The organism is Pseudoalteromonas sp. MB47 (genome assembly GCF_011319765.1).
Lineage (GTDB): Bacteria > Pseudomonadota > Gammaproteobacteria > Enterobacterales > Alteromonadaceae > Pseudoalteromonas > Pseudoalteromonas simplex.
On record NZ_VFBD01000021.1, the window covers coordinates 1 to 115,343 of the forward strand.

101 protein-coding genes (1 of these 101 running past the window's edge) are annotated in these 115,343 nt (G+C 41.9%); 48 read left to right on the forward strand and 53 right to left on the reverse strand.

What is annotated here, in order from left to right:
• Positions 1-561, forward strand: a 561-nt coding sequence (locus IMPJCBKJ_RS11560; RefSeq protein WP_166340444.1) for an IS630 family transposase, incomplete at its 5' end; no start/stop codon positions are given.
• A 550-nt stretch (positions 562-1,111) separates the two neighbouring features.
• On the opposite strand, the gene IMPJCBKJ_RS11565 is transcribed toward IMPJCBKJ_RS11560, so the two are convergent.
• From IMPJCBKJ_RS11565 to gpmM, 4 genes are read right to left on the reverse strand one after another with little or no spacing between them, the layout of a single operon-like run.
• A complete protein-coding gene (locus IMPJCBKJ_RS11565) occupies positions 1,112-1,870 on the reverse strand; it encodes a divergent polysaccharide deacetylase family protein (protein WP_166340446.1) in 759 nt (252 codons plus the stop codon).
• A 35-nt stretch (positions 1,871-1,905) separates the two neighbouring features.
• On the reverse strand, positions 1,906-3,174 hold the full coding sequence (locus IMPJCBKJ_RS11570) for a S41 family peptidase (RefSeq protein WP_166340448.1): 1,269 nt from the start codon (positions 3,172-3,174) through the stop codon (positions 1,906-1,908).
• Between the two features lie 35 nt (positions 3,175-3,209).
• A complete protein-coding gene (locus tag IMPJCBKJ_RS11575) occupies positions 3,210-4,349 on the reverse strand; it encodes a peptidoglycan DD-metalloendopeptidase family protein (RefSeq protein ID WP_166340450.1) in 1,140 nt (379 codons plus the stop codon).
• A 3-nt stretch (positions 4,350-4,352) separates the two neighbouring features.
• Complete coding sequence (gene gpmM, locus IMPJCBKJ_RS11580) at positions 4,353-5,897, reverse strand: 2,3-bisphosphoglycerate-independent phosphoglycerate mutase (protein ID WP_166340452.1); 1,545 nt, start codon at positions 5,895-5,897, stop codon at positions 4,353-4,355.
• Positions 5,898-6,089: 192 nt separating this feature from the next.
• On the opposite strand from gpmM, the gene IMPJCBKJ_RS11585 reads away from it, so the two are divergent.
• The 4 genes from IMPJCBKJ_RS11585 to gpsA are packed head-to-tail and all read left to right on the forward strand — an operon-like array spanning position 6,090 to position 8,347.
• Positions 6,090-6,521, forward strand: coding sequence for a rhodanese-like domain-containing protein (locus tag IMPJCBKJ_RS11585; protein WP_054551326.1), 432 nt, complete (start codon positions 6,090-6,092; stop codon positions 6,519-6,521).
• 30 nt (positions 6,522-6,551) lie between these two features.
• Positions 6,552-6,809: a glutaredoxin 3 gene (grxC, locus tag IMPJCBKJ_RS11590; protein ID WP_054550973.1), complete on the forward strand. Its 258-nt coding sequence runs from the start codon at positions 6,552-6,554 to the stop codon at positions 6,807-6,809.
• A 41-nt stretch (positions 6,810-6,850) separates the two neighbouring features.
• A complete protein-coding gene (gene secB, locus IMPJCBKJ_RS11595) occupies positions 6,851-7,336 on the forward strand; it encodes a protein-export chaperone SecB (RefSeq protein WP_054550974.1) in 486 nt (161 codons plus the stop codon).
• A 3-nt stretch (positions 7,337-7,339) separates the two neighbouring features.
• A complete protein-coding gene (gene gpsA / locus IMPJCBKJ_RS11600; protein ID WP_055022087.1) occupies positions 7,340-8,347 on the forward strand; it encodes an NAD(P)H-dependent glycerol-3-phosphate dehydrogenase in 1,008 nt (335 codons plus the stop codon).
• A 74-nt stretch (positions 8,348-8,421) separates the two neighbouring features.
• Here the strand turns inward: gpsA and IMPJCBKJ_RS11605 are convergent, their stop codons facing one another.
• Both IMPJCBKJ_RS11605 and trmL read right to left on the reverse strand, forming a co-directional pair.
• On the reverse strand, positions 8,422-10,308 hold the full coding sequence (locus IMPJCBKJ_RS11605; protein WP_166340454.1) for a GGDEF domain-containing phosphodiesterase: 1,887 nt from the start codon (positions 10,306-10,308) through the stop codon (positions 8,422-8,424).
• A gap of 102 nt (positions 10,309-10,410) precedes the next feature.
• Entirely contained in the window at positions 10,411-10,875 is a 465-nt protein-coding gene (trmL, locus tag IMPJCBKJ_RS11610) for a tRNA (uridine(34)/cytosine(34)/5-carboxymethylaminomethyluridine(34)-2'-O)-methyltransferase TrmL (RefSeq protein WP_054550977.1), read from the reverse strand.
• Between the two features lie 101 nt (positions 10,876-10,976).
• On the opposite strand from trmL, the gene IMPJCBKJ_RS11615 reads away from it, so the two are divergent.
• The gene (locus IMPJCBKJ_RS11615; protein ID WP_138602166.1) at positions 10,977-11,885 is read left to right on the forward strand and encodes a cation diffusion facilitator family transporter; all 909 of its coding nucleotides are present in this window, start codon (positions 10,977-10,979) and stop codon (positions 11,883-11,885) included.
• Here IMPJCBKJ_RS11615 and IMPJCBKJ_RS11620 read toward each other — a convergent pair.
• The 3 genes from IMPJCBKJ_RS11620 to IMPJCBKJ_RS11630 are packed head-to-tail and all read right to left on the reverse strand — an operon-like array spanning position 11,864 to position 14,882.
• On the reverse strand, positions 11,864-12,805 hold the full coding sequence (locus IMPJCBKJ_RS11620) for an alpha/beta fold hydrolase (RefSeq protein ID WP_166340456.1): 942 nt from the start codon (positions 12,803-12,805) through the stop codon (positions 11,864-11,866). The genes IMPJCBKJ_RS11615 and IMPJCBKJ_RS11620 overlap by 22 nt on opposite strands.
• Positions 12,806-14,191 (reverse strand): ATP-binding protein, encoded by a 1,386-nt coding sequence (locus IMPJCBKJ_RS11625; RefSeq protein WP_166340458.1) that lies wholly within the window; start codon positions 14,189-14,191, stop codon positions 12,806-12,808.
• 1 nt (position 14,192) lies between these two features.
• Positions 14,193-14,882, reverse strand: coding sequence for a response regulator (locus IMPJCBKJ_RS11630; protein ID WP_166340460.1), 690 nt, complete (start codon positions 14,880-14,882; stop codon positions 14,193-14,195).
• A 171-nt stretch (positions 14,883-15,053) separates the two neighbouring features.
• Here IMPJCBKJ_RS11630 and IMPJCBKJ_RS11635 point away from each other — a divergent pair, with 171 nt between their 5' ends.
• Entirely contained in the window at positions 15,054-15,581 is a 528-nt protein-coding gene (locus IMPJCBKJ_RS11635) for a Spy/CpxP family protein refolding chaperone (protein WP_166340462.1), read from the forward strand.
• Positions 15,582-15,641: 60 nt separating this feature from the next.
• Here IMPJCBKJ_RS11635 and yacG read toward each other — a convergent pair whose 3' ends face one another.
• The 8 genes from yacG to nadC form a co-directional block, all read right to left on the reverse strand.
• Positions 15,642-15,875, reverse strand: coding sequence for a DNA gyrase inhibitor YacG (gene yacG, locus IMPJCBKJ_RS11640; protein WP_054550981.1), 234 nt, complete (start codon positions 15,873-15,875; stop codon positions 15,642-15,644).
• Positions 15,876-15,948: 73 nt separating this feature from the next.
• Positions 15,949-17,625 (reverse strand): type IV-A pilus assembly ATPase PilB, encoded by a 1,677-nt coding sequence (gene pilB / locus IMPJCBKJ_RS11645; protein WP_138619056.1) that lies wholly within the window; start codon positions 17,623-17,625, stop codon positions 15,949-15,951.
• 198 nt (positions 17,626-17,823) lie between these two features.
• A complete protein-coding gene (gene coaE, locus IMPJCBKJ_RS11650) occupies positions 17,824-18,420 on the reverse strand; it encodes a dephospho-CoA kinase (protein ID WP_166340464.1) in 597 nt (198 codons plus the stop codon).
• 2 nt (positions 18,421-18,422) lie between these two features.
• Positions 18,423-19,319: an A24 family peptidase gene (locus IMPJCBKJ_RS11655; protein WP_166340466.1), complete on the reverse strand. Its 897-nt coding sequence runs from the start codon at positions 19,317-19,319 to the stop codon at positions 18,423-18,425.
• Positions 19,320-19,442: 123 nt separating this feature from the next.
• On the reverse strand, positions 19,443-20,672 hold the full coding sequence (locus IMPJCBKJ_RS11660) for a type II secretion system F family protein (RefSeq protein ID WP_166340467.1): 1,230 nt from the start codon (positions 20,670-20,672) through the stop codon (positions 19,443-19,445).
• Positions 20,672-22,036: an O-antigen ligase family protein gene (locus IMPJCBKJ_RS11665; protein ID WP_166340468.1), complete on the reverse strand. Its 1,365-nt coding sequence runs from the start codon at positions 22,034-22,036 to the stop codon at positions 20,672-20,674. Before IMPJCBKJ_RS11665 ends, IMPJCBKJ_RS11660 begins: the two co-directional genes overlap by 1 nt.
• Positions 21,999-22,433, reverse strand: a complete 435-nt coding sequence (locus tag IMPJCBKJ_RS20835) for a pilin (protein ID WP_166340470.1) — start codon at positions 22,431-22,433, stop codon at positions 21,999-22,001. The genes IMPJCBKJ_RS11665 and IMPJCBKJ_RS20835 overlap by 38 nt, the downstream gene beginning before the upstream one ends.
• Before the next feature lie 491 nt (positions 22,434-22,924).
• Positions 22,925-23,773: a carboxylating nicotinate-nucleotide diphosphorylase gene (gene nadC, locus IMPJCBKJ_RS11675; RefSeq protein WP_166340471.1), complete on the reverse strand. Its 849-nt coding sequence runs from the start codon at positions 23,771-23,773 to the stop codon at positions 22,925-22,927.
• Between the two features lie 187 nt (positions 23,774-23,960).
• On the opposite strand from nadC, the gene ampD reads away from it, so the two are divergent.
• The 6 genes from ampD to lpdA all read left to right on the forward strand — a co-directional run bounded on the left by ampD (position 23,961) and on the right by lpdA (position 32,771).
• Positions 23,961-24,503: a 1,6-anhydro-N-acetylmuramyl-L-alanine amidase AmpD gene (gene ampD, locus IMPJCBKJ_RS11680; RefSeq protein ID WP_166340473.1), complete on the forward strand. Its 543-nt coding sequence runs from the start codon at positions 23,961-23,963 to the stop codon at positions 24,501-24,503.
• A gap of 21 nt (positions 24,504-24,524) precedes the next feature.
• Positions 24,525-25,376: a beta-lactamase regulator AmpE gene (ampE, locus tag IMPJCBKJ_RS11685; protein ID WP_166340475.1), complete on the forward strand. Its 852-nt coding sequence runs from the start codon at positions 24,525-24,527 to the stop codon at positions 25,374-25,376.
• Between the two features lie 378 nt (positions 25,377-25,754).
• Complete coding sequence (pdhR, locus tag IMPJCBKJ_RS11690) at positions 25,755-26,504, forward strand: pyruvate dehydrogenase complex transcriptional repressor PdhR (RefSeq protein WP_036965924.1); 750 nt, start codon at positions 25,755-25,757, stop codon at positions 26,502-26,504.
• A gap of 85 nt (positions 26,505-26,589) precedes the next feature.
• The gene (gene aceE, locus IMPJCBKJ_RS11695; protein WP_166340477.1) at positions 26,590-29,256 is read left to right on the forward strand and encodes a pyruvate dehydrogenase (acetyl-transferring), homodimeric type; all 2,667 of its coding nucleotides are present in this window, start codon (positions 26,590-26,592) and stop codon (positions 29,254-29,256) included.
• 9 nt (positions 29,257-29,265) lie between these two features.
• Positions 29,266-31,158: a pyruvate dehydrogenase complex dihydrolipoyllysine-residue acetyltransferase gene (aceF, locus tag IMPJCBKJ_RS11700; RefSeq protein WP_166340478.1), complete on the forward strand. Its 1,893-nt coding sequence runs from the start codon at positions 29,266-29,268 to the stop codon at positions 31,156-31,158.
• Between the two features lie 188 nt (positions 31,159-31,346).
• Positions 31,347-32,771: a dihydrolipoyl dehydrogenase gene (lpdA, locus tag IMPJCBKJ_RS11705; RefSeq protein WP_166340480.1), complete on the forward strand. Its 1,425-nt coding sequence runs from the start codon at positions 31,347-31,349 to the stop codon at positions 32,769-32,771.
• A 188-nt stretch (positions 32,772-32,959) separates the two neighbouring features.
• Here the strand turns inward: lpdA and IMPJCBKJ_RS11710 are convergent, their stop codons facing one another.
• From IMPJCBKJ_RS11710 to lptD, 7 genes are all read right to left on the reverse strand, one after another.
• Positions 32,960-34,975, reverse strand: a complete 2,016-nt coding sequence (locus tag IMPJCBKJ_RS11710) for a methyl-accepting chemotaxis protein (protein ID WP_138601742.1) — start codon at positions 34,973-34,975, stop codon at positions 32,960-32,962.
• A 141-nt stretch (positions 34,976-35,116) separates the two neighbouring features.
• Positions 35,117-35,932 carry a symmetrical bis(5'-nucleosyl)-tetraphosphatase gene (locus tag IMPJCBKJ_RS11715; protein WP_054550995.1) on the reverse strand — a complete coding sequence of 272 codons (816 nt, stop codon included), beginning with the start codon at positions 35,930-35,932 and terminating at the stop codon, positions 35,117-35,119.
• A 6-nt stretch (positions 35,933-35,938) separates the two neighbouring features.
• A complete protein-coding gene (gene apaG, locus IMPJCBKJ_RS11720; protein WP_054550996.1) occupies positions 35,939-36,328 on the reverse strand; it encodes a Co2+/Mg2+ efflux protein ApaG in 390 nt (129 codons plus the stop codon).
• The gene (gene rsmA / locus IMPJCBKJ_RS11725) at positions 36,312-37,118 is read right to left on the reverse strand and encodes a 16S rRNA (adenine(1518)-N(6)/adenine(1519)-N(6))-dimethyltransferase RsmA (protein WP_054550997.1); all 807 of its coding nucleotides are present in this window, start codon (positions 37,116-37,118) and stop codon (positions 36,312-36,314) included. Before rsmA ends, apaG begins: the two co-directional genes overlap by 17 nt.
• A complete protein-coding gene (gene pdxA / locus IMPJCBKJ_RS11730; RefSeq protein WP_054550998.1) occupies positions 37,115-38,107 on the reverse strand; it encodes a 4-hydroxythreonine-4-phosphate dehydrogenase PdxA in 993 nt (330 codons plus the stop codon). Before pdxA ends, rsmA begins: the two co-directional genes overlap by 4 nt.
• Positions 38,108-38,112: 5 nt before the next feature.
• Positions 38,113-39,405 (reverse strand): peptidylprolyl isomerase SurA, encoded by a 1,293-nt coding sequence (gene surA, locus IMPJCBKJ_RS11735; RefSeq protein ID WP_138601738.1) that lies wholly within the window; start codon positions 39,403-39,405, stop codon positions 38,113-38,115.
• Positions 39,406-39,441: 36 nt separating this feature from the next.
• Positions 39,442-41,688, reverse strand: a complete 2,247-nt coding sequence (gene lptD / locus IMPJCBKJ_RS11740; protein WP_138601736.1) for an LPS assembly protein LptD — start codon at positions 41,686-41,688, stop codon at positions 39,442-39,444.
• Between the two features lie 103 nt (positions 41,689-41,791).
• Between lptD and IMPJCBKJ_RS11745 the strand changes: the two genes are divergently transcribed.
• Genes IMPJCBKJ_RS11745 through djlA form a run of 3 tightly spaced genes read left to right on the forward strand, consistent with a single transcriptional unit; the run spans position 41,792 to position 44,342 of the window.
• Positions 41,792-42,793, forward strand: coding sequence for a phosphotransferase (locus IMPJCBKJ_RS11745; protein ID WP_166340481.1), 1,002 nt, complete (start codon positions 41,792-41,794; stop codon positions 42,791-42,793).
• Positions 42,790-43,446 (forward strand): N-acetylmuramate alpha-1-phosphate uridylyltransferase MurU, encoded by a 657-nt coding sequence (gene murU, locus IMPJCBKJ_RS11750; protein ID WP_166340483.1) that lies wholly within the window; start codon positions 42,790-42,792, stop codon positions 43,444-43,446. The genes IMPJCBKJ_RS11745 and murU overlap by 4 nt, the downstream gene beginning before the upstream one ends.
• A 23-nt stretch (positions 43,447-43,469) precedes the next feature.
• The gene (gene djlA / locus IMPJCBKJ_RS11755; RefSeq protein ID WP_138619086.1) at positions 43,470-44,342 is read left to right on the forward strand and encodes a co-chaperone DjlA; all 873 of its coding nucleotides are present in this window, start codon (positions 43,470-43,472) and stop codon (positions 44,340-44,342) included.
• Here djlA and IMPJCBKJ_RS11760 read toward each other — a convergent pair.
• Both IMPJCBKJ_RS11760 and rluA read right to left on the reverse strand, forming a co-directional pair.
• Positions 44,325-45,260, reverse strand: coding sequence for a DUF3530 family protein (locus IMPJCBKJ_RS11760; RefSeq protein WP_054551004.1), 936 nt, complete (start codon positions 45,258-45,260; stop codon positions 44,325-44,327). The genes djlA and IMPJCBKJ_RS11760 overlap by 18 nt on opposite strands.
• An 80-nt stretch (positions 45,261-45,340) precedes the next feature.
• Positions 45,341-45,994 (reverse strand): bifunctional tRNA pseudouridine(32) synthase/23S rRNA pseudouridine(746) synthase RluA, encoded by a 654-nt coding sequence (gene rluA / locus IMPJCBKJ_RS11765; RefSeq protein ID WP_082389154.1) that lies wholly within the window; start codon positions 45,992-45,994, stop codon positions 45,341-45,343.
• 479 nt (positions 45,995-46,473) lie between these two features.
• On the opposite strand from rluA, the gene IMPJCBKJ_RS11770 reads away from it, so the two are divergent.
• From IMPJCBKJ_RS11770 to IMPJCBKJ_RS11790, 5 genes are all read left to right on the forward strand, one after another.
• The gene (locus tag IMPJCBKJ_RS11770) at positions 46,474-47,133 is read left to right on the forward strand and encodes a tRNA-uridine aminocarboxypropyltransferase (RefSeq protein ID WP_054551007.1); all 660 of its coding nucleotides are present in this window, start codon (positions 46,474-46,476) and stop codon (positions 47,131-47,133) included.
• A gap of 956 nt (positions 47,134-48,089) precedes the next feature.
• Entirely contained in the window at positions 48,090-49,094 is a 1,005-nt protein-coding gene (locus IMPJCBKJ_RS11775) for a Fe(3+) ABC transporter substrate-binding protein (protein ID WP_166340485.1), read from the forward strand.
• A gap of 77 nt (positions 49,095-49,171) precedes the next feature.
• Entirely contained in the window at positions 49,172-50,806 is a 1,635-nt protein-coding gene (locus tag IMPJCBKJ_RS11780) for an iron ABC transporter permease (protein ID WP_166340486.1), read from the forward strand.
• On the forward strand, positions 50,803-51,846 hold the full coding sequence (locus IMPJCBKJ_RS11785) for an ABC transporter ATP-binding protein (protein ID WP_166340488.1): 1,044 nt from the start codon (positions 50,803-50,805) through the stop codon (positions 51,844-51,846). Before IMPJCBKJ_RS11780 ends, IMPJCBKJ_RS11785 begins: the two co-directional genes overlap by 4 nt.
• Before the next feature lie 61 nt (positions 51,847-51,907).
• Positions 51,908-52,807: a Dyp-type peroxidase gene (locus IMPJCBKJ_RS11790; RefSeq protein ID WP_166340490.1), complete on the forward strand. Its 900-nt coding sequence runs from the start codon at positions 51,908-51,910 to the stop codon at positions 52,805-52,807.
• On the opposite strand, the gene argR is transcribed toward IMPJCBKJ_RS11790, so the two are convergent.
• Positions 52,804-53,271: a transcriptional regulator ArgR gene (gene argR, locus IMPJCBKJ_RS11795; protein WP_054551012.1), complete on the reverse strand. Its 468-nt coding sequence runs from the start codon at positions 53,269-53,271 to the stop codon at positions 52,804-52,806. The two genes, IMPJCBKJ_RS11790 and argR, sit on opposite strands and share 4 nt — an antisense overlap.
• 225 nt (positions 53,272-53,496) lie before the next feature.
• Here argR and mdh point away from each other — a divergent pair, with 225 nt between their 5' ends.
• The gene (mdh, locus tag IMPJCBKJ_RS11800; protein ID WP_166340492.1) at positions 53,497-54,432 is read left to right on the forward strand and encodes a malate dehydrogenase; all 936 of its coding nucleotides are present in this window, start codon (positions 53,497-53,499) and stop codon (positions 54,430-54,432) included.
• A gap of 89 nt (positions 54,433-54,521) precedes the next feature.
• Here mdh and ispB read toward each other — a convergent pair whose 3' ends face one another.
• On the reverse strand, positions 54,522-55,493 hold the full coding sequence (gene ispB, locus IMPJCBKJ_RS11805; protein ID WP_054562777.1) for an octaprenyl diphosphate synthase: 972 nt from the start codon (positions 55,491-55,493) through the stop codon (positions 54,522-54,524).
• A 410-nt stretch (positions 55,494-55,903) separates the two neighbouring features.
• Between ispB and rplU the strand changes: the two genes are divergently transcribed.
• The 5 genes from rplU (at position 55,904) to IMPJCBKJ_RS11830 (ending at position 58,822) form a co-directional block, all read left to right on the forward strand.
• A complete protein-coding gene (rplU, locus tag IMPJCBKJ_RS11810; RefSeq protein ID WP_036965957.1) occupies positions 55,904-56,215 on the forward strand; it encodes a 50S ribosomal protein L21 in 312 nt (103 codons plus the stop codon).
• A 16-nt stretch (positions 56,216-56,231) separates the two neighbouring features.
• The gene (gene rpmA / locus IMPJCBKJ_RS11815) at positions 56,232-56,489 is read left to right on the forward strand and encodes a 50S ribosomal protein L27 (RefSeq protein WP_054551015.1); all 258 of its coding nucleotides are present in this window, start codon (positions 56,232-56,234) and stop codon (positions 56,487-56,489) included.
• A 162-nt stretch (positions 56,490-56,651) separates the two neighbouring features.
• Positions 56,652-57,806: an Obg family GTPase CgtA gene (gene cgtA, locus IMPJCBKJ_RS11820; protein WP_054551016.1), complete on the forward strand. Its 1,155-nt coding sequence runs from the start codon at positions 56,652-56,654 to the stop codon at positions 57,804-57,806.
• A gap of 67 nt (positions 57,807-57,873) precedes the next feature.
• Positions 57,874-58,365, forward strand: coding sequence for a type 3 dihydrofolate reductase (folA, locus tag IMPJCBKJ_RS11825; RefSeq protein ID WP_187490279.1), 492 nt, complete (start codon positions 57,874-57,876; stop codon positions 58,363-58,365).
• Positions 58,366-58,444: 79 nt separating this feature from the next.
• Positions 58,445-58,822 carry a DUF3718 domain-containing protein gene (locus IMPJCBKJ_RS11830; protein ID WP_054551017.1) on the forward strand — a complete coding sequence of 126 codons (378 nt, stop codon included), beginning with the start codon at positions 58,445-58,447 and terminating at the stop codon, positions 58,820-58,822.
• A 146-nt stretch (positions 58,823-58,968) separates the two neighbouring features.
• On the opposite strand, the gene IMPJCBKJ_RS11835 is transcribed toward IMPJCBKJ_RS11830, so the two are convergent.
• Entirely contained in the window at positions 58,969-59,937 is a 969-nt protein-coding gene (locus tag IMPJCBKJ_RS11835) for a class 1 fructose-bisphosphatase (protein WP_138619101.1), read from the reverse strand.
• A gap of 160 nt (positions 59,938-60,097) precedes the next feature.
• On the opposite strand from IMPJCBKJ_RS11835, the gene IMPJCBKJ_RS11840 reads away from it, so the two are divergent.
• Both IMPJCBKJ_RS11840 and IMPJCBKJ_RS11845 read left to right on the forward strand, forming a co-directional pair.
• Positions 60,098-62,527: a zinc-dependent metalloprotease gene (locus IMPJCBKJ_RS11840; protein ID WP_166340494.1), complete on the forward strand. Its 2,430-nt coding sequence runs from the start codon at positions 60,098-60,100 to the stop codon at positions 62,525-62,527.
• Positions 62,528-62,632: 105 nt separating this feature from the next.
• A complete protein-coding gene (locus IMPJCBKJ_RS11845; RefSeq protein WP_166340496.1) occupies positions 62,633-63,415 on the forward strand; it encodes a YggN family protein in 783 nt (260 codons plus the stop codon).
• A gap of 61 nt (positions 63,416-63,476) precedes the next feature.
• On the opposite strand, the gene IMPJCBKJ_RS11850 is transcribed toward IMPJCBKJ_RS11845, so the two are convergent.
• Positions 63,477-65,051 (reverse strand): methyl-accepting chemotaxis protein, encoded by a 1,575-nt coding sequence (locus tag IMPJCBKJ_RS11850; RefSeq protein ID WP_166340614.1) that lies wholly within the window; start codon positions 65,049-65,051, stop codon positions 63,477-63,479.
• Between the two features lie 154 nt (positions 65,052-65,205).
• Positions 65,206-65,904, reverse strand: a complete 699-nt coding sequence (gene rsuA, locus IMPJCBKJ_RS11855; RefSeq protein ID WP_166340498.1) for a 16S rRNA pseudouridine(516) synthase RsuA — start codon at positions 65,902-65,904, stop codon at positions 65,206-65,208.
• 58 nt (positions 65,905-65,962) lie between these two features.
• Here rsuA and zapE point away from each other — a divergent pair, with 58 nt between their 5' ends.
• Positions 65,963-67,072 carry a cell division protein ZapE gene (gene zapE / locus IMPJCBKJ_RS11860; RefSeq protein ID WP_166340500.1) on the forward strand — a complete coding sequence of 370 codons (1,110 nt, stop codon included), beginning with the start codon at positions 65,963-65,965 and terminating at the stop codon, positions 67,070-67,072.
• A 48-nt stretch (positions 67,073-67,120) separates the two neighbouring features.
• On the opposite strand, the gene IMPJCBKJ_RS11865 is transcribed toward zapE, so the two are convergent.
• Positions 67,121-70,141, reverse strand: a complete 3,021-nt coding sequence (locus IMPJCBKJ_RS11865; RefSeq protein WP_166340502.1) for a TonB-dependent receptor — start codon at positions 70,139-70,141, stop codon at positions 67,121-67,123.
• Positions 70,142-70,471: 330 nt separating this feature from the next.
• On the opposite strand from IMPJCBKJ_RS11865, the gene IMPJCBKJ_RS11870 reads away from it, so the two are divergent.
• Positions 70,472-72,601 (forward strand): winged helix-turn-helix domain-containing protein, encoded by a 2,130-nt coding sequence (locus tag IMPJCBKJ_RS11870; RefSeq protein ID WP_166340504.1) that lies wholly within the window; start codon positions 70,472-70,474, stop codon positions 72,599-72,601.
• A gap of 1 nt (position 72,602) precedes the next feature.
• Here IMPJCBKJ_RS11870 and IMPJCBKJ_RS11875 read toward each other — a convergent pair whose 3' ends face one another.
• Positions 72,603-72,932: a 5-carboxymethyl-2-hydroxymuconate Delta-isomerase gene (locus IMPJCBKJ_RS11875; protein WP_054551025.1), complete on the reverse strand. Its 330-nt coding sequence runs from the start codon at positions 72,930-72,932 to the stop codon at positions 72,603-72,605.
• Between the two features lie 10 nt (positions 72,933-72,942).
• Entirely contained in the window at positions 72,943-73,530 is a 588-nt protein-coding gene (locus tag IMPJCBKJ_RS11880) for an outer membrane beta-barrel protein (protein ID WP_166340506.1), read from the reverse strand.
• 103 nt (positions 73,531-73,633) lie between these two features.
• On the opposite strand from IMPJCBKJ_RS11880, the gene IMPJCBKJ_RS11885 reads away from it, so the two are divergent.
• The 6 genes from IMPJCBKJ_RS11885 to IMPJCBKJ_RS11910 all read left to right on the forward strand — a co-directional run bounded on the left by IMPJCBKJ_RS11885 (position 73,634) and on the right by IMPJCBKJ_RS11910 (position 78,573).
• On the forward strand, positions 73,634-74,104 hold the full coding sequence (locus IMPJCBKJ_RS11885; RefSeq protein WP_054551027.1) for a CreA family protein: 471 nt from the start codon (positions 73,634-73,636) through the stop codon (positions 74,102-74,104).
• A gap of 3 nt (positions 74,105-74,107) precedes the next feature.
• A complete protein-coding gene (locus tag IMPJCBKJ_RS11890) occupies positions 74,108-74,890 on the forward strand; it encodes a hypothetical protein (protein ID WP_054551028.1) in 783 nt (260 codons plus the stop codon).
• A 6-nt stretch (positions 74,891-74,896) separates the two neighbouring features.
• Positions 74,897-75,517 carry a LysE family transporter gene (locus IMPJCBKJ_RS11895; protein ID WP_166340508.1) on the forward strand — a complete coding sequence of 207 codons (621 nt, stop codon included), beginning with the start codon at positions 74,897-74,899 and terminating at the stop codon, positions 75,515-75,517.
• A gap of 7 nt (positions 75,518-75,524) precedes the next feature.
• Positions 75,525-76,040 carry a gamma-glutamylcyclotransferase family protein gene (locus tag IMPJCBKJ_RS11900; protein ID WP_166340510.1) on the forward strand — a complete coding sequence of 172 codons (516 nt, stop codon included), beginning with the start codon at positions 75,525-75,527 and terminating at the stop codon, positions 76,038-76,040.
• The gene (locus IMPJCBKJ_RS11905; RefSeq protein ID WP_166340512.1) at positions 76,037-77,584 is read left to right on the forward strand and encodes a serine hydrolase; all 1,548 of its coding nucleotides are present in this window, start codon (positions 76,037-76,039) and stop codon (positions 77,582-77,584) included. The genes IMPJCBKJ_RS11900 and IMPJCBKJ_RS11905 overlap by 4 nt, the downstream gene beginning before the upstream one ends.
• 68 nt (positions 77,585-77,652) lie before the next feature.
• Complete coding sequence (locus IMPJCBKJ_RS11910; protein WP_166340514.1) at positions 77,653-78,573, forward strand: histone deacetylase family protein; 921 nt, start codon at positions 77,653-77,655, stop codon at positions 78,571-78,573.
• Here the strand turns inward: IMPJCBKJ_RS11910 and IMPJCBKJ_RS11915 are convergent.
• Complete coding sequence (locus IMPJCBKJ_RS11915; RefSeq protein ID WP_166340515.1) at positions 78,570-78,863, reverse strand: hypothetical protein; 294 nt, start codon at positions 78,861-78,863, stop codon at positions 78,570-78,572. The two genes, IMPJCBKJ_RS11910 and IMPJCBKJ_RS11915, sit on opposite strands and share 4 nt — an antisense overlap.
• A 78-nt stretch (positions 78,864-78,941) precedes the next feature.
• Here IMPJCBKJ_RS11915 and IMPJCBKJ_RS11920 point away from each other — a divergent pair, with 78 nt between their 5' ends.
• Positions 78,942-81,446, forward strand: a complete 2,505-nt coding sequence (locus tag IMPJCBKJ_RS11920; protein WP_166340517.1) for an EAL domain-containing protein — start codon at positions 78,942-78,944, stop codon at positions 81,444-81,446.
• On the opposite strand, the gene IMPJCBKJ_RS11925 is transcribed toward IMPJCBKJ_RS11920, so the two are convergent.
• The 13 genes from IMPJCBKJ_RS11925 to rsmD form a co-directional block, all read right to left on the reverse strand.
• The gene (locus IMPJCBKJ_RS11925; RefSeq protein ID WP_054551035.1) at positions 81,443-82,252 is read right to left on the reverse strand and encodes a DUF2797 domain-containing protein; all 810 of its coding nucleotides are present in this window, start codon (positions 82,250-82,252) and stop codon (positions 81,443-81,445) included. The two genes, IMPJCBKJ_RS11920 and IMPJCBKJ_RS11925, sit on opposite strands and share 4 nt — an antisense overlap.
• A gap of 47 nt (positions 82,253-82,299) precedes the next feature.
• Complete coding sequence (locus IMPJCBKJ_RS11930) at positions 82,300-84,798, reverse strand: EAL domain-containing protein (protein WP_166340519.1); 2,499 nt, start codon at positions 84,796-84,798, stop codon at positions 82,300-82,302.
• A 93-nt stretch (positions 84,799-84,891) separates the two neighbouring features.
• On the reverse strand, positions 84,892-86,178 hold the full coding sequence (purD, locus tag IMPJCBKJ_RS11935) for a phosphoribosylamine--glycine ligase (protein WP_054551037.1): 1,287 nt from the start codon (positions 86,176-86,178) through the stop codon (positions 84,892-84,894).
• Positions 86,179-86,193: 15 nt separating this feature from the next.
• The gene (locus IMPJCBKJ_RS11940) at positions 86,194-87,015 is read right to left on the reverse strand and encodes a class I SAM-dependent methyltransferase (protein WP_166340615.1); all 822 of its coding nucleotides are present in this window, start codon (positions 87,013-87,015) and stop codon (positions 86,194-86,196) included.
• Positions 87,016-87,114: 99 nt separating this feature from the next.
• Positions 87,115-88,701: a bifunctional phosphoribosylaminoimidazolecarboxamide formyltransferase/IMP cyclohydrolase gene (gene purH, locus IMPJCBKJ_RS11945; RefSeq protein WP_138619132.1), complete on the reverse strand. Its 1,587-nt coding sequence runs from the start codon at positions 88,699-88,701 to the stop codon at positions 87,115-87,117.
• Positions 88,702-88,931: 230 nt separating this feature from the next.
• Complete coding sequence (gene fis / locus IMPJCBKJ_RS11950) at positions 88,932-89,222, reverse strand: DNA-binding transcriptional regulator Fis (RefSeq protein WP_002957804.1); 291 nt, start codon at positions 89,220-89,222, stop codon at positions 88,932-88,934.
• A gap of 21 nt (positions 89,223-89,243) precedes the next feature.
• Positions 89,244-90,215, reverse strand: coding sequence for a tRNA dihydrouridine synthase DusB (dusB, locus tag IMPJCBKJ_RS11955; protein ID WP_054551040.1), 972 nt, complete (start codon positions 90,213-90,215; stop codon positions 89,244-89,246).
• A gap of 269 nt (positions 90,216-90,484) precedes the next feature.
• Positions 90,485-91,366 carry a 50S ribosomal protein L11 methyltransferase gene (prmA, locus tag IMPJCBKJ_RS11960; RefSeq protein WP_138601686.1) on the reverse strand — a complete coding sequence of 294 codons (882 nt, stop codon included), beginning with the start codon at positions 91,364-91,366 and terminating at the stop codon, positions 90,485-90,487.
• 64 nt (positions 91,367-91,430) lie between these two features.
• Complete coding sequence (rpoD, locus tag IMPJCBKJ_RS11965) at positions 91,431-93,290, reverse strand: RNA polymerase sigma factor RpoD (RefSeq protein WP_138601684.1); 1,860 nt, start codon at positions 93,288-93,290, stop codon at positions 91,431-91,433.
• Between the two features lie 123 nt (positions 93,291-93,413).
• Positions 93,414-95,165, reverse strand: a complete 1,752-nt coding sequence (gene dnaG, locus IMPJCBKJ_RS11970) for a DNA primase (protein WP_166340521.1) — start codon at positions 95,163-95,165, stop codon at positions 93,414-93,416.
• A 136-nt stretch (positions 95,166-95,301) separates the two neighbouring features.
• Positions 95,302-95,748, reverse strand: a complete 447-nt coding sequence (locus tag IMPJCBKJ_RS11975) for a GatB/YqeY domain-containing protein (RefSeq protein ID WP_054551044.1) — start codon at positions 95,746-95,748, stop codon at positions 95,302-95,304.
• 21 nt (positions 95,749-95,769) lie between these two features.
• Positions 95,770-95,985, reverse strand: coding sequence for a 30S ribosomal protein S21 (gene rpsU, locus IMPJCBKJ_RS11980; RefSeq protein WP_002957797.1), 216 nt, complete (start codon positions 95,983-95,985; stop codon positions 95,770-95,772).
• 145 nt (positions 95,986-96,130) lie between these two features.
• Positions 96,131-96,748 carry a 16S rRNA (guanine(966)-N(2))-methyltransferase RsmD gene (rsmD, locus tag IMPJCBKJ_RS11985; RefSeq protein ID WP_166340523.1) on the reverse strand — a complete coding sequence of 206 codons (618 nt, stop codon included), beginning with the start codon at positions 96,746-96,748 and terminating at the stop codon, positions 96,131-96,133.
• A gap of 209 nt (positions 96,749-96,957) precedes the next feature.
• Here rsmD and ftsY point away from each other — a divergent pair, with 209 nt between their 5' ends.
• The 5 genes from ftsY (at position 96,958) to glsB (ending at position 103,031) form a co-directional block, all read left to right on the forward strand.
• Positions 96,958-99,180, forward strand: coding sequence for a signal recognition particle-docking protein FtsY (gene ftsY / locus IMPJCBKJ_RS11990; protein WP_166340616.1), 2,223 nt, complete (start codon positions 96,958-96,960; stop codon positions 99,178-99,180).
• Between the two features lie 53 nt (positions 99,181-99,233).
• Positions 99,234-99,911: a cell division ATP-binding protein FtsE gene (gene ftsE, locus IMPJCBKJ_RS11995; RefSeq protein WP_054560978.1), complete on the forward strand. Its 678-nt coding sequence runs from the start codon at positions 99,234-99,236 to the stop codon at positions 99,909-99,911.
• Complete coding sequence (gene ftsX / locus IMPJCBKJ_RS12000; RefSeq protein WP_054551047.1) at positions 99,908-100,894, forward strand: permease-like cell division protein FtsX; 987 nt, start codon at positions 99,908-99,910, stop codon at positions 100,892-100,894. Before ftsE ends, ftsX begins: the two co-directional genes overlap by 4 nt.
• 272 nt (positions 100,895-101,166) lie before the next feature.
• Positions 101,167-102,030, forward strand: coding sequence for an RNA polymerase sigma factor RpoH (gene rpoH / locus IMPJCBKJ_RS12005; RefSeq protein WP_054551048.1), 864 nt, complete (start codon positions 101,167-101,169; stop codon positions 102,028-102,030).
• 80 nt (positions 102,031-102,110) lie between these two features.
• Positions 102,111-103,031 (forward strand): glutaminase B, encoded by a 921-nt coding sequence (glsB, locus tag IMPJCBKJ_RS12010; RefSeq protein WP_166340525.1) that lies wholly within the window; start codon positions 102,111-102,113, stop codon positions 103,029-103,031.
• A 6-nt stretch (positions 103,032-103,037) separates the two neighbouring features.
• On the opposite strand, the gene IMPJCBKJ_RS12015 is transcribed toward glsB, so the two are convergent.
• Positions 103,038-104,342 carry an inosine/guanosine kinase gene (locus IMPJCBKJ_RS12015; protein WP_054560976.1) on the reverse strand — a complete coding sequence of 435 codons (1,305 nt, stop codon included), beginning with the start codon at positions 104,340-104,342 and terminating at the stop codon, positions 103,038-103,040.
• Between the two features lie 180 nt (positions 104,343-104,522).
• Between IMPJCBKJ_RS12015 and tadA the strand changes: the two genes are divergently transcribed.
• Entirely contained in the window at positions 104,523-105,020 is a 498-nt protein-coding gene (gene tadA / locus IMPJCBKJ_RS12020; RefSeq protein ID WP_166340527.1) for a tRNA adenosine(34) deaminase TadA, read from the forward strand.
• Here tadA and IMPJCBKJ_RS12025 read toward each other — a convergent pair whose 3' ends face one another.
• On the reverse strand, positions 105,021-105,191 hold the full coding sequence (locus IMPJCBKJ_RS12025) for a hypothetical protein (RefSeq protein ID WP_165385080.1): 171 nt from the start codon (positions 105,189-105,191) through the stop codon (positions 105,021-105,023).
• 102 nt (positions 105,192-105,293) lie between these two features.
• Entirely contained in the window at positions 105,294-106,763 is a 1,470-nt protein-coding gene (mltF, locus tag IMPJCBKJ_RS12030; protein WP_166340529.1) for a membrane-bound lytic murein transglycosylase MltF, read from the reverse strand.
• 311 nt (positions 106,764-107,074) lie between these two features.
• Here mltF and purL point away from each other — a divergent pair, with 311 nt between their 5' ends.
• From purL to IMPJCBKJ_RS12050, 4 genes are all read left to right on the forward strand, one after another.
• Positions 107,075-110,959 carry a phosphoribosylformylglycinamidine synthase gene (purL, locus tag IMPJCBKJ_RS12035; protein ID WP_166340531.1) on the forward strand — a complete coding sequence of 1,295 codons (3,885 nt, stop codon included), beginning with the start codon at positions 107,075-107,077 and terminating at the stop codon, positions 110,957-110,959.
• A gap of 182 nt (positions 110,960-111,141) precedes the next feature.
• A complete protein-coding gene (locus IMPJCBKJ_RS12040; RefSeq protein ID WP_166340533.1) occupies positions 111,142-113,610 on the forward strand; it encodes a YdbH domain-containing protein in 2,469 nt (822 codons plus the stop codon).
• Positions 113,603-113,785, forward strand: a complete 183-nt coding sequence (locus tag IMPJCBKJ_RS12045) for a YnbE family lipoprotein (protein WP_054551055.1) — start codon at positions 113,603-113,605, stop codon at positions 113,783-113,785. The genes IMPJCBKJ_RS12040 and IMPJCBKJ_RS12045 overlap by 8 nt, the downstream gene beginning before the upstream one ends.
• Positions 113,786-113,794: 9 nt before the next feature.
• Complete coding sequence (locus IMPJCBKJ_RS12050; protein WP_054551056.1) at positions 113,795-114,130, forward strand: YdbL family protein; 336 nt, start codon at positions 113,795-113,797, stop codon at positions 114,128-114,130.
• Positions 114,131-114,204: 74 nt separating this feature from the next.
• Here the strand turns inward: IMPJCBKJ_RS12050 and IMPJCBKJ_RS12055 are convergent, their stop codons facing one another.
• The gene (locus IMPJCBKJ_RS12055) at positions 114,205-114,747 is read right to left on the reverse strand and encodes a DUF1415 domain-containing protein (protein ID WP_166340617.1); all 543 of its coding nucleotides are present in this window, start codon (positions 114,745-114,747) and stop codon (positions 114,205-114,207) included.
• Between the two features lie 50 nt (positions 114,748-114,797).
• Positions 114,798-115,343 carry the end of a lipid IV(A) 3-deoxy-D-manno-octulosonic acid transferase gene (waaA, locus tag IMPJCBKJ_RS12060; RefSeq protein ID WP_166340535.1) on the reverse strand. Its footprint extends 714 nt past the window's final position, so the window shows 546 of its 1,260 coding nt (coding positions 715-1,260); the start codon falls outside the window, past its right edge; the stop codon is at positions 114,798-114,800.

Genomic DNA, 115,343 nt, shown 5'->3' on the forward strand with positions numbered 1-115,343 from the left:
CTGGAAACGATCCTTCACACACCAGGACACCTTCCTCTTGATCGGATCGACGTATGGTTTCAGGACGAAGCACGATTTGGCCAGCAAAATCCGACTACGCGCATTTGGGCTGAAACAGGCACTCGGCCACGGATTGTAAAACAACAGCAATTTGACTATGGATACTTATTTGGCGCGGTATGTCCAGCGACAGGCCAAACAGAAGCGTTAGTAAGTCCATTTGTAAATAAAGAAGCGATGACGCAGCACATGCGCCAGATATCACACGCGACACCTGCTGGAAGACATGCTGTCGTGATCATAGATGGCGCAGGCTGGCACACATACGATACAGCTGCAGAATTTAAAAACCTAACGCTTATAAAGCTTCCACCTTATTCACCAGAGCTAAATCCAATAGAGCAAGTATGGAGCTGGATACGACAGCATTGTTTATCCAATAGAGTGTTTTCGGGCTATGACGAAATTGTCGATGAAGTTTCAAAGGCATGGAATCACTTTATTTCAATCCCGGATCGAGTGAAGAAAATGTGCAATCGGGAATGGATTAAATTGATTTAATCTTTATGCGGAATGGTATTACAAGTTAGCAAGGGTAAAGTTGAACTGTAGTGTTGTTTAGTACAGAGTCACCCTCAGCATTAACCCAGTTCATTCCCCAGGTAGGTTGGGTAGAGCGGAGCGAAACCCAACATAATCCATATGACCTTCTTCATAACCCATGGTTAAAAATTCTTAAAATCTCTACTGGTCTAACAGGTTAGCGATCTCTAAAATGGCTTACTTCACCTTGCGCTAATTCGTCTTTTATTAATGAGCTTTATCTCTTCATTCTGCATGACGAATTACCACGCTGTTGGGTTTCGCTGCGCTCTACCCAACCTACGCCAGACCTTCAAGCTTTACCTTGCTAATAGAAAACTCTGAAGTGCCTCTGGCAGGGCTTTATTGTTTAAGGAGGCTCTGACCTAAACACCCACACCGCGGCTGATCGCTGACGGCTGAAAGCTGATAGCTCTGTGTTTGGTTTCGCTTCGCTCTACCCAACCTACGCCAGACCTTCAAGCTTTACTCTTGCAACTTTCCCCTCGCTAACTCTCGTTTATAACACTCATTCCCCTTGTTTTTGCTCTGCTTTGGCTAGTTGAATGTATTTTGTATCGACTAGTTGTGAGAGGGGAACAAGTTCGAAGCCTTGTTGTTGTAGTTCAGGGAGGGCTTGTTGTAGAAAAGCAACTGTTTCTGGGTAGGGGTGGGCAATGGCGATTGCGTAGTTGAAGTGTTCAGCTTTGCTTTTTAGTTCTTCAAGTTGATGTTGTAGCTGGCTTTGGGTGACATTGTTATCAAGAAATACATGACGAGATACGTTTGCGACACCGTATAGATTAGCAACGTTTTGTGCTTCACTTTGACTCGTTGTACGGCTATCTAAGAAGTATAAACCTCGTTTCTTTAATACTTCCATCGTCCATTTCATTGGCTCAGTAAGCTGTGTTAGCTCAGAACCCATGTGGTTATTGACCCCTTTTACTTGTGGTAAAGAGGCTAATGCATGGCCAAGGGTTGTTTGTAACTCTGACTTACTCATAGTATCGGTGAGCGCACCCGGACCAAGTGCTTTAGTTTTATCAAGCGCTTGCATGGGTACATGTAAAAGTAACTCTTTGTGGGTTTTACTGGCGCGCTCTGCAAATATTTGTGAATAGGGGGTATGGGGCAAGATCGAGAAGGTCACTTGCCCTGGTAAGTTTAATATTTCAAGATCGCGCTGATGGTTGCCTATATCATCAATTACTATGGCTATTTGCTTTGCTTGGCAGAATAGCGGTAGGCAACATACGGCGAGTAATAAGCCTTTTTTTAAGTTCACTTTTTGTAATTATTATATCCATTGTGAGCATTTACTTACTGCATAATAACGAGCTGCTTTGCTGTAAGTTGCTTTTTGTCTTGTCTATCTAGAAGTGAGCTAAAAAGCGCCAATTCTTGGATATTTTTTATTATAACGCCTTGGTCAATTTCTGAAAGCATTGTTTGATTAATACTCACATCTGGAGTGATCCCCTTCCCATCGATAGATTGACCCAAAGGTGTGTAATAACGTGCTGTAGTCAGTTTTAATGCGGTATTACCGTTACCTAGAGGTATCAATGATTGCACTGAGCCTTTACCAAATGAAATTTCGCCAATTAGCACCGCTCGTTGATTGTCTCTCAGTGCTGCTGCGAGTATTTCAGCTGCAGAGGCTGAGTTTTCGTTAATTAGCACGGCAATAGGAGCGCCACTGAGTATGTCGCCTTTATGGGCTTTAAACTTCTGATTAGCTTCATTAAAGCGACCTTTGGTGGATACGATGGTGCCGTTATCTAAAAACAGATCTGCAACTTCAATCGCCCCTTGTAATGTACCGCCAGGGTTATCGCGTAAATCAATGATTAAACCTGAAAGAGGGAAGCTATTGGTGACCTGCATTTTTGCAAGCTCTCGAGCAACATCGTGCAATGTATGATTGTTAAATGCATTGATACTGATCAGTGCAACGCCTGTATCTGCTAAATGGCCACTCACACTTTCTAGGTTAATTTGTTGGCGCTTAACCGAGAAATTAAGCTCAGTATTTGTCTCTCTTTTAACAACTACATCAACGGCGTTCTCACCGCTTTGGCGAATCAACTTAGCCACTTCTTCGATGCTTTTGTCTAAAATAGATTGTTGATTAATCGCAATAACTTCATCATTTACCTGAAGACCCGCAAGCGCCGCAGGTGAGTTATTAATAGTGTTAACAATATACACTCGACCCTCTTCAATTTTTACTTCTATACCGAGTCCTGTGTATCTACCATTAGTGCTACTGAAGATAGCATCGAGCTCAGTTTCGTCGAGATATTTTGAATATGGATCAAGGCGCTCGAATAACGCTTCGACTTGTAAGTTATCAGGTTGAGTTACAAATGCGTTTTGTAGCTTCAGATCATCAACATAATACGTATGAATATTAAATAGGATTTCGTTTAGTTGCTGATGCTGTAGTGATTGTAACGAGGGTTTTGCAACAACCTGAAACGATTGCAATATCAAGCATAGCAAGCTGACAAGTAATAGAAAAGACAGCTGAGTAAAAAACTTAGCTGGGGAAAAATGAGCATTGTAAGAGTAAGTTGTGTTTAGCATCAGCTGCTCCTCATAGAGTGCAGCTATTTAATCAATTAAATGCGTCTGCACCATTTTACAGGATTTACTGCGCGTCCTTTGTGGCGTATTTCAAAGTATAGACCAGGATCTGGTTGTCCGCCGCTTTGACCGACTAATGCAATTGTTTCGCCTTCTCTAACAAGGTCGCCAACATCGCGAAGAAGGGTTTGAGCGTGACCATATAAGCTCATAAAGCCATCGCCATGATCAATAGCGATAACCCAGCCAAAGCCATTTAGCCAGTCAGCGTAAACCACTTGGCCGTTCTGTACGCTTTTAACATTACTGCCTTCTTTGGCGCTGATAAGTACGCCTTTCCAATCTATGTTGCCGTGCTTGCGTTGTCCAAAGCGGTGGCGTAATGCTCCTTTGGTTGGCCAGTCGAGTTTGCCCTTACTACTTTGTAAGCCTAGTAATTCAACTTTTTCGTTTCGTTCTTGTTCAAGCTCTTCAATGGCGGTGATCAGGGTTTGCTCATTTTCTTTTAAATAATCAATTGAGCTCTTCGTTTCTTTTAACGCTGACTGGAGTTTATTGAGGTTAGTTTTACGCTCTTGCTGTGCATTGACTAGAGCTTGCTGGCGTCTTTTTTGCTCATCATATAAGGCAACTAGACGTTGTTTGGTTTTTTCAAGCTCAGCTTGGTTGTCTGCAATTTCTTGCTGCAGTGCTTTGAGTTCTTCAATTTGCTCAATACGTGCTTTATTTAAGTAATTATAATAACTTAGTGTACGCTCAATTTTGGCTGTGTCTTGTTGGTTAAGCAACATCTTTGAATAGTCATGACTACCCGCCATATAGGCGCTTTTTAGTTGTGCAGCTAATAAGGTTTGGCGTTGTGCTTGCTGGGCTTTAAGTTGCTCAGCTTTAGCTTGTTGTTCGCGTTGTTGTTGCTCATTTTCTTTAACAGATTGGGCGGCAAGGTTTAATGCTTTGGCATTTTTGGCGATGTCGAGCTCATGGGCGCGCAGATCTTTACGCATTTGGGCAATGGACTTGCGTTGACCTTTAAGCTCAGCCTCTGTTTTTTGTAAAGCTGATTGAATGTCTGATAAGTCTCTTTTGGTTTGATCTTCATTAGCAACAACCGTAGTTGCTACTAATGAAGTCAGTATTAAACCAGTTTTAAGGAAGTGGTTAATACATTTACTCATAGCTTATTTCAGCGTCATGATTGGTTTACCAGTCATTTCACTTGGCTGCTCTAAGCCGAGTAGGTGAAGCATGGTTGGAGCCACGTCACTCAGTGTTTTACCATCATGTGGTGTCGCATCACGGCCAACATAGATAAATGGCACTGGCTCACTGGTGTGTGCGGTATGTGCTTGGCCCGTTGCTGGGTTAGCCATTTGTTCAGCATTACCATGATCGGCTGTAATAAGCGCTTCACCACCATGTTCTTCAAGTGCTGCAACTACACGACCAATACAATGATCAACTGCTTCACATGCTTTCACTGCTGCTTCGAATACGCCTGAGTGACCTACCATGTCTCCGTTAGGGTAGTTACAGATGATGGCATCGTATTTGCCGCTAGCGATTGCTTCAACAAGTTTATCGGTCAGCATTTCAGAGTTCATTTCTGGTTGCAGATCGTAGGTTGCTACTTGTGGTGATGGAATTAGTTCGCGAGTCTCACCAACAAATTCATCTTCACGACCACCACTAAAGAAAAAGGTCACGTGTGCGTATTTTTCTGTTTCAGAAATACGTAGCTGTGTTTTACCTTGTTTCTCTAACCATTCGCCTAATACATTTGTTAAAGGCTCCGGAGCAAACGCAATCGGCGCTTTAATGTCTGCTGCGTACTCTGTCATCATTACAAAAGCGCTTAACTTAGGTGATTTTTTCTTATCAAAACCACTGAAGTCAGCATCAACAAAGGCACGAGTCATTTCACGTGCTCGGTCTGCTCTGAAGTTAGCAAAGATAACAGTGTCGCCGTCATTGATCTCTGCAGCTGCTTGGCCTTCAGGTACAACCGTTGTTGCAGCCACGAACTCGTCGTTCTCGTCACGTGCGTATGCGGCTTCTAGTGCGGTTACACCGTCAGTGTAGCTGTATTCAGCAATGCCACTAACCATAACATCATATGCAAGCTCTACACGATTCCAACGGTTATCGCGGTCCATTGCATAGTAACGACCAACAAGCGTGGCTAAACGGCCACAGCCAAGTTCTGCAAATAAGGCTTCGATGCGCTCAATTGAGGCTTTTGCACTACGTGGCGGTGTGTCACGGCCGTCTAAGAAACCGTGGAAGTAAACTTCTTTTGCACCGCGCTTAGCTGCAAGTTCGATTGTTGCAACAATGTGGTCTTCGTGACTATGAACGCCACCTGGGCTTAAAAGGCCCATGATATGCACGGCTTTGCCTGCATTTACAGCTTTATCGATATTATCAACAAGTGCAGGGTTACTATCGAACTCACCATCTTCAATGGCTTTAGTGATGCGAGTGAAATCTTGGTAAACGATTCGGCCAGCACCTAAATTTACGTGACCTACTTCAGAGTTACCCATTTGTCCTGCAGGTAAACCAACATCAAGTCCCGAACCTGAAATTAATGTATGTGGGCGGGTTGCCCAAAGGTTGTCGAGTACTGGGGTATTAGCAGCAAGTATGGCGTTACTTTCTGTGTCTTCACGGTATCCCCAACCGTCTAAGATCATTAATACCAATGGTTTTTTATGCTCTGTCATTATAGCTCCTGAAGATTGGCACTTATATATCACTAGCATACCGTGTTTTATGGTTTTGATCAGCTATCAATATGTCATATTAAAATATTTCACGCCCTAGCATTTTCAATTCAAGCACGTATACTTGCGTGGCAAATTTTAATTAACCCATGGCTATGCGCTGTGGTACCTAAATTTCTTAGTGGAAAACGCATGGATCAATATATTGAATTTATCTCGAATCATCCGGTTTTGAGCATTATCTGGTTGGCATTAGTTGCAATGCTGATCAGCAGTTGGTTTAAAAGTAAATTTTCGGCTATCCGTCAAATCAACCCACAGCAACTTACCTTGCTAATTAACCGTGATGATGGCCAAGTGATTGATATACGTTCACAAAAAGAGTTTAACTCTGGCCGTATTGCAGGCGCAACTCACTTAAATCCGGAAAAAGCAAAGCAATCTGATTTTTCAAGCCTTGAAAAGTTTAAGACGAAACCCATTATACTAGTATGTACCACGGGCATGACAGCCTCAGGTATCGCAACTGCAATGCATAAAGCAGGTTTTGAGCGTGTTTATGTATTAGCGGGCGGTATGGGCGCTTGGCAATCAGCTAGCTTACCAACAACGACCGGTCGTTAATAAGGCTCACTGCCCGATAGAGGAATTATTATGAGTAATGTTGTTCTTTACACAAAAGCATACTGCCCATTCTGCCAACGTGCTTTGGCGTTATTAGACAGTAAAGGTGTAGACTACACGAATATCGATATTGGTGTTCACCCTGAGCGTCGTGATGAAATGATCGACAAAGCAAATGGTGGTTACACAGTTCCGCAAATTTTCATTAATGATGAACATATCGGCGGTTGTGACGACATGATGGCAATTGAAGCGCAAGGCCTTTTAGACGCAAAGCTTAACGCTTAATAAATTTTAAATATAAAAACGAATACAAGTTAGGAATTACAATGAACGAAGAAAATCAAAACGCAGCAGCAGAACAAGCCGGCGCTCAATTCTCAATCCAACGCATCTACACAAAAGATGTTTCATTTGAGACGCCTAACTCACCTGCTATTTTCCAAAAAGAGTGGACTCCTGAAGTTAAGCTTGACTTAGATACTCGTTCTAACAAATTAGAAGAAGGTGTGTTTGAAGTTGTTCTTGCTTTAACAGTAACGGCTTCAATCGGTGAAGAAACTGCATTCCTATGTGAAATCCAACAAGCGGGTATTTTCACAATTGGTGAAGTTGAAGAAGTTCAACTTGCACACATGTTAGGTGCTTTCTGCCCGAACGTACTTTTCCCTTACGCTCGTGAAGCAGTATCAAACCTAGTTAACCGTGGTACTTTCCCACAATTAAACTTAGCGCCAGTTAACTTCGACGCACTATTTGCTCAATACATGCAACAACGTGCAGCTCAAGATCAACAGGCAACTGCAGACGCATAAGCTATGAGTACAGCACAATCAGCTGTTACAGTATTAGGGGCGGGGTCTTATGGCACCGCCCTTGCTATTTGCTTTGCCAGAAATGGCCACCCAGTTACTTTGTGGGGCCGCAATAGCGACGACGTTGCTACGCTTGCAGCTGAGCGAAAGAATCAACGTTATGTTCCAGATGTTAGCTTTCCTGAAACCCTCCAACTAGAAGCTGATTTAGAAACGGCAGTTAAAGCAAGCAAGATCATTTTGGTTGTTGTGCCGAGTCATGCTTTTGCTGGCACGCTGCAAAAAATCAAACCTTGGTTGTCAGAAGGTGCTGAGGTTGCATGGGCTACCAAAGGTTTAGAGCCAAATACAGGGCGTTTATTGCAAGAAGTAGCGGTACAAGAGCTAGGAGATGATGTTCCTCTGGCTGTGCTTTCAGGACCTACGTTTGCAAAAGAAATGGCAATGGGGTTACCAACCGCTATTTCGGTATCGTCGACTTCTAAAGACTTTGCTAAGCAATTAGCTGACCTTTTACACTGTGGCCGCTCATTTAGGGTGTATAACAATGATGACTTTATTGGAATACAGCTTGGTGGCGCAGTTAAAAATGTCATTGCGATTGGCGCAGGTATGTCTGACGGTTTTGGCTTCGGTGCCAACGCACGTACTGCTTTAATCACTCGCGGTTTAGCTGAGCTATGCCGTTTAGGTTGTGCATTAGGTGCCCGTTCAGATACCTTTATGGGTATGGCCGGCCTTGGTGACTTGATCTTAACCTGTACAGATAACCAATCTCGTAACCGTCGCTTTGGCCTTGCTCTTGGCAAGGGTGAAGGCGTAGAAGCTGCGATTGAATCTATTGGTCAGGTTGTTGAAGGCTATAGAAATACCAAAGAAGTGTATTTACTTGCTGAGCGCACTGGTATCGAAATGCCAATAACGGAGCAAATTTACCAAGTGCTTTATGAAAATAAAGATGTAAAAGAAGCTGCGATGGCACTACTTGGCCGTGAGCAAAAATCTGAATAATTTAGATTGTGCACTTTTAAATAAAAAACGCGATTTATTAATCGCGTTTTTTATTTAAAGTATATTTCTAATCATTAGCTTGATTGTTGCTTTTTTAATTTTTCGTTAATAAATTCGCTAACTTGCTCAGCTTTTAATGGCTTACAGTAATAATAACCTTGTTGAAAATGACAGCCCATAATATGTAGCATGTAGGCTTGTTCTTCTGTTTCTACTCCTTCGGCGACCACATTAATATCTAAATATTTAGCTAGTCGCACTATGGTGGCGGTGATATTACGATCTTGGTCGTTTTTATCGATGTCTTTTACGAATGACTTGTCAACTTTTAGCGTATCAATAGGAAAGCGTTTTAAGTAACTGAGTGATGAATGACCTGTTCCAAAATCATCTAGTGCAATATGTACACCTAGTGATTTTATACGTTTCATTTGCTGCTCTGCAAACTCAGGGTTATCCATCATGGCGCTTTCTGTGATCTCGAGTTCTAAGCAATGTGCTGGGACGTCAAATTTAGCCAAATTATCAACGAGTGTTTCTATAAGACTACTTTGTTGAAAGTGTAGGGCTGAAATATTAATAGCTACATTACCAAACGAAATGTTTTGTTTTCGCCACTGTGCCAGTTGATTAAGTAGTTGTTCCATTAGTAATTGGGTAAGCGGAATAATGGCACCATTTTGTTCAGCCAGCGGAATGAACTCATCGGGGTTAATCACACTGCCATCTTCTTGTGGCCAGCGAACTAATGCTTCAAAGCCGTATAACTGATTATGCTGGGCATCAAACTTAGGCTGAAAATAAAGCTCAAACTCATTGTTGTTGATAGCTCTAAATAAAGCGCTTTCTTTGGTTAACTCGGTTGGGTCGAGTGTGTGGCGGTCTTTGTCAAAAAATTGATATGTATTATGGCCCATTTTCTTAGCATGATTCAAAGCACTGGTTGCGCTGCGCATTAAGTATTCACAGTTGTAGGCGTTGTCTGGATAGATAGCAAGGCCGCAACAGGCAGATAGCGAAGTCTCAAAACCATCCAACATAAAAGGGGTTTTGAATTGCTGCAGCACGATGTCTGCGGTCTTTTTGGCGAAGAATACCGTTTTACCTGAGTAGAGATAGGGCGGCACAAGAATCGCGAATTCATCTGCGCCGAGCCTTGCAATGGTAAAAGCTGAGTTGAGTGCGCCAGTAAGACGGCAAGCAACTTCTTTTAATAAAACATCTCCAACAGTATGGCCTAAAGAGTCGTTTATTTTTTTGAAGTTATCTAGGTCGATAAATATGATTAGCAAGCTTGGGTATGTGTCGTTACAGGCTTTAATTGCTTTTTCGAGCGACTCTATAAAAATGGCGCGGTTTGATAAACCAGTGACAGTATCTTTGGTTGTAAGTTTGAGCATAGTTCGCTCATTATTCTTGCGGGCTGTTATATCTGAAAATACTCCGACATAGCGAACTGATTTTTTGAAAAAGCGTGAAGTCGTAATTTTAGTAATGGATAAATCAAGGGCGTAGGGTTTGCCATTTTTACGGACATTCCAAATTTCACCAGACCAATAGCCATCATCTATAAGCTCTTGCTTTATAATTGCTTCTAATTGTTGGTCACGGCCATTAGATGTATGTGCTTTAAATCGTTTACCGATGACATCATCCTCGCTAAAACCTGAGATTTCGCTAAATGTTCTATTAACCTCAATGATATTGAACTCATCATCAGTAACCCAGACAGCGTCTTTCGATTTTGAAAGTAACGCATCAACAAAAACCAATCTCTGTTTTTTACGCTGTAGAGCAATACTAATAATTATCACTACTGCGATGAGTAATAACAAGGTAAGTGCTGCGGTGATAACATAACTTGTTAAAGCAATCGGTGGGTTGGAAGTGAAAACTGTTGCAGCACTGGCAAAGTGCTGTAACAGTAAAATGATACAGCACACTAGGGTGAAAATACGCATTACTTTCCATCTAAAGTATTAAATCAGCCCTTTTAGATTAGTATATTAAAAAAGGTCGTGCTAAATAATTAGTGGATAATTTTAAATCACATTTTCAGTGAATTATTGACCGTTCACAAACCCTAATTGACGCCAAGATTCATAAACAAATACAGCCACTGAGTTAGATAAGTTCATGCTACGGCTGTCTTTTTGCATTGGAATGCGTACACGTTGTTCTTTCGGTAATGATTGAATGAGTTCATCAGGTAAGCCACGCGTTTCTGGCCCAAACACTAAACAATCGCCGGGTTGATATTGTGCTTGATGATGAAATTGGCTGCCCTTTGTTGTGCAAGCATAGACTTTTTTTGGTTGGCATTTTTCAAGGTATGCTTCAAACGAGGCATGGCGCTGTACATGGCTAAACTCATGATAATCAAGGCCAGCTCGCTTTACACGTTTATCATCCCACTCAAAACCAAGGGGTTCAATTAGGTGTAACGCATAACCTGTGTTTGCGCATAAGCGAATGATATTACCCGTGTTTGGTGGAATTTCTGGTTGGTACAACACAATATCAAGCATGTGAATCTCATTTTAAAGGATTTGATCTGCTGCTGAGTATACACGAACTAGAAAGAAAAGATGATATACTCAATACAGTTACTCACTTAAGGTAAGTTGTTGTGCAGCATCGTAGTTACGAGTTTTGGGTTAAAACAGCGAGTCTAGTCACCATTGTTATGGTGAGTTTAATGATTGCTGCAAAAAGCTGGGCATGGCTTGCATCTGGCTCGGCATCAATGCTGGGTTCTTTAACTGATTCGTTAATGGATATCACCGCATCACTGATGAGTTTTTTAGTGCTTGGTTATGCACTGCGTCCTGCTGATGACGATCATCGCTTTGGTCACGGTAAAGCCGAAGCATTAGCAGGGCTTGCACAAGCCGCTTTTATAGCAGGTTCTGGTTGCTTCTTGGCGTTTCATGGTATTGAGCGCTTATTTAATCCGGTAACTTTAAAGCATTCTGACCTTGGTATTTGGGTCAGTATTTTCGCTATTGTTTGTACGCTCGTGGTGGTGTTTGTGCAAACTAAGGTGATCAACCACACCGAATCAATTGCCATTAAAGCAGACTCGATTCATTATAAAGGCGATTTAATCTTAAATTTGGCCGTACTACTGGCAATTGTGTTAGCTAAGTACGGTGTTGCTTATGCCGATCCATTATTTGCTATTGGTGTGGCTGTTTATTTACTTTATAACAGTTGGGACATTGCTCGTGACAGTGCTGATCATTTAATGGATAAAGAGCTGCCAGATGAAGAAAAAGCAGAGATACTCGCCATTGTGAATAGTCATCAAGACGTATTTGGCGCCCATGATATTCGCACCCGCCAAGGTGGTAAAATTAAGTTTATTCAGATGCATTTAGAGCTGGAAGACTCTTTATCATTATTAAGAGCACATCAAGTTGCTGATGAAGTAGAAGCGTTAATTCAAACGCATTTTGATTGCGAAATGGATATTTTAATGCACTTAGACCCACTTTCAGTAGTTAACAAAACACGTCAAAGTTCTGCACAAAATTGATAAAAATCACAGAGTACTGCTTGTCTGATCTCGTCGCGTTCACACAATAACTCGTGGCGAGCTCCTGCGTAGCTTTTTATTTGTGCTTGCTTTTGTCTATGAGTAAGTGCAAATTGCGCAGCGTTATCGACTACGGTATCTTGCTCTGCGCTGGCGATAAACAAAGGAATATCGACTTTTTTATCCACTAAAGAGGCAATAAAATCAAACGACGCATTAAGCCAACCATAGGTGACGCCACCTAGTTGTAAATCACCTTCTGCTGCATACAGCTCTCTGAACAGCTTATATCGAATTTCACTACTGGTTAGTTCATTAGCTGCAAAGTCGACGGGTAAATAATCGCTTTGGCCAAATGCGTAACTGCGGCCAAGACCAAGTAAGGATGCAATTTTAGCAGCCAGTTTTGCTACAGGCTTTGGCGTGCCTTTGGTATAGATATCAAACATCGGCGCTGATAAAAAAGCACCCGCAAATTGATGCTGATAGCGCGATAGGTAATCATAGGCAATAGCACTGCCCATAGAATGGCCAAGCAAAACCTGCTTTCCTTGCCAGTGTTGCTGCACCACTTTTTCTATAAATACAGCAAAGTCATTTGCGTAATCAGTAAAGCGATTTACATAGCCCTTATGAGTGTTTTTTAAATGACGATAAGAGCGACCTTGCCCCTGGTGATCAACACTAAAAACTGCAAAGCCATTTTGATATAGCTCCCACAGCAACTCTTTGTACTTAATTAAAGACTCTATTCGGCCAGTACTGATAACGATGGCCGTTTTTGCTTGCTGAGGAATAGCATAGCCGTAATAAAGCTTGCCATGAGCGGTGCTCAGAAAGTCTTGCTTTAATTGCTCAGAAAAAAACTGGTTAATATTAGGTAGGTTACTAACAAGACTTGCTTCGCTACTGTAAAACATTTACTCACTCTTAAATGGGAGACGGATGTTTACGCATAGTCCGCCATGTTCTTGGTTTTCAAGTGTTAGTGTACCATCATGTGCTGAGATAGCATTCTTTGCAATTGCAAGACCTAAGCCTGTGCCGCCTGTGCTTCTATCGCGAGCATGTTCTTGGCGAAAGAAGGGTTCACATAGCCTTGCAAGGTTCGCTTCATCAACCCCTTTACCATCATCACAAACAGTAATGTAAATAGCATCTGATTCAACTAAGCCTATTGAGATTGAATGTTCTGCGTATTTAATGGCATTACGTAGTACATTTTCAAGTGCGCTGGCTATTAAGGTTTCATCGCATTTTAAATCGGCAGTTAGTGTACCATTGACAATAAGCTCTTTGTTGTTTTGCTTGGCTTCAAATTGAGCATCGTTAAGTACATGATCAACAATCACTTGTAAAGACTGCGTACTCAACGCTAGGGTTTGGCTTTTGGCTTCTAAGCGAGACACTTGAAGGACATCGGCAATCATTTTATCGAGCTGATTGGCCTCTTTTTCAATGCGTTCTAAATAAGTTTGTTGGGCGTCATCAGCTTGCATTTGTGCAAGGCCTGTAGCCATTTTTAAGCGTGTTAATGGTGAACGTAGTTCATGAGAAATATCTGCTAGTAGTCGTTTTTGAGCGCTAATAAGCTGCTCAAGTTGAACCGCCATGGTATTAAAGTCACGACCAAGTACACCTAACTCATCTTGACGAGTAGGAGATACATCGGCACGAGCTGTTAAATCGCCATGAGCCAGTTTTTTTGCGGTTTCTTTTAAACTATTAATAGGTGCAATTAAGTTACGGCTAAAGAAGAAACTGAGCATCAATGAGGCGATTAAAGCAATAAGCAGCTTGAGCCAAACAGGCATTAGCCATAGGCTGACAAAAAACGGTTTCTTGCGTTTTTCATCGATTTCATAAAGATAAAATTTACCTTCGGGTACATTCAAAGCTACCGGTCCGTAGGCTTGGTATTCGTCGGTAAAAATAATTTGCGGGCGCATATATTTGGTAAAGTTCAGCAAGCTTAAATCAATCTCTTTGGATACAGGTTCGCTAAGCATTTCAACACCATGCACCTCACCATTTAAGTACAGTAATTTATGCTTTGATAAGCGCGGATGAGATAAAACCTCTTGAGTTGATTTTCCGTGTTTAGCAACAATGCGTTCAATACTTTTAGCAGTGTACTCAAGATTTTTCAGCATGGGTCCACGCAGGTCGTCATTGCCGACATTGCTCGTTAACTGGCTTAAAAACACCAGTATTGTGATAGTCGCTATGACAGTAACCCAAAACCAAGCAAATATTTTTAAAAACAAATAATGGCGGGGATGCTTTAGCCAGCTTGGAGTTTGCATATTATTCGCCTTGTATTAATACATAACCACTGCCGCGCATGGTTTTGATCCGTTCATTACTAACGTGTTCTGCAATCTTTTTACGGATGTTGCTGACATGCATATCGATTGAACGGTCAAAAGGAGCAAGGCGTCTACCAAGGACTTGCTCACTTATTTGTTCTTTGCTGATCACTTCACCGGCATGTTGTACTAGCATGGCAAGGATCTCATACTCAGTGCCGGTTAGGCTAAGTACGTTGTCTTTAACAGAAGCCTCACGAGTTGCGAAATTAACATTGATGCTGTTAACACTCAAGGAGCTGGCCTGTTGGTTCGATAAGCTGTTGATATGCTCGATGCGACGGGTAATTGCTTTAACGCGGGCTAGCAGTTCTCTGTGGTTAAATGGTTTAGGAATATAATCATCTGCGCCTAGCTCTAAACCAAAGATACGATCAAAGTCTTCGCCTTTCGCGGTTAGCATGATCACCGGAGTAAGCTTATGTTGTCTTAACTGCTTTAGCACCTCAAAGCCATCCAAAGAGGGTAGCATCACATCAAGCAATATTAGCTCATAGTTATGCTTTATAGCTTGTTTTAGGCCTTCAGCGCCATCATGAACACACTCTACTGTAAAACCTTGTGCTGATAAGTACTCGCTGAGTAATTCGCACAATCCTGTATCGTCGTCGATCATTAATAGTTTCATTCTGACACCCAGCTATTTATTTCTTTAAGGTTATTTTACTCAGTAAATTGTGTAAAAGTGAATCTTTACACAACCTTTACACTGGTTTGCGTTCCTTTGCATTGAATTAGTTATAGTTAACCCATCAGTCGGAAACGACAACAGAGCACAACCCAACAAAAGGTAATGATTATGACTATTTCAAATAAGCTTTCTAAATTCGTACTTGTTTGTGGTTTAGCAGCAGCGAGTGTCGGTGCTACTTCAGCAATGGCGAAAGGTGACTTTAACCGTGGGATGAATCCACAAGCACGTTTTTTACTTTCTGAGCGTGGTATTGATAAATTACAGCTTACAGAAGATCAGCAAACGCAACTTAAAGCGATTTTTGCCGAGCAGAAAACACAATTTGCAGCACTGCGTGGTGATAAAGATGCAATGAAAGCCGCTCGTACTGCACACAAAGAGAAAATGGATGCGTTATTAGCAGCTAAAACATTTGATGAAAATGCCGCATTAGAACTAATTAATGCGCGTCAAGAAAAAGGCCAGCAGTTTGCAATGCTAAAAATGAAATCTGACCATGCGATTTGGCAGGTTTTAAATGCAGAACAGCGCGAAAGCTATCAAGAGATTAAAAAGCACCTGCGTAAAAAAGGTCACAAAAAGGGTCACCATGGTCCACGCGGAGAGCGCAAAGGTGAGCGTTCTGAAGGTTAATACCAAATTACTATTAATATAAAAAATGCGGCAAATGCCGCATTTTTTATATTTGACGCTTTATTCTTTAAAGAATGAATCATCGTTTTTAGCTAGCATCGCTTCGATATCTTCAATCATATCTTGGCTCAAATCATTAGCATTGCTAATTGGGCTAGAAATTTTATTGTTCTCAAACGACCACTCACCTAAATCTATTAGCTGGCAGCGTTTTGAACAAAATGGGCGATGTGGACTTTGTTCTGACCATTCTACTTTGGCTTTGCATGTTGGGCAGTCTACAACTGTTGGCATGATATCACTCTTAATTAAGCACTTTCGTCAGATCTTACTGAACAGTTAGTTGAGAATCCAGTAACGAATTTGTTTAGAAACTCGTTACTCGGTTTATTTCAGCCAGAGAGGTAACACCATCGGCGGCTTTTTTCAGGCCTGATAAACGTAGATCATTAAAGCCTGAGCGTAGAGATACTTCAGCGATTTCGAGTGAGTTACCACCACGCATAATAATTTGCGCTATTTCAGGGGTAATTTGCATTACCTCGTAAATACCAACTCGACCTTTATACCCTTCAGTACAGCTGTCACAGCCTTTTGGTGCGAATAACTGAACCTCATTGAGCTTGTCTTTATCAAAACCTTGGCGAATCAATTCTTCATCAGGGAGTGTTTCTGGTGTTTTACACTTAGGACAAAGTCGTCTTGCTAGACGCTGCGCAATAATAAGACTGATTGAACTTGCGACGTTATAAGCAGGAACACCCATATTTAAAAGACGAGTAAGGGTTTCTGGTGCTGAGTTTGTATGCAGAGTCGATAATACCAAGTGACCTGTTTGCGCCGCTTTTATTGCAATTTCAGCGGTTTCAAGGTCACGGATCTCACCAACCATGACGACATCGGGATCTTGTCGTAAAAAGGCCTTCAATGCATTAGCAAAGGTCATGTCTGCCTTTGGATTAATTTGTACTTGGTTAATCCCTTCAAGGTTGATCTCTACTGGATCCTCGGCAGTACTGATATTGCGCTCTGGCTGGTTAAGAATATTCAAACCAGTATAAAGTGATACGGTTTTACCAGAACCTGTTGGACCGGTTACTAAGATCATGCCCTGGGGCTGTTCAAGTGCATCCATGTAGAGTTTTTTCTGCTCTGGTTCATAACCAAGTACATCGATACCTAGCATAGCACTTGATGAGTCGAGAATACGCATTACGATTTTCTCGCCCCAAAGGGTAGGTAGCGTACTTACACGGAAGTCGATACTTTTACGTTCAGTGATTTTAAGCTTAATACGACCATCTTGAGGTTTACGCTTTTCTGCAATATCAAGTCGAGACATAACCTTAATACGCGCCGACAAACGGCTCGCTAAGCTATTGGGTGGACTTGCCATTTCATGCAAAATACCATCGATACGAAAACGTACACGGTAACGGTGTTCATAAGGTTCAAAGTGTAGATCCGATGCACCTTTTTTTATCGCATCCATCAAAATTTTATTGATGTAGACAATAATAGGCGCATCGTCTTTGTCTTCATCTTTGCTGGTTAAGTCTTTAGGAGCTTCGGTTTCAAGATCGCCAAGTTCTTTAAACTCATCTTCACTTAAGTGTAAACCGCCTGCAGCATCAAGTAATTGTTCTATTTTATTTTCGAGCTGAACGTAATCAACAACAACTACTTCACATGAAAGACCAGTACTAAATTCAAAGTTTTCAAAGGCTCCGTAATCGGTTGGATCCGAGGCGGCAATGTAGAGTTTACGGCCTTTTTTCACTAAAGGCAGAATGTGGTGTTCACGAATGAGTTTGTCTTTAACAAGTTCTTCAGAAATGTGTGATACATCAAAATCTTTGATGTCAAAATAAGGGACTCTGAAAAGATCTGTGCATTGCTCTGCTAGCTCATGGCCAGCCATACCACATGTTTTAGAAATTAGCTCCGCAGTCGAGCTGTATTCGCGCTGCTTTGATTTTACGGTCTCTGCATCAATGCGACCTAGAGTGATAAATTTTCGAAGTAGCGGTGAGTTAATATTCATTGCGCACCTAGTTTGATCCTTTATTTGCCACAATCTAACAGAAAAAGTAAAACGGTTACATCAGTCTTGTCTGATTTTGGAAAAATTGCAAAATAAATTAACCATAAACTCAAATGTTTAGCTAGTTAATTGGTACTTTGGTATTGTTTTTCTGTGGCTGCTTTTTTACAAAAATAAGTATTTAAATCAATAATATCGTTAAATTAAAGTCAGGTATTTCTCATGCAACTTTTGTACATCAATTTTTACCTCAGAAAGAAGGCGGTTATTATCTAATGTATCTGTCGCTTTTTGTTGCTTATCTGCTCTGGGCATTTGTGAAGCGATGATTTGCTTAGCTAATTCAACAGAGATATTGTCTCGAGCTGTGGTTCTCGTTATTTGCACTTCAACAGGAACATCTATCAATAGAGTATGATCACAGAATTGATCTAGGCCATTTTCAAAAAGTAGAGGCGCAACTAATATTACATATTGGCTGGTGGCTTGCTGTAATTGAGCGAGCATTGACTCTCTAATAAGTGGATGCAATAAATTATTTAGCCATTGCTTTTGTGATTCATCAGCAAAGATAATTGCTCTTAGTTTTGCACGATCAAGGCTGCCATCAGTAGTGAGTATCTCCTCACCAAAGTGTTCAGTAATTTTTTCAAGTCCCGTTGAGCCTGGCTCAACGACCTCTCTAGCCACGATATCAGCATCAACCACTTGAATGCCAAGCTCTTCAAACATGGCGCTTATTGCACTTTTCCCTGATCCGATTCCACCCGTTAATCCTAAAATCCAGCTTGCCATAATCAGTAGCCCAAATAATTAAAGTAGTAAGCTTGAATTTGCTCACCCCAAAGCAAGGTTAGCCAACCGGCAATGGCAAGGTAGGGCCCAAATGGAATTGGAGTGGTTTTATCTTTACCTTGAATAATGATTTGCGCAATACCGATGATGGCACCGACCACACTTGATAACAGCACTATGGTTAAAATATCTTGCCAACCTAATAGCGCACCAAACACAGCTAATAGTTTAAAGTCGCCATATCCCATACCCTCTTTACCTGTGGCTAACTTGAATAGCCAGTAGACACTCCACAAGCTTAAGTAGCCAATTGCTGCGCCAATAATAGCGTCGCTTGGAGCAATGGTAATATCCATAGTGGCTGCAATCAGTGCCAACCATACTAAAGGAAGGGTTAGTTGGTCGGGTAGTAGCATGTGATCTATATCGATAAAGGTTAAAGCGACTAAAACCCAGGTAATAAATATATAAAGCAGAGCAAGCGTTGTTGGGCCAAAAACAGCAGCAACAATTAAACTTAAAACCGCCGTAAGCATTTCAACAATAGGGTAGCGTACAGATATTGGTGATTGACAATTTGCGCAGCGACCTTTTAATAATAGCCAACTTAGCACAGGGATATTTTGCCAAGCTTTAATCGGAGCCTTGCATTTTGGGCAGGTTGAATTAGGTTTTACTAAATTAAAGGGAGCTTGTTCTGTTTGCTGTTTTGAGCTGACTTCATCGGCCAATACAATACGGCATTCCGTTTGCCATTCTCTTTTCATCATCAGTGGTAAACGATAAATCACCACATTTAAAAAGCTACCAATACATAGGCTTACTAAGCCCACAGTTAAAAAATAAAACCACTGCTGACTTTGCATCGCAGTGGTTATATCAAGAAAAAAGTTTTCCATTAAAATACCTAACATCTGACCATTTAGAGGCCGAATTTATTTCGCTGTGTTGAACTGTTTTTATTATTTATTTTATGTAGCAAGTTATCAACTAGCGTTTTGAGTTTTACTTACAGTCATGTGTTAAATCACCGACCCTAACTGGAATATAGGCAAGTACATAGCAACAATTAAACCACCAACCAGCACACCTAATACAGCCATAATGAGTGGCTCAAGTAAGCTTGATAAACCGTCAACGGCATCATCAACCTCTTGCTCATAAATAGTTGCGACTTTAGCAAGCATGCCATCAAGTGAGCCAGACTCTTCACCAATGGCTACCATTTGGATCACCATATCGGGGAATATTTTAGAGTTACGCATTGCCCAGTTCATTAAATTACCAGAGCTCACTTCTGCTTTAATTTCTAAAATAGCATAGCGATAAACCGCATTACCAGAAGCACCCGCAGCAGAGTCAAGTGCATCAACCAGAGGTACACCAGCAGCAAACGTAGTTGATAAAGTACGAGCGTAACGCGCAACCGCCGCTTTATTCAAAATCATACCAATAACGGGGAGTTTTAATATGGCTCTATCGTTAGCATCTCTGAGTTTTTTACTTTTTAATAAAGCTTCTTTATAAGCAAAACCTGCGGCGATAATTACAATTAGAATTATCCACCAATATTCCTGCATGAACTCAGAAATACCAATCACCATTAAAGTAAAGCCCGGCAACTCAGCGCCAAAACCGTTAAAGATATCTTGGAATTGTGGCACTACAAATATAAGTAGAATAGAAGTTACAATGACTGCGACCACCAAAACTGCAATTGGATAAAACATGGCTTTTTTAATTTTTGATTTTAACGCCTCGGCCTTTTCTTTATAAAGCGCAACACGGTCAAAAATTTTATCAAGGGCACCCGACTGTTCACCTGAGGCCACTAAGTCGCAATATAAATCATCAAAATAGCGCGGATGTTTACGGAGTGCTTGAGAAAGTGGCACACCGGCTTTGACTTCATCACCTATGCCTTCCATTAATTTAGTAATACTTTTATTTTTTGTACCGCTCCCGATCATCTCAATAGTTTGGATTAGGGGAACACCAGCCATCAGCATAGTGGCAATCTGTCGTGTAATTAAAGCGATATCTTTTGGCGTAATTTTTTGTACAGATTTAATGCCAAATAAAGGTTTTGGTTTTCGTTTTACTTTAGAAGGAGTAATCCCTTGTTTTCTAAGTTGTGCTTTGACTAAGGCAATACTTTGCCCTGAAAGTTCACCTTCAAGTTTTTTACCTCGAGAGTTAACACCTACCCATTGGAAAGTATCTAAGCTCTTATTTTCAGGTTGTTTTGCCATTAAAATTCCTTAAGCGTAAATTTACAGTATTCCAATGAGAACTTACCGTCAGCCCAAAAATTAGGGCCAGGGAAGCTATTATCTTTACAGTTGTGAGTTAAAAATACAGAGACTAAATAAACAAACAAAGCCGGTGCTAAAATTACTTGAAGCCATCGTTTACTATTTATACCTTCGCTTTTTTCGATATTAGTAATTAGTACGCCAAAAAATATTAGTAAAAATGTCTGTGATATTGGCATTACGATTACACCAGAAAAAAGTGAAAGTACTAACATACTTATAAATGACAGTAAGCATATCTGGTGCTCTATTAGTATCGTTGTTCTTCTACTTTTTATAGCGTTGGTTTTTATAACTTTGAGTGTAAATATTACTATAGCAATTGTTGAAATTGCACCTATTTCATAAGTCAATTGAAGAAGGCTGTTATGCGGGTGGCGAACTCCAAAGTCATAATTGAAATAGCTTCCAAAGCCACTACCTAAAAATACCTCTTTAATACTTAAATTGCCAATCAGCTCATACCAAATTCCTATCCGGTTTGAACTTGATGTTCTAAATGTATAGTCCAAAATTTGGCTAGAGCTTAGGAAATGAATATAAAAACTGAATAAAATAACACCTACTAATACGCTGACTAAAATGACTTTAATTTTGTTGTTAATTATTTTTAAATAAATACCTAAGAAAAATATAGTCATAGCAGCAAGTATGGCACCTCTAGCCCCTGTAAGTAATAAAAAACTTACATTTAAAGCTAGAGTAATAAAAGCAATGTTTGAGATTTTTTTATCATTGAGATAGTAAATTATTATTGGAATTGAAAGTACTTGTACTTGATTAAAAAAACGTATGTTGTTAAATCCGTATACTATGTTATCAGCGGTGGTGCTCAAGTCTAAATATAAAGATATTGATAAGTTCAAAATTGAGCAAGATATAATAATTAAATTAAAAAAGAATAACCCTAAAAAAGTTAAGCTTAAGTCTTTTGATGTTTCCTCACCTAGCTTAATAAAGCCGGTAATAAAAATAAAATGTAATAAATATAATAAGCTTTCAGGGTTTAATGTTTTAATTGAAAATATGCATGTAAATAGTAATAAAACCGAAAGGACTGAGTGGTTAATAGATAGCTTTCTAGTGCAAAAAAGTAAGTAAAGGCAAGTTGTTATTATGAATAATATTTGGATTGCTCGTTTTGAATCATACAGACTAGAAGAAAAAACGCAGCAAAAAAATATTAAAAATAAGAAAAAAGCAGGTGCAAAAGTTGGGTATTTGAGTACGGTAGGGGCTGAATACCAGCCCCATTTTCTTAAACTAGCTACCACGGCAGTTTGCTGGGCGATATTTATCATCTACACTACCACCAGTACAACTCCAAACAATAGAACCTTTACTATCATCTACAGTAGGTTTCAATTCAATAGTTTTAGTTGCTTCAACTTTACTATTATATTCAATAGTAATAACACCGTCTGCACCAACTGTTACTGAATCAACTGCATTACCTTTTATATCACTTGCATCAGGCAACCCAGCCTGGGTATTTGATGTTGGAAGAGCTGCTTGAGAAACATAATATTCAGTTACAGCTGCTTTTGCCGAAGCACCAAGTGTAATACCTTCACTAACGTGTGCGCGTTTTGTGTAATCTTGATAAGCAGGCAGTGCTACTGCTGCCAAAATACCGATGATTGCAACTACAATCATTAATTCAATTAGGGTGAAACCCTGTTGCTTTTGTTGTGTCATTTGTTCCTCTCCTAAAGGATATGATGATTTTGTAAGTTTAGCCGTAACTTCAGCGTTGTAAACCAAGGCTCAATTTACAGGATAAATCTTACAGTTTTAATTAAAACTTCTTTAAATAAAGCTTGATCGATAACATAAAACTCTTAGAACTTCCTATGTTCTGAAAACATTAATTAACTTTAGCATTATTCAATGATTTTGAAAGCTATTTTCCTGTTAGCTAGAGGTTTTTTCAGAACTTTCCTACTTTAGTTTGAGACAGGTCAAGCTAATTCAATTATTGCACTGTTTGATATGGCATCCTTGCTAATACTTTGAAGAGTGAAACTAAAATGTGTGTAAGAGCCTAGGGTGCAGACATACTAAAGAGTGATATTTTGCCGTATAAATGTTTGTTTTTTGTTACTATTACAAGCTTTGTACGTATTTAATGCTTTTTTTATTTCGTTGTCAACGGATTAGGTAAGCATTAAATACGTGGCTAGCTATTTTTAAGCACTAAAACGCATTGAAAGGTCGATTGATTGTAAATTTTTTGTAAGTGCGCCACTTGAAATAAAGTCAACGCCAGCCTGCGAATAGGCTTTTAAGGTTTCGAGTGTCATGTTGCCAGATACTTCGAGCTTTGCTCGCTTGTCTGTCAGCACGACTGCTTGTTGAATTTGTTCGACTGTAAAGTTATCAAGCATGATGATATCAGCACCAGCTGTGATCGCTTGTTCAAGCTCATCAAGTGACTCTACTTCAACCTCAACTGGCTTTGTAGGGTGATTGATTTTTGCTTGAGCTACTGCTTTATCAATACCGCCGCAGGCAGCGATGTGGTTTTCTTTAATTAAGAACGCATCAAACAAACCGATGCGATGATTCGCACCGCCACCACATTTTACAGCGTATTTTTGTAGCGCACGTAAGCCAGGAATTGTTTTACGCGTATCGAGTAGCTGCGTCGTTGTACCCTCAATCTCTCTTACATAATGAGCTGTTGTTGTTGCTGTACCTGAGAGTGTTTGTACAAAGTTAAGGGCAGTGCGCTCAGCAGTTAAAATTGCGCGAGCTGAGCCTGATGCGGTGAAGAGCGTGCTATTGGCTGCTACTTTGTCGCCATCATTTACAAGTACTTCAACGTTTACTGTAGGATCGACTTGGTTAAAAACTTCTAAAATAATGTCTTTACCACAAAATACGCAGTCTTCACGGGTAATTACCTTGGCATTTGCTAGCTCGTTTTCTGGAATTAGTTGCGCGGTAATATCACCGTCATTTGCGCTTTGGTAATTTAAATCTTCATCAAGGGCGAGTTTTACCAGTTGGCTAATTAATGTGTGTGGGACTGACATGTCGAAAGCTCATTGTTTATTAATAAATTGGCGAAATTTTACTATGTTTAACCCCTCAATAGAAGACAAAGATTGGCTACAGTAAAGTATCCCCACTGTTACTTTAAGTGATTGAATCAAAGCAACTAGACCCTGAGATTTTAACCCTTTACACTATTTAACTTTATTGTCATCGTTAGTTTTTAATATGCATATAAATGAATTGGGTCAATTAAACAATGTATTACAAAGGCCCTGTACACATTACGATGAACGCCCAGAAGGCGAGGTATCATTACTTGTTATTCATAATATTTCATTGCCAGCAGGGCAGTTCGCAACGCCTTATGTTGATGATTTATTTATGGGAACAATTGATTGTACGGCGCATGAAAGCTTTGCTGATTTAAAAGGCTTAAGAGTGTCAGCACATTGCTTTATTCGTCGTACCGGTGAAGTTATTCAGTACGTGCCTTTTGAGAAACGAGCTTGGCACGCCGGTATCTCAACGTTTGAAGGTAGAGAGCGCTGTAATGATTTTAGCGTGGGCATTGAGCTTGAAGGTACAGACACCAAAGCGTATACCCAAGCCCAATATAATGCATTACACTTAGTGACTAAGGCGTTGATGGCAAAGTACCCTGAGATAAACCGTTCGCGCATTGTTGGCCATTGTGATATTGCACCGGGCAGAAAAACTGACCCTGGTGTGAGTTTTGATTGGCAATACTATTTTGATTTAGTGTTTTAGTTAAAGGATATAGGTAAAGGCATGATCTTAATTTCAATAATTATTGCTTTGGTGATTGAGCGTTTAGGAGCTCGAGCAGATTATTGGCAAATCGGTTTTTATGCCAATAGATATCTTAAACACTCGCAAAAACAACTCTCAGAAAAAGGTTTATTTAATTCGCCAATTGGCTTTTTGATTTGGTTAATGTTGCCTGTCGTTGCCGCAGGTTTAGTCTATCAACTCTCTGATTTTATTATTTGGCAGCTGGCAGTGAATGTTGCTGTGCTGCTGGTTTGTTTTGGCTGTGCTAAACAACGTGCTTTATATAAGTCTTACTTAAATGCGTTAACCCGCAACGACCAAGAAGCGGCTACCTTATATGCATTACAAATGGGTCAAAAGAAAACAGAAGATGATCCTCAAGGTGAGACTTTTGGTCAGACTCTAGCTTGGCTAAATTTTCGCTTTTACTGTGCAGTTATTTTTTGGTTTGTGGTTTTAGGTGTGCCTGGCGCAGTTCTTTATGCGCTAGTTCGAACTTTTGCTGATAAAGTCAGAGACGACCATAAAGTGGCGTACGCTAAGCGTTTTAAACTGATCCATAGCTTATTGTTCTGGCTTGATTGGTTACCTGCACGAGTTGCAAGCTTTGGTTATTTAGTGATTGGTAACTTTAATAAAGGTACCAGTTGTTGGCTCAAATATGTGCTCGACTTTTCAGTGAGTAACCGCAAAGTTGTTACGCAAACCGCACTTGCCGCTGAGCAAATAGAGCAACAACATTTTGGTTGTACTTATGAAGCTACTTGCATGATGAAGCTTGTAAAACGAAATGTATTGTTCTTTTTAGTGATCATCGCAGCACTTACTTTATTTGGTGGTTTGGCGTAGGCGCGATTTTATATCGCGTTTAAATTTTTGGTCTTTGTGGTTTTTGTCGTGGGATGAGCCCGCTGTTACAAAGCTACTCAATTCAACTAACATCTAAAACCTGACCTCTAAAAGCTTTTGTCGCTCAATCTGGTCTGACCATTTATTTTTTATTGTTTTTTCCTTCAGAAAAAGCCACTTTAATCCATACTGTTTAATCTTTAGACGAATTACGTTAGGGTGTAACTAGGCGCTGAACGTAGTGAAATTGACAGAAATACGGGTTTTTGATAACGTATGCGACAAATTTGGTATGACCAATTTACCTTTTTGGTCAAAGCACAAGGCTAAATACCCGATATTTATGGGGTTAGCGCATAACAATGCGGACGTTAATAAATGTCTTTAAAGATTAAAGCAGCAAAATTATCTGATGTAATTTTACAACAACTTGAGAATATGATTCTTGAGGGGTCGTTAGCGCCAGGCGAAAAGCTGCCTCCTGAACGTGAATTAGCGAAACAATTTGAAGTATCGCGACCCTCACTGCGTGAGGCGATTCAAAAGCTAGAAGCCAAGGGGTTAGTAACGCGTCGCCAAGGGGGCGGAACGTTCGTAAAAAATCAGCTTGAAGAGGGGCTCACTGATCCGCTTTTTGATTTGATTAGTAAGCATCCAGAGTCACAATTTGATTTACTCGAATTTCGTCATGCCCTTGAAGGAATCGCAGCATATTATGCAGCTATGCGTGGCACAACGAATGACTTCAAAAAAGTAAAACAAAGCTTTGACAACATTGCGCTCGTTAATGACGACATTGTGCAAAAAGCAAAAGCAATTAATGCATTCCATTTTAGTGTGGCAGAAGCGTCTCATAACGTTGTACTGCTACATTTAGTACGTGGTATGCAGGCCTTGCTAGAGCAAAATGTATTACAGAATTTAACTGTACTGTTAAAAAAACCACAGATCAGTCAGCAGCTCGCAGAACATAGACGACTGTTGATGGATGCGGTTATTGAAGGAAACCCAGAGCAAGCACGTCTTGCTAGTAATGCTCACTTAGCCTTTATCGAAGAAGCCTTACTTGAGGCTGGCAAAGAGCATTCGCGGATTGAACGTAGTTTAAGACGCACCAAACAACATTAAGCAAGTGATTAGCTAAGTTTAGTTAACTACTTAATTTTAAGATTTATTAAAATAATTAGTATTTTAAACATAAGGAAACCTCCATATGTCTGAAGTCAATAAAATTGACGTAGACGCGCTAGAAACACAAGAGTGGTTACAAGCCCTTGAGTCTGTTGTGCGTGAAGAAGGTGTTGAACGTGCTCAATTCTTACTTGAGCAAGTGTTAGAGCAAGCCCGTTTAGACGGTGTTGATATGCCTACTGGCACAACCACTAACTACGTTAATACCATTCCGGTAGATCAAGAACCTGCTTACCCAGGTGACGTAAACATTGAACGTCGTATTCGTTCAATCATTCGTTGGAATGCGATCATGATCGTATTACGCGCGTCGAAAAAAGATCTAGACTTAGGCGGCCATATGGCGTCTTACCAGTCTTCAGCTGCATTCTATGAAGTATGTTTTAACCACTTCTTCAAAGCACCAAACGATGTTGATGGCGGTGATTTAGTTTATTACCAAGGTCACATTTCTCCAGGTATCTATGCACGTGCATTTGTTGAAGGTCGTTTAACTGCTGAGCAGCTTGATAACTTCCGTCAAGAAGTTGATGGTAAAGGTCTTCCTTCATACCCACACCCTAAATTAATGCCTGAATTCTGGCAGTTCCCTACGGTATCTATGGGTCTTGGTCCAATTGCTTCAATCTACCAAGCTCGTTTCTTAAAATACCTAGACGGTCGTGGCTTAAAAGACACTAAAAACCAACGTGTATACGCTTTCTTAGGCGATGGTGAAATGGATGAGCCAGAATCACGTGGTGCAATCTCATTCGCTGCGCGTGAGAAGCTAGATAACTTATGTTACCTAATAAACTGTAACTTACAGCGTTTAGATGGCCCAGTAATGGGTAACGGTAAGATCATTCAAGAGCTTGAAGGCCTATTCAAAGGTGCAGGCTGGAACGTGATTAAAGTTGTATGGGGTAGTGGTTGGGATATCCTACTTGCTAAAGATACATCAGGTAAATTACTGCAGTTAATGAACGAAACGATTGACGGTGATTACCAAACATATAAAGCAAAAGACGGTGCATATGTTCGTGAGCACTTCTTCGGTCGTTACCCAGAAACAGCAGCACTTGTTGCTGATATGACTGATGAAGAAATCTTCGCACTTAAGCGTGGTGGCCATGAGCCTTCAAAACTTTACGCTGCATTCAAAAAAGCGGAAGAAACCAAAGATCGTCCGACTGTGATCCTAGCTAAAACTGTAAAAGGTTACGGCATGGGTGAAGCGGCTGAAGGTAAAAACATCGCGCACCAAGTTAAGAAAATGGACATGACCCACGTTGAGCACCTACGTTCACGTTTAGGTCTACAAGATTTAGTTTCTGATGAAGAAATTAAAGAATTACCATACCTTACTCTTGAAGAGGGTTCTGAAGAGTACAAGTATCTTCACGCTCGCCGTGAAGCGCTTCAAGGTTACACACCTAAGCGTATTCCTAAGTTTTCTGAAAGCTTAACATTGCCAGAAGTTGACGCGTTCAAGCCACTACTTGAAGAGCAAAAGCGTGACATCTCTACAACAATGGGCTTTGTACGTGCACTTAACGTATTACTAAAAGACAAGGGCATTGGTAAAAACATCGTTCCTATCATCGCTGATGAAGCGCGTACATTTGGTATGGAAGGTTTATTCCGTCAAATCGGTATTTACAACCCGCATGGCCAAAACTACACGCCGCAAGACCGTGACATCGTTTCTTACTACAAAGAAGCAACATCAGGTCAGGTATTACAAGAAGGTATCAACGAGTTAGGTGCAATGTCATCATGGGTTGCTGCTGCAACATCATACAGCACTAACGATTTACCAATGATCCCATTCTACATCTACTACTCAATGTTTGGTTTCCAACGTGTAGGTGATATGGCGTGGATGGCCGGTGACCAACAAGCTCGTGGTTTCTTACTAGGTGCTACGGCAGGTCGTACTACACTAAACGGTGAAGGTTTACAGCACGAAGATGGTCACAGCCACATTCTTGCTAACACGGTTCCTAACTGTATTTCTTATGATCCGACATTCGCATACGAAGTAGCGGTAATCATGCAAGACGGTATCCGTCGCATGTACGGTGAAGACCAAGAAAATGTGTTCTATTACCTAACGCTAATGAACGAAAACTACCATCAACCAGCAATGCCAGAAGGCGCTGAAGAAGGTATTCGTAGAGGTATCTACAAGCTTGAAACTGTGGCTGGCGATAAAGCGAAAGTACAGTTACTAGGTTCAGGTACTATCATGATTGAAGTGCGCAAAGCGGCACAAATCCTGAGCGAAGAGTATGGTATTGGTTCAGATGTATTCTCTGTAACATCATTCAACGAGTTAACGCGTGACGGTCAAGACGCTGAGCGTTTCAACATGCTTAACCCTGAAGCAGAGCAAAAGACTGCTTATATCACTAACACATTAACAGATGCCGTGACTGTTGCTGCAACAGACTACATGAAGAACTACGCAGAACAAGTTCGTTCATTCGTACCAAGCAGCAACTACAAAGTGTTAGGTACTGATGGTTACGGTCGTTCTGATAGCCGTGAAAACTTACGTCGTCACTTCGAAGTGAATGCTGGTTATGTTGTGGTTGCAACACTATCTGAGCTTGCTAAACGTGGTGAAGTTGAGAAGTCAGTAGTTGTTGAAGCAATCAAGAAATTCGACATCGACACAAACAAAGTTAACCCGCTATACGCATAAGAGGTTCCAATGAGTATTGAAATTAATGTACCAGATATCGGTGGCGATGAAGTTGAAGTAACCGAAATCCTTGTTAGCGTTGGTGATAAGGTTGAGGTTGACCAATCGTTATTAACGGTTGAAGGCGACAAAGCATCAATGGAAGTACCTGCTGCACAAGCAGGTGCGGTTAAAGAAATTAAAGTAGCTGAAGGTGATACGGTAACGACGGGTTCACTTATCATGATCTTCGAAGGTGAAGAACAAGCTGCGGCTCCTGCAGAGGCTAAAGAAGAAGCGCCAGCTCCAGCAGCTGCGCCTGCAGCTTCTGCTACACAGGAAGTAACTGTGCCAGATATCGGCGATGATGAAGTTGAAGTAACTGAAATCATGGTTGCGGTAGGTGACACGGTTGAAGAAGAGCAATCTTTATTAAGCGTTGAAGGCGATAAAGCATCAATGGAAGTACCTGCTCCAATTGCGGGTACGGTTAAAGAGATTAAAATCGCGACTGGCGATAAAGTGAAAACGGGCTCTCTAATCTTCGTTTTTGAAACACCTTCAAGCGGTTCAGAAGCGCCTGCTGCAGAATCAGCACCTGCTGAAGCAGCGCCGGCAGCAGCGGCATCAAGCACTAAAGAAGTTAACGTGCCTGATATCGGTGGTGACGAAGTTGAAGTAACCGAAGTGATGGTTGCTGTAGGCGACAAGGTTGAAGAAGATCAGTCAATCTTAAACGTTGAAGGCGATAAAGCATCAATGGAAGTACCAGCACCATTTGCCGGTACTGTTAAAGAAATCAAAGTAGCAGCTGGGGATAAAGTATCAACTGGCTCACTTATCTTTGTATTTGAAGTAGCGGGTAGTGCACCAGCTGCAGCGGCTCCTGCTCCTGCAAAAGCTGAAGCAGCGCCTGCAGCAAAAGCGCCTGCGGCTGAAAAGCCTGCATCAGCACCTGCAAGCAACGAAGGCTTTGCAGATAACAAAGCGTATGCACATGCATCGCCTGTGGTACGTCGTTTAGCACGTGAGTTTGGTATTAACCTAGCGAACGTAAAAGGCACGGGTCGTAAGAATCGTGTTGTGAAAGAAGACGTACAAAACTACGTGAAAGACCTTGTGAAGAAAGTTGAGTCAGGTCAGCTATCTGCAGGTAAAGGTAATGCCGGTGGCGGCGAGCTAGGTCTTATCCCTTGGCCTAAGGTTGATTTTGCTAAGTTTGGTGAAATCGAAGAGAAAAAACTTTCTCGTATCCAGAAGCTATCAGGTGCTAACTTACATCGTAACTGGGTGCAAATCCCGCATGTTACACAGTTTGACGAAGCTGATATCACCAGCCTTGAAGCATTCCGTAAAGAGCAAAATGCGCTTGCAGAGAAGAAAAAGCTGGGTGTTAAAATCACCCCACTTGTATTTGTGATGAAAGCAGCGGCGAAAGCATTGGCTGAATTCCCAACGTTTAACTCTTCACTGTCTGAAGACGGCGAAAGCTTAATCTTGAAGAAGTACATCAACATTGGTGTTGCAGTTGATACGCCAAATGGCTTAGTTGTTCCAGTGTTCAAAGATGTTGATAAGAAAGGCATCATTGAGCTTTCTCGTGAGTTAATGGATATTTCTAAGAAAGCACGTGACGGCAAGCTAACGTCATCTGATATGCAAGGCGGTTGTTTCACAATCTCAAGCCTTGGTGGTATTGGTGGTACAGCGTTCACACCAATTGTAAATGCGCCAGAAGTTGCTATCTTGGGTGTATCTAAATCAGAAATGAAACCTAAGTGGAATGGCAAAGAGTTTGAACCTAAATTAATGGTTCCATTATCAATGTCATACGACCATAGGGTTATTGACGGTGCACTAGCAGCACGCTTTACTGTGACGCTAGCAAGCTACATGAGCGATATTCGTCAACTAGTGATGTAATCTCCTCATTAATTATAAGAATCAAATCCCAGCAAGTTGTTTTTTGCTGGGATTTTTACCATTGGCAATGATACAATCTTTGCTATAGAACAATCTTGGTATAGATATCTGCTCTCCCTTTCTGCCTTGCAGAAACATGGCAGTTAAACATAGGGGCAGTGTCCCGTTCAAACATTTAAGGTAATAGCATGAGCAACGAATTAAAAACTCAAGTTGTTGTACTAGGCGGTGGTCCTGGTGGTTATTCTGCGGCTTTCCGTGCTGCTGACTTGGGCTTAGAAGTAACATTGGTAGAATCTCGCAACACATTAGGCGGTGTATGTCTAAATGTGGGTTGTATTCCTTCAAAAGCACTTTTACACGTAGCTAAAGTGATCGATGACGCTGCAGAAATGTCATCTCACGGCGTTACTTTTGGCAAGCCTGAAATCGACCTAGACAAAATCCGTTCTTGGAAAGAGTCTGTAATCGGTCAATTAACTGGCGGCCTAGACGGCATGGCTAAAATGCGTAAAGTGAAAGTGGTTAACGGTTACGGTAAATTCACTGGCAGCAACACCATTGCTGTTGAAGGTACTGACGGTACAACAACAATCACGTTTGACAATGCTATTATTGCAGCAGGTTCTCAACCAGTTAACTTACCTTTCATCCCTGAAGATGACCGCGTAATTGACTCAACAGGTGCGCTAGAGCTTAAAGACGTTCCTGAGAAACTACTAGTTTTAGGTGGTGGTATCATCGGTCTTGAGATGGGTACTGTATACCGTGCACTAGGTTCTGAAATCGACGTTGTTGAGTTTGCTGATCAATTAGTACCAGCAGCTGATAAAGACGTTATCAAAATCTACCAAAAATACGTTAAGAACAAGTTCAACGTAATGCTTTCTACTAAAGTTGTTGGCGTTGAAGCGAAAGAAGACGGTCTATACGTTTCATTCGAAGGTAAAAACGCACCAGCTGACGCAGTACGTTACGACAAAGTGCTTGTAGCTGTTGGTCGTACACCTAACGGTAAATTACTTGACGCTGACAAGGCAGGCGTTAACGTTGATGAGCGTGGTTTCATCAATGTTGATAAACAGCTTAAAACAAACGTTGGTCACATCTTCGCTATCGGTGATATCGTTGGTCAACCAATGCTTGCACACAAAGCGGTACACGAAGGTCATGTTGCTGCAGAAGTTATCTCTGGTCAGAAACACTTCTTCGATCCTAAGTGCATCCCTTCAATCGCATACACAGATCCAGAAATCGCATGGGTTGGTGTAACTGAGAAAGAAGCTAAAGAGCAAGGTTTAAGCATCGAAACTGCTGTATTCCCTTGGGCTGCTTCTGGCCGTGCAATCGCTTCAGCACGTACTGAAGGTCAAACTAAGCTAATCTTCGATAAAGACTCAGGTCGCGTTATCGGTGGTGCTATGGTTGGTATCAACGCAGGTGAAATGCTAGGTGAAATCGGCTTAGCAGTTGAAATGGGCGCAGACGGTGAAGACCTGGCGTTAACTATTCACGCTCACCCAACGTTAAACGAATCAATCGGTCTAGCTGCTGAAATCTTCGAAGGTTCAATCACTGACCTTCCAAACAAAAAAGCAGTTAAAAAGAAGTAAGTTCTTTTGACTAATCGTTTTAAAAACCCAGCTCCGGCTGGGTTTTTTGTTTTTAACCGTCAGCACATTTTAGTAATTCGCAATAAGACTGAATCAAAAGCCAGCTGTTAACTTCGTTAGAATTACTATAAAAAAACCGCGTTTGCTTTCACAAACACGGCTTCTATTCTTCATTAGCTTGTAGCTTACTATACTTTAAACGCATCTACCGATAAACGCAGTTCTTCAGCCAGTTTTGCTACTTCAGAGCTTGAGATATTAGTTTGGTTTGCACCTTCAGCTGTTTGCTCTGCGATTGCTACAATCGACTCTAAACGTTCACTGATCTCTTGAGATACTTGCTGTTGTTCGTGAGCGGCTGTTGAAATCTCTTCACTTACGTTATGAGCCTGTGCAACGGCAGCAGTGATTGAATCAAGGGCCGTGTTTGCAAGGTCTGATTGCTCAACACACGACTCAGCTTGTTGCTTACCTTTCGACATAGCCGATACAGCAGCCTCAGCGCCAACCTGAAGCGATTCAATCATTGCTTGGATCTCTTGGGTCGACTCTTGAGTCTTGCTTGCTAGAGAGCGTACTTCATCAGCAACTACGGCAAAGCCTCGGCCTTGTTCACCGGCACGGGCTGCTTCAATGGCTGCATTAAGCGCAAGTAGGTTGGTTTGCTCAGCAATGCCACGAATAACATCTAAAATGCCACCGATTGAAGCGCTGTCTTTATGAAGCTGGTTGATAACTTGTGATGCATCATCGACTTCACGAGCTAGTTGCTCAATGGTTGCTTTATTTTGTGATGAAATGCCTTTGACACGATCTGCCTCTTTGTCAGCGTTCTTTATTTCACTAAGAGCTTGTTGAGCACTGCTACTTACCGCTTGTGATGTACTGCTCATCTCAGTTGTTGCCGTTGCCGCTTGTTCAACCTGTGCTTGTTGATTACGTATAGCTTGGCTAGATTCTTCAGTGATTGCCGATGTCTCTTCAGAAGCAGCTGCTAGCTGTGTAGAGCGAGAGATTATACCTTGGATAAGCGTACGCAAACTTTCAATTAGCGTATTACAGCTACGTGATAGTTCACCGAATTCGTCTTTAGCTGAGTCGTCTAGGCGCTGTGTCATGTCACCGCTTGCCACAATATCAAGGATACGGTTTACTTCAGAAAGGGGCTTGGTTATACGATTAACAGTCACAGCAGCAACGATGATAGCAATTAAAGTAGCAATCACCATGGCAACCCAAGTCCAAATAGTTGCTGTTGAGACATTACCGCTGACATCTTGCTGCAAGTCAAAAGCCAGCACTGTAGCTTGGTCAACTAGCTCTTTTAATTGCTTTAATGCTTCACTAGTAGAGTTTTCTGCGTTTGCTAATTCAGCTTCTGTTTTAGCAATTGCATCAATTAAACGTTTTTTATTTGCAGATAAACTGTTATTACCACGAACATTATCTGAAAGCGTTTCAAAGTAGCCGTTTAAATCATTATACAAACCGGCGTTATTATCAATAATTGCTGGGCGAATGAGCCCTAAACTACGCTCAACTTCTTCTAAGTAATAAACCTGTTCATTTTTTACGATGTCTAATGTGTTGAGAGTTTTCACCGTTAGCATATCAGTGCTGTTAGTGACGACTGATTGGAAGTTGTTTTCCATGTTATTGGCGGCTTGATAAGCACGTGAATGGTTTTCTTCAAGTCCATCTATATCAATAATATCAAGCACCACTGAATTTGCATCTTCAGCACTGATTTCGATGTTTTCAAGCTGGGTGCGTAGTGTTTTATTTAGCTCAAGTTGAGTTTGTTTATCTGCAAACAGGTTGTCGACAGACTTAACAAAGCGCTTATAAGTTTGCTCAACTTGTTGGCTGCTTTGTTTTAGCTTTGGATCGTTGCTAACAATTTGTTGAAGCTCTTGGTAGGAATTATCATATCGTTTTTTTTGTTGGTTGAAATTTTTTCTTAATGTCGCCAGTTCATCTTGCGCACTAGTATAAAAACTTGCCTGAGCTGACTTACTCATTAAAATAAATTCAACCTGTAACTCATAACTCTTATCGAGAGCTGGCAGCGAAAGCTGGTTAACTCGCTGTGTTGATTGATCTATGTTGGTAATTTTTACCAACGAGTTACCACCAATAAAAAGCAGGAGTAACGTAATAACAATAAAGCCACCCCAAATGCGCTGTCTAACGGTCAAGTTCATATGCAATTCCAGAAAATAGTACTAATCAACACTTATCGGCAAGGTTGCCAATTAGTTAAGTATTTAAATTTAATTAGCTTTAAATTAAATTTATTTTAATTGTTATAAATCTAACAGATGTTCAGCTATTTTTCAGTTTATTTAGATAAAAGAGTGGGATTTTTCGACGAAATAGTCTTTTGTGTTGAGTTCCATTAGGGTCATTGCGCCACCCCAAACACAGCCTGTATCAAGAGCGTGGATGTTTTCTTGTTTGACTTTACCTTCTAAAGCAGCCCAGTGGCCAAATGCAATATGCTGTTTTAACTTAGAAATATCAGGGTGATCGAACCAAGGTATTATTGAGCTGTCTTCACTAATACTGGTTTTGTTTGCAAAATCGAGTTCACCTGTAAGGTTTACGAACCGCATCCGAGTGAAATAATTAACAATATAGCGAAATTTAGCTTCACTACTTAAATTCGATTGCCACTGTAACGGATGGGGATCGTACATATTGGCGAAGTAATGAGTTGCATCAGCTCCTTGATAGCATTGCTGGGCAAAACTAGCACGTTTCAATGCTTTTTTTATTGACCAGCTAGGATTTAGGCCAGCATGACTTATCAGCATGTTATAGCGTTCAAGCCAAATAGCTAATGGCTGTTGCTGTAAAAAATGAATATATTCAGCGCGTTTTGGACTATTAAAAACATCGGCCAGCTTATCTTTGGGGTTTGCAGGTTTATTTAGATAATGACAAGCGATAAGGTGTAAATCATGATTACCAAGGGTAATAGTTACACTGCCTTGCATAGTATGAAGACGCTCGAGACAGGCGAGTGAGTCAGGACCTCGAGCGACTATATCGCCGACTAAATAAAGGTGATCTTGGCTTGGGTTGAAGTTGACCCGTTTCAATAACGCATCAAATTCACTATAACACCCCTGTAAATCACCAATTGCATAATCAGCCATCGTTATTTAGTGCAATATGTTTGGGCGAGCTAAACGAAACACCTCGATTGGTGCTTCGAATTCAGTCCCAAATTCGTTACGCATGGTGTAATGACCTTGCATTGTCCCAACTGGGGTATCAAGCACAGCGCCACTGGTGTATTTGTAGCTTTCACCTGGGGCAATGGTTGGGGTTTCACCAACAACACCTTCACCTTGTACTTCCACTTCTTTGCCGTTAGCATCAGTAATTAACCAATAACGGCTCAAAAGCTTAGCACTGCATAAACTGTGGTTTTTAATGGTGATAGAATAAGCAAAAACGTATTTATCTTGTTCAGGCTCTGATTGACCTTCTACGTAGAAGGTCTCAACCGACACCTTAATTGGAGAACCTAGATTACTGCTTGTTGTCATAAATCCAATTAGCTATATCAATAAATTGTTGTAAAGACAGGCTTTCAGCACGCAGCGTGATATCAATGCCGATGCTTGTTAGTTCTTCAGCTGTAAGTAAGTTAGATAAACTATTACGCAGAGTCTTACGGCGCTGATTAAAGGCTTCTAAGCATACTGTGTTAAGAAGTTTTGTACTTTTAGCTGAACGCTGTTCAGGCTTTTTAGGGATCAAACGAATTACTGCTGAATCGACCTTAGGGGCTGGCTTAAAGCACTCTGGTGGCACATCAATCACTGGCATTGCGTGACAGTAATATTGTGTCATTACACTCAAGCGGCCAAAAGCTTTGCTGCCTGGGCCTGCGACCATACGTTTAACTACTTCTTTTTGCAGCATAAAGTGCATATGCTCAACATTGTCTGCAAATTCAAATAAATGGAATAACAGCGGGGTCGAAACATTGTAAGGTAAGTTACCAAAAATCTTTAATTTTTCGTCTGACTTGATCAAAGAGCTAAAGTCGAACTTCATTGCATCGCCTTGATGCACTGTTAACTTTGGCCCTAAGAATGGGTGGCTCGTTAAACGTTCTGCTAAGTCTTTATCTAACTCAACAACCGTTAGGTGGCCACTTAAATCAGCGACTGGCTCAGTGATAGCACCAAGACCCGGGCCGATTTCTACTAAATTATCTTCAGGTTTAGGATCAATGGCCGTAACGATTTTGTCGATGATCATGTCATCGTTTAAAAAGTTTTGACCAAAACGCTTACGCGCGCGGTGTCCTAAATGTACTTTATCTGTCATTGATTCTGCGCTTTTTCATGGGCGAGCTTAATTGCTTCGCGGATCGCTAATTCAAAACTACCTACATCAGCAGTACCTGTGCCGGCTAAATCGAGAGCCGTGCCGTGATCTACTGAGGTGCGAATAAATGGCAGGCCAAGAGTGATGTTGACCGAATTGCCGAAACCTTTGTATTTTAGCACAGGTAATCCCTGATCGTGATACATTGCAAGCACTGCATCTGCTTGCGAAAGATATTTATCTTGGAATAGGGTGTCAGCAGGCAATGGGCCAATTAAGTTCATACCTTGGTTATTTAAGAGCTCAAGAGTTGGCGTTATAGTGTCAATTTCTTCTGTGCCTAAATGACCATCTTCGCCGGCATGTGGGTTTAAGCCACATACGAGAATGCGTGGTTTTTCAATGCCAAACTTTGTTTGTAAGTCATGATTTAATATTGTGGCTACTTTGCTTAAACGCTCAACGGTGATTGCGCGCGATACATAAGCAAGCGGTATATGGGTCGTAACAAGTGCCACACGCAAGCCTTCAGTTGCTAACAACATCACCACATCAGCAGTATTTGATTGCTGTGCAAAATACTCTGTGTGACCGCTGAACGAAATCCCCGCTTTGTTGATAATCCCTTTATGAACAGGGCCTGTAACAACAGCAGCAAAAGTACCATCCATATTTTTTTCACTGGCAATGCGCAGTGTATCCAACACATATTGACCGTTAGCGTCATTAAGTACGCCCACTTCAACGTCTGTGCCTAAATCTACTTGGTGTAAGTAAACGCTGCCTGCAGGGGCAATGCTTGGTGCTTGGCTATCATCGAAGTCAATTAAATTGATATCTAAACCAAGCAACTTAGCGCGCTGTTTTAATAACGCGCCATCAGCAATCACCACCAGTTGGGCATCCCACTGGTGCTGCGCTAACTTGATAAGTAAATCAGGGCCAATACCAGCTGGCTCACCTGGGGTAATTGCAATTCTAATGGTCATAATTATTATTCTGTTGGGAAAATATCAACGTGTGCTTGCTCACGCATTTCTTGCTGCCAGTTGAAACTTTCTTCTTTAAATTTACGATTAAACAGTAGTTGGTGAGCGCGGTTACGTTTAGCTTGCTCTGTTTTATCTGCTACACGCTTATCAAGTAGCTGTACAATGTGCCAACCAAACTGAGTTCTGAATGGCTCACTGATTTCATTTTTATCTAGAGAAAGCAAGGTATTCTTAAACTCTGGTACATAGGTGCTTGGGTCAGTCCAGTCGTACTCACCACCTTTTAGTGCTGAACCCGGGTCTTCAGAGTACTCTTTAGCAAGTTCTGCAAAGTCAGCTTTACCATCACGAAGATCTTTTGCAAAGCCTTTAAGCATGTCACGCGCTTTTTCTTCGCTTAAAATAATTGATGGTTTAACTAAGATATGGCGTGAACGAACTTCTGTTGTTTCAACAACTTGACGACCACGAACATCTTGCACTTTGATGATGTGGAAACCAGCACCTGAACGAAGCGGACCAACAATGTCATCTTTTTTATGACCTTTTACAGCTTCTGCGAATAGCGATGGCATTTCGTTGATGCTCATCCAACCAAGCTGACCACCCTCAAGTGCCTTTGAGCCGCTTGAAGATGAAATAGCAATACGCTTGAACTCTTTGCCTTCTTTTAAAAACTCAATAACTTTTTCAGCTCGCGTTTTAGCGCTCGCAATTTCATCCGCAGTAGCATCACTAGGAATATCAATCAAGATATGGCCAATGTCATATTCTTCGGCATTTTTACCTTGTGTTTCCATGATTTTTAACAGGTTATCAATTTCTTGCGTACTGATATAAATACGGCGATCCACGTTCATACGAGTTACTTGTTGCGTGGTGATCTCTTTACGGATTTCTTCGCGATATGCAGGGTAGCTGTCTCCAGCCGCTTCAATTGTCCTACGTAAGTCAGCAATACTGCCACCTTGCTCACGCGCCATATTTTCTAAAGTTTGGTCTAATTGCGAGTCTGAAATCTCAAGACCCATACGCTCAGCAAGTTGCATCATTAGTTCTTGGCTAACTAAACGCTCAATGGCTTGAATTCGCAGTGTATCATCAGAAGGTAATTCTTGACCTTGCTCTGCAGCCTGAGTCTTTACGCGATTAACAATGGTGTCTACTTCACTTTGTAAGATAACACCTTGGTTAACAACGCCCACCACTTTGTCAATTTCAACTGGTTTTGCGAAAACGCTTTGGCATAGGCCAACTGTTAATAATGCTGATGCAAATAATTTTTTTAAATTCATACTTTTTCTAATACTCTTGCTAATAGTACTGCGGTACTAGTTATTAAGAAAATACGGTCTACGATAGCCAAAAATACCTTGTTGTAATAATTTTTGTGCATCATAACGGCTTTTGCTTCCAAGCCCTTTTAACACAATATTGAAACCAATACTTGTGTCAAAGGTTGCTTGCTCTTGACCAATCGCCTGGTTCAAATCAGTTTCGATTTGACGACGGCCTGTGATTTGAAACGCCCAACAGCATGATTCATACTGAAGACCGCTGAAAACCTCAATACTACGACCGCTCTCTAAATCACGGTGGTAGCTGCCAACAAACTGCCAATCTTCTGATAGCGGAATGCTGGTAAATAGACCAACTTGCTCGATTGTATTGCCTGAGACATCATTTGCATAGCGATGGTTCAATTGCACGAGCTGTTTATCGTCACCTTTATAATCTAAGGTGATATTTGACTGAATAATTTCTTTACCATCAGTGTCGTACTGGATACCACCTGATAAATACCAACGACGGTGCCAATGTAACATGGTTTGCGCTGCAAACAAGGCATTGTAGTTAGTGTCGGAGTCGATACCTTGTGATGTAGGCTTGGCATCATTACTTAAATAAAAAATTTGTCCGGCACTGAAGTTAAATACTTCTTCATTTTCACTACTAAATAAGCGTGTTGTTGCACCTAACGTAAATTGGTTTGCAGTTGCTATCCGGTCGATACTTGAAAAACGGCGATCTCTAAATAAGCCAAAGAAATCGTCTTGTAATTTTGCTGTATCGTAAAGACCAATATTTGATTGGTCTTTATTTGGCGTATATAAGTACTGAATTTGTGGTTCAAGAGTTTGAATACCATCTTTAAAGAAAAATGCAGTATCACGCTCAAAATTTAATTGGCTGTATAAACGCACTTTAGGTAGGGTTCGAGTGACATTTTCATCAAACTCGGTACCAGCTAAGTCACCATGTTGGTTGTATTCAGTATGTAATAAGCTGAACTCAGATAAAAATGACCATGCGTATTCTTGATAACCAAAACTTGCTTTAGGCTCTATATGAACACGGCTTGCTTCATCAATTACAGCTTCATCATTAGTGAAATAACTGAGCTCACCATCAAGGGTTAAATCAATGCCATAAAAATCATATGCATCAGTTTGCGAAAAACTAATTTGTGGCAACGCCGCATATGATTCACGGTGATCACCAAGTACTTCAAAACTTTGCAACTTGATATTGGTGCGCCAAGTGTCACCTAAGTGGGTTAGAGAGCCGGTGCGGTACAACTGAGTATCGGTGCGAGTCGCATAACCAGAGTTTAAATCGGTTAAGTAGTTATCATCACTGACGTTTGTTATGTCGATATTAGCACGCCAGTTTTCACCTAAATAACTTTGCTGTTGCCAGTGGAACAGATAACGAGAGTCTACATTTGGCTCTTCGTCATCTTTGTCTAGGTACTCAACAGCAACTAAGCCATTATTTTGCTCAGTTAAGTAACGAAATTCCCCAATCATTTGTAAACCGCGTTTAGACATATAGCGCGGTGTTATAGTCGCGTCGTAATTTGGTGCAATATTCCAGTAATAAGGAGTAATGGTTTCGATACCATAGCGGCCTGAGCTCGAGAAGTTAGGTGTTAGTAAACCTGACTTACGACGGTCATCTAATGGGAAAGTAAAATAAGGAACATAAAGTACTGGGGTATCAAACACTCTAAGCACAGTATTATGTGTTTCGCCCCAACCTTCTTCTCTTGATAAGTCGATTTCGTCAGCTTCGATGGCCCACACAGGTGTTTCACCCGGACAGGTAGTAAAGCTTGCGTTCATCAGGTTTAGGCCAGACTCATTAACTGTTAGTTTTTCTGCACCGCCATGACCAAGTTGATCAGTAAACTTATAGTCTGCGCCTAGCAAGCTCAATTCAGAATTGTTTAAATCTGCATTGAGTCCAGAGCTATTAATTTGGCTTACTTTATCGCGATAAACGATAGGACCGGTTGCATTAAGTAACCCACGTTGTTTGTCAATCAGTGCACTTTGTGCGGACAAATTCATCGTTAGGGTGTTAATATCTACATTACCGGTAAATTCTGCGCTTTGGGTACCCAATAGTTCAATATCATCGGATTTGATATCGATCATATTAAGTTCAAGGCCAGGGAGCGGTTGCCAAGCTCTGGTTTGCATTGAAGTGCCACAAAAATTGTGTGTCAGTTCAGTTTCGGCGAACGATGGTGCGCTAAGTACGCTTAGCATCATTATGCCCCAGGTTTTGCTCATTTAATGACCTTAATGCTCTTTGGTTGGATATAAGCTAGACATAATAAAGGAAAACAATGGCAAATACAGTAATTGACTTAGTGAAAAATAGATATCTTACTAAATGAATCGTTATAAAAGTTTACAGCAGTTTTTAAATCCTCACTTTAAAGAGGATGAATATCAATTAGCCGCCATCACTGGGGATGCGAGTTTTCGCCGTTATTTCCGCGTAAATACAGGTGATCAAAGCTATATTGTCATGGACTCAGATCCAGACAAACTGGATAACACACCTTATATAGAACTCAACAAAGTATTTTCTCAGCATGGGTTTAAATTACCAAAAATTCTTCAGGCTGATGAAAAACAAGGCTTCTTCTTGCTGAGTGATTTAGGCAATACTCATTTGGCTGATTTACTGGGCGACGAAGACCGCACTTTACACTACAAACATCTAATAAAGTTAAGTGCACAGTGGGCGCAAATCCCGCCTGCCCAATATATGAAAGTATTTGATGGCGAGTTTTTACAGTTTGAGCTAAGTATATTTAGAGATTGGTTAGTCGATAACTTTATCGGTGAGCAACTCTCTGCTGATGAGCAGAAAATGTGGCAACAAGCCTGTGAGTTATTAATTAATAATGCCCTTGAGCAACCAATTGTTACAGTGCACCGAGACTTCCATAGCCGTAATATTATGCGCACAGGGCAGCAATGGGCAATCATCGATTATCAAGATGCCGTACAAGGGCCGGTGTGTTATGACCTTGTTTCATTATTAAGAGATTGCTATTTCAAGCTACCAGAACAAGAGCTCGACTACCTTTTACATTACGCTTATGACGAATTTAGCGAGCAGCAGCTATTGCAAGACACTTCGTTTGCGATGTTTAAACGTTGGTTTGACTTAACCGGCGTGCAGCGTCATTTAAAAGCTGCGGGCATATTTTGCCGCTTAAAATTACGTGACGGTAAGTCTGGCTATTTGAATAATGTACTGCCAACCCTTACATACATCAGTAATGTCAGTAAAGAATACCCAGAGTTAACAGCCCTTGGTCAGTGGATAGAGCAGATAATTATTCCACAGACTAAGCAGCGTTTAACGAAAGAGTCCAAATGAAAGCAATGATCCTAGCTGCGGGGCGTGGTAAACGCATGATGCCGCTAACCGAAACGCAACCAAAGCCGATGCTAAAGATTAACGGCAAGCCACTATTAGAGCATCATATTAATAACTTACGTCAAGCCGGGGTTACCGATATTGTTATTAACCTTGCCTGGCAGGGCGACAAAATAACAGAGTATTTCGGTGATGGTTCGCAGTTTGGTGTATCGATCACTTACAGCCAAGAGCAGGCTGGGGGGCTTGAAACCGCCGGGGGGATCATTCAAGCATTGCCGTTATTGGGCGAACAATTTATTGTCATCAATGGTGATGTGTTTACTGATTACGATGTGACTTCGTTGAAGCAGTTACACCTGCAAGCCGGTGAGGCGCATATTGTCCTTGTTGAAAATCCTGCGCATAATCCTGATGGTGATTTTGCACTGAGTCATCTAAGTTCTGATAGTCAAAAGTATACTTTTTCCGGTATAAGTCGTTATCATGCTGATTTCTTTAAAGGTCTCAGCGCTGGTATTCGTCCGCTTGGGCCTATTTTGCGAGAAAGGCTCAGTGAGTACCAGGTTTCGACTGAACTTTATTTAGGTCAGTGGGATGACATTGGCACACCAGCCAGACTCGACGAAATCAATCAGCGTTTCGCTTTGTAAAAACAACAGAGGTTTGCCAAATTATGTGGGGAAAAGTACTCGGTTTTTGTTTTGGCTTTATGTTTGGCAAATTTATAGGAGCCTTACTGGGCCTTTACCTAGGCCATATGTTCGATCGCAGCTTAAAACAAGACTTTGATAAAGCCGGTGGTTTTTCTGGTTTGTTTAAAGGCGATGATATTAACGAGCGCCAAGCACTTTTCTTTTCTAGCTGTTTTGCGGTGATGGGGCATATCGCCAAATCGAATGGTCGCGTTAGTGAAACGCATATTCGTGCTGCAAGTTTGTTTATGGACGAAATGGGACTCTCAGGCGATGAGCGCAGAGAAGCACAAGATGCCTTTCGTAGTGGTAAAGAAAGCGATTTTTCATTAAAAGAAACCGTTCATGACTTTAAAGAGCGCTTTGCTCGACGCCATGATTTATTGCAACTGTTCCTCGAAATACAAATTCAAATGGCCTTTTCTGATGGCCACCTTGCAGAGCAAGAAAAGCAGTTACTGCAAGAGGTGAGCAAGCAGTTAGGTATTTCACGTACTCAGTTTGCAATTTTATTAAAACGCTACCAAGCCGAATTTGCATTTCGTCAGCAACAACAGCGTTTTTATGAACAGCAGCGTCAACAAAGTCAGCAAAATCGCAGCAGTCATAGTGAACAAAGAGGGCACAGTGTGCCACCGAATAATGGTATGAATCGCGCCCAAGCGTTGGCTCTTTTAGGCTTAAACAATGATGCTTCAGCGAGAGATATTAAAGTTGCTTATCGAAAGCTCATGGCTCAGCATCACCCCGATAAGCTGGTATCGCAAGGTTTACCAAAACATATGATGGAAGTTGCGGTAAAGAAAAGCCAAGATATTCAAGCGGCTTATGAGTATTTAAAAAAGGCGGCGTAAAAATCCGTCGACTTCTTTGAGCAGCCGCTGGTGCTGCTCAGGCTCTGAAGGCACACCAAATAACTCTCTTTGTCGGTAGTCATATTTTGCGTGTTTTCTTACCCAACGTTTTCTGTCTTTAACACTTTGCAGCGTGTCAGGGTTACCCTCACTATAAAAAATATCCAGTAACGGTGGGCTGATAGTCGAAAGCGTCGCATTGAGATGCTGGTTACGAACACTGTTAGGTAAATAACTACCTAGGCTAATAAAAGCGTTTAGTTCGTTATTTGGAAAGCTCGCATAATGTTCAATCAAGAGCCCCGCACTGGCACCTTGTGCTACCACAATAATGTTGCCGCCTTCATCCATTGCACTGTTATACAAGGCATTGAATCTGGCAATTAGCTTTAATTTGTAATCATCAAGCACGGCTTCACTAATATTAGGTTCACCCGTAACAAAATGCGGCGCTTGTTGCGTTTCGGCTGGTGGAGCAGGAGTTGATTGCTCATCGCCTTGTTGACTACTTTGTGTTGTTGACTCAGCTTCAGAGCTTTCAGGTGACTCGGGCGTTGTCACATCGACAGGGTGCCAATCAATGTCAGGCATGGTCATGGCAAGGGTGGCATAGCCAATTTCGTTTAACTGCTTGCGCAAAAAGTTAATACCAGCATTATTAGTGGGTAGATGCTGCCAATCAGGAATAATGAGCACAATTCCGCGTTGACTGGCTGCCATCGATTGACGATATAAGCTAATGAACTCATCTTCACCGGCAAGCAGAGTACGTACTTCATCACTTGGTAAAAAGCGTTGAATATCGTTAGTGACCAAGCTTGACCAAGGGGTGGGTTTAATAAAATCGGCAGCATTCACATTGCCCATCAACGCAAAACAGGCTGCGTAAGCTAAGCGATGTGCGGGTTTTAAATTCATGCCGATATTACCTGAGTCTTTAATTAAATCAGTGATTAATTAACTATCGGCAGTCTTTATTAAATATTTAGCGAATTGTCTTAAAACTCAGGAGCGGCTTCAAAAATCAGTGTTTCACCGCTTGCAGGGTGAGCTAAGGTAAGCATTTCGGCATGCAGTTGTAAGCGGGGAGACATGGCGAATGCCTCGGGGTGAGCATACAACTTATCGCCTAAAATAGGGTGACCTAATGACAGCATGTGCACACGTAGTTGGTGAGAACGCCCAGTAATAGGGGTCAGCTCGACACGAGTTGCATTCTGTTCATGCTCAAGTACTTTAAAATGGGTTAATGACGGTTTGCCATTGTCGTGATCAACCATTTGCTTTGGGCGGTTCGGCCAATCACAAATAAGTGGTAAATCTACAGAACCAGTTTCTTGCTCAAGCTTACCAAATACACGAGCAATGTAGCGTTTCGCGGTTTTTCTATCTTGAAACTGAATGCTTAAATTACGATGCGCTTCTTTATGCATAGCTAAACAAATAATGCCAGAGGTCGCCATATCAAGGCGGTGAACAATTTTTGCTGTTGGGAAAACGCGATTAATGCGAGCAATAAGGCAGTCGGCGTGTTTTGGGTCTTTTCCCGGCACAGTAAGTAAACCACTTGGTTTATTCACAATAAGTAAGTCATCGTCTTGATAAACAATACTTAAATAAGGTGTCATTGGGGGATTATAATTGAGTAACACAGCCAGCCTCGATGATATGCAAGGACGCTATTTTAAAGGAGTATGAGCGCATACACAATGCCAGAGCTGGTTTTAGAAAAGTAGTTAAGATACAGTAAATTCAGCTATGGAGTTTTAAGAAAAGGACAAACAAATGTTTCGCTTTGGTTTAATTCGCAGTAAGCCTTGTTCACGATGTGGCTTAGAAGTAAATTATCTTGAGCCAGAGTGTCCGCACTGTAAAGGCCTATCAGATTTACAGGTCGTGTTTTTGAAGAAGTCCCACAGAGATGATTTACGTAATAAAAATAGCGATTTAATAGCCGTTTTTTGGAAGCTAACCCTTGTTGCATTTTTTATAACACTACTTCTCTTCATTTTTTAGGAATAGCTTGCTCTTTGGGCTTGCAGATATCTATTCCCCTTATTTTTAGCTACAATACGCGCCGTTTAATTATCTGGTAAATACAGTGGCTACTATCTCAAATAATTCCGTGTTAATGCTTCGTGCTCAGCAAATGACTGAGTCTCGTCGTGAATTTAAAGCGCGAGGAGCAAAGTTAACGCGTTGTGAGCGATGTTTATTAGCCGAACACTATTGTATTTGTGATGGTGTTGAACAGGCAAAGTGTGATGCCGCGGTTTGTTTACTTATGTACCATAATGAGAGTTTTAAGCCGTCAAATACTGGCCGTTTAATTGCTGAAATCGTGCCAGATAACCATGCCTTTAAATGGGATAGAACAAATCCAGATGAAGCCTTATTAAGCTTATTGGCAGATCCCCAGTATCAGCCAATGGTTATTTTTCCAGCCAGCGATGTAGACGACGAAGAGCGGGTGATCACCGAAGTAACCCCTGTTGAAGGTAAACGTCCATTGTTTATCTTTTTAGATGGTACTTGGCGCGAAGCTAAGAAAATGATCCGTAAAAGCCCTTATCTAGATAATTTTCCTGTGCTTTCAATTACACCTGAAAAGCTTTCGGATTATCGATTGCGTGTTGCCCCGCATGAGCATCAACTAGGTACTGCTGAGGTGGCTATTATGGTTCTTGCTCTTGCTGGTGAAGAAGATGCAACTCAAAAGCTTGAGCAACATTTTATTAAGTTTAGAGATGCTTACCTGCTTGGTAAGCGAAATAAGGGACGCCCGGAGTAATAGTACCAATCCGCAATAATACTTAATCATTTTGAGGGATTAAACCTGTCGCTACCTGCGTTAAAAATTACTGATTTAGAACAACTAAATAACGAAATTTTTGCCTTGTTATCGACGAGGTTTTATTGCCTCAAAATAGACCACTTAATTAAGCGAATTGGTATAACTCTTTACTAAATTGTAGGCAAAAGAAAAGCGCGTACTATCTCTAGTCGCGCTTGCGGAATCTTCTTAATTTTTTGCATCCTGCAATTGAATCTAATCAACTCCCTAAACTTTGCCAATCCATGCGATTACACTTTACTTATTGGTTCTGTGTAATATAAGGCAATCCCGCCTTGTTTCCTTGTTAGTCCTTTACATCCTTGCTGGTAATCACTTTACCATTCCCTTACGTGCCATCCCGACACTATCCCTTTATTTGCAAATCCGTTGCGATGCCCTAACGGCCTGTCCTTTATTCCACTTTTTGAACTTCCTGTATAACAATATACTGTTATTATGCCATTCCACATCATCCTGATGCTGTCCGTAGGTTGTCACTCCATTGCGTTACTCTTCCTGAGCCTGTCCTTGATTCCTTATTCTCCTAATGAACCTTATTCCGCGGTATTATGAGTAATGCTTCCTTATCCATCTACTCATTAAGCTTCTTGCTTAGTTGATGTAAGTAATTATAGAGAAATAGGCAAAGCTGAGTAGGTCAAAATCTTATTTAATCTGTTGGTTATTTTATTGTCATTTAATATATTTCATTAAATTTCAGTTTGTTAAGTGTTTTTATGCAGTGTTTGCTGGTGCTTTTTACTCAATAACTGCCATGTGGGTGAGATATGTCTTACATGCAAATTCCTAAATGGCAGCTATGTTGATTGAAATATAAGTTTAAACGGGTGCACTTTGCCCTAACTCTAGGTAAAATATTTTGATAATTGTTACTATTTAGGTGCTATAAAATGAAGAAAACAGCCTTAGTATTACTTAGCGCATTATTAAGCGCGCCTACATTTGCTGCAGATGTAGTAAATATTTACTCGTTTCGTCAACCATTCTTAATTCAGCCTATTTTGGATGATTTCACTAAGCAAACAGGCATTAAAACTAATGTGGTATTTGCAAAAAAAGGGCTGATTGAGCGTGTTAAGCGCGAAGGTAAACACAGTAAGGCTGATTTAGTATTAACTTCAAATTTTAGTGCGCTGATTCAATTAGAAGATTTAGGCTTAACGCAATCAATTAATAGCGATGTGGTTAATGCGAATGTGCCAAGCACTTTTCGCGATTCCGACGATCAATGGATAGCACTTACCAAGCGTGTACGTAATGTTTACTCCGCAAAAGAGCGCGTTGGTGCGCTTGGTGAGTTAACATACGAAGATTTAGCGGACCCAAAATACAAGGGTAAGATCTGCACTCGCTCTGGTAAACATCCTTACAATTTAGGTTTAGTCGCTTCTATGGTTGCTCACCATGGCGAAGCAAAAACTAAGCAATGGCTTGAGGGCGTAAAAGCCAATTTAGCACGTAAACCGCAAGGTAATGACAGAGCGCAAGTCAAAGCCGTAAAAGAAGGTTTATGCGATCTGGCGTTAGGCAACAGCTATTATTTTGGCAAAATGATGCAAGATGAGCAGCAAAAATCATGGGCAGAAGCGGTATATATTAACTTCCCTAACCAAATAAACCGTGGTTCTCATATCAATGTATCGGGCGTTGTTATGACCCGTTATGCTAAAAACCCTGAAAATGCCTTGAAACTGATTGAGTATATGACCGACAATAAGGCGCAAAATATGTATGCTTCCGTTAATATGGAATACCCTGTAAAGCAAGGGGTTGCATTATCTGAGATGGTTGCATCATGGGGTGAGTTTAAAGAAGACAGTCTTCCTCTTGATGAGATCAGCAAATATCGCCCTGTGGCACTGAAGCTGATTGATGAAGTAAAGTTTGATTTATAACGAGAACATTCCTCGTTACACAATTTTATAAAAGCTGTTTTTTAACAGCTTTTATTTTATCTGGTATTAATCCACTTATGCATGTGAAGTTTTCGCTGTCGCGTTGGCAGCTTACAGCCTGGCTTATTGGCCTGTTGCTTGTTACGCCATTGGGCTTTTTGTTATTTGAATCTCTGCAAGGGGATTCAGATGTATTTCAGCACCTTTTCGATACTGTGCTGTGGGATTATACCCGTAATACACTCATACTCATTGCAGGGGTAGGGCTGTTAAGCTGTATAATTGCATTGCCGTTAGCTTGGTTAACTGCATATTGTGACTTTCCTGGACGTAAGCAATTTGAATGGGCGTTAATGCTGCCTTTAGCAATGCCAACTTATCTTATCGCCTACGTGTATACCGACTTACTTGATTACGCAGGGCCTGTACAGATCGCACTCAGAGACTGGTTTGGTTGGCAATCACCAGACGATTACTGGTTTTTTGATATTCGTACATTGACTGGGGCTATTTTTATGATTGCCTTGGTACTCTATCCTTACTTATACCTAATTTTTAAAACGGCACTCAGAGAGCAGTCTTTTAAACTAGTGCAAGCTAGTCAACTAATGGGGCTATCACCATTACAAAGTTTTTTACGCGTTAGTTTGCCTCTTGGTCGTGGGGCGATTGTGGCAGGGGTTACATTGATCAGTATGGAGGCTATGGCTGATTTTGCTACTGTTAACTACTTTGCTGTGAGCACACTGACGACCGCTGTTTATGATACATGGCTTGGCTATTACTCATTAACCGCAGCGGCGAAAATCTCAGGTATTATGTTACTGATTTTGTTTTTAACCATCATGGTTGAGCGCTTTAGTCGTCGCAATCAAGCTGTGTATGAACGTCAGTCAAGCGTAAACAGCGCAACTTTGTATCGCTTAAAAGGCGGTGCGGCATGGGCTGCAAGCTTGGCTTGCACCGTTGTGCTGGTATTGGCTTTTATTCTGCCGGTTGGAGTATTAGTTAAATATGCCATTGTCTATGCAGATGAAGCATGGAATGGGGCATTCTTTAATTACGCTTGGCAAAGCTTTAAAGTGGCTGTAGTGGTGAGCATTGCAACTATCCTATTGAGCTTATTGTTATTGTTTTATCAACGCATTGCGAAGCAAGCTTACCCCTTGATCCCTGGGCGTTTAGCAAGTACTGGCTATGCCTTACCTGGTACTGTATTAGCGATTGCTGTATTGCTCCCATTAACTCAGCTAGATGATGCATTAAATAATTGGCTTGAGCCTTTTGGTCTATCACCAGGGTTACTTTTAAGCGGTACTTTATTTGCGATGATTTTTGCTTATGTTGTACGTTTTTATGCGATTGCGCATGGCGCGCTTGAAAGCAGTTTTTTACGTATTAGCCCATCACTTGATATGGCCAGCCAATCAATGGGCAAAGGGCCCTTACAAACCTTGTGGCGAGTACATTTACCGCTATTAAAACGCGGTATTTTAACAGCTGGTTTATTAGTGTTTATTGAGTGCATGAAAGAGTTACCTGCGGCTTTATTACTCAGACCTTTTAATTTTGAAACCCTAGCAACTCATGTTTTTCAATATGTTAGTGATGAGCAATTGGAGCTTGCGTCAATTTCAGCCTTGTTTATCGTGTTAGTTGGGTTAATCCCTTTGTATTTCGTTAATCGTTCGATGGAGCAAAATCACTCATGAGTCATTTGATAATTAAAGACTTAGCTTATCAGTACAATGCGACTCAGGTGTTGAGTGAACTAAACCTCAATGTTGAACAAGATGAAATCGTCTGTTTGCTTGGCGCAAGTGGCTGCGGCAAAACCACCACCTTAAAGGCAATTGCCGGGATTTTACAGCCTGATCAAGGCTATATGAGTATTGATTCAAAAGTGGTCAACGATAGTGGGCTGTTTGTTGCACCGGAAAAACGTAATATTGGCATGATGTTCCAAGACTATGCGTTGTTTCCTCATTTAACGGTGAGCGACAACATTGCGTTTGGTCTTAGCAATATGAGCAAAGCGCAAAAACGAGAGCGTGTAGATGAAATGCTTAGCCTTGTTAAACTCGATGGTTGTGCACAGCGATATCCGCACCAGCTTTCTGGTGGCCAACAGCAACGAGTGGCAATAGCCCGTGCACTTGCTTACAAACCAAGTTTATTATTACTTGATGAGCCATTTTCGAATATTGATACACAAGTACGTTTTGAGCTTATTGCCGATATACGCCGCATTATTAAAGCTCAGCAGGTTTCTGCGGTATTTGTTACTCACTCAAAGGAAGAAGCTTTCGCATTTGCTGACACGCTTGCGGTTATGCATGGTGGAAAAATAGCCCAACAAGGCTCTCCTGAGCAGTTATTTAGCCAACCTAACTCAAAGGTGGTTGCAGAGTTTCTTGGTACGGGCATATACTTAACGGCAAAAGTATTAACGCCAACTGAATACGAAACGGCGTTTGGTGTGGTTCACTCATTGACACCGAACAATGCAGATTGTCAGCAAGGTCAAGTGTATATAAGACCGCACCATATTCAGTTGTGTGAAGCTGCGCACAGTGACGCAAACAGTTTAACTATTTTGCACAGGCGCTTTATCGGTACGCGTTATGTATATCGAATCAATATTGCAGGGCAAGAGTGTGAAGTTGCTGCAGAGCAAGACCGCGTGTTAGCTGTTGAGCAGCCTGTAAAAATAAAAATAATGCCGCACACAGTCAATTTTTTTCATGATTAGTAATAAATAACAATCTTGAATCCTTGGCTTTGTGCAAATAACGAGAAGCTAAGGATTCACTATGGCGCAAGCGCAATCTGGGATTTGTGCTGAAGCAAACTTACATGGTTTGCACCTGTTTTTTAATGTTTACGATGGCCACGATGAGTCATTACGTAAAAAACTAAAACGCGTTAGCGTCATTCAAGATGAGTTTGCTGATCAGTTCTCAGAAGCCATGCTATCGTGTGTGGTTGCCCTTGGCGCTCAATATTGGCCGCATATTCTGCCCGAGTTTATCCCTAGCCAATTGCAAAGCTTTCCGAATGTGACTCACAGTGAGCATGTGATGAGTGCTCAGCCATTTGACTTGTTTGTACAAATTCGCTCAGACCGTGAAGATGTAAACCATCTATTTGCTCTGCAAATTCTAAAATTATTAACACCGGATGTTGAGCTGGTGGAGCAGGTCCGTAATTTTCGGTTTTTAGATGGACGTGATTTTAACGGCTTTATTTATGCAGGCGATACACCCCATGGTCGCCAAAAGCGTAGTACAGCACTTATCGATAAACCGGGGCACTTTGAAGACCAAGGCAGCTATATCCATGTTCAGCGCTTTGTGCATGATTTGAGTGTCTGGCAGCATTTATCGTTATCAGAGCAAGAGCAAATCATGGGGCGCACGCGTCTAGATAACACCTTGATTGTGCCTGCTGTAGAAACCAGTCATGCGGTTCGTAGTGAATTAAAAGATGAGCATGGCCAGCCTCTCTTGCTAAACCAAAGCATGCCATTTGGTGATGTGCATAAGCAGGGAATTTTAATGGTTTCGTGTGCGGCGCAAGGGGATGCGTTTGAGCAGGTATTAAAGAGTCGCTTGGGGCAGGGCGATTGCTATGATCATTGGCTCGATTTTACTCAAGCCGATATGGGATCTGCGTTTTTCGCCCCGTCAGTAAACTTCTTAAAGCAGCTTTAAACGGTATCGAATAAAGTGCGTACGCGATCAAGCGTTACATCGATTTCAGAAATCTTCGCAGGGGCGATAAAAATAGTGTCGTCGCCTGCAATAGTGCCTAGTACGCCATCTGCTTTACCGAGTGAATCAAGTAAACGAGCAATTAATTGTGCTGCGCCTGGACTGGTGCGAATGATAATCATCATTTCGTTATGCATAATATCAATAACAAGCTGACGCAGCGGGCTTTTCGCTGTTGGCACACCCATTTCAGCCGGTAAGCAATAGACCATTTCTTGTTTTGCATTACGAGTACGTACCGCACCAAATTTGCTTAGCATGCGAGATACTTTACTTTGACTAATATTATCAAAGCCTTGCTCTTTTAATGCTTCGACAATCTCACCTTGTGAACCGAAGTTTTCTTCTTTTAATAGCGCTTTAAACGCTTTGATCAGTGCTTCTTGTTTGTCTTGTGGTTGCATGTTGCCGTTTCTTTATTCATAAAATGTAGGGTAATTCTACACAACTCTGCATATTTATGCAGTATTAGTTTACAAAGTCGTCCAAAATGCTGTGTCTTTACAGCCAAGTTTACAACTATGGTCGAAATTATACGCGAAATAAGCAGGATAAATTTGTTTTTAGTCGCTAATTTCATTATCTTTAGGGCCACAAATATTTCCTACCTCAAATTACGGAGAATTCCAATGAAAGTTGCTGTTTTAGGCGCAGCTGGCGGTATCGGCCAAGCATTGTCTTTATTATTAAAAACAAGTTTACCTGCAGGTTCTGAATTATCGTTATACGATGTTGCCCCTGTTGTTCCTGGTGTAGCGGTTGATCTTTCTCACATCCCAACAGACGTTAAAGTTGAAGGCTTTGGTGCTGACAGCCTAGACGCAGCATTAGCTGGTTGTGATATCGTTCTTATCCCAGCGGGTATGCCACGTAAGCCAGGCATGGACCGTGCGGACCTTTTCAACGTAAACGCAGGTATCATCAAAACATTAGCTGAAGGCATCGTTAAAAACTGTCCTAAAGCGTTAGTAGGTATCATCACTAACCCAGTAAACGGCACAGTGCCAATCGTTGCTGAAGTATTCAAAAAAGCGGGTACTTACGATGCAGGCCGTGTATTCGGTATCACAACGCTTGACGTGATCCGTTCAGAAGCATTTGTTGCTGAACTTAAAGGTTTAAGCGCAACTGACGTTAAAGTTCCAGTGATCGGCGGTCACTCAGGTACGACAATCCTTCCTCTTCTATCTCAAGTTGAAGGTGTTACTTTCACTGACGAAGAAGTTGCGGCATTAACTCCACGTATCCAAAACGCAGGTACTGAAGTTGTTAACGCTAAAGCGGGTGGCGGTTCAGCGACTCTTTCTATGGGCGCAGCTGCAGCACGCTTCTGTATGTCTTTAGTTAAAGGCTTACAAGGTGAAGAAGTAATTGATTACGCATACGTTGCAGTTGAAAACGGTGACGCAGCATACTTCGCACACCCAGTTCGTCTAGGTAAGAACGGCGTTGAAGAAATTCTTTCTTACGGTGAGTTAAGTGCATTCGAAGAGCAAGCTAAAAACGACATGCTAGCTACACTTAACAAAGACATCCAAGAAGGTGTTGATTTCATCAACGGTTAATTCCGACAGATGATAGGCGATTTTTTAAATCGCCGAAAACAAAAAAGCCTGCAAATGCAGGCTTTTTTAATGGCTCGAATAAATAGTGTTTAGTGATCGCGGGCAACGGCGATACGGGCCAAACTCTCTAAGGCTTGTTTGTACGGTGTATCTGGTAAGAACGCAATACAAGCAATTGCTTTGTCAGCTTCTTGCTCAGCTTTTTGCATTGCAAACTCAAGGGCTTTAGTGTCAGCTAATGCCGCTAGAATGCTTTCTAAATGGTCCATACCATTACCAAGCTCAATTGCTTCACGTACTAGCTTAACTTGCTCTGGTGTGCCTTTTTGCATTGCGTAGATAAGCGGTAGGGTAGGTTTACCTTCAGCTAAATCATCGCCAATGTTTTTACCAAGTTGCTCGGCATCAGCGTTGTAATCAAGTACATCATCCACTAATTGGAATGCAGTGCCAAGATGCATTCCATATAAGTTTAATGCTTCAAGGGTTTGCTCGTCTTGCTCGGTAATAATTGCAGCAAGGCCGGTTGCAGCTTCGAACAATTTTGCCGTTTTGCTGTAAATAACCTGCATATAGCTTTGTTCTGTGGTGTCAGGGTCATTACAGTTCATTAGCTGTAATACTTCACCTTCAGCGATGACATTGGTTGCATCCGCTAAAATTTGCATGATTGGCATTTTACCTAGGCCAACCATAAGCTGAAATGAACGTGTATAGATAAAGTCACCGACCAAAACGCTAGCTGCATTACCAAACTCTGCGTTGGCTGTAGGCGTACCACGGCGCAAATGTGACTCGTCGACAACGTCGTCATGCAATAAAGTGGCGGTATGAATAAATTCGATGATAGTGGCAAGCGTAATATGGTCTTTGCCCTCATAACCAAGTGCTTTTGCCGCTAAAATGGCCAACATAGGACGAACGCGTTTACCGCCACTGTTTACTATGTATAAACCGAGTTGGTTAACCAATGCGACATCTGAGCGCATTTGGGCATGTATAAGTTGATTGACGTCATCCATTTCATTTTCGATTAACGTCTGGATAGCTTTTATATCCATTGATCTCCGAGCCAATATTTATGGGTATACGGGGCTGATTGTACAACAAAAAAAGCGCTTGCTCGATATTTTGTGATGATTCAGTAAAAAAACACTGTAAAGTTTTTTATTTGAGATCAATTTTGCCAAGATAAATTTATAACCTTGATTAATAAGTGAACAGCTTTTTGAATTTTAAAGGTGCCTATTATTAGCGTAATTTAATTGTCATGAGATCGTAAAAACCGCTTGGCATGTGGTGTTTTTAGGATAGAATAGGGGAAAATATTGAATTGCTCTCAATGCAGCTATTTTTTATTCATTTTATCGAAAAAGAGGCTTGCTAGTTTTTGCACATTAGCGTAAACTTCGCGCCCTATTGAAGAATATTTTAGTTGCGTCGATTTGAGGGCGCACAGACGGAGTTAATTATGTACGCGGTTTTCCAAAGTGGTGGTAAACAGCACCGTGTGACTGAAGGTCAAACAATTCGTCTTGAGAAATTAGACGTTGAAACTGGTGCAGCAGTTGAATTTGATTCAGTACTTTTAGTTGCTGATGGTGAGAAAATCGAGATCGGTGTACCGTTCGTAAACGGTGGTAAAGTAACAGCTGAGGTTGTTTCACACGGTCGCGGTGAGAAAGTTAAGATTGTTAAATTTAGACGTCGTAAGCATTCTCGTAAGCAAATGGGCCATCGTCAATGGTTCACTGAAGTTAAAATCACTGGCATTAGCGCTTAATTAGAGGTACTGAGAAATGGCACATAAAAAAGCAGCTGGTAGTACTCGTAACGGTCGCGATTCAGAAAGCAAACGCCTAGGTGTTAAGCGTTTTGGTGGTGAATCAGTTCTAGCGGGTAGCATCATTGTTCGTCAACGTGGTACTCGTTTCCACGCTGGCGCAAACGTAGGTATCGGTAAAGACCACACTATCTTCGCAAAAGCAGATGGTAAAGTTCAATTCGAACAGAAAGGTCCTTTAAACCGTAAATACGTAAATATCGTAGCTGAGTAATCATCTCGATATTTGAAAAACCCCGCCTTTGCGGGGTTTTTTGTTTTAAGGCACATAATAGTGCGTATAAATATATACCTAAGCGCCTTGGCATTGGGTGCTGAATAGGGCACTTAGGTATATAATAGAGTTATTAACAAGCCAATCTTAAAGTGAGTAATCATGAAGTTTGTAGATGAAGTAGAAATTCGTTGTGACGCGGGTGATGGCGGCAGCGGTGTCGTATCTTTCCGACGTGAAAAATATGTACCAGATGGCGGTCCTGATGGCGGCGACGGCGGCGATGGCGGCAGCGTTTATCTACAAGCCGATGAAAACTTAAATACGTTAATTGATTACCAATTTGAGCGTTTTCATAAAGCAGAGCGCGGCACAAATGGTCAAAGCCGTAACATGACAGGTAAAAAAGGCGCTGATTTAACGCTTAAAGTACCTGTTGGTACACGTATCATTGATGTTGACACTGAAGAGTCATTAGGTGATTTGACCAAGCATGGTCAAAAGGTTGTTGTTGCAAAAGGTGGTTTCCATGGCTTGGGGAATGCACGTTTTAAATCAAGTACAAACCGCGCTCCACGTCAAAAAACACTAGGTACACCTGGTGAAGTTCGCAGCTTACGTCTAGAGCTAATGCTACTTGCTGATGTTGGCTTACTTGGTTTACCAAATGCTGGTAAATCAACGTTTATCCGCAGTGTTTCTGCAGCTAAACCAAAAGTGGCAGATTACCCGTTTACGACGCTTATTCCTAATCTTGGTGTAGTACGCCCAGATGCGAATAAGTCATTTGTAATTGCTGATATCCCAGGTCTAATCGAAGGCGCTTCAGATGGCGCAGGCCTTGGTATTCGCTTCTTAAAACACTTAGAGCGTTGTCGTGTATTACTGCATATCATTGATGTTATGCCTGTTGATGGTACAAACCCGGTTGATAATGCCTTTGCGATTATTAATGAGCTACACCAATACAGCCCTAAACTTGCTGAAAAGCCGCGCTGGTTAGTATTTAACAAAATTGACCTATTACCAGAAGATGAAGCTGAAGCCCTGTGTAATGAAATTGCCGAAGAGCTAGGTGAAGAGGTTAATGTTTACCGTATTTCTGCTGCGAATAAACAAAATACTCAAGCATTGTGTCATGACATTATGGCGCTACTTGATAGTATGCCGAAAGAGAAATTCGCTGAAGAAGAGAAAGAAGAAGTTGAATTTAAGTGGGATACTTATCATCAGAAAGCGACCTCTCAAGATGATGATGATTGGGATGACGACTGGGATGATGATGACTACGATGTGGAAGTTATCTACCAACGATAAAATTTAAAACTGAAAAGGAGCCATGCGCTCCTTTTTTATTAATAAGAAAAAAGTATTAAGGTTTAGTGTGAAAATTTCAATGATTGCTGCGATGGCAAATAACCGAGTAATTGGCCAAGACAACCAAATGCCATGGCATTTACCCGCCGATCTGCAACACTTTAAAAAAGTAACCATGGCAAAGCCTGTGATCATGGGCCGCAAAACGTTTGAATCAATAGGCCGCCCTTTACCAGGTCGTCAAAATATTATTATCACGCGTAATGTTGATTACACAGCAGAGGGTATTGAGGTGGTTACTTCTCCAGAAGCTGCGCTGAAATTGGTTGCTGATGTTGAAGAAGTTATGATTATTGGTGGCGGAAATATATACGAACAATTCCTGTCTCAAGCAGATCGTCTATACTTAACTTTTATCGACCTCGAAGTGGCCGGTGACACGCAATTCCCAGATTACGAAAGTGTTGCTAATTGGACAGTTGCCGAGCAAGAAAAGCATCAGCCTGATAACAAAAACCCTCACTCGTATACTTTTGTAACCCTGTACAAAAATTCGTAACATTATTGCGGTAAAATTAATTAGTTGGTACAATATTACACAATCTTGGTAAGAAAAAAGTATTACATAAGGGCAAAATATGATGAAGTTACCAAATATGTTACTTGCAGCGGCTGTTGTATCAGCGTCAGTTGCGTATACAGCACCAGCAAAAGCTGATGATCAATTAGCGGTTTCTATCTGTGAATATATCGCAGCTGATGATAAAAACCGTTTGCGTAGTAAGCTTAAAAGCTCACGTGTGAAAATTCGTAACATTTTTGATGCTGTGAAATGCAATGGCAATAACATGCTTCGTCATGCAATCGAAAGCGGCGCGGCAGATACTGGTGAGTATATTGTTAAGAACTTATCAAAAAGCTCTTTAGAAGATGGTGCTGATATTGCTTGGGCTGAGTCGAACGGTCACGGTGGTTCACCACTAATCGCTGTTATTAAAGACCGCGCAGGCCTTTAATTTAAGCGCCAAAAGAATTTAAGAAACCGCACTCGTTGCGGTTTTTTTGTGCCTGTAAGGTAAGTAACTTGTTGAGAATCTCTCGTTTATTAAAAACTGGAAGCTTCTAAAGTTGAAGTCTTCCAGTTTGAGGCATTTACTGCTTGTTATTTATGGTAGCTTAAACAGGTTTCTACTTCGTTCTTCGAACCTAAGATCACCGCCACACGTTGGTGAATAGCGTCAGGTTGAATGTCCATGATGCGCTCAGTGCCTGTAGAAGCTATGCCGCCAGCTTGTTCGATTAACATTGCCATTGGATTTGCTTCGTATAATAAACGTAATTTGTTAGGTTTATTTGGATCTTTCGTGTCAGTTGGGTAAGTAAAAATACCACCACGACATAATACACGGTGCACATCACCCACCATTGCAGCAATCCAGCGCATGTTGAAGTTACGACCACGTGGGCCTGTGTCACCAGCAATTAAGTCATTGATGTAATTTTGCATCGCAGGTTGCCAATGGCGTTGGTTTGAAGCATTGATAGCAAATTCGCTGGTCTCTTCAGGTACGCTTGCAAAATCTTGTGTTAATAAGAAGGTACCGTGCGTTTTATCTAAGGTGAAAAAGCGTGTGCCCTTGCCGGTTGTTAACGCCAGCACGGTTGATGGGCCATATAATACATAACCCGCTGCAACTTGGTTTTTACCCGGTTGCATAAAAATACTAGGATCAGCTGGATCTGAACCTTCAGGCGCCGCCATAATTGAGAAAATCGTACCAACGAGTGAGTTGATATCAGTATTTGATGAGCCATCAAGTGGGTCGAATGCAACAATGTAGTTGGCATCTGGATTACCCGCAACGGTGAAGTCTTCTTCTTCAGAGGCAATGGCTTTTACGTAGCCCGATTCTAATAAAATATCTTTTAAAAGTTGATTAGTTAGAACATCGAGTTTTTTCTGAGTTTCACCCTGAATGTTTTCGTCTAGGGTTGAGCCTAATACGCCAGATAGGGCGCCTTGACCAACACGAAATGAAATTTCTTTACATGCCGCAAGTACCGTTCTGATCAATGAGATCAGTTCACGAGGGCAACCATCTTCTAACAATACCGGTGGGAGTCTACGCATTCTATTTTCCTGATAACGTTGTAGCCAGACATTTTTAGTGTGAGAGAGAATGTCTTAGCAAGCGCTGAATTTCGTCTTAAATAGCTGATTTTTATAAACGGTACTTTATACTGCTTAATACCTATACAGTATTTAAAACGCGAATAACAAAGATAAGATTATGCAAAAAATACCATTACTACGATATCTGCTCTTAGCTGTGCTACTTACTATGATAACTCAAGCACACGCAGCAATTAAGTCTATAAATGATTTTACTGAAAAAATGACTCATTTTTCAGGCTATTTTTCATTTTACTACGACACAGAAAACGGCAAATTGTATCTTGAAGTGGATAAACTCGAGCAACAATTTTTACTACAACAAAGCCTACCTTACGGTGTTGGTTCAAATGATATTGGCTTAGATCGCGGTCAGTTAGGTGACACACATTTAGTACAGTTTGAGCGTTTTGGCGATAAGGTAATGCTAAGAGCCATCAATACATATTACCGCGCTAATACTAATAACCTTGCGGAACAACAAAGTATTAAAGAGGCGTTCGCATCGAGTATTTTAGCGGGTTTTAGTGTTGTAGCTCAGTCAGATACTGCTGTACTTGTGGATTACACCCCTTATTTATTAAGCGATGTTCATGGTGTAAGCCGTCGTTTATCGGCAACTGGGCAGGGAAGTTTTAATCTAGATAGCAACCGCAGTGCGGTTTATTTAGCACGCTCAAAAGCATTTGAAAAAAATACTGAATTAGAAGCCGTGCTTACTTTTCATGGTAATAACCCAGGAAAGTATGTACGCCAAGTGAGCGCAGACCCTTATGCGCTGACAGTACATATGCATCACTCATTAATTGAATTACCTGATGATAACTACACCCCGCGCAAGTTCCACCCTCAAGCAGGTTTTTGGAGCATTGAACACAAAGATTATGCGGCAGCGCTGGGTGAGTCTATGTATGTGCGTTACATCCCGCGTCATCGTTTAGCAAAAAAAGATCCGAGCCTGCCAATCAGCGAGCCCGTTGAGCCGATTGTTTATTACTTAGATCCGGGCGTACCAGAGCCAGTTAAAACAGCGTTACTTGATGGTGCTAAATGGTGGAATGATGCCTTTAATGCAGCAGGTTATAAGAACGCATTTATCGTTAAAGTGCTCCCTGATGATGCCGACCCTATGGATATTCGCTACAACGTAATTCAATGGGTGCACCGTGCAACCCGTGGTTGGTCGTATGGCAGTTCAGTGATTGACCCTCGAACTGGCGAAATTATCAAAGGCCATGTGACACTGGGTTCACTGCGTGTTCGTCAAGATATCTTAATTGCAGAAGCATTAGCAGCTCCCTATTTTGAAGGCAATGAAGTAGCTAAGCGTTTACAAGCCATGGCACTTGACCGCATCCGTCAATTAAGCGCTCATGAAGTAGGGCATACTTTAGGTATTTCGCATAACTTTGCAGCGTCAGTGGCAGACAGAGCCTCTGTAATGGATTATCCACACCCACTACTGAGCTTTGATGAGCAAGGTAAATTAGATGTAAGCCGAGGCTATGCTGCTGGCATGGGCGTGTGGGATACCCAAGTTATTAAATATGGTTATAGCGATTTCACTAATCAAGATGAAGCACAGCAATTGGCTGCTATTTTAGCCGAGAACAAAAGCAAAGGGTTGGAGTTTATCTCAGACAGTGATGCCCGCGCTCAAGGGGGCGCTCACCCAACTGGGCATTTATGGGATAACGGAAGTTCACCGAGTGATGAGCTTATGCGGGTACTAGATGTTCGTAAACAAGCGCTGACGAGCTTTGGTATCGAAAACATCAAAACGGGCACAGCTTTATCACAACTAGAAGAAATGCTGGTGCCACTTTATTTGTTCCACCGCTATCAAGTTGAAGCGGCGGTTAAATTAATTGCCGGTGTAAATTACGAATACGAAGTTCGTGATGGTTCACAACCAAAAGGGGCACAGGTTGTGGCAAAGCAAACACAACAAGCGGCAGTGGATGCCGTACTTGCGACATTAAAAGCTGAGAACCTTGTTTTGCCTGAGTCGGTATTAGCGCTTATTCCACCAAAAGCGTATGGTGAATCAAAATCACGGGAGAGCATTGTTGGTCGCACAGGACTAACGCTCGATGCGATGGCACTGCCTGAGGTTGCTGCAGCACATAGCTTGAGCCTACTTTTTAATAGCCAACGCATTAACCGTTTAGCGCAGCAGCAAGCACGAAGCGATGCATTTTATGGTTTAGATGCGTTATTAGCACAAACTTATCAGCAAGTTTTCGAGCAAAAAATTGCTTCAGGTATGGCTGGTAAAATTAGTCAACGTGTGCAGCTTTTAACTGCGAAACAGTTTGCTGACCTAGTGGCAAGCAATGAGGTAGCACCCGAAGTACAAGCTCAGCTTCGTTACTACTTAGCTAAACTTGCAAAGAGTTACCAGCAAGAATCAATGCTAGGCAGTGTATCCGTTGGCAACAGTGCATTTAAGCAATATTTAAGCGAGCAAATCAGTCACTTTTTAGAAAACGGTGAATGGCCTGCAAACTTTAAAGTGTTGCCAATGCCACCGGGTTCGCCAATTTAACTCACCTTTCTTTTAAGACGCCTAGCATAGCTAGGCGTTTTACTTGCATAAAATTGGATATTTGCTAATCTAGCGGCCTTCCTTTTTTGTCTTTTTGAGGTGTATATGGCGTTTTTTTCTCGCTCGTTGTTAGCAGCGGCCATTACATTCTCTAGCTTTTCCAGTTACGCAACCCTAGAAAAAAAACAATGCGATGTAGAGCTAAGCCATGGCTTGATCATCACTGATGATGTCATTCGTATAGTTGATAAAGGTCAAACTCGCGTACAAATCAACAACGATAACCAATTGTTTATACGTGGTTATTGGGTTGATTTAAGCCCAGAAGAAAGCCAAGTTGTGGAGCAATTCAGTCGGGGTATTAGGCAAACCGTCCCTGAACTTGTTGACTTAGCGACCGATGGTGTAAACCTTGGCTTAAGTGCTATCGAGCAAGTTGTTGAGGGCATGTCAGACAAAGAGCCTGAAGTGCTAAAAACTCAACTGCAATATGTTGAGCGTGCACTAATGGATAAATTTAAGCGTGGCGATGACTTTTTCTTTATTGCTCCGCAGTCGCTGTCGAAAATCGATGACTTTTTTACCAAAGAAATCAGCCAAAAAATTCACTCTGCAGTTCACGGTTCACTTGGCGCTATTTTAGTTTCGCTAGGTGATGCCTTTAAATCGCGCGAAGGTAACATCGAAGACCGTATCAATGATATGGGGCAGCGTATGGATATCATCTCAAAAGAAATTGATAAATCACTACAAAAGAAAGCAGAGCAATTAGAGATGAAAGCCTCAGAATACTGTGAGTGTTTGAACTCATTAGATGTCACTGAGTCACGATTACAACAAATGGTGCCGGGGATGGCCGATTTTGATTTGGTACAAATAAAGTCTTAATACGAACTTAAAACGAAAAAGCCCAGCAGTTGCTGGGCTTTTTCGTTTTTACTTGTTTGAATTAGCTAAACTTAGCGGTTTCAGTTTCTAAATCGCTAGTAAGGCCTTTGATCAAATCGGTTGCTGTATGAGCCTGATTAGATACATTAGCCGTTTGTGAAGCCGTGTCTGAGATAGTTACGATGCGCTTGGCGGTGTCTTCACCAGCATCAAGCTGCTCTTTTGCAGCAATAGCTATCTGATGGCTCATTTGCGCGATTGCGCTGAGTGAGCTGGCAACGCGTTTTAGTTCTTCATTGGCTTTAGTCGATTTTTCTACGGTTTGTTCACTGGTACTCATACTGAGCGAAACAGATGACTTGGCATCTAGGGTTGCAGCTTGTAGTTTGCCAATCATATTGCGGATTTCTTCAGTGCTGGTCTGTGTGCGTTGGGCAAGCCCACGAACTTCATCAGCAACCACAGCAAAACCTCGTCCTTGCTCACCTGCACGGGCAGCTTCTATTGCCGCATTAAGCGCAAGTAAGTTAGTTTGTTCGGCAATACCTTGAATAACACTCAGCACATTTGCGATGTTATTTACCTCATCATCAAGCACTTGAATATTATTACCAGCGCTGTCAATTTGCTGCTCTAAAAGCGCGATGGTATCAGCTGCCTCGCTGGTTAAGTGGCTGGCACTTTGACCTTGTTGCTCAGCTTCTTGCACTGAGTAAGCTGCTTGTTCAGCATGTTCTACAACGGTTTGCGCTGAGGCTGTTAACTCGGTAATAGCTGAAGCAACCATTTGAGTTTCTTCGTTTAGGCTACGAGTGAGTTTGTCGAGCTCAACAGAGCGAGACTCGTTATCAACACTTTGATTTTTTAAGCTATCTGTAACACCTTTAATGCCACCAACAACGCCGCGTAACCCTTGCTGCATATAATGCATGGCTGCAATAATGCTTTCAGGTGGGGTATCTTGGCGAATATGTGAGTTTAAGTTGCCACGAGAGACATTCTTAACAATACCAATTACTTCATCAATTTCGCCGCCCAAGGCATTAGTGAGCGATGAACCAAAGCGGGCAATGGCAAAGGTCAGCGCAATGGCAATAAGCATAGATAAGCCCAGCAGCCACTTTGCAGTATTCCAATAACGTTCATCAACTTCTTTGGCGCTAATACCAGTACCAACATACCAGCCAAACAGCGGTGTTTTTTGTACTACAGAAGTTAGATCAACGGTTTCACCATCTCGCACTGAATCCCAGTGATAGGTGATGATTTTATTGGTCGTGTTACCCACGAGATTTTCGACCATACGGCCGATACTGTTGCCGCTGGCATCTTTAAAATCGTTAAAGCTGGTGCCGTGTAGTTCTGGGTCGTGCGGAGTGGCGACAAAATCTAAGTTGTTGTCGACGACATACACATATTCTGAGTCGTGGTATTTATTTTCTCGAAGTACCTGAATCGCGAGCTTCTTTGCTTGTGCTTCTTCGAGTTGATTGCTTTTAACCATCAACTCAAATTGCTCAACAATATTGGTGGTGCTCTTCATGAGCTGGTTGATACGCGCGATGTTGTCGCTTTCGCTGGCATGGCGTAAAGATTGTAAGCCAAGTAATGCTATCGCCGATAACGCAATAAACATAGCGATAGCAAATAAGGTGATTTTTGTTTTTAAAGCTAATCCTGATAACACAGTCAGCCTCCTTTATTATTTCCCCTGTTAACTTCTACCACGTTTGTCTGGTTTTATTAAGGAAAAATGACAGCGTTATCATGATTTTTACTCAAGTACCTATTTAGAGCTTCAGTTCGGCTTCTGTCAGGGCACGATATTCACCGCTTGCAAGGCTTTCATCGAGGGTGATGCCAGCTATTTTTTCACGATGTAATTCAACAACTTTATTACCTACAGCTGCAAGCATTCGTTTAACTTGATGGTATTTACCTTCGCAAATTGAAAGGCGTAAGCTGTAGCTTGCAAGCTTTTCAACAATAGCAGGGCGGGTTAGTTCTTTTTCGTTGTGTAATTGCACCCCTTGCTCTAATGCTGCAATGGCTTCTTCATCAATAGGCTCTTGAGTTTCAACTAAATAGGTTTTGAATTTGTTATGCTTTGGTGCAGTAATTTTGTGTGACCAGTCGCCGTCATTGGTGATGATCACTAACCCTGTGGTGTCGATATCTAAACGGCCTGCAACATGAAAGTCGCTCATATTTGGTTCATCAAGTAAATCAAATACAGTCGGGTGAAGGTCATCTTTATTGGCACATACATAGCCAGCTGGTTTATGGAGCATGAAGTAGCGTTTGCCTAAAAATACCAGTGGCTCGCCTTGCCAGCGCACATCGTCATCTTGGTTGATTGAATAATCAAATGAGGTGATCACCTCGCCATTAACGGTGGCGTATTTACGTTTTATACCTGCTTTGGTTTTACTGCGAGGTAACTCGGCAATATGGCTAATAAATTTATCTAAACGGCATGGAAATTTCATTGGGATCACATTTTTAGTCGGCTACAATGGCGGCGAGTATAGCGGATACTAGTTACCTATGACAGTACACCAAGGACAAATATTACAGTATTACCAAGCGCAAATAGCCAAAGGTGATTTGCAAGAAGACCGTGCCCAGCGCACAGCGATAAATGCTCTTGATAATCTAGCCATAGAACTGGCTGCACCAAGCCATTGGTGGCAAAGCGCTAAGCCAATAAAAGGGGTTTACTTATATGGTCCAGTAGGGCGTGGTAAATCCATGTTAATGGACGTGTTTTTCAAGCTTGTTGATATTGACGCTAAGCAGCGTTTGCATTTTCATCATTTTATGAAGCAAGTGCATGAGCGCTTAACTCAGCTGCAAGGGCAAAAAAATCCGCTGACGGTGATTGCTAAAGAGTGGGCAGAGCATATTCGCTTGATTTGTTTTGATGAGTTTTTTGTGTCTGATATTGGCGATGCCATGATCTTAGGTGGCTTATTCAAAGCCCTGTTTGAGCAACAAGTAGTGTTAGTGGCAACGTCGAACTGTCAACCGGAGCAGTTATATCGCAACGGTTTACAGCGCGCACGATTTTTACCCACTATCGATTTATTAAATGAGCATTGCCATGTTTTAAGTGTTGAAGGCGATACAGATCATCGCTTTCGCTTTGGCAAACAAACCGCACATTATTTTATTAATAACAAAGAGGCGCTAACAGAGCGCTTTTTAAAGCAAGAGCAAGCGGTACAAAGGCAAACAACGATAGAGGTTTGCCACCGCGAGCTTAGCTGTATCTTGCTCGCTCAAGACGCCATTATGTTTGATTTTATGACGCTTTGCTCAGGACCTAGAAGCACCGCGGATTATATTTATTTGGCAGAGTGTTTTCAGCGGGTGTATTTACTCAATGTGCCAGTAATGGGGCGTGGAGCAACAGGCAAACAAATTGTGCATGGTATTGAAGATAGCTACCAGCGAGAAAAGCAAGATTTACAAGAACACTTTTTAGATGATGAAGCGCGGCGCTTTATTGCATTGGTTGATGAGTTTTATGATCGCAGCCGATTATTGGTGATTTCGGCCGAGGTGGGCATTAGCGATTTATATCAAGGACAAAAACTGGCATTTGAATATGCGAGGACCGAGTCTCGATTAGTTGAGATGCAAAGCTGGCATTGATAAAGAAGCACGCCACTGAGGCGTGCTTCTTATTTTCGAGCGCTGAGGCTAGAAGCTGTATGATACACCTATGTATGCATAGCGCCCCTTGCCACCACCGTATTTTGAATAATAATTACCGCGGCCTGATGGGTAAAAGTCCCCTTTATTATCAAAAAGGTTATTCACACCACCAAATAAACGTAAATCACTTTTGTTAGACAGTTCTAATTTATAAGAAACTGACAAATCATGTCTTAGGTATGAGCCGTAATCTTGAAAAGCTAGTTTTTCAGGGTTCGTAACGCATTCATCGCTTCCTTCTGCGCAGCGTTCATCATTATCTGCTAAGTAGCCTAAGTATTCTTCTTCTCTACTTTGGCTTGCTTTAAATGAGCCTAAGTATTTAGTACGCCAACGGATCCGTAACTCATCTTTTCGCCAAGTTAAAGACATTGAAGCTTTATCTTTACTTTCGCCATAGCCCGCATAATGTGTAGTCACTTTACCGCCATCAGGGCTTTGGTATGTTTGCGAGTTCTCGATGACATGATTGTAGTCAAGTTTAAATGCCAACTGACCTAAACTTTGTAAATCATATTCATACTGAGCTGAAACATCATAACCACGTGCAGTTAGCTCATCGAGGTTGTATTTACGTTGTACTATTTCAATGATATTACCTTCATCATTACGGGTAATATCATTACAAAAAGAATTATTTTCACCCCATTGTGTACCTGAGTCATAACACTCTCGTTGAATATTATCATTACTTAATTCAGAGATAGCATCTGAGACAGATATGTCATAAAAATCAATCGCAAGATTAAAATCAGGGATAAACTGAGGGGCAATACTCACACCGAAAGTATAGGTATCAGCGGTTTCTTCTTTGAGCTCTTTATTACCCACACCCGGTGAATAACGGTTGTTATCATCATCAAATTCAAAGTTAGGATCTTCTGCAATTAGGGCTGCAAGTGTTGGCTCTTTGCGGCAGTTATCATGCCCTGCGTCAGTTGATGTAGCTGTTAGACCATCACAGATATCATCATAGCTGTCATAGTCGCCGCGTGGTGGTGATAATAATTCTGTGATAGTTGGGGCACGTTGAGCACGGGCATAGTTAGCTCTAAAAGCATAGCCGTTGGTAATTTCCCACATTACGCCTAATTTATAACTGGCAACAGTCCCGACATTATTCATACTGTAGTTAGCTACACGTAAAGATAGGTCTGTATCAAGTGACTTTGCAAATGTTGCATCCCTTAAAAGCGGGAGTGCAAGCTCAGCAAAAGCTTCATATACATCAACTTCACCATAAAAAGTAGGCACATAATTAAAAGTAATACCGCCTGCTTTTATATCATCACTGGTTTTGAGGTCTTGGCTATCTTTGCGGTATTCACCACCAAACACAGCTGCAACTGGCCCTGCAGGGAGCTCAAACAGGTCACCAGTAATGTAGCCTACCGCACCATATTGTTTTATCTCGGTATCAATAATTGGGTTGCTACGGATCCAAGCGGCCATCTCTTCGGTAATAGAGCCTTCACCAAATAAGTTAATTGCTACACAGCCTTCTGCGCGAGCCGCTTCATCAGTACACTGAATTGTGCCATCAGCTAACTCTTCAGCTTGTAAAGCTTGATTAAGTCTAACTGTATTTAATTCATTGCTCCGTACTTGATGTTGTTTAAATCGACCATAGCTGACTGAAAAATCCCAGTCCCACTCGTCATTAAATAGAGTGCCTTGAAGGCCAGCCCAGCTGCGAATAGTTTTTCGACTATTGTCAGTAGTGATGTTACCAACCTCATGAAAGCGACGATCCCAATAAATACGGTCTTTGTATGGGTTTGCATCAAGAATCTCTTGTGGAACATACGGATTGTCAATTGGAATATAACCCGGTTTTACAAGCCCTAAAGGCTCACCTGTAGCCGGATCAAACTGCGGTGCTGTGGCACCCTCATATTCGTCTTCTGGTGATTTATGATTGAACGAATCACTGTCACTGTATTGCACTTGCGCGTAAAACATCACATTGTCAGTAAGGTCATAATCAATTTTAACTGCAGTAGAGAAGTTATCGCTTGGTACATCAAGCATTACATACTGATTTGAATTGATACCATAAATTTCTTCATTACCTTTCCAATCATCACGCAGGGTTTGTCCGTCGTACCAGAACTGTGTGTCGTTTTTGCCATTTTCTAAAAACACACCACCAGGAAGACCATCACTTTTACTCACCCAATCAGCTTGCGTGATGTCGCGCATACATTGATCGCCATCTGCTGTTTGCATTACATTACACATGCGATCTTTATCGTAATCGTAGCTATCTTCTATTTGTGCGCGTTTACGGTCGTAAAAAGTCATCCCGAAATCACGGTCCCAGTTTGAACTGAAATAAGCATAGCCGCGACCATCATCGAATGACGTACCATAGTTTAAATCGAGGCTAAACTCTTTACTGCCTCCTTCAGTTGACTCGCCAGTTTTAGCTTTAAAATCAAACCCTTCTTTTTTAGATTGAGTGATGATATTAACAACACCGGCCACAGCATCGGCACCATAAGTTGCAGAAGCGCCACCACTGATTATTTCAACGCGATCAACCATGCCGCTCGGAATAGTATTTAAACTGACATAGTTGCCGCTGTAGCTATTAGAAACTACACGACGGCCATCGATCAGCGTTAAGGTGCGATTAGGGCCTAAGTTACGTAGTTCAACTGTTGATAGACCGGTAGTTGAAACGCTTGATTGGCTGGTGGTGTTACCGATGCTCTCGCTAAGAGCTGGCATGTTATCAACTAAAATATCTGATAAGTTGCTTAATCCTGTATCGGAAATAGCGTCACGATCCATCGTTACTAAGGGGGTTGAAATGGAAAAACTATCACGCTTTATTCGTGAACCTGTCACGACAATTTTTTCAGGTTCTTCAGTTTGCTCATTGGCTGTTGGGGTGGTATTGGCAGTGCGAGCTATTTCAGCCTCATCAGCAAAAGCATGTTGACTAAAACCACTGGCAACGGCAAGTGCAATGGCACAAGGTTTGGTTAGTAGATTTCTCACAGGCGTTCCTAGTTGTTATATTTTTAGTTTTTAGAACCAGAGTGATGCTCTTTTTAAGGGCAGTTAAAATTTACAGCGAACAACACTCTGGTTGGTCGGTATTGACGTTAAAATAATTATAGAAATGTGAACTTAACTACAATCTTAGGTTGCTCGTTTATGTCTCTATTTTATATCTATTGAATATCTATTCATTTAAAAACAGTGCGTTAGGAAAATTCTTATTGTTAATTAAATTGCAATTCTAGACTGGTTAATACTTGGCTTTTACGTTAGATTGGTAGGGGCTTACACTGCTGTTTATCTAAAATGAGGTTTTATTTAGAGTTAATGGAAACATCTAATCGCGCTTATCAGCTGGGCCCATGTGTTGTTAACCCGCTCGAAAATAAACTGATATGCAATGGCAGTGAACAGCTTTTGCAGCCTAAATTCATTGAGCTATTAGGCTGTTTAGTTGGGCGCTACCCTGAACCTATCACCCGTGAAGATCTTATTAACCATGTGTGGGAAGGTAATTTTTATGTTGGGGAAAAAGCGTTAACGAATGCTATTTGGCATTTACGAAAAACATTTAAAGAACTCGACCCAGAACAAACTTATATAGAGACATTACGTAAAACGGGTTACCGGGTACTGTTAAAGCCTGAACCAATAGCTACAGCCGATGAAGTAAAAACCGAGGGCTTTAGTATCACAGCAGTACAAATAAGGCAGTTGTTTGTGGCTTTTTGTTTAATAAGCCTAGTGGGAATGTATTGGTTGTTCTCATCGCCCTCAGAGCAAATCAATTCAAGCTTTGTATTGCCACTTAATAGCATCGAAAGTGTGACGGCAAGCCCTGGTCGTGAGATTTATCCTTCAATTTCAGATGATCAACACTATTTGGTGTATTCATGGCGACAACTTGGTAAACAAAATAACCTCTATTTACGCGATTTACATTTTCCTGAACACCCAGCCAAGCAATTAACAGACTCACCTTTTACCGAAGGACGCTCTGTGTTTAGCCCAGACTCAAATACTTTATACTATTACCGAATGGCGTCAGATGTTTGTGAAATTGTAAAACTGTCTTTGGTGAATGCCACCAGTGTTGTACTTGGCGAGTGCAGTAATAGCTATGCAGCAGATCTTGATATCAGTAGTGATGGCAAAACTCTAGCCTACATTGCAGATCACACTGGGCAGTCAGGCAACAGGGTGACTCGTATCAAGCTACTTGGGTTACAGGAAAAACAAACAAAAGAAACAGTTATTCCTTGTAATGATGACTGCGAAACTGTGTATGAGTCAGTGTCGTTTTCGCCAGATGCACAGCGAGTTGTGGTTACGCGTAATGTTAAAAACAACCAAAAAGCGTTGTTTTTAATAGATGTAAAAACAGGGCAAAGCCAACGGCTAACTCATGATTTTGTTGATATTCATGGTGTAGATTGGCATCCGTCTAAAGAGCAATTGGCGTTTAGTGCGGTAGAGGGCGCTAAGCGTTATGGCTATTTTTATGATATTAAGAATAAAACCTTAATCAACACGCAAATTGCTGGTATGAGTTCACCTAACTTCAGTGGCGATGGGAGTGTTTATTATCATCAATGGGATTTAGATAAGGTAATCACGCGACTGAAAATAGACGAACAGGTGGCAAGCTCGCCATTTTCTATGTTGTCGACTAACTTTAGCTCGCTCTTTCCCGAGTATAATCAGCAACAGAATAAACTGCTGTATGTGTCGAATGAGTCAGGCAGTTCGCAGCTTTGGATTGTAAACCCCGATAGTAGCTCGCGAAAACAGCTTACTAATATTTCACATAGTACCGCTGAGATCCGTGACCCGACCTGGTCAGCCGATGGACGTTATATCTTGTTTTCATTGAACGATAACGGCAGCGCTCGTTTATATTTTTATGATTTCAAAGTAGAGCAAAGCCAACAAATCGAACTGCCATTTAGCTATGCTGCTAAACCTAAGTTTAGTGCTGATAGTCAGCATTTTTTAGTCTCTGATGGTGACTATCTTTACCGTTATGATTTATCAGGAAAAAACCAAGGAAAAGCTGTTGAAATGCCAGCACAGTATGGCGTTGAAACACAATCGGGCGATATTTTATTTACCAATTCGCGCCATGCTATTTGGATTAAACATCATGATACAGGTGTTGAAGAAATGCTGGTGAACGATGTTAAGTTGGCGCGCAAATATGCGTGGTTACGAGTAGCAAAAAACGCGTATCATGAAGGGCGTATTTATTATTATAAAGAGCGCCGAGGTGATTATCGTATTAGCTACTATGACTTAGCTAGTAAACAACATCATGATTTAATTGCTTTGCCTGAGCGCGCATATAGCCGTTCATCGGGTCTGACCTACATACCCGATGAACGTTGGTTGGTTTACACTGCGTATCTATCGCCTGAGATAGAAATCAAGCGTTTACCCGCAGCTTATTTACCAAAGTAAGCTAGCACTTACGATAGATATCAGCATCCATATCATAAATATTAACGCTTAGACTATACGAGCGGCGGCAGTATGTTCTTAAGCAATTTAATAATTGCTCACTAAGCATCTGCTTTTGCTCTACGGTTCTTCCTGCCATAATTGATGCGCCGATGTGTATAAAGCCATCTTTACCTTCACCTAATTCGTAATGTTGATAAGCGATTGCACGAGTCTTTATGGTCGAAAGATCAAATAAGCCTGAGTCAAAAACGGCTTGGTGAACTTTTTCAACTAACACTTGTGGCAGAATTGGCAAGTCTTCTGAGTGTTCTATAACAATGTGCGGCATGGGGTCTTCCTTAAAAGCGGTAACTAAAACCGATGTTTGTCTGAAATTGGTTTAACACATCACCATCAAAGTGCCATAGACATTGGTCGTCTTCTGATGTTGGCAATGTGCACGATACGTTACTTGCATTATTTACAATAGTTGCCAGCCAGCGAGTTTCAACATAAACCCGAGCTTGTTCAGTAAATAAATAATCTGCGCCAGCATAAAGGCCAGAGGTAAAATATGTATCAGAGTCGGCAAAGTCAGTGCTGACGTGGTTTGCGCCAATTTGGGCACCAACAAAACCAACTATACGGTCAGCTAATGGCACTTCAACGGCACTTTGAAATAGCAGGTATTGCATCTCGACTTGCTTGTTGGTTTGGTCTTTCATATCAAGTTCGGTTGCAGAATAAAAGAACCCATAACGAGCATTATCAATAGTTCTATCTAGGCTGACAGTAAAATGGCTGTCATCCTCAAGCTCAATTTTTAGGTTTTCTTCGGTTTGCACCGAGTTAGTAAAGTTTTTGCCGAAACCAGCGCTAATAGAGTAGTCAGCGTGAGCGGTACTACTTAAGAACATTAAACACAGTAAACCAAGCGATTTTTTCATTGTTTAGGTGCTCGTTGTTGAAGATATTTTGAGATAGTATTGAAACATAGCAAGCAAATCGTTGTAAACGGACAACTATCGCTTTTTAATAAGGAACACTAGGATGAAGTTACTAAAATTAGCTGCACTTACTGCGCCACTGATTTTGTTGAGCGGTTGCTCGGATGATGCTGCTTCGGTGAGTTTGGGATTATTTACGACCAAAGATATTAAAGTGGTATCACAACAAGACCCGCTTATAAGCGGTGTTACTTGCCATATTAGCCATATTGAAGCGAATCTTGATTTTGCTGATCCATCTGATATGTCTATTGCTTGTCGTCAAACAGGACCTATAACCGCTGAACAATTACAACAAATTGACCGCAGTAAATCGGGCGAAGTGGTGTTTAAGTCATCGAAAAGTATTTTGTTTAAGTCGTTAAAAGTGCGTCGTATTTATGATGCGCCAACACGCACTTTATTATATTTGTCTTATTCAACGAAAGAGTCGAGCGGTAGCCATCATCATGCTTTATCAACTGTGCCTCTATACAATACGGATGCATGGCAATGGGCACAATCACAAGAGTAATTTATGTTAGCGTTATTTAAGTCAGCCCCACTTGTTGATGAGCAAGAGCAGCAGTGGTTAATCGATACCTTTTTATGGGCTGTTGAACACTTTGATAGTGAATATTTTTTAAAACATACACAAATCATTTTACCTAACGGGCAGTTCTTTCCGGATAGGGTATCGAGCGTCAGTGAAATGGCTGAAAAAGTATTTAGCCGAGTTGTTGATTATGCGGGGATGCAGGCGTGGCCAATTAACTTAGTTGCGCCATCTGGGCTTACACCTCAGGTGTTTCCACACTTTGAATTTCAAGACAATTTACGCGGTAGCGAGGCGAGTTTAATTGTGCCGGCAAATCATCCGGTGAATATCTCGTTTAACCCGAACCAAATCAATCAACCGCAAGATTTAGTGGCAAGTTTTGCTGGTACCTTAGCAACCATTTTGATTCACCATGTGGGTGTCTTACCTCCCGGTGGTAAAGAGTACTTACCGCAAGCGAGCGATGCGTTGGCATGCTATTTAGGCTTTGGGGTGATGATGAGTAATACGGTGTATCAATTTAAAGGAGGCTGCGGCTGCGGTTATAACCCTTATGCTAATCGCCAAGCGGCGTTGACTGAGCCACAAACGCTATTTATGCATGCGCTGGTTACGCATTTTAAAGGGGATAATCAGTCGAAGAAGTTTTTAAAGCCCCATTTACGCAGCCAATATAAAAAAGCGCAAAAGCAAATTAAAGCATTGGTGAGTGACAGTGCAAATCCGTTGTTATTAGCATTAGATGAACAAGCAGTAGGGTAATATTGAGTGCAGTATTTAGATGAGTTTTTATTGATAGCCATTGCTCACTTTTTTGCGGTAGCAAGCCCAGGCCCTGACTTTGCAATTGTACTAAAGCAAAGTATTCAACAAGGTCGTAAAAATGCGCTTTGGACCAGTGCAGGGGTTGGTGCGGCTATTTTGCTGCATATTGCTTATTGTGTATTAGGTGTGGCATTAATTTTATCCCAGTCACCTAGCTTATTCATGGCTTTAAAATACCTTGCGGGGGCTTATTTGGCATACTTGGGTGTGCAAGCTTTACGAAGCGCAAAACCTAGCGATAGTAAACAGCAAACCCTTTCTCCTGCTGAGCCTGAATCTGTGTATAAAGCATTTCGACGCGGCTTTTTTACCAATGCCCTTAATCCCAAAGCAACACTGTTTTTTATGTCGTTGTTTACTCTTGTAATAAGCCCTGAAACACCTGTTGTAGTGCAGGCTGGTTATGGCGTGTATATGGCAATGGCGACTTGGCTGTGGTTTTCATTTTTATCATTGGTGTTATCAAAAGCATCAGTGCGAGCATTTTTCTTAAAAAGCGGATACTGGTTTGATAGAGGCATTGGTGTGATCTTAATTGCCTTAGCTATTCGCGTTGTTGTGTGAGGTAAGTATGACGCTATATAACTTTTCATTTGGTTCAAATATGTCATCGAGCAGATTGCTGGCAAGGCTGCCTGAAGCAAAGCGGGTAGGCACAGCTATTTTAAAGGGCTATGAGCTGACGTTTGATATGGTAAGTACCGACGGCTCTGCAAAATGTAGCGTGCGCAAAACTGATCAGCCAGATGCCTTGGTATATGGTGTTGTGTATCAGTTAAACGAAGCTGAAAAGTCGATTCTTGATGATATCGAAGGGCCGCGTTATGACTGTGTAGATATCACCGTTGAACTACTAGATGGCGAGCAACTTGCTGCCCATTGTTATATCGCTAACACCTTAGATGAGTCTTTACTGCCATTCGACTGGTATCTTCAGCATGTTCATCGCGGAGCGCTTGAAGCAGGTGTACCAAATCATTACAGTGAAGCAATACTCGCAAGACCAAGTTGCGATGATCCAGATAAAACCCGAGCAGCGAAAGAGTTCGCTATTCACAACAATAAAAATCACCAAGGGACATTATGATATTTCGTAAATTAGCCGTTGCCGCGGCGCTGTTATCGAGCTGTTCGTTTTACAGTTATGCCGATATTGATACTAAAAAAATTGAAAAAGTAATCGAAACGTCAATGGCACGTTTTGATGTGCCAGGTATGGCAGTGGCGATTGTTGAAAATGACCAAGTCGTGCTAGTAAAAGGTTTTGGTGTATCTCACCTTGATACCGGTAAAAAAGTAAATAAAGACACTTTATTCGGTATCGCGTCAAACACCAAGGCATTTACCGCAGCAGCGTTAGCTAAATTAATTGATGAAGGTAAGCTTAGCTGGGATGACAAAGTAATTGATCATCTTCCTGAGTTTCGTCTGTATGACCCTTACGTAACACGTGAAATGACCATTCGCGATTTATTAAGCCACCGTAGCGGTTTGGGTTTAGGGCAAGGCGATTTAATGATTTGGCCAGATACTGACAAATCGATTGATGAAATTATCGCAGGGCTAAAATACTTAAAACCGGCGAGTAGCTTTCGCAGTAAATACGCCTATAACAACTTAATGTTTGTCACTGCCGGTGAGGTGGTAGCCCGTGTGTCTGGCATGAGCTGGAATGATTACATCGAGAAGAATATTCTTCAGCCACTTGATATGAAAAACTCACGCGCAGGTTTTTCACGTATCCCTAGTAGCAATAAAAACTGGGCGACGGGTCATATTCCAATGGATGGCCAACTTCATCCATTTTTTGTGAACTACCTTGAAGATTTCCGTGGCGCAGGTGCGATTGCATCAAGCGTGAGCGATATGAGCCAATGGCTGCGCACGCAGCTTGCTCATGGCAAAATGCCAAATGGCCAGCAGTTATTCACTGAAAAACAGCAGCAACAAATGTGGCATCCACACATCACATCAATGGCATCAAAAAGTGCTTATGAAGCTTACCACCAACAATTTAGGGGCTATGGTTTAGGTTGGAGCATTGAAGATTTCCACGGCATTAAAAAGCTAGGCCACGGTGGTGGTATCTTAGGCATGGTGTCTCAAGTGACTTTATTACCTGAGAAAAACCTCGGTATTGTTATTCTGAGTAACCAGCAAGCATTCAGCGCGCTCTCTGCAGTGACCTATGAAGTATTAGAAGATGCATTAGATCTTGAAGATAAAGACTGGGTTGAAGATCTTGCTAAAAAGCACTTTGAAGGTAAAAAAGAAGCTTACGAAAACGCAAAACCAGAAACACCTGCGGATTATCAAGCGAAACTACCAAACATCAACTATACAGGCACGCTGTATGATAACTGGTATGGTGATGTGGTTATTGAAGAGTTAAATGGCCAGCTACGTATTGATTTTACTCATACAAAGCGTTTGAAAGGTCAGCTTGAGCATTACACCGGCAATACATTTATTGTTAAGTGGGATGAAAAGTTACTCGAAGCAGATGCTTACATTGAGTTTCAAATGAGCCCTGATAACCGAGTGAGTAGTGCAAAAATGCGCGCTGTCTCAACGGCGGTGACAGACTTTAGTTTTGACTTTAGGAATTTAGATTTACGCGCTAAAAAGTAAACCAAAGTCGCAAAGCCACCATTAGGTGGCTTTGTTATACTGGGGGAAAATAATTCAAGGAGCGTATTATGAGAACGGCAGTTATCTCACATCCATTTTGTCGTAAACATAAAATGATTGAGGATCACCCCGAATGCCCTGCGCGTTTAGATGTGATCACCGACCGCTTGCTAGCAAGTGGTGTTGATATAGCAATTACTCACTTACAAGCTCCTAAAGCCAGCCGCGACGACTTTTTACGTGCTCATGATGAACCTTTGGTAAGCCATGTAGAGCAAACAATTCCAGATGAAGGACTTGCTGAATTAGACGGCGACACTTGGTTGTGCCCAGATTCAATGAAAGCGATTGAACGAGCCGTTGGTGCTGGATTACTCGCCGTTGATGAAATCCTTGATGATAAGCTGGATGCCGCGTTTTGTTCTGTTAGACCACCCGGGCATCATGCAAACCGCAGCACCTCTGCAGGATTTTGCGTTTTTAATAACCTAGCCATTGCCGTGAAATACGCGCAAAGCAAAGGTGTAAAACGCATCGCTATTTTGGACTTTGATGTACACCACGGCAACGGCACACAAGATATCTTTTTAGATGATGACACTGTGTTGTTTTGCTCTTTGTTTCAACACCCGTTTTACCCAAATACCGCCGTTGAAAATAACGCGACGTTAGTGAACTCACCGCTGCCAATTGCCAGTGATGGTAATGACTTAAAAGCTGTTTACCTTGAGCAGTGGCTACCAAAACTCAATGAATTTAAACCTGAACTATTGTTTATTAGTGCCGGGTTTGATGCTCACCTTGAAGATGACATGGCAAGCCTGAAGTTTGTTGAAGACGATTACGCATGGCTAACCACGCAATTAGCTGAATTTTGTCAGCAGCAAGATTGCAAAGGGATTATCTCTTATCTTGAAGGAGGTTATGCTTTATCAGCCCTTGGTCGTAGTGCCGTTGCGCACATTAAAGCGCTGGTGGATGCGCCTTAATCTGCCAGCATCGCAAAGGCTTGCGGTGGTGTAAGCCGAGTAACCTTACTTAAACAGCATACTCCCTCTTGTGCTAGATGCTCTGTTACTTTATTAGCTAGCTCTTCGTCAGTTAACGCTTTCACGCTTTCTCCTTGCAAGTTGACATACTGCCCTGTTGCCAAAAGTAGCATCGTTTCTTGCTGTTGCTCTTCACTTAAGCCATATAAAAAGCTTTCTATATCGGCTTCGTCTTCAACTAATGCTAATTCATGGTCTGTAAAAATAATCTTAGGAAATGATGAGTGCATTTATTGTCCTGTGTCAAAGCTGCCGAGGTTGAAATGATTATAATTGCCAATTCATGTAAGAACTAGGAAAGTCTACTTATGAATCAACCAAGACGACATCAAAAGGTGGGTGATGTTTTTTCGCAAAAGCTGGTATCGTGTCCTGCGCATACGCCTTTGGTCGATGCGGTGAGGTTGATGCATGTTCACAATGTAACGGCGATTTTTATCAAGCATGAGCAGTCTGTTGTTGGGATTTGGACTGAGGCTGATTGTTTGAAAATTGACATCAGCAGCCCGCTCTATAAGAACCTTGCTATTCACGAAGTCATGTCAGCGCCTGTTATTACAGTGCCGAATCAATGCTCAGTCAGTGATGCAACCCTGCGTTTTCAACAGCATGGTATTCGTCATTTATTGGTGATGGATAGCGAGAACCAGCCTGCAGGTATGTTGAACTTATCTGATATTGTGCATAACCAAGGTTTGGACCACTACCTACAATTTCGACCTATTCATGAGCAGTATCGCACTGATCTAGAGATAGTTGATGCGCAAACACCGATAGAAGAGGTTGTGCAACTGATGCGCGCTGGCCGCCTTGATAGTGTATTGGTTTATAACCGAGAGCTTGAACTGCACGGTATTATTACTCAGCGTGATATTGTTGAGCTGATCATTCAAACCGAGTGGCTAAATCCTTGTTGGCAATATGCTAGCTATCCGCTCATTGAAATTGATTGTGAAAGCAGTTTATTTGATGCGTATCGCACTATGACAGATCGTAATGTGCGTCATTTGGTGGTCAGAGATGATGAAATTTGCGGGGTGATTTCATTTGCTGATTTGATCACTGAGATCGAGTCAGCTTATTGCTGCGAACTTGAGCGGGCAATTGAGCAGCGTGATATTGCTTTGCAAAAGTCACAACGTAACTTGTTTTTGGCAAATAAAATTATTGATGCCTCACTCGATGGCATAATGCTAACCCGTAAAGACGGCACGATTATTCAAGTTAACCCTGCTTTTACTAAATTGACCGGCTTTGCTGAGCATGAAGTAATTGGAAAGCGCCCTAATATTTTAAGCTCTACAAAACATAGCCGTTCGTTTTATCAAAAGATGTGGCATGCCATTGAATACGAAGGGGTCTGGCAGGGGGAGATCTGCAATTGCAAAAAAGATGGTGAAGAGTTTGTCGAGTGGCTCACCATTATCCAGATTAAAGATCCTAACTTTGATGAAGTACTTTATGCGGCAATTTTTAGCGACATTACAGAGCGCAAGCGTGCAGAAGAAAAAATTGCCCAGCTCGCCTATTACGATGAATTAACCGGCCTGCCTAATCGGCGCTTATTTCATGACAGACTCTCAATAGCTCTTAGCAGCGCCAAACGAAACCATGATCTATTAGCGGTGATGTTTATCGACTTAGACCGCTTTAAAGAGGTGAACGACAGTTTAGGGCATGACGCTGGCGATAACTTATTACAGCAAGTAGCAGAGCGTATTTTATCAATTCTTCCTGAAGGGGATACTCTTGCGCGCTTAGGTGGCGATGAGTTTGTCCTGTTATGTGAAGTAAATCGGGTTGAAACACTGCTCAACTTTGCCGAACAAGTATTACAGCAAGTGAGTATGCCGCTTGCTATTAACGAGCATGTGGTTGCAATTACAGCCTCAATTGGCGCTGCAGTTTTCCCTGATGATGGCGTAGATAGCGCTACGTTGCTCAAGCATGCCGATATTGCTATGTACCGTGCTAAAGAAGTGGGGCGTAATTCATTTCAATTATTCAAACCTGCGATGAATGCACGTTCTTTAGAGCGATTGGCTATGATGAGCCGATTACAAAACGCCATCGAAAGCGATGAGTTTGAGCTTTATTTCCAGCCTAAGCAGCAGTTAAATTCTGGCAAAATTTTAGGGGTAGAGGCGCTCTTACGTTGGCATGAGCCAAATCTTGGGGTGATATCACCCGCTAAATTTATTCCTCTTGCTGAAGAGCTTGGCCTAATTGTGAAGCTTGATTTATGGGTCATCGAGCAAGCTTGTAAAGAGTTAGAAAAATGGCAGCAACAAGGCATTGAAGCAGGGCGCTTAGCAATTAATATTTCGGCTAATCACTTACGTCAGGGGCAACTAGCATCAAATGTTGAGCGCTTACTCGAGCGTTACGATGTAGACCCACACAAGCTTGAAGTAGAGCTTACTGAAAGCTGTTTTATCAGCCACTTTAGTGAGGCTAAGCAAGAGTTACTCGCGCTTAAAAAGTTAGGCGTGCATATAACGTTAGATGACTTTGGCACGGGCTATTCGGCTTTAAGCTACTTAACCAAACTGCCAATTGATACGTTAAAAATTGATGCCAGCTTTATCGCAAAAGTGCCCGATGAATACGGTAATAGTGAAATTGTCACGGCGATTATTAGCCTGGCGAAAAGCTTGAGTATTCATGTTGTCGCGGAAGGGGTAGAGAAGGTAGAGCAGTTAAATTACTTACGTTCACTTAACTGCGATACCATTCAAGGCTATTACTTTTGCCGCCCAATAGCGAAGCAACAATGGTATGACTTTTATCTTAATACCGAAAAAAGTGCTTAACCTAGGCTAATTTCGTAAGAAGTGAATTTACGAATATTAATGACGCCAGTATCAAAAATTAAGTACTGGCCTTTAATGCCTTTTAAAATACCCGATACTTCTGGTGCTTTATCAAAATTGAAAGAGCTGATCTTGCTTGGGTATTCACTTACTGGGTAGTCTAGCTCGACCACCTCTTCATCGAGCTTTTCAATGGCTGTTGCGCCAAATAGCTCTGCAAGTTCACTCAGCTTAGCATCAATTTGTGGGATCAACTCTGCTGCCGCAGCTTTTAAATCAATCGCTTCAGATTGGCCTTTTAGCATGTTTCGCCAATTGGTTTTATCAGCAATAAACTCGGCTAAAGCAACCTCAACTAAACCCGATTGAAGGCGGGTTTGTACTTTGAAGATAGGTAAAGCTTGCGTCGCACCTTGGTCAATCCAGCGTGTAGGAATTTGAGTATGGCGGGTAATACCTACTTTTAGGCCTGAGGTGTTGGCTAAATACACGTAATGCGGGATCATGCAGTTTTCTTCACCCCACTGTGGCTCACGACAGGTGCCCTTATCAAAGTGACACGTTTCAGGTTTCATGATACACATGTCACAGCTAGCCAGTTTGCGCATACACACAAAACAGTGGCCTTGAGAGTAGCTTTTCTTGGTTTTCTTACCACAGTTACAGCAAAAAATATTGCCGGTGAAAGTCAGCGTGAGCGGCTTACCAATATAGTCATTTAATGAAACTAGCTCATCACCGATAGGTAATTGATATTCGACAGGAGAGGTCAGTGTCGACTTTAATTTTCTGATCGTACCTTGCATCTTTACATGGCCCCTAAAGATGTTAAAAAAGGGCAGTGTAACACGGCCTATTTAAATTGTGAGGCAATAAAGCTTAGATACTCATTAATCGGCACCGCTTTGCTGTAATAATAGCCTTGCCCTTGATCTGCGCCCATCTTGATCAGCATTTTTTCTGTTTCTTGGTCTTCAATGCCTTCGATGGTGATATTCATATCAAGGTTATGGGCCATATCAATGGCCGTTTTTACCACCACTTGGTTGGTAGTGTTATTCACTAAATCCAGAATAAAGCTCTTATCGACTTTAATCGTACTAAAAGAATAATTTACTAAGTAGTTTAACGACGAGTAACCAGTACCAAAATCATCGAGTACCACCTTGCTACCGAGTTTATTGAGTTCGCTGATAAAGCTGACCATTTCATCATGGTTCTTTATAAGCGCAAACTCAGTTAATTCAAACTTTAACTGATCCGCAGTAATGCCATGTTTTAGAATGGTGTTTTCGACTTTTTCGACCAGCTTAGGGATCGCGAGATTCTTAGCACTTAAATTAACGCTAATGGTATGGTCGTGATAGCCTTGTCGATTAAGCTTTGCTGCGGCTAGGCAAGCCTGATCAATCACCCATAAGCTCAACTCGTTAATTAAACCAGTACGTTCAGCCAATAAAATGAGTTGCTCAATATCCAGGTATTTCCCTGCTGTTGGCCAGCGTAATAATGCCTCAGCACCACAGATAGCACCGCTGCGTAAACTAATAATGGGTTGTAAGTAAATAGCTAAGGTATTACTTCGCATTGCTTGTTGTAACTCAGCAGCAAGGCTCACATCCATATCAATATGAGCTTTACTAAAGTCTATATTTTGATGTTTTTGCGATAAACCTAAGTAGCCACGTTGCAGCCAAATATCAAAGCCATCATCACTCACCGGTTCAGTAATGCTATAGCGGTAATAAAGCTGAAGGTCTAAGCCTGCCACTTTATATTGCTTAGGTAGCTGCTTGCATATATTGCTAAGTTCTTGATAGATTTCTGCTTTCGATTGAATTTTGGTCGAAATAAAAGCCAGTACACCATTGCCTAAGTCAGCCACTTTTGGACTGTTATCTAACGCTGATTCTAAATTAATAAATTGCCTATTTTTATTAATTTGATGCTCTAGCGATTGGGCAACAGTAATAATTATTTGGCTGCTTTGACTTGGCTTTAGAATGCTCATAAGGGCATTGAATTGCTCTATTTTCACTAAACAAAGGTTAGCGAGTCTTTGCTCCGAGGCAATCGCCATATAGGCTTGTTTGAGCATTGCTTGGTTGAGTAGCTCAGTTTGTTGCGTATGGGTTGCATGATACAGCGCTTTTTCACGTTGATAACGAACACGGTCTGCCAGCGCCATTGCCATAAGCACAATCTCACAGAGAATGGCGACTAAAAATATGTGCCTAACAGCAAAACTGTAGGGAATAAAGCCCGTTAGTTCTAACGGCTGAATGGCAGCGCCTACAATCAGTGGCACCCACGACATGACGTAAAACTTTGCCCACCGAAAACCACTCACCAACTTTTTGTAAATCATGCAAATACATAAAATGTATAACGGCACCATGATGGCAAAAAAGATTTTCGAGGAATGGTATTCCAACATAAAAAAGCTGAGCAAACCGAGGCTGAACAGCAAGGCTAAAAAGCTGATACTGAGTTTGTATAAGCGGCAATTGTCTTTATGGTAGCGTAAGAACATGGTGCAAAAGGCGACGGTGAAAAATGCAATCGCGTAGTTACTGAAGACCACTTGCTCATTAAAAAAGATTTGCCACGATAACGGCCATAAATAAAAACCAAAGCCTAGCACTGAGCCCATAAGTAGTAGTGCTGAGATGATGTAGCCTATATAAATAAGATAGACGCGGTCACGGATCCCTAAAAATAATACCAAGTTATACAGAGCTGCCATGATCAGCACACCAATGAAGATCCCCCAAATTCCTGATTGCGAACGTAGTAGGTCTTGAAACTCTTTTTCACCATAAATATTAATAGGTGTTTTGCTAATCCCAACCGTATCTATTTTTATAATGAGGGATGTTTGTTCATAGCCCTGCATGGTGAGCATGCTGTGCGGTGTACTGTATTGAAACAAACTAAGGCCAGAGACTTTATCACCTAGCTCGGTTGTATCTATAAGCTGCCCTGTATCATCAACATGATAAACGCTAAGGTAATCAACCATAGGGTTGTCAAAGTGAATCGCCAGCTCCACAGGCTTAGCTTGACGGTTTTCTAAATCAAGCTTTAACCAATAATCTTGCGCTGCTAAATCCCATTCAACATCTTTAAAAGGGCGATGTTTAAGCTTGTCTGGCTCAGCTAAAAACTGCTCGAGTGTTAGCGCTTTACTGCTATCTATTCGATACGCCGTATTACTGTAGATGGGGGCTGTTTTATCTATGGTGTAGCGGGTAGGGCTGGCTAAATGTGCAGCTAGGGTAGCAATGATAAAAAACAAAATTGTCAGAATAAGAAATGAAACAAAGTTATATTTCAGTGCTTTATTATTCAAAATTAGTTCTTTATCTAGGTAAATATTCTCATAGTGTAGCATTAAAAAAGCGCAGATAAACTGCGCTTTTTTCAGAATTAGACTGGTTTGACCTTAATTCTGTTCGCGAGCAATTGCACGATAGGCGATATCAGTACGATATTCCATGCCTTCCCAGCTGATTTGATCAACTAGTTTATAAGCACGTTGCTGCGCTTCAGTTACAGTGTTGCCAAGTGCCGTAGCACACAGTACACGACCGCCAGCTGTTACTACGTTGTCGCCGTCTTGCTTAGTCCCTGCGTGGAATACTTTCTCACCTTCAGGGTAAGTAACTTGCAAGCCATTGATAGTGTCACCTTTCGGGTAGCTATCTGGGTAGCCTTTAGCTGCTAATACAACACCGACTGCTGCACGTGGGTCGAACTCGATTGCTGTTTTATCTAGTTCTTCACGGTTAGCCGCTTCGATAAGTTCAACAAGGTCAGACTTAAGACGAAGCATCATAGGTTGTGTTTCAGGGTCGCCAAAACGACAGTTGTATTCGATTACTTTTGGCGTACCATCAGCGGTGATCATTAAACCAGCGTATAAGAAACCAGTGTAAGGGTGGCCTTCTTTTGCCATACCTTCAACTGTTGGGTTGATCACTTCGTTCATAATACGTTGGTGAATTTCATCTGTAACAACTGGAGCCGGTGAGTATGCACCCATGCCACCAGTGTTTGGACCTTGGTCACCGTTGTAAGCGCGTTTGTGGTCTTGGCTAGTTGCAAATGGCAGTACATTTTTGCCATCAACCATCACGATGAAAGAAGCTTCTTCACCTTCTAAGAACTCTTCGATAACTACACGGCTACCGGCTTCACCAAAGCTGTTGCCTGCAAGCATATCGCGGATAGCTTCTTCAGCTTCAAGCTCAGTCATCGCAACGATAACGCCTTTACCAGCTGCTAAGCCGTCAGCTTTAACAACAATTGGCGCACCTTTTTCTTTTAGGTAAGCCAGTGCAGGCTCGATTTGTTCAAACGTTTGGTAATCAGCTGTTGGAATGTCGTGACGTGCTAAGAAGTCTTTAGTGAATGACTTAGAGCCTTCTAGCTGTGCAGCACCTGCTGTTGGGCCAAAGATAGCTAGACCGTTTTCACGGAATGTATCAACGACACCTAAAACAAGCGGTACTTCTGGACCAACAATAGTTAACTCAACGTTGTTTTCTTTAGCAAAAGTAACTAAACCTGCTAGGTCTTCAACGTTGATAGCAACGTTTTCAAGTTTTGGCTCTAGTGCAGTACCTGCGTTACCAGGAGCTACGAAAACGGTGTTTACTTTAGTATTTTGTGCAGCCTTAAACGCAAGAGCGTGTTCGCGGCCGCCACTGCCGATGACAAGTACATTCATGGCGTATAATCCTATTTATAGCGGTTTTTTAAACTTCAGCGTCATACGATCACTTTCACCAATCGCTTTATACTTCGCGGCATCTTGCTCGCCTAAACGAAGGCTTGGTGGTAGTGTCCACACCCCTTTAGGGTGATCTGCTGTATCAAGTGGGTTTGCATTAATGTCACTGCTTGCCACCAGTTCAAAGCCAGCTTGCTTTGCAATATCAACTACATAGCTTTGCTTCATATAACCTGATGATTTCTGATCTTCATCGCTGCGCGCTTCAGGTAGACGGTGTTCAACCACACCTAAAGTGCCGCCTGGTTTAAGTGCTTTATAAAATGCTTTAAACGCACTTAACGCGCCTTCTTTATCTTTACCCATGTACCAGTTGTGTACATTTCTAAATGTTAAGACAAGATCTGCGCTACCCGCTGGTGCAATATCAAGATGTGTTACTGGTGCAAATTCAGTTAGTTTAACTTCACTGAAGCGTGCGTCATCGCTCATCTTTTTCTTAAAACCAGCTAATGAACGTTGGTAATAACCCACCTCAGAATCAGCAGGGAAATGTGCCGCGTAGTAAACACCATGGCCTTTTACAGCTGGCGCAAGGATTTCGCTGTACCAACCACCGCCCGGCGCAATTTCAACAACGGTCATGTTTGGCTTAAAGCCAAAGAACTCAAGTGTCTCAACTGGATGGCGATATTTATCACGTGCGCTATTTTTAGCATCACGTTCACTTGATTGCACGGCTTGTGTAAGCGCTGATTCATGAGAATGGCTTAGAGCCTGTGCTGATGTCAGTGCAAGGCTGGCAACGAGTAACGTTTTTACGGCAAATTTCATCATCTATTCCTTCATTATATGGGTAATTATTATTAATCAGAATACGTGAATTTGTGGCAAACAAAAAGGGTTAAGCTATTTGCTTAACCCTTTATGTGATTAGTGGCGGAAATGGCGCATACCTGTAAATACCATTGCCATACCAGCTTCGTCAGCTGCAGCGATAACTTCTTCATCGCGCATTGAGCCACCTGGTTGAATAACTGCGGTAATGCCAGCCTCTGCTGCTGCATCAATACCGTCACGGAATGGGAAGAATGCATCCGATGCCATAACTGAACCTTTAACTTCAAGGTTTTCGTCAGCGGCTTTGATACCCGCAATTTTAGCTGAGTAAACACGGCTCATTTGGCCTGCACCTACACCAATCGTCATACCGTCACGTGCATAAACGATTGCGTTAGACTTAACGAATTTAGCTACTTTCCAGCAGAATAAAAGATCTTTTAATTCTTGCTCAGTTGGTTGACGCTTAGATACAACTTTAAGGTCGCCTTGCGTTACCATGCCTAGGTCGCGGTCTTGAACTAGAATACCGCCATTAACACGCTTGATGTCGTGACCTGTTGCATTACCAGACCACTCACCACACTCTAATAAACGTACGTTTTGCTTAGCAGATACGATTTGTGCAGCTGCTTCAGATACTTTAGGTGCAATGATAACTTCAACGAATTGACGAGCAACAATTGCTTCAGCTGTGTCTGCATCAAGTTCTTTATTGAATGCGATGATGCCACCAAATGCTGATGTAGGGTCAGTTTTGAATGCACGATCATAAGCTTCAAGAATGTTGTCACCAATTGACACACCACAAGGGTTCGCATGTTTTACGATAACACACGCTGGTACGTCGAATTCTTTTACACACTCTAATGCTGCGTCAGTATCAGCAATGTTGTTGTAAGAAAGTGCTTTACCTTGCAGTTGAACTGCCGTCGCAACAGATGCTTCAGTTAAGTCGTTTTCAACATAAAAAGCAGCGTCTTGGTGTGAGTTCTCACCGTAGCGCATATCTTGCTTCTTAGTGAACTGCATGTTGATAGTGCGTGGGAACTTAGTCTCTTCAGCAGCTTCCTCTGTGTAGTCAGGAACCATTTTGCCGAAGTAGTTTGCAATCATGCCATCGTACTGAGCTGTGTGCTCGTAAGCCGCAATAGCTAGATCAAAACGTGTTTTATACGTTGTTGAACCGTTGTTGCTTTGCATTTCGCTGATCACGCGGTCGTAATCTTTTGCATTTACTACGATAGTTACGTCTTTATGGTTTTTCGCCGCAGCGCGAACCATAGTTGGACCACCGATATCAATGTTTTCAATCGCATCTTCTAGGCTGCAGTCTTCTTTCGCAACAGTGTTTGCGAAGGGGTATAAGTTAACTACAACGATATCGATAGCAGAGATGTTATTCTCGCTCATTACGTCTTCATCTTGACCGCGACGCGCTAAGATGCCGCCGTGAATTTTTGGATGAAGTGTTTTTACGCGACCATCCATGATCTCAGGGTGACCAGTATGGTCAGATACTTCAGTGACTTTGATGCCGTTATCAGCAAGTAATTTGCAAGTACCGCCAGTTGATAAAATATCCACGCCTTGTGCTTCAAGAGCGCGAGCAAATTCAACGATACCGGTTTTATCTGACACACTTAATAGTGCGCGACGAATTGGACGATGTGTATCCATTGTAGTTTTGATTACCTCAATGTTTGAGCTAGCTTAGAAAGGCGGTATTTTAACTGAATCTGCTTTAAAAAACGACGTTTAAAGCGTGAGGATTTTGCATAGTTTTTAACAGCTATAAAAAAAGCACCCTAAGGTGCTTTTTTCAAATAACTTATTACCAGTTACTATGAAGCTGTAAGCAATTATAACGATAGCTCGTTAAACTGATTACGGTTTCAATATAACGGGTATCAGTTCATGCCGTATTTTTTAAGCTTCTTACGTAAAGTACCACGGTTGATACCTAGTAAGATTGCAGCACGAGTTTGGTTACCACGCGTGTACGTCATTACTTCTTCAAGTAATGGTGCTTCTAGCTCAGAAAGAACAAGGTCGTATACGTCTTGTACGTCTTGACCATTAAGCTGCTTTAAGTAGTGATGAACAGCTTTTTTCACTGCATCACGCAACGGCTGTGGTTTCTCGTGTGACTGTACATGAGGGTTTGTGATAAATGGAGAAGTCACGTTTTGTTCGAACATCGTTATATGTCTCTTTCTTTCTTAGTTAGCTGCTAGTGTTTTAAAGTATTCTTCTAATGCGTCGACTTGTGCCTGTGGGTTATCTAACGCATTAAATACTCGCCTAAACTGACCGTCACTGTCATGGGTTTGCAAATACCAAGATACATGCTTTCGAGCGATACGCGCTCCCATTGGCTCCCCGTAAAACTGATGAAGATTGTCTAAATGCTCCATCAAAATGCTACGCACCTCTGCAATTTCAGGTGCTGGCAAATGTTCTCCAGTTCGCAAATAGTGGTCTATCTCCCTAAAAATCCAAGGGCGACCTTGGGCGGCTCGACCAATCATAATGGCATCTGCACCCGTATAATCCAAAACCTGCTTTGCTTTTTCTGGTGAAGTAATATCACCATTGGCAACGACAGGGATAGACACTGAACGTTTAATATCCCTAATTGTGGCGTACTCTGCTTCACCTTTATACATACATGCGCGCGTTCGCCCATGTACTGCCAGTGAGGCAATGCCATAACGTTCAGCTATTCTCGCAATCTCGACACCATTACGGTTATCCTGATCCCATCCAGTACGGATTTTTAAAGTGACAGGGACATCAACAGCGTTTACAACGGCATCGAGTATCTCTTGTACTAATTCAGGAAACTGTAATAAGGCAGAGCCTGCGAGTTTCTTATTCACTTTTTTAGCTGGGCACCCCATATTGATATCTATGATCTGTGCACCATTGCTGACATTGAATTGTGCTGCCTGTGCCATAAGCTCAGGATCGGCTCCGGCGATTTGCACCGAACGAATTCCCGATTCACCGCTGTGATCCATACGGTTCATCGATTTTTCAGTTTTCCATACTTTCGGGTTTGACGAGAGCATTTCAGAAACAGCAAGGCCCGCACCTAAGCGACGGCAAAGTTGTCTAAATGGTCTGTCTGTAATGCCTGCCATTGGCGCGACAATTACATTGTTCTCAAGTTGGTATGAACCGATACGCACTGTTATTCAATTGGCCTCTTTTCAAGGGGCGCTAAGTTTACGGTTTTTTTGGCAAAAATCAAAGGCTATAAATTGAACAAAAGTGACTTTTTTTTGCCCTTTTCGTATTGACTTTTGATAACAGTTTGACGGGTAGGTTGATTTGTTTGATATTTAAACAGAATTTTTTTACTCGCAAAAAAGTGCGAAACGATTAACTGTAAAAATAAGGTAAAGCCTGTTAAATATAGGCTTTACCTATTATGTTTGAGTAAATGCTCTAGTGCTGTTTAAGCTTTTTTGACGCCGCTGACACGGGTCCATTCACCTTCAACAGCCACTTCATCAAGTGCTAAAAACGGGGCATAAACATCGGCTACAGACTGAGCTTGTTCTTCTAAAATTCCTGACATAGCAATTTTACCATTCGGTTTTAAAAGACCTAAAATCACTTCATGTAGTTCACGAAGTGGTTGAGCTAAGATGTTTGCAACCACAATATCGGCTGTAAACTCTGGTTGATCTTCAGGTAAATACACTTCAAGTTTATCTGCAACGCCATTACGTTTTGCATTATCGCGGCTTGCTTCAAGGGCTTGAGGATCTATATCGATACCGATCATACGCTCTGCACCGAGTTTGATCGCCGCAATTCCTAAAATACCTGAGCCACAACCAAAGTCGACCACGGTTTTACCTGTTAAATCTTGGCTTTCTAGCCACTTCAAACAAAGCGCAGTGGTTGCATGGGTACCTGTGCCAAAAGCAAGGCCAGGGTCGAGCAATACATTAACCGCATCAGGATCGGGAATATCGCGCCAACTTGGACAGATCCATAAGCGCTCACCAAATTGAATTGGGTGGAAGTTATCCATCCACTCACGCTCCCAATCTTTATCTTCAAGCTGTTCAATTTTATAAACGAGCTTATCGGCGAGTGTTGCTTCAGCATTTAATGTTGCTACAACGCTGTCCATATCATGGTTTGCGTCATACAGGCCAATCACTGTGGTATCAGCCCATAACTGCACAGTACCAAGTTTTGGCTCATAAATAGGAGTATCTTTGGCATCAACATAAGTGACTGAGGCACTGCCAGTGTCCATGAGTAAGTCGCTGATTAATTCAGCGTTGTCTGCGTTTGCATTGATGCGAATTTGGATCCAAGCCATGAATATCTCTCGAATAGAAAAAAGGCCGCAACAGCGGCCTTTTAGTTAATAACGCGATACTAAATTACTTAGCATCTAAGAAGCTTTTCAGTAAGTCAGAGCGAGAAGGGTGACGTAATTTACGTAACGCTTTCGCTTCGATTTGACGAATACGCTCACGTGTTACGTCAAATTGTTTACCTACTTCTTCTAATGTATGGTCAGTGTTCATGTCGATACCGAAACGCATACGTAATACTTTAGCTTCACGTGCTGTTAAGCCCGCTAGTACATCGTTTGTTGCGCCACGTAGTGATTCCATGGTTGCAGAATCAATAGGTGAGTCGATAGTGGTATCTTCAATGAAGTCACCTAAGTGCGAATCTTCATCATCACCGATTGGTGTTTCCATTGAAATTGGCTCTTTAGCGATCTTAAGTACCTTACGGATCTTGTCTTCAGGCATTAACATACGCTCAGCTAATTCTTCTGGGCTCGGCTCACGCCCCATCTCTTGTAGCATTTGACGAGAGATACGGTTTAACTTGTTGATCGTCTCAATCATGTGCACAGGAATACGGATGGTACGTGCTTGGTCAGCAATCGAACGCGTGATTGCTTGACGGATCCACCATGTTGCATAAGTTGAGAACTTATAACCACGGCGGTATTCGAACTTATCAACCGCTTTCATTAGACCAATATTACCTTCTTGGATAAGGTCTAAGAATTGTAAACCACGGTTGGTGTATTTTTTCGCAATTGAAATTACAAGACGTAAGTTCGCTTCAACCATTTCTTTCTTCGCACGGCGGGCTTTCGCTTCACCAATACTCATACGACGGTTGATGTCTTTAATTCGTTCGATGCTAAGGCCAGTGCTTTCTTCAATTGCACTTAGTTTGCTGATGCAACGAATGATTTCTGGTTTAACTGATTCAAGTGCTACTGAGTATTTCTCGTTTGCAGCAATCTCAAGGTCGATCCAGCTTGTGTCTGTTTCGTTATTTGCAAAGTGCTTGATAAAGTTCTTTTTCGGTAACTTAGCAATTTGTACAGCTTGCTTCATGATGATACGTTCTTGTACACGAACGCGGTCCATCATTTCACGCATGTTGTTAACCATGCGGTCAAACTGTTTTGGCACTAATTTAAATGTTTTAAATAGTTCGCCGATTTCTGCAATAGCTACAAGTGAGTCAGGGTGTGAGCGACCTTTTTCTTCGAACGTTTCGCGTGCTTTATTATAAAGCTCACGTAAGTTTTCGAAGTGAATACGGGCTTCTTCAGGATCTGGACCTGTGTCGCCATCGTTATCATCATCGCTATCATCATCACTATCTTCGTCATCATCGTCTTCGTCGTCTTCTTCGTCGAGTTGCTCTTCGTTTAACTCAGAACCGATGTGTGTTGCAGAAATTTGTGATTCGTCTTCATTATTAGGATCAAAGAAGCCAGAGATAATATCGCTTAAGCGCATTTCTTCAGCTTCGAATTTGTCCCATTGCTCTAGTAGATAAGTAATTGCTTCTGGGTATTCAGCAACTGAAATCTGTACTTGGTTAATACCTTCCTCAATACGCTTAGCGATTACGATTTCGCCTTCACGCGTAAGAAGTTCAACAGTACCCATTTCACGCATATACATACGTACAGGGTCAGTTGTTCGACCGATCTCTTTTTCTACAGTCGCAAGTGCAGCTGCCGCGGCTTCTGCTGCGTCTTCGTCTGTCGTTGTTTCTTGCATCATTAATTCATCGGCATCAGGTGCGTTTTCGCTTACCTTGATACCCATATCATTAATCATGCTAATGATATCTTCTACCTGATCTGAGTCGATAATGTCTTGTGGAAGGTGATCATTAACTTCTGCAAAAGTTAAATAACCTTGCTCTTTACCTTTTTGAATCAGAAGCTTTAATTGTGACTGAGGAGTTGGATCCATAGAGATTTATTCTTCCACTCTGAAAGTTGATACAACAGGCGCCAGCTCGCTTACTAATTAAGCGACACGAAAACTAACTAGACGCAGTGAATAGCACAGTATAACAGCATTATTCAATTCTGACTAGCTGTTGCTGCCTTTTAACGCTTGCGTCAGTAAGTGGCATTCCAGCCTTTCTTCGCTGCTTAAGCCTTGGGTCTTGTCTTTTATTAATAGGGTCTCTAGTCGATAATTTAAACACTGGTCTTCAATAAATTTAAAAGTATTTTTAAAAACCGTCTCTAAACGATCGTCATTTATTTGATGCTGCCAAGTGGCTAATTTCACTAACGCGTCATATTCAGCACTATCCCTAAATGACTCTAAAATTTGTGCGGTGGTGATACCTTTACGTTCTAGTGCTAAGTGCTGAATGCGTAAAAATAGCTCAATACCGGCTATTTTCATCTCAGCTAACTCCGGCATATAAGCAATGCTGGTCGCCAAACTTGGGTGTTGCAATAAAATACCAATCGCTTGGCGCATCGGCGTTATTTTAAATTTACGCTCAATCGCATGCAGTTGCTTTGGTGACTTAACACGATTATTTAATTGCTCTCTTGTTCGACCAATTAAGCGGCCAAGATGTTCCAAAATATTTTCTTGATAAAAATCACTCGGGATTTTTTCAATTAGTGGTAGAGCATTACTAAGGAGCTTTGCTTTACCTGCGTCTTGTGTCAGGTCTATCTCTTGGCTGAGTCTATTAAACAGCACCTTAGTAAAATCATCCGCTTCGCTTAACCTAGCTTCAAAAGCGTCTTTACCTTCTTTTTGTACCAGTGAATCAGGGTCTTCACCATCAGGTAAAAACACAAACTTCAACGACTTACCGTCGGCAAGATAAGGCAGTGCATTCTCAAGCGCTCGCCAAGCAGCATCGCGACCTGCACGGTCACCGTCGTAGCAGCAAATCACTTTATCCGTGGTTCTAAATAAAGTGTGCATATGCTCTGCAGTGGTTGCTGTGCCAAGGGCGGCGACGGCATATTCGATGCCTTGCTCAGCTAAAGCAACGACATCCATGTAGCCTTCAACAATTAAAATATGTTCAAGTTTTTTATGCGCTTGCTTGGCTTCGTATAAACCATAAAGCTCAAAGCCTTTATGGAAAATACGGGTTTCTGGTGAGTTAAGGTATTTAGGACCTTGATCCGCTTGCATAACACGGCCACCAAACGCAATCACCCGACCGCGTTTATCGCGAATAGGGAACATAAGTCGGTCACGGAAGAAGTCAAATTGGCGACCAGGCGACTTTTCAGAGGCTAGTTTTAGTTCTACAAGCTGCTCTTTTTGTTCTTTGTTGCGGCCAAGTTGCTGGCATAGCGCTTCCCATTCACTAGGCGCATAACCAATCATGAATTTTTTCGCTGTTTCACCACTTAAACCACGACCCTTGATATAGTCGATAACCGTTTTCGAGTTGGCATGATGCTTTAATTGATGTTGGTAAAAGCGAGCAGCATGTAACATTAAATCGTAATCAGAGCGCTTTTGTTCTGCGGTGCGTTGCGGGCCTGAGCTTGTGCCTTGTTCGCGAGGTACGTCTAAATTGAGCATACTCGCTAACTCTTCAATGGCGTCAACGAACTCTAATTTGTCGTATTCCATGACAAACGAAATTGCATTGCCATTGGCGCCACAACCAAAGCAGTGATAAAACTGTTTATCTTGAGAAACGGTAAAAGAGGGTGATTTTTCATTATGGAATGGGCAACAGGCTTGATAGTCTTTACCTGCTTTTTTTAGGCCAACTCTCGAATCAATTAACTCAACAATATCTGTGCGAGCGAGTAAATCATCAATAAACTGTCGAGGGATTTTTCCGGCCATAGCTGTTGTTTTTTCCTGCGCTATCTATGCGTTGTAAAATAAGATTTGAACACAATTACTGTGTTTATGAAAGACTAAAAGCAAGAAACCGAGCACTAGGCTCGGTTTGCTTGAATCATACATCTGTATGTGGGGGTTAGGCAGTTAATCGTTGCTTGATTAAGCCAGAAATCTTACCTAAATCGGCACGACCTTCAGCTTTGCTTTTGATAACTCCCATTACCTTACCCATGTCTTGCATACCCGCTGCGTTTGTATCAGCTATAGCCGAGTCAATAAGAGCAATGATTTCTTCTTCACTCAATTGTTGAGGTAAGAATTCTTCAAGTGCTTTAATCTCACTGGCTTCAATTTCAGCTAAATCTTCACGACCCGCATCAATGTACTGGGTGTAAGAATCGCGACGTTGCTTAACAAGCTTTACTAAAACAGCGGTAATACCGTCGTCGTCAAGCGTAATTTGCTCGTCAATCTCACGTTGCTTGATTGCAGCAAGTACCATGCGGATAGGCTTAAGACGTTCTTTGTCTTTTGCCTTCATCGCATCTTTTTGCGCATCTTTTAGCGTTAATAAAAGGCTCATTTATACAAGACCAAATACTGATTAGTATAATTTAACGCGACGTGCGTTATCGCGAGAAAGCTTCTTCATGTGACGCTTTACTGCAGCAGCTTTTTTACGCTTACGCTCAGCTGTTGGTTTTTCATAGTGCTCGCGACGACGAACTTCTGAAAGGATACCTGCTTTTTCACATGAACGCTTGAAGCGACGAAGTGCTACGTCAAACGGTTCGTTCTCTCTTACTTTAATTACTGGCATTAAAAATTCACCTACCTAAATAATGAGCGTTGCTCAAGTTGATCGAATAACGACCAAGTGGTTCAAAAATGGTGCGGTATTGTAATCCGAAGCAACACCACATGTAAAGAATAATATTAACAGAAACTAGGTTTGCAAAACAGTGTTAATTTGTCTCGCGTTGATATAGTCGACAAATTACTTGTCCGGCAGTTTTTTCTTTTAAAAGCATCCAGTTATCTGGTGAGCTTAGGTCGCTTAGTTCGCTTTCGACCTCAACATATATAAGTGCTTGGGCAGATAACCAGTTATTTTTTTCGAGTAAAAAACAACTTTTTTCAGCCAAGTTTTGTCGAAATGGCGGGTCAACAAAAATTAGATCAAATTGCTCGTTTTGCGTGTTTTGTTCTAATAATGAAAGGCTATTGCCTTGTTTTACGACGGCATTATCCAATTTAAGCGTGCTAATGTTTTCTTTTAGCTGGCTAGCGGCACTTTTATCTAGTTCGAAAAACACAGCATGATCAGCAAAGCGCGATAAAGCTTCAAACCCTAAGCCGCCAGAACCAGCAAAGCAGTCAAGAACAGCTGCGCCTCGGGTATCTTGCATGAGCCAGTTAAATACTGTTTCTTTTATACGGTCTGTGGTTGGACGCAAGCCTTGCACATCTTTTACTGGTAATTTTCTACCGCGAAATTGCCCACTAATAATACGAATAAAACCATTTGCTGATTTATTGTTCGCTGCTTTTGCTTGGCGGTTAGCTGTTGATTTTTTTCTCATTTAACTCACTAATCATTGGTAACTGACCCCTAGCTCAGATAATATTGTATGCAATAGCTAGCGTGTCATTTTTCTACTGCGCTAAAAGTGATAGTATTGCGACCTTAGCGATAGATGGTACCTGTTTATGTTTGGCTAAAAAGCTGAACTGTCACCAAACTATTATTCATGTAAGTTTATCAGATTTTTATAAGTGGTTATTAGCAAGTATGGCAAAAAAAAGTAAATTCCTGTCTTGGTTTGGTTTTGGCAAATCAGATAAGCAACAAGCAGAGCAAGCAGCAAAAGAGGCTGATAACCAGAAGCAAATAGAAGAACAACAGCGAATTGAAGCCGAAAAGGCTGAAGCTGAACGTTTAGAACAAGAACGCATTGCTGCTGAACAAGCAGAGGCTGAACGTTTAGAGCAAGAGCTTATCGCTGCAGAAAAGGCAGAGGCTGAACGTTTAGAGCAAGAGCGTATCGCTGCTGAAAAAGCAGAAGCTGAACGTTTAGAACAAGAGCGTATCGCTGCAGAAAGACGCGATGCTGAACGTGTAGAGCAAGAACGCATTGCGGCAGAAAAAGCAGAAGCTGAGCGTTTAGCTCAAGAGCAGCAAGCGGCAGAGCAGCAACGTCAAGAACAACAAGCTCGACTTGCTGAGCAAGAAGCAGCAATGAAATTAGAGCAAGAACGTGCTGCCGCAGAACAGGCGCAGCGTGAAGCAGAGCAAGCTGCTGCAGAAAAAGCAGAAGCTGAGCGTTTAGAACAAGAGCGTATCGCGGCAGAGAAAGCGGAAGCGGAACGTTTAGAGCAAGAACGTATTGCTGCAGAAAAGGCGGAAGCGGAGCGCTTAGAGCAAGAGCGTATCGCTGCAGAAAAAGCGGAGGCAGAGCGTTTAGAGCAAGAACGCATTGCAGCAGAAAAGGAAGAAGCTGAACGTATAGAGCAAGAACGTATCGCAGCAGAAAAGGCGGAAGCTGAGCGTTTAGAGCAAGAACGCATTGCCGCTGAAAAAGCAGAAGCTGAGCGTTTAGAACAAGAGCGTATCGCGGCAGAAAAGGAAGAAGCGGATCGTTTAGAGCAAGAACGTATCGCAGCAGAAAAGGCACAAGCGGAGCGCTTAGAGCAAGAACGCATTGCTGCTGAAAAAGCACAAGCGGAACGCTTAGAACAAGAACGTATCGCGGCAGAGAAAGCGGAGGCGGAGCGCCTAGAACAAGAACGTATCGCTGCAGAGAAGGCGGAAGCTGAACGTTTAGAGCAGGAGCGCATTGCTGCAGAAAAGGCAGAAGCTGAACGTATAGAACAAGAACGTATCGCTGCAGAAAAGGCGGAAGCGGAACGCTTAGAACAAGAACGTATCGCGGCAGAGAAAGCGGAGGCAGAGCGCCTAGAACAAGAACGTATTGCTGCAGAAAAAGCAGAAGCGGATCGTCTAGAGCAAGAACGCATTGCTGCAGAGAAAGCAGAGGCAGAGCGTTTAGAGCAAGAGAAAGCTGCTGCTGAAAAACCTAAGAAAGAAGGTTTCTTCGCACGCCTTAAAAAAGGTTTATTAAAAACTCGCGTTAATATTGGTTCTGGCTTTGCGTCTATTTTTAGTGGTAAGAAAATTGACGATGAGTTATTTGAAGAACTAGAAACACAATTACTAACAGCCGATTTAGGTGTTGATACAACAATGAAGTTGATTGATAACCTAACCGATGCCGCTGATCGTAAGCAGTTAAAAGATGGCGATGCTTTATACGAGTTAATGAAGCAAGAAATGGCAAGTATGCTTAAAACCGCTGAGCAGCCGCTGGTTGTAAGTGGTGACAAAAAGCCATTTGTTATCTTAATGGTGGGTGTAAATGGGGTAGGTAAAACTACCACGATTGGTAAATTAGCGAAGCAGTTCCAAAACGAAGGTAAGTCAGTGATGCTTGCTGCGGGTGATACATTCCGTGCTGCAGCGGTTGAGCAGCTGCAAGTATGGGGTGAGCGTAATAGCATTCCTGTGATTGCTCAACATACAGGTGCAGACAGCGCGTCAGTGGTTTTTGATGCATTTCAGGCGGCAAAAGCCCGTAATGTTGACGTGTTAATCGCCGATACAGCAGGGCGCTTGCAAAATAAAGATAACCTAATGCAAGAGCTTGAAAAAATTGCCCGTGTAATGAAGAAAATTGACCCAGATGCACCGCATGAAGTTATGTTAACTATTGATGCAGGTACAGGTCAAAACGCAATTAGCCAAGTTAAATTATTTAATGAATGTGTTGGTTTAACGGGCATTACTTTATCTAAACTAGATGGTACCGCTAAAGGTGGTGTGATTTTCGCCGTTGCAGATAAATTTAATATCCCAATTCGTTACATCGGTGTTGGTGAAGGTATTGATGATTTACGTACCTTTAATAGTAGTGACTTTATTGATGCACTATTTAGCCAAGACGAGGATGACGCATAATTAACTAAAGGGAGCTTGCTCCCTTTTTCGCTGCAAGATGATTGATAACTAAAATGATAAATTTTCAGCAAGTCAGTAAAACATACCCAGGCGGCCATCGTGCCCTTGAAAAAGTCAGCTTTCATATCAAGCCTGGCGAACTGGCCTTTTTAACCGGGCACAGTGGTGCAGGTAAAAGTACCCTATTGAAGCTTATTAGCTTGATGGAGCGCCCATCGGCAGGGCAGGTGCTTATTAATGGTGTTGATTTAAATGCTGTTAAATCACGCCAGATCCCTTATGTGCGCCGCGACATTGGTATCATCTTTCAGAATCACCGCTTACTAGAACGTTACTCTGTGTTTGATAATGTTGCCTTACCTTTAATTATTGAAGGCACGCACCACAAGCAAATAGCTAAACGTGTTCACGGTGCGCTTGATAAAGTCGGGTTACTTGATAAAGCGAAGTGTAATCCAGCAACCTTATCAGGTGGTGAGCAGCAGCGTGTTGGTATTGCTCGTGCTATCGTTAATTCACCGCCAATTCTATTAGCTGATGAGCCAACCGGTAACTTAGACCCTGAGCTTTCAATGGACATATTACGTTTATTCGAAGACTTTAATAATCATGGCACAACCGTACTGATTGCAACCCATGACATTGGTTTAATTGCGCGTATGCGTTATCGCAGTTTAACACTGAAAGATGGCCGTATGATTGACGATCCGTTAGCTGAGGGGGCACTATGAGTTTATTGTTTAAAAGCCGCAACAGCCAAAACGAACGTCAGAAGAAGTCATTTTTAGCAGCGCCTTATTTCTTCTTTATTAATCTTATTCGCCAAGGTGTGCACAGCCTCGGTGAAATGTGGCGAACGCCTTTAGCTTCATTGATGACCATTGCCGTATTAGGATTAAGCTTAACACTGCCAGCGACGCTTTATTTAGTGGTTAAAAATGTCTCGCAAGTGAGCAGTGGTTTTGAAGATGCAGCAGAGATTTCGTTGTTCGTAAAAGAAACTATGAGCGAACAGCAAACGCAAACCTTGGTTAAGCGTTTAGCACTCTACCCTGAAGTAGATAAAGTAGAGTTTATATCAAAGGGCGATGCCCTCACTGAATTTAAACAAGTATCAGGATTTGGCCAAGCACTTGAATATTTAGATGCGAACCCGTTACCTGATGTTGTTATCGTCACGCCGACAGCACGATACCGTCAGCCAAATACAGCAAAACAATTACTGCAAAAGCTTGAAGGCGAAAGAGAAGTGGATTTTGGTAAACTCGATATTGCTTGGCTTGAGCGATTAAATGCACTTTTAAGTTTATTAAAAGAAAGCGTGATCACCATTGCTCTACTATTATTAACCTCCGTCACCCTGATCATTGGTAATACTATCCGCTTATCAATCATGGATAAGAAAGATGAAATTCAGGTGATGAAGTTAGTTGGGGCGACAAACACCTTTATTCATGCGCCATTTTTATGGACAGGGATTTGGTACGGTATTATTGGCGGTTTGTTCTCTTTTATTTGTGTTGCATTAATGATGTGGTGGCTTGGTGCTGCTGTAAGTGATGTTGCGGGTGTTTATGAAACCAGCTTTGACTTAATTGGTTTAACACTCACAGAGTTTGGCATTTTAGTCGCTCTTGCAACAGGGCTAGGATTTGTTGGTTCTTACCTATCAGTTAACCGCTATATAAAAGAAATTGAACCCGATAAAGTGTAGCTATCAGCGCTATTATTTTAGCGCTTTTGCTTGTCGTTAATTTGTCATATTAAGCCTTTATGCTGTTTGTTTAGATTTTGAATGGTGGGCTATATATCTTTCAAAATACCTTTAAAAGCTAGAATTCATCGCTTATTCAGCGCCTTAAAGTAAAATAAAATTATCTTAAAAAAACCACTTGATTTGAACTTTAAAAAAGTTTTTAATTGAAGTTAGCACTCTCGCTTAAAGAGTGCTAAGATGGTTTCAAATGTTTATCACTGAGGTGAAAAATGAGTAAAGATTTATACGCAATGGCACTTACTGCAGGTCAACAGAGCGCAAGTATGGACGGCTACCTTCAAGCGGTTAGCACTATTCCTATGCTTGATGCAGAGAAAGAAAAGCAGTTGGCGACACGTCTTCAGGAAGAAGGTGATCTTGAAGCTGCGAAGCAACTCATTATGTCGCATCTACGCTTTGTTGCTCATATTGCGAAAAGCTATTCAGGTTATGGCTTACCGCAAGCTGATTTAATTCAGGAAGGTAACATCGGTCTGATGAAGGCGGTAAAACGTTTCGACCCAAGTGTAGGTGTTCGCTTAGTTTCATTCGCAGTACACTGGATCAAAGCCGAAATTCATGAATACGTACTTAAAAACTGGCGTATCGTGAAAGTTGCAACAACAAAAGCGCAACGTAAATTATTCTTCAACCTACGCAAAAATAAAAAGCGTTTAGGTTGGTTTAACCAAGCTGAGGTTAGCACAGTTGCTAATGAGCTAGGTGTAAGTGAAAAAGAAGTACGTGAGATGGAATCACGTATGAGTGGCCAAGATATGGGCTTTGACTTAACGGGCGACGACAATGACGACGCACCGACAAGCACATACTCGCCAGTACAGTATTTAACAGATGGCAGTGCTGACCTTGCTGATGATATCGAAGAGCAGCAATGGCAAGAACAGTCTCATGCACGTTTATTCAGCGCGTTAAAAACCCTTGATGAACGTTCTCAAGACATCGTAAGTGCACGTTGGTTAGCTGACGATAAAGCAACATTACAAGAGCTTGCTGAGAAATATAACGTTTCAGCAGAGCGTGTTCGCCAGCTAGAAAAAACAGCGATGAAAAAACTGCAATCAGCGATGAGCTAATAGCAATCGCTATAGCAAACCATCTTTAGTAGACTACAAAGCCTCGCAAATGCGGGGCTTTTTGTTTTAAAGGACGCGGTATGTCACAGATTGATTATCAACATGTATTAGATGAAATCACAAAAGAAGTTCAACCATTACTGAGCCAAGGGAAGGTTGCTGATTATATTCCTGCGCTTGCAGAGGTTGAGCCAAACCAGTTTGCCATTGCTATTCATACTGTGGATGGGCAAACCTATTGCGCGGGTGATTGTGGTGCGCGTTTTACGATTCAATCTGTTTCTAAAGTAATGACCTTAACCTTAGCACTTCAGCGTTATGGTGATGAGCTTTGGCAACGAGTTGGTAAAGAGCCTTCAGGCACCGCTTTTAATTCTCTTACACAGCTTGAGTTTGAACAGGGCATACCACGCAACCCATTTATTAATGCCGGCGCGATTGTCACCTGTGACGCGTTATATAGCCGTTTATCTGCCCCAATGCACTCTATGCTTGAGTCATTTCGCCAGTTATCAGGGAATGCTCAGGTTGTTATTGATAAGAAAGTGGCGAATTCTGAATATGAGTTTCGTCATCGCAACGCCGCGATGGGGCATCTAATGAAGTCATTTGGCAACTTTAATAATGAAGTTGATGATGTGCTATGGGCTTATTTTAACTTCTGTGCCATAGAGTTAAACTGCGTAGAATTAGCAAAAGCTTACAATTACTTAGCAAACCAAGGTAAAGATGCCAATGGCCATGAAGTACTTAGTGCAAGGCAAAATAAGCAGTTAAACTCGTTACTGTTTACCAGTGGTTTATACGATGCTGCAGGGGATTTTGGCTACCGTGTTGGTATGCCGGGTAAGTCAGGGGTATCGGGTACTATTTTAGCTGTGTTACCAAATCAATTTACTGTGGCTGTGTGGGCGCCGAGACTTAACTCGTATGGTAACTCAGTGGCTGGGATAGCGGCTCTTGAGCGTTTATCCCAGAAACTGGATATTTCGATTTTTTAGTGGAGATTACTGATCCCAGTAAACTTGCTCTAAACAATCTTCACGTTCAGGTAAACCACGCGATAAACGTGGCGAGTGCTGAACAAGTACTTCATAACTTGCACGGTTAGCGTATTTACTAATTTGTGCAAGCGATGAGTAGGTCATAGCAGGTTGCTGATGCTTCGCTGAGTTTGCCACATTAAGTTTGTGGTAAACGTTTGCTGATAGGTCATGCAGTACCGCAGCCAGAGCACAATCGCCTGCGCCATTGGTATTTTTAATGCTGTCAGGGCCGCCCATAAATGGTGCTGTGTGGCTGTACGCACGAATAGGGTTTTGGCAGTCGTCTTTACGCATTGCGCGAGAAAATTCATAACGGTTAAAGTCAGCAATTGCACCTGGTAATAACGGGTATTCTGTTTCACGCTTGAATGAGTCGTCGACGTAACCGGCCATAAACAAGCCTTTTTCGCCAGCTGTACAAATAACTAAATCAGTCCAATCGAGCGCTTTGTCGGCAGCTAAAAGCGGATCTTCAAAGCCAGTAATAGCAAGACCTTCTTCTTCGTTCATAGCAAGAATATCAACATGCTCTTTTACAAAGTCAGCCCACCAAGCAGGGTCTTGTTCAATTAGAAACTTAGTGCCAAGGGTTAAAACCACAGGGACACCTGCATCATTGGCATATTTCACTGCCTGCATGGTCGCTTCTGTCATGGTTTCATCACCTTGAGTACGCATTAGGTATGCGCTGATCACCAGTGCTGATGAATTCTCAATAAGTGCTTGGTCGATTGATTCAGGGCGCAGATGATTCATAAGCCCCGCGCTGATTGCGAAGGTACGCTCACCGGTCTCGTCAATTAAGGTAAAACAACGACCAATAGGGCCATCTACAGGCTGAAGGTAGTCAAGGTCAACGCGGCTTGAGGTGTTACATAAAAAACGGTATGCATAGCTGCCGATTTTGATATTTTCACTCATTACCCCTAATAACACTGAACGGTCGTCAGCTAGGGTAGAGTAGTTGTGCATGGTGTTACCTACCGTACCACCGGCAAACTCATAATCGATCATATTGTCGAGTTTTAGTCTGTCGTATAGTGCGTTGGTAATATCGTTATCGATCACTTGCGACATGCCACGGCGCAATTGAAATTCATCTAGGAAAGCTTGATCAACTTTCGCTTCAATATCTACCACAATTTGGTCGATACCCGTAATATAACTACGTTGTAGTCGGTCGGTTGAGTTAAGTTGATTCGTCAGTGGATCTTTGGCTTCCACCGGAAAATAATGTTTATGCCTGCGGCGTCCAGGAAATTTCATTTGCTACCCGTGTTGTAAGCTAAATAAAAAAAGCGCGAGATTATAGCGCAATATGGGTCCATTGAGCCATGAAAAAGCCACTAAATTTTGCGTTAATTTTTAAGTGTAGCAGTATTTATAGCCGACATTTTTCACTAACTAGGTATAATTACTCACAGTTTTACAAAATTTGTGTGATATATGAGCGAACAATTTAGCGACCAATATTGGATGGAAAAAGCATTAAACTACGCCAATGAAGCGGCTGCGATTAATGAAATTCCGGTTGGTGCTGTGCTGGTAAAAGACAATCAACTGATTTCTTATGGTTATAACCGCTCAATTATTGATAACGACCCATCCGCTCATGCTGAAATGATGGCAATCCGCGAAGCAGGTAAAGTACTTAATAACTACCGATTAATCGATTGCACCTTGTATGTTACGTTAGAACCTTGTTCTATGTGCGCAGGTCTGTTGGTACATAGCCGTATTAAGCGATTGGTATTTGGTGCTAAAGATGCCAAAACGGGATCGGCAGGATCAATTATGAATCTGCTGCAAGAGCCTAGGCTTAATCATCAAGTTGAAGTAACCGGTGATGTTATGAGTGAGCAGTGTGGGGCGGTAATTTCAGCGTTTTTTAAGCGTCGTAGAGAAGAGAAAAAGGCGGCAAAGCTGGCTGCTCGCAACGCCTAGTTATACAACCGGCGTTGCAGGAACTTGTGCTTCCATTAACTGCATCGCAAATAAGCGGCGACGCCAAATAACTTTTTTGTGTGTATTACGTAGCATGATACGACGGCGGGTCGCCGTTGAGTAAATAACATTACGCTTGAACTTATGTGTCGTGCGTCTTCTTTTTAACATGAGTGCTCCTTAAGTGAGAGTAAAGCATGGCATGGTCCGTTCCATTTCTACTAAAAGATAATGATCATTTGATGACAAGTAAACAGATTTCGGTGCTTGAGGTTAGTTGTTTTCTAATTCTTGCTGCTCTGAGTTGGTTTGTTGCGTGTTGTCATTTGGCTTTGGTTCGCTCGCTTGCGCTTCAGGTTTAGCTTCTTCAGTGCTTTGTTCTTCTTCGCTTGGGTTAGCAATCGCATCATTTTCATCAAGCCAAACCAGTGCGTCGTAATAGCGACGAATATTATCAACGTATTTTACTGCAACATCGCCACGGGCATAACCATATTTGGTTTTTCGATAGTAACGCTTTTTAATTAAAAGCGGTAAGCGCTTTTTAACATCAGCCCATTTATCGGGGCTTGCACCTTCTTGCTCGGTAATAATGCGTGCGTCGTTGACGTGTCCCCAGCCAACATTGTAAGAGGCTAAGGCAAACCAGGTTCTGTCGGGCTGCGGAATGCGTTCAGGGATCCAAGAAATTACTTTGGCAAGATACTGCGCACCGCCTTTAATATTTTGCTCAGGCTCTAGGCGATTTGTTACGCCGACCTGTTTTGCCGTTGCTTGGGTTAGCATCATAATACCGCGAACACCAGTTGGTGACTTAGCCCTTGGGTTCCACATTGATTCTTGATAACTCAAAGCTGCCAGTAATCGCCAGTCTATGTTACCTGCGTATTGCTCAAACCAAGGTTGATATTTGGGTAAGGTGTCTTTTATTGCTTCAATATAAGCAAGGGTGTTCACATAATTAAACTGGCGAACATGGCCGAAATATTTTTCTTCTAACACATAAAGCTGGTTGCTTTGTTTGACGTCGCCAAAAAATGGCACCATGAGGGCATATAAAGAGTCATCACCATCTTTTCTTAGTAACCAAGCGATAGGATCATTACGGGTAACCGAAAAGCCGATACTCAAGTTTGGGTGGTAGCGGCGAAACAGCGATAAGGTGTGCGAGTCTGCTAGGGTGTAATCAATTTCACCGTCGATAACAGCTTGCAGAAGCTCTTCTTCATCCATATCTTCTGTTTCGTTCCAGCTAAGTTCTGGATTAATTTGTTTTAATTGTTGTAGTGCCAACGAGTGACTGCTTTTGGCGAGAACAGTCAGATTGCCGGTTAAATCCGCAAATTCACGGGGTCTATTACGGCCTTGTTTATAAACTAATTTTTGGCTTATTGTGCGATAGGTTGGGCCGAAGCGGTAATGCTCAGCCCGAATCGTATTATAGGTAAGACCTGACGCTATAATATCTAAATCGCCACTTTCTAAGCGTGCGAACATATCGGATAGATTAAAAAAAGGCACCATTTCAAGCTCAACACCAACATAGTCAGCAAATTCTTGGGCTAACTCATATTCAAAGCCTTGCACACCTTGTGGAGCCTGATAGTAATTACTCGCACCAGCTAATGTGCCGACTCTAATTTTGTTCTGCGCCTTGATATGAGCAAGTTGCGACGGTTGCTGTTGCATATCGCACGCACATAACATGAGCACTAAACTAAAAATAGCGAGTAATTTTTGCATAAATTATAAATGCCCCTTAAACCATTACCTTAGTGTTATAACAAAACTTCTAAGCCACGTCACTTGGCGAATAGTGTTATAGATCTATTTAAAAATTAATAACTATAACAAGGCAGCTGGTAGATAAGTCATACAGAACAAGAACCTGCAGAGAAATAAAGACGACTAAGCTAGTTAATTGTTGCAACCTTAAAAGCGGTTATGAAGATTATTTAAATAAAAGCGTAATTTTGAGTTAAATCTAGACGTTATTTGCACTATAATATGCGCCTAAAATATCGTTCAATCCCTAACCCCGGATGAAAATACCTATGTTGATCCTTCGTGGTGCACCAGCACTTTCCGATTTTAGAGTTCAGAAAATTTTAGCGCGTTGCCAACAGGCACAACTTCCAGTCACTGACGTTTATGCTGAGTTCATGCATTTTGCTGATCTTACAGCTGAGCTTTCAGCTGATGAGCAAACCAAGCTGGAAAAACTGCTTACTTACGGTCCAACAATTGCCGAGCATACCCCTGCTGGCACGTTAATTCTTGTAACGCCGCGTCCAGGTACTATCTCGCCTTGGGCATCAAAAGCAACTGACATCGCACATAACTGTGGCTTAAGCCAAGTTCACCGTGTTGAGCGTGGTATTGCATACTACGTAGAAGGTAACTTATCAGCTGAGCAAACAGCTGAAGTTGCAGCGTTATTACATGACCGTATGACAGAAGCAACGCACGCGGATATGGCTGATGCAGCTAAATTATTCCGTCACGATGAGCCGCGTCCAATGTCATCAGTTGACATTTTAGGTGGTGGCCGTGAAGCGCTTGCTAAAGCAAACGTTGAGCAAGGTTTTGCGCTTGCAGATGACGAAATTGATTACTTGGTAGAAAACTTCCAAAAGTTAGGGCGTAACCCGAACGACATCGAATTATTCATGTTTGCACAAGCAAACTCTGAGCATTGTCGTCACAAAATCTTTAACGCTGATTGGACAATTGATGGCATCGAACAGCCAAAATCATTGTTCAAAATGATCAAAAACACTTACGAGCAAAACCCTGAAAACGTACTATCTGCATATAAAGATAACGCAGCAGTAATGAAGGGCTCGTTAGCAGGTCGTTTCTTCCCGAATAACGAAGGCGAGTATGCATATCATCAAGAAAACATCGAAATCTTGATGAAAGTTGAAACGCACAACCACCCAACAGCGATTGCGCCATTCTCTGGTGCATCAACAGGTTCTGGTGGTGAGATTCGTGATGAAGGTGCTACAGGCCGTGGTTCTAAGCCTAAAGCTGGTTTAGTTGGTTTCACTGTATCTAACTTACGAATCCCTGGTTACGAGCAACCATGGGAAACAGACTTTGGTAAGCCTGGTCGTATCGTAAATGCACTGGATATCATGACTGAAGGCCCATTAGGTGGTGCGGCATTCAATAACGAATTTGGTCGTCCTAACTTACTTGGTTACTTCCGTACATACGAAGAGAAAGTATCAAGCCATAATGGTATCGAGGTACGTGGTTACCACAAGCCAATCATGCTTGCAGGTGGTTTAGGTAACATTCGTTCTGAGCATGTTCAAAAAGGCGAAATCCCTGTAGGTGCTAAGCTAATTGCACTAGGTGGTCCGGCAATGAACATCGGCCTAGGTGGTGGTGCTGCGTCTAGTATGACATCAGGCCAATCAAACGAAGACTTAGACTTTGCATCGGTACAACGTGAAAACCCAGAAATGGAACGTCGTTGTCAGGAAGTTATCGATAAATGTTGGCAGCTAGGTGATGCAAACCCAATCGCTTTCATCCACGATGTGGGTGCAGGTGGTCTTTCTAACGCATTCCCTGAGCTTGTAGACGACGGTGGTCGTGGTGGTAAATTCCAACTTCGTGATATTCCAAACGATGAGCCGGGTATGGCACCACACGAAATTTGGTGTAACGAATCTCAAGAGCGTTACGTATTAGCAGTTGCGGCAGAAGACTTCGCGCGCTTTGAAGCAATCTGTAAACGTGAACGTGCAGAATACGCTGTTATTGGTGAAGCAACAGAAGAGCGTCACTTAACGGTTGAAGATAGCCACTTCGGTAACAACCCTGTTGATCTTCCGCTTGATGTTTTACTTGGTAAAGCACCAAAAATGCACCGTGAAGTTGAATCGAAAAAAGCGCAATCTCAACCATTAGACGTTGCTAACATTGATGCTGCAGACGCTGCACAGCGTTTATTACGCTTACCAACGATTGCTGAGAAAACATTCTTAATCACCATTGGTGACCGTACGGTAACGGGTTTAGTTGCGCGTGACCAAATGGTAGGTCCTTGGCAGGTGCCAGTAGCAAACTGTGCGGTAACAGCCGCTGCGTTTGATACTTACCACGGTGAAGCAATGTCACTAGGTGAACGTACACCAGCTGCACTTTTAAACTACGGTGCTTCTGCTCGTTTAGCTGTGGCTGAGTCACTAACGAACATTGCGTGTGCTAACATCGGTGGGCTTGAAAATATCAAGCTATCTGCAAACTGGATGGCCGCAGCAGGTCACCCAGGCGAAGATGCGGGCCTTTACGAAGCTGTAAAAGCGGTAGGTGAAGAGCTTTGTCCGGCGCTTGGTTTAACTATCCCTGTGGGTAAAGACTCAATGTCGATGAAAACTCAATGGGATGAAAACGGTGAGCAAAAATCGGTTACTGCGCCATTATCACTGATCATTACTGCCTTTGGTCGTGTTGAAGATGTGCGTAAAACAGTAACGCCACAGCTACGCACTGATAAAGGTGAGTCATCACTATTATTAGTTGATTTAGGTGCGGGTCAAAACCGCATGGGCGCATCAAGCCTTGCACAGGTTTATAAGCAACTAGGTGATGTAACGCCTGATGTTGATAACCCAGCACTATTAAAAGGTTTCTATGAAGCAATGCAAGCGCTTGTTGCTGATAACAAGTTACTTGCTTACCATGACCGTTCAGATGGTGGTTTATTCACGACTATCGCTGAAATGGCATTTGCTGGTCACACGGGGGTAACAGTTGACCTTGCAGGCTTAACAGGTTCAGACATCGAAGCGCTTTATAATGAAGAGCTAGGTGCGGTTATCCAAGTAGCAAACGCTGATTTAGACGCAGTGAAAGCGGTTCTTGCTGATCACGGCTTAGCTGCTATCAGCCATGAAATTGGTGCACTAAACGCTGATGACCGCGTGGTATTCACTCGTGGTGATGATGTGGTTCTTAACCACACGCGCACTGAGCTTCGTACTATTTGGGCAGAAACAACTTACCAAATGCAAGCGCGTCGTGATAACCCAGAGTGTGCTAAGCAAGAGTTTGACGCTAAGTTTGACGCAAAAGACCCAGGTCTTAACGTAAAACTAAACTTTGACTTAAACGAAGATGTTGCAGCACCTTACATTGCAACTGGTGCGAAGCCGAAAATGGCTATTTTACGTGAGCAAGGTGTTAACTCTCACTTAGAAATGGCGGCGGCATTTAACCGCGCAGGCTTTGCTGCGGTTGACGTGCACATGAGCGACATACTTGAAGGTCGTTTAACACTTGAGCAATTTAAAGGCTTAGTAGCATGTGGTGGTTTCTCTTACGGTGACGTATTAGGTGCAGGTGAAGGCTGGGCTAAGTCAATCTTATTTAATGAGATGGCGCGTGAGCAGTTCCAAAGCTTCTTCCACCGCGAAGATACATTCAGCTTAGGTGTGTGTAATGGCTGTCAAATGCTTTCAACATTGAAAGAATTGATCCCGGGCACTGAGCACTGGCCACGTTTCGTAACGAATAAGTCAGAGCGTTTTGAAGCTCGCTTTAGCCTTGTAGAAGTACAAGAAAACCCATCGGTATTCTTTAACGGTATGGCAGGTTCACGTATGCCTATCGCTGTTTCTCACGGTGAAGGTCATGCTGAGTTCGCAAACGGTGATGCAGTTAAAGCAGCGCTTGAATCAGGTACTGTGGCAGTGAAGTTTGTTGATAACTACGGTAACCCAACAACGCAATACCCAGCTAACCCGAATGGCTCACCAGAAGGTATCACAGGTATTACTTCTACAGATGGTCGTGCAACGGTGATGATGCCGCACCCAGAGCGTGTATTCCGTACGGTTGCTAACTCATGGCACCCAGATGAGTGGCGTGAAGATAGCCCATGGATGCGTATGTTCCGCAACGCTCGTAAAAACGTTGGCTAGAACTTAATTGTGTGCATAGCTATACAAGCTAGGTTCATACAAACCGTTTAAACTAAAAAGGCTGCACTATCATGTGTGGCCTTTTTGTTTATAATATTCTGAGAAGCGAGAAGCGAGAAGCGAGAAGCGAGAAGCGAGAAGCGAGAAGCGAGAAGCGAGAAGCGAGAAGCAAGGAGAGTTTTTTGAGTTTTAAGCGGGCGTGTGTTGGGTTGCTAGGTATCGTGCTAAGCATGGTGCTGTTGGCGTATCTGTTCAGATTACCACTGACATCGTGGTACTTAACGCCTATGCTCAGTAAAAATGGTGCTGAGCTTCACTGCATTGATTGGTCATTAACTCGCAAGCTTGATTTGAATATCGAGAAATTATGCTTAACCTACCAAGGGCAGCAAATTGAGTTAGCTGGCATTATTGCGAATAAGAAACAGGTTAGTATTTCTCGAGCCAATCTTATAATTAGCAATCAGAGTAATAATCAACAACCTGACACTTCACAAACTGAATTTAAAAAGCTTGCTTTGGTATTACCCGAGCAAAGACCGCTAATAAGTATTGAGCAGCTTGATGTAGTCTCACCGTTTACCCAAAATCCTGTTAGGTTGGCGATACAAGAAAAACGCCTAAATCATTTTACGATTTCACGGGATCTCAATGCTGACGTTGTAATATCTAATTATGAAGTCAAAGCCAACATCACCTTTGATGAGCAAGTGGCTGAGCGGTTCGTAACATTGCCAACAAGCAGCCATTTTACCACTCAATCACAGATTAAGTTTGATGGAATTACAGTTGCAATTGAAAGCTCAATCAATGCAAGTTATCAGCATGCTGTAGGGGAGTGTGACCTAGGTTTTGCTAGCGAAGGGCAATTGAGTGCTAAGTATCAATTAAATCAACAGCATTTATACGCGGATTTATCAGCTTTACAAAATCAACTGAGCGCAAACCGAGACTGCTTAAACACCATCGCAGACCAGCAGCATCAATCATTTGTTGAAGCGCAGTTACCGCTTACTTGGCAGTTACACATTGAAAAACCAGTGAGTGTAGAAGATAAAAATCTTTCAGCCCCAATCATAAAGCTGCAAGCTATAGAAGGGCAAAGTGAGGTGACAGTCAGTAATACATCCCTTTCTCTGCTGGATCCGCTCACATCACTGAATAGCCAAGTTAGCATTGATTTTAATAGTAAAGATATAGATGAGCTTAAGTTCAACGCACATTTGCATGAAGAGAACGTCAGCGCTGATTTTCAACTGTCGGTGGATTCACTACCTGCATTTTTAGATTTTCAGGCTGGTGGCGCTTTGACTGAGGGTGTTGGGGTTAAAGGAAAGCTAAATATCGATGAGTTATTTACTAGTCCTACAGCTAAACTGAATACCAATATCAGAGTTAAAAATGCCCTAATATCGGGTGCACAGATAGCTGATTTTAGCAGCGCAATTAACGCTGAGTATAATGCCCAGCAGCACCTCGTTGTTAACGCTAATAGCAAGGTTAAATCATTAACTTATGATGATATTAACGCAGCAAAAATTAGCAATGAGCTTACTCTTAGTACAGATCTCAGTGTGGGGGAGTTATTTGCTGATATTGATGCCAAAACCACAGCCGCTAAATTATCAACAGCAGAGCTTAGCTTAAATAAGTTGTCTGTTGTGTCAAAAGCTCTTCAAAGCCGCGCCTTGCAGGCAACACATCATGTATTTGCAGATGGCTTTGAAGCGCTTGTTAGCCATAATATGTCTGAGGTTGCCCATCCATTTGAATTAGTGATACCAGAGCAGGCCGTATCCAAGCTAAACCCGATAGTTGCTCAGTTTGAGCCTCTTGCTACCGTCACTGATGGAGTTGTTTCGGGCAATATTAAAGGGGATGTAAATCTTCAGCAAGCACAAGGGCGCGTGCAAATAAGTAAATTCAGTGCGCTTTATAATGATTATCTAGCAAATGATTTCGCAGTGAATTTGAACGGCACGTTTAATTCAGGGCAGCTTAATATTGCAGCGACTAAATTTACACTCAATGAACTGCGCGCAGGTGCCGTGGTCAAAAATATACAAGGTCTGTTGCAGGTAACAGCTAATCAGCCTTGCGCAGCTAATCTAACTGGTCAGGTTATGGGCGGGGCATTTGTGGTGAATAAGTTCTGCCCACTCAGTGATAGCCAAACCGCGACTGTTAAATTTGAAAATATTGATGCCAGTAAATTGGTCACCCTTGATGCAGAGTCTGGGATTAGCTTAAGTGGGCGCTTAGCAGGCACCTTACCCGTTGTAATAAATAAACAGGGCATCGAGGTAAAGCAAGGGCAGTTAGTTAATCAGGGTGATGGTAAATTACTGATCACCAATAATGCGGGCTTTGAAGCGGTAAAAGCGCAGCAACAAGAGCTGAGTACCACGCTGAGTTTACTTGAGAATTTAGATATTAAAAAACTACGTAGCAGTGTTAACCTCAAACCAGATGGGTGGTTACATTTAGGTGTTAATTTAGAGGGTTATAATGAAGCGCAGCAGCAAGCAGTGAACTTTAATTATAACCATGAAGAGAATGTATTTACCTTGCTTAGAGCGCTGCGTTTAAGTGATGAAATTACTCAAAAAGTTGAGAAAGAGTATGCAAAAAAAGGAAGCAATGATGGCTAAGTGGTTAGTAATGCTGACGGCGGTAGGCATGCTGAGTGCCTGTACTCACCGTGTTGAGGTGGCAGCAAAAGAGCCGATTACAATCAACTTAAATGTAAAAGTTGACCATGAGATCCGCGTAAAAGTGGATAAAGAACTAGATACCTTATTCAGTGATGACAGCGAATTATTCTAAGGAGCACACATGCGTAAATTACAACTTAAAAAACTAAATGTGATCACCTTGATCAGTGCTGTTTGTTTATCTTTCTCTGCTTGGGCTATCAGCCTTGATGATGCAAAAAGCCAAGGCTTAGTAGGTGAAGACAGCTCAGGCTATTTAGGTTTAGTGGTTAATAACAGCGAAGCAAAAGCGGTCGTTGATGAAATTAATGCAAAGCGTAAAGAGCAATATTTAAAACTTGCGAAAAAGAACAATCTTTCGTTAGCGCAAGTTGAAGCACTTGCAGCTGCTAAAACTATCGAAAAAACGAAGCCGGGTCACTACATTGAAGTGAACGGTGAGTGGGTAAAAAAATAACTCACTAAATTTAATAGCTATAAAAACAAAAAGCCAGCATTGCTGGCTTTTTATTTATTGAACGCCGGTAGGTGTTAGCGCTTATCGATGCAGTTTTGCAGCAGCTGCTGCCAAAAGTCGATGCCTTTGCGTCTTGCTAGTTTAATGTTGTGCTCTGGGATAGATTCGGGTTCATTGTAGCTGTCTAACGCTTCGCTCATGCTGGCTTCACGGATCAAATGCAGTGTTGGGTAAGGTGCACGATTCGTATAGTTTGCAGCGTCTCTGTCATCGCTATCAGCAAATACATAGTCAGGATGAAAGTTGGCTATTTGATACTTACCTTCATAGCCTTGTGCAGCTATAAGCGCATTGGCTAAATCGACTAAATCTAAGAACTCTTCAAAATCCTTAAAGCCTTGCTCAAACATCAACAAAGTGGTTTCGCGCTCTGCAAGTTGATCTAACGCGTTACATTGCTCAAGCATATCCATTACTGCATCATCAAGCGTAATAGACTGACTGATTTGATAATGAATGCAATTGCTTTCAACTTCTTTACGGGCAAACGGGCAGAAATTGTATTTTACGATTACGCTTGATACCCATTCGCGCATTTGTATTTCTGGGCGATTCATCGCTTGCTTTGAAGTCACATTATTTCTCTATTCTATTTTACTTTTCTATCTTACTTTTCTAAGTAATGCTCAATTAAATTAACCGTTTTACTGATGGCGCCTTGATTGTTAGTAACGCATTTCTGAGCTTGCTGACCGAGCTTAATCGTCTTTTGTACATCACTACTCAAAGCGATAAGTGTGTCAGCAAGGTGATTTTCATCGGTAACGGTTTTAGCTCCTTGAGCACTAATCAGCTCAGGATAAATATGGTCAAAGTTATAGGTATGAGGACCTGCTAATACGCCAACAGAAAACGCTGCTGACTCTAACGGATTATGGCCGCCTCGCTCGATTAAACTACCGCCAACATAGCTGATGTTTGCCACACCATATAAGCATTGTAATTCACCTAACGTGTCAGCTAACACAACTTGTTGCTTGTTATAGTCATCTTCACTGCGACGACTAAAGCTCAAATTTGAACTTTTTAATATCTCTGCGACTTTATCAAATTGCTCTGGGTGACGTGGAGCAATAATCAAAAGAGCGTTGGGTAACGCTTTTAACAGCTTCTTATGAGCAGTTAAAATAAGCTCGTGTTCAATAGGGTGAGT

Excerpts from the sequence above, each read along its gene's own strand:
- IMPJCBKJ_RS11570 (WP_166340448.1), bottom strand. The coding sequence starts at position 3,174 with ATGCTAAACACAACTTACTCTTACAATGCTCATTTTTCCCCAGCTAAG.
- IMPJCBKJ_RS11575 (WP_166340450.1), bottom strand. The coding sequence starts at position 4,349 with ATGAGTAAATGTATTAACCACTTCCTTAAAACTGGTTTAATACTGACT.
- gpmM (WP_166340452.1), bottom strand. The coding sequence starts at position 5,897 with ATGACAGAGCATAAAAAACCATTGGTATTAATGATCTTAGACGGTTGG.
- IMPJCBKJ_RS11585 (WP_054551326.1), top strand. The coding sequence starts at position 6,090 with ATGGATCAATATATTGAATTTATCTCGAATCATCCGGTTTTGAGCATT.
- grxC (WP_054550973.1), top strand. The coding sequence starts at position 6,552 with ATGAGTAATGTTGTTCTTTACACAAAAGCATACTGCCCATTCTGCCAA.
- secB (WP_054550974.1), top strand. The coding sequence starts at position 6,851 with ATGAACGAAGAAAATCAAAACGCAGCAGCAGAACAAGCCGGCGCTCAA.
- gpsA (WP_055022087.1), top strand. The coding sequence starts at position 7,340 with ATGAGTACAGCACAATCAGCTGTTACAGTATTAGGGGCGGGGTCTTAT.
- IMPJCBKJ_RS11605 (WP_166340454.1), bottom strand. The coding sequence starts at position 10,308 with ATGCGTATTTTCACCCTAGTGTGCTGTATCATTTTACTGTTACAGCAC.
- trmL (WP_054550977.1), bottom strand. The coding sequence starts at position 10,875 with ATGCTTGATATTGTGTTGTACCAACCAGAAATTCCACCAAACACGGGT.
- IMPJCBKJ_RS11620 (WP_166340456.1), bottom strand. The coding sequence starts at position 12,805 with ATGTTTTACAGTAGCGAAGCAAGTCTTGTTAGTAACCTACCTAATATT.
- IMPJCBKJ_RS11625 (WP_166340458.1), bottom strand. The coding sequence starts at position 14,191 with ATGCAAACTCCAAGCTGGCTAAAGCATCCCCGCCATTATTTGTTTTTA.
- IMPJCBKJ_RS11630 (WP_166340460.1), bottom strand. The coding sequence starts at position 14,882 with ATGAAACTATTAATGATCGACGACGATACAGGATTGTGCGAATTACTC.
- IMPJCBKJ_RS11635 (WP_166340462.1), top strand. The coding sequence starts at position 15,054 with ATGACTATTTCAAATAAGCTTTCTAAATTCGTACTTGTTTGTGGTTTA.
- yacG (WP_054550981.1), bottom strand. The coding sequence starts at position 15,875 with ATGCCAACAGTTGTAGACTGCCCAACATGCAAAGCCAAAGTAGAATGG.
- pilB (WP_138619056.1), bottom strand. The coding sequence starts at position 17,625 with ATGAATATTAACTCACCGCTACTTCGAAAATTTATCACTCTAGGTCGC.
- coaE (WP_166340464.1), bottom strand. The coding sequence starts at position 18,420 with ATGGCAAGCTGGATTTTAGGATTAACGGGTGGAATCGGATCAGGGAAA.
- IMPJCBKJ_RS11655 (WP_166340466.1), bottom strand. The coding sequence starts at position 19,319 with ATGGAAAACTTTTTTCTTGATATAACCACTGCGATGCAAAGTCAGCAG.
- IMPJCBKJ_RS11660 (WP_166340467.1), bottom strand. The coding sequence starts at position 20,672 with ATGGCAAAACAACCTGAAAATAAGAGCTTAGATACTTTCCAATGGGTA.
- IMPJCBKJ_RS11665 (WP_166340468.1), bottom strand. The coding sequence starts at position 22,036 with ATGATAAATATCGCCCAGCAAACTGCCGTGGTAGCTAGTTTAAGAAAA.
- IMPJCBKJ_RS20835 (WP_166340470.1), bottom strand. The coding sequence starts at position 22,433 with ATGACACAACAAAAGCAACAGGGTTTCACCCTAATTGAATTAATGATT.
- nadC (WP_166340471.1), bottom strand. The coding sequence starts at position 23,773 with ATGTCAGTCCCACACACATTAATTAGCCAACTGGTAAAACTCGCCCTT.
- ampD (WP_166340473.1), top strand. The coding sequence starts at position 23,961 with ATGCATATAAATGAATTGGGTCAATTAAACAATGTATTACAAAGGCCC.
- ampE (WP_166340475.1), top strand. The coding sequence starts at position 24,525 with ATGATCTTAATTTCAATAATTATTGCTTTGGTGATTGAGCGTTTAGGA.
- pdhR (WP_036965924.1), top strand. The coding sequence starts at position 25,755 with ATGTCTTTAAAGATTAAAGCAGCAAAATTATCTGATGTAATTTTACAA.
- aceE (WP_166340477.1), top strand. The coding sequence starts at position 26,590 with ATGTCTGAAGTCAATAAAATTGACGTAGACGCGCTAGAAACACAAGAG.
- aceF (WP_166340478.1), top strand. The coding sequence starts at position 29,266 with ATGAGTATTGAAATTAATGTACCAGATATCGGTGGCGATGAAGTTGAA.
- lpdA (WP_166340480.1), top strand. The coding sequence starts at position 31,347 with ATGAGCAACGAATTAAAAACTCAAGTTGTTGTACTAGGCGGTGGTCCT.
- IMPJCBKJ_RS11710 (WP_138601742.1), bottom strand. The coding sequence starts at position 34,975 with ATGAACTTGACCGTTAGACAGCGCATTTGGGGTGGCTTTATTGTTATT.
- IMPJCBKJ_RS11715 (WP_054550995.1), bottom strand. The coding sequence starts at position 35,932 with ATGGCTGATTATGCAATTGGTGATTTACAGGGGTGTTATAGTGAATTT.
- apaG (WP_054550996.1), bottom strand. The coding sequence starts at position 36,328 with ATGACAACAAGCAGTAATCTAGGTTCTCCAATTAAGGTGTCGGTTGAG.
- rsmA (WP_054550997.1), bottom strand. The coding sequence starts at position 37,118 with ATGACAGATAAAGTACATTTAGGACACCGCGCGCGTAAGCGTTTTGGT.
- pdxA (WP_054550998.1), bottom strand. The coding sequence starts at position 38,107 with ATGACCATTAGAATTGCAATTACCCCAGGTGAGCCAGCTGGTATTGGC.
- surA (WP_138601738.1), bottom strand. The coding sequence starts at position 39,405 with ATGAATTTAAAAAAATTATTTGCATCAGCATTATTAACAGTTGGCCTA.
- lptD (WP_138601736.1), bottom strand. The coding sequence starts at position 41,688 with ATGAGCAAAACCTGGGGCATAATGATGCTAAGCGTACTTAGCGCACCA.
- IMPJCBKJ_RS11745 (WP_166340481.1), top strand. The coding sequence starts at position 41,792 with ATGAATCGTTATAAAAGTTTACAGCAGTTTTTAAATCCTCACTTTAAA.
- murU (WP_166340483.1), top strand. The coding sequence starts at position 42,790 with ATGAAAGCAATGATCCTAGCTGCGGGGCGTGGTAAACGCATGATGCCG.
- djlA (WP_138619086.1), top strand. The coding sequence starts at position 43,470 with ATGTGGGGAAAAGTACTCGGTTTTTGTTTTGGCTTTATGTTTGGCAAA.
- IMPJCBKJ_RS11760 (WP_054551004.1), bottom strand. The coding sequence starts at position 45,260 with ATGAATTTAAAACCCGCACATCGCTTAGCTTACGCAGCCTGTTTTGCG.
- IMPJCBKJ_RS11770 (WP_054551007.1), top strand. The coding sequence starts at position 46,474 with ATGCTTCGTGCTCAGCAAATGACTGAGTCTCGTCGTGAATTTAAAGCG.
- IMPJCBKJ_RS11775 (WP_166340485.1), top strand. The coding sequence starts at position 48,090 with ATGAAGAAAACAGCCTTAGTATTACTTAGCGCATTATTAAGCGCGCCT.
- IMPJCBKJ_RS11780 (WP_166340486.1), top strand. The coding sequence starts at position 49,172 with ATGCATGTGAAGTTTTCGCTGTCGCGTTGGCAGCTTACAGCCTGGCTT.
- IMPJCBKJ_RS11785 (WP_166340488.1), top strand. The coding sequence starts at position 50,803 with ATGAGTCATTTGATAATTAAAGACTTAGCTTATCAGTACAATGCGACT.
- IMPJCBKJ_RS11790 (WP_166340490.1), top strand. The coding sequence starts at position 51,908 with ATGGCGCAAGCGCAATCTGGGATTTGTGCTGAAGCAAACTTACATGGT.
- argR (WP_054551012.1), bottom strand. The coding sequence starts at position 53,271 with ATGCAACCACAAGACAAACAAGAAGCACTGATCAAAGCGTTTAAAGCG.
- mdh (WP_166340492.1), top strand. The coding sequence starts at position 53,497 with ATGAAAGTTGCTGTTTTAGGCGCAGCTGGCGGTATCGGCCAAGCATTG.
- ispB (WP_054562777.1), bottom strand. The coding sequence starts at position 55,493 with ATGGATATAAAAGCTATCCAGACGTTAATCGAAAATGAAATGGATGAC.
- rplU (WP_036965957.1), top strand. The coding sequence starts at position 55,904 with ATGTACGCGGTTTTCCAAAGTGGTGGTAAACAGCACCGTGTGACTGAA.
- rpmA (WP_054551015.1), top strand. The coding sequence starts at position 56,232 with ATGGCACATAAAAAAGCAGCTGGTAGTACTCGTAACGGTCGCGATTCA.
- cgtA (WP_054551016.1), top strand. The coding sequence starts at position 56,652 with ATGAAGTTTGTAGATGAAGTAGAAATTCGTTGTGACGCGGGTGATGGC.
- IMPJCBKJ_RS11830 (WP_054551017.1), top strand. The coding sequence starts at position 58,445 with ATGATGAAGTTACCAAATATGTTACTTGCAGCGGCTGTTGTATCAGCG.
- IMPJCBKJ_RS11835 (WP_138619101.1), bottom strand. The coding sequence starts at position 59,937 with ATGCGTAGACTCCCACCGGTATTGTTAGAAGATGGTTGCCCTCGTGAA.
- IMPJCBKJ_RS11840 (WP_166340494.1), top strand. The coding sequence starts at position 60,098 with ATGCAAAAAATACCATTACTACGATATCTGCTCTTAGCTGTGCTACTT.
- IMPJCBKJ_RS11845 (WP_166340496.1), top strand. The coding sequence starts at position 62,633 with ATGGCGTTTTTTTCTCGCTCGTTGTTAGCAGCGGCCATTACATTCTCT.
- IMPJCBKJ_RS11850 (WP_166340614.1), bottom strand. The coding sequence starts at position 65,051 with ATGTTTATTGCGTTATCGGCGATAGCATTACTTGGCTTACAATCTTTA.
- rsuA (WP_166340498.1), bottom strand. The coding sequence starts at position 65,904 with ATGAAATTTCCATGCCGTTTAGATAAATTTATTAGCCATATTGCCGAG.
- zapE (WP_166340500.1), top strand. The coding sequence starts at position 65,963 with ATGACAGTACACCAAGGACAAATATTACAGTATTACCAAGCGCAAATA.
- IMPJCBKJ_RS11870 (WP_166340504.1), top strand. The coding sequence starts at position 70,472 with ATGGAAACATCTAATCGCGCTTATCAGCTGGGCCCATGTGTTGTTAAC.
- IMPJCBKJ_RS11875 (WP_054551025.1), bottom strand. The coding sequence starts at position 72,932 with ATGCCGCACATTGTTATAGAACACTCAGAAGACTTGCCAATTCTGCCA.
- IMPJCBKJ_RS11880 (WP_166340506.1), bottom strand. The coding sequence starts at position 73,530 with ATGAAAAAATCGCTTGGTTTACTGTGTTTAATGTTCTTAAGTAGTACC.
- IMPJCBKJ_RS11885 (WP_054551027.1), top strand. The coding sequence starts at position 73,634 with ATGAAGTTACTAAAATTAGCTGCACTTACTGCGCCACTGATTTTGTTG.
- IMPJCBKJ_RS11890 (WP_054551028.1), top strand. The coding sequence starts at position 74,108 with ATGTTAGCGTTATTTAAGTCAGCCCCACTTGTTGATGAGCAAGAGCAG.
- IMPJCBKJ_RS11900 (WP_166340510.1), top strand. The coding sequence starts at position 75,525 with ATGACGCTATATAACTTTTCATTTGGTTCAAATATGTCATCGAGCAGA.
- IMPJCBKJ_RS11905 (WP_166340512.1), top strand. The coding sequence starts at position 76,037 with ATGATATTTCGTAAATTAGCCGTTGCCGCGGCGCTGTTATCGAGCTGT.
- IMPJCBKJ_RS11910 (WP_166340514.1), top strand. The coding sequence starts at position 77,653 with ATGAGAACGGCAGTTATCTCACATCCATTTTGTCGTAAACATAAAATG.
- IMPJCBKJ_RS11915 (WP_166340515.1), bottom strand. The coding sequence starts at position 78,863 with ATGCACTCATCATTTCCTAAGATTATTTTTACAGACCATGAATTAGCA.
- IMPJCBKJ_RS11920 (WP_166340517.1), top strand. The coding sequence starts at position 78,942 with ATGAATCAACCAAGACGACATCAAAAGGTGGGTGATGTTTTTTCGCAA.
- IMPJCBKJ_RS11925 (WP_054551035.1), bottom strand. The coding sequence starts at position 82,252 with ATGCAAGGTACGATCAGAAAATTAAAGTCGACACTGACCTCTCCTGTC.
- purD (WP_054551037.1), bottom strand. The coding sequence starts at position 86,178 with ATGAATGTACTTGTCATCGGCAGTGGCGGCCGCGAACACGCTCTTGCG.
- IMPJCBKJ_RS11940 (WP_166340615.1), bottom strand. The coding sequence starts at position 87,015 with ATGAAATTTGCCGTAAAAACGTTACTCGTTGCCAGCCTTGCACTGACA.
- purH (WP_138619132.1), bottom strand. The coding sequence starts at position 88,701 with ATGGATACACATCGTCCAATTCGTCGCGCACTATTAAGTGTGTCAGAT.
- fis (WP_002957804.1), bottom strand. The coding sequence starts at position 89,222 with ATGTTCGAACAAAACGTGACTTCTCCATTTATCACAAACCCTCATGTA.
- prmA (WP_138601686.1), bottom strand. The coding sequence starts at position 91,366 with ATGGCTTGGATCCAAATTCGCATCAATGCAAACGCAGACAACGCTGAA.
- rpoD (WP_138601684.1), bottom strand. The coding sequence starts at position 93,290 with ATGGATCCAACTCCTCAGTCACAATTAAAGCTTCTGATTCAAAAAGGT.
- dnaG (WP_166340521.1), bottom strand. The coding sequence starts at position 95,165 with ATGGCCGGAAAAATCCCTCGACAGTTTATTGATGATTTACTCGCTCGC.
- IMPJCBKJ_RS11975 (WP_054551044.1), bottom strand. The coding sequence starts at position 95,748 with ATGAGCCTTTTATTAACGCTAAAAGATGCGCAAAAAGATGCGATGAAG.
- rpsU (WP_002957797.1), bottom strand. The coding sequence starts at position 95,985 with ATGCCAGTAATTAAAGTAAGAGAGAACGAACCGTTTGACGTAGCACTT.
- rsmD (WP_166340523.1), bottom strand. The coding sequence starts at position 96,748 with ATGAGAAAAAAATCAACAGCTAACCGCCAAGCAAAAGCAGCGAACAAT.
- ftsY (WP_166340616.1), top strand. The coding sequence starts at position 96,958 with ATGGCAAAAAAAAGTAAATTCCTGTCTTGGTTTGGTTTTGGCAAATCA.
- ftsE (WP_054560978.1), top strand. The coding sequence starts at position 99,234 with ATGATAAATTTTCAGCAAGTCAGTAAAACATACCCAGGCGGCCATCGT.
- ftsX (WP_054551047.1), top strand. The coding sequence starts at position 99,908 with ATGAGTTTATTGTTTAAAAGCCGCAACAGCCAAAACGAACGTCAGAAG.
- rpoH (WP_054551048.1), top strand. The coding sequence starts at position 101,167 with ATGAGTAAAGATTTATACGCAATGGCACTTACTGCAGGTCAACAGAGC.
- glsB (WP_166340525.1), top strand. The coding sequence starts at position 102,111 with ATGTCACAGATTGATTATCAACATGTATTAGATGAAATCACAAAAGAA.
- IMPJCBKJ_RS12015 (WP_054560976.1), bottom strand. The coding sequence starts at position 104,342 with ATGAAATTTCCTGGACGCCGCAGGCATAAACATTATTTTCCGGTGGAA.
- tadA (WP_166340527.1), top strand. The coding sequence starts at position 104,523 with ATGAGCGAACAATTTAGCGACCAATATTGGATGGAAAAAGCATTAAAC.
- IMPJCBKJ_RS12025 (WP_165385080.1), bottom strand. The coding sequence starts at position 105,191 with ATGTTAAAAAGAAGACGCACGACACATAAGTTCAAGCGTAATGTTATT.
- mltF (WP_166340529.1), bottom strand. The coding sequence starts at position 106,763 with ATGCAAAAATTACTCGCTATTTTTAGTTTAGTGCTCATGTTATGTGCG.
- purL (WP_166340531.1), top strand. The coding sequence starts at position 107,075 with ATGTTGATCCTTCGTGGTGCACCAGCACTTTCCGATTTTAGAGTTCAG.
- IMPJCBKJ_RS12045 (WP_054551055.1), top strand. The coding sequence starts at position 113,603 with ATGGCTAAGTGGTTAGTAATGCTGACGGCGGTAGGCATGCTGAGTGCC.
- IMPJCBKJ_RS12050 (WP_054551056.1), top strand. The coding sequence starts at position 113,795 with ATGCGTAAATTACAACTTAAAAAACTAAATGTGATCACCTTGATCAGT.
- IMPJCBKJ_RS12055 (WP_166340617.1), bottom strand. The coding sequence starts at position 114,747 with ATGAATCGCCCAGAAATACAAATGCGCGAATGGGTATCAAGCGTAATC.